General features: G+C 61.6%; 76 protein-coding genes (1 of these 76 running past the window's edge). 42 read left to right on the top strand and 34 right to left on the bottom strand.

Annotated features, from left to right (window positions below; all coding sequences use genetic code 11):
• From AC066Y_RS27380 to asnB, 3 genes are all read left to right on the top strand, one after another.
• Positions 1-2,192 carry the 3' portion of a type I secretion system permease/ATPase gene (locus tag AC066Y_RS27380; protein WP_478276583.1) on the top strand. It extends 553 nt beyond the left edge of the window, so the window shows 2,192 of its 2,745 coding nt (coding positions 554-2,745); its start codon lies beyond the left edge, outside the window; its stop codon occupies positions 2,190-2,192.
• On the top strand, positions 2,179-3,603 hold the full coding sequence (locus AC066Y_RS27385; RefSeq protein ID WP_478276584.1) for an HlyD family type I secretion periplasmic adaptor subunit: 1,425 nt from the start codon (positions 2,179-2,181) through the stop codon (positions 3,601-3,603). Before AC066Y_RS27380 ends, AC066Y_RS27385 begins: the two co-directional genes overlap by 14 nt.
• 546 nt (positions 3,604-4,149) lie before the next feature.
• On the top strand, positions 4,150-5,817 hold the full coding sequence (asnB, locus tag AC066Y_RS27390) for an asparagine synthase B (RefSeq protein ID WP_478276585.1): 1,668 nt from the start codon (positions 4,150-4,152) through the stop codon (positions 5,815-5,817).
• A 217-nt stretch (positions 5,818-6,034) separates the two neighbouring features.
• Here asnB and AC066Y_RS27395 read toward each other — a convergent pair whose 3' ends face one another.
• Entirely contained in the window at positions 6,035-7,195 is a 1,161-nt protein-coding gene (locus AC066Y_RS27395) for a GNAT family N-acetyltransferase (RefSeq protein WP_478276586.1), read from the bottom strand.
• A gap of 456 nt (positions 7,196-7,651) precedes the next feature.
• Positions 7,652-8,089, bottom strand: coding sequence for a hypothetical protein (locus AC066Y_RS27400; RefSeq protein WP_092125497.1), 438 nt, complete (start codon positions 8,087-8,089; stop codon positions 7,652-7,654).
• Positions 8,090-10,813: 2,724 nt separating this feature from the next.
• Here AC066Y_RS27400 and AC066Y_RS27405 point away from each other — a divergent pair.
• Both AC066Y_RS27405 and AC066Y_RS27410 read left to right on the top strand, forming a co-directional pair.
• Positions 10,814-12,037 carry a heparin lyase I family protein gene (locus AC066Y_RS27405; protein ID WP_478276587.1) on the top strand — a complete coding sequence of 408 codons (1,224 nt, stop codon included), beginning with the start codon at positions 10,814-10,816 and terminating at the stop codon, positions 12,035-12,037.
• 525 nt (positions 12,038-12,562) lie between these two features.
• Positions 12,563-12,742 (top strand): hypothetical protein, encoded by a 180-nt coding sequence (locus AC066Y_RS27410; RefSeq protein WP_478276588.1) that lies wholly within the window; start codon positions 12,563-12,565, stop codon positions 12,740-12,742.
• Between the two features lie 555 nt (positions 12,743-13,297).
• Here the strand turns inward: AC066Y_RS27410 and galE are convergent.
• Entirely contained in the window at positions 13,298-14,308 is a 1,011-nt protein-coding gene (gene galE, locus AC066Y_RS27415) for a UDP-glucose 4-epimerase GalE (protein WP_478276589.1), read from the bottom strand.
• 296 nt (positions 14,309-14,604) lie between these two features.
• On the bottom strand, positions 14,605-15,525 hold the full coding sequence (locus AC066Y_RS27420) for a LuxR C-terminal-related transcriptional regulator (protein WP_478276590.1): 921 nt from the start codon (positions 15,523-15,525) through the stop codon (positions 14,605-14,607).
• 27 nt (positions 15,526-15,552) lie between these two features.
• On the opposite strand from AC066Y_RS27420, the gene AC066Y_RS27425 reads away from it, so the two are divergent.
• The 6 genes from AC066Y_RS27425 (at position 15,553) to AC066Y_RS27450 (ending at position 22,377) form a co-directional block, all read left to right on the top strand.
• Positions 15,553-15,795, top strand: coding sequence for a hypothetical protein (locus AC066Y_RS27425; protein WP_478276591.1), 243 nt, complete (start codon positions 15,553-15,555; stop codon positions 15,793-15,795).
• Positions 15,796-15,981: 186 nt separating this feature from the next.
• Positions 15,982-16,635 carry a LuxR C-terminal-related transcriptional regulator gene (locus AC066Y_RS27430; protein WP_478276592.1) on the top strand — a complete coding sequence of 218 codons (654 nt, stop codon included), beginning with the start codon at positions 15,982-15,984 and terminating at the stop codon, positions 16,633-16,635.
• Positions 16,636-17,120: 485 nt separating this feature from the next.
• Positions 17,121-17,960, top strand: coding sequence for a 4'-phosphopantetheinyl transferase family protein (locus AC066Y_RS27435; RefSeq protein ID WP_478276593.1), 840 nt, complete (start codon positions 17,121-17,123; stop codon positions 17,958-17,960).
• A gap of 140 nt (positions 17,961-18,100) precedes the next feature.
• Entirely contained in the window at positions 18,101-19,102 is a 1,002-nt protein-coding gene (locus AC066Y_RS27440) for a thioesterase domain-containing protein (RefSeq protein ID WP_478276594.1), read from the top strand.
• A 41-nt stretch (positions 19,103-19,143) separates the two neighbouring features.
• The gene (locus AC066Y_RS27445) at positions 19,144-21,120 is read left to right on the top strand and encodes a non-ribosomal peptide synthetase (RefSeq protein WP_478276595.1); all 1,977 of its coding nucleotides are present in this window, start codon (positions 19,144-19,146) and stop codon (positions 21,118-21,120) included.
• 84 nt (positions 21,121-21,204) lie between these two features.
• The gene (locus AC066Y_RS27450; protein WP_478276596.1) at positions 21,205-22,377 is read left to right on the top strand and encodes an acyl-CoA dehydrogenase family protein; all 1,173 of its coding nucleotides are present in this window, start codon (positions 21,205-21,207) and stop codon (positions 22,375-22,377) included.
• Positions 22,378-22,534: 157 nt separating this feature from the next.
• On the opposite strand, the gene AC066Y_RS27455 is transcribed toward AC066Y_RS27450, so the two are convergent.
• Complete coding sequence (locus tag AC066Y_RS27455; protein ID WP_092125505.1) at positions 22,535-22,768, bottom strand: hypothetical protein; 234 nt, start codon at positions 22,766-22,768, stop codon at positions 22,535-22,537.
• 579 nt (positions 22,769-23,347) lie between these two features.
• Here AC066Y_RS27455 and AC066Y_RS27460 point away from each other — a divergent pair.
• The 5 genes from AC066Y_RS27460 to AC066Y_RS27480 are packed head-to-tail and all read left to right on the top strand — an operon-like array spanning position 23,348 to position 28,485.
• Positions 23,348-24,298, top strand: coding sequence for a PDR/VanB family oxidoreductase (locus AC066Y_RS27460; protein ID WP_478276597.1), 951 nt, complete (start codon positions 23,348-23,350; stop codon positions 24,296-24,298).
• An 18-nt stretch (positions 24,299-24,316) separates the two neighbouring features.
• Positions 24,317-25,657, top strand: a complete 1,341-nt coding sequence (locus AC066Y_RS27465; RefSeq protein WP_478276598.1) for an aromatic ring-hydroxylating dioxygenase subunit alpha — start codon at positions 24,317-24,319, stop codon at positions 25,655-25,657.
• Positions 25,654-26,130, top strand: coding sequence for an aromatic-ring-hydroxylating dioxygenase subunit beta (locus tag AC066Y_RS27470; RefSeq protein WP_478276599.1), 477 nt, complete (start codon positions 25,654-25,656; stop codon positions 26,128-26,130). The genes AC066Y_RS27465 and AC066Y_RS27470 overlap by 4 nt, the downstream gene beginning before the upstream one ends.
• 7 nt (positions 26,131-26,137) lie before the next feature.
• Positions 26,138-27,754 carry an ATP-dependent acyl-CoA ligase gene (locus AC066Y_RS27475; protein ID WP_478276600.1) on the top strand — a complete coding sequence of 539 codons (1,617 nt, stop codon included), beginning with the start codon at positions 26,138-26,140 and terminating at the stop codon, positions 27,752-27,754.
• Between the two features lie 2 nt (positions 27,755-27,756).
• The gene (locus AC066Y_RS27480; RefSeq protein ID WP_478276601.1) at positions 27,757-28,485 is read left to right on the top strand and encodes an SDR family NAD(P)-dependent oxidoreductase; all 729 of its coding nucleotides are present in this window, start codon (positions 27,757-27,759) and stop codon (positions 28,483-28,485) included.
• A gap of 11 nt (positions 28,486-28,496) precedes the next feature.
• Here the strand turns inward: AC066Y_RS27480 and AC066Y_RS27485 are convergent, their stop codons facing one another.
• The 4 genes from AC066Y_RS27485 to AC066Y_RS27500 are packed head-to-tail and all read right to left on the bottom strand — an operon-like array spanning position 28,497 to position 33,208.
• Positions 28,497-28,979 carry a MarR family winged helix-turn-helix transcriptional regulator gene (locus AC066Y_RS27485; protein ID WP_092125511.1) on the bottom strand — a complete coding sequence of 161 codons (483 nt, stop codon included), beginning with the start codon at positions 28,977-28,979 and terminating at the stop codon, positions 28,497-28,499.
• Complete coding sequence (locus AC066Y_RS27490; RefSeq protein ID WP_478276602.1) at positions 28,979-29,476, bottom strand: MarR family winged helix-turn-helix transcriptional regulator; 498 nt, start codon at positions 29,474-29,476, stop codon at positions 28,979-28,981. The genes AC066Y_RS27485 and AC066Y_RS27490 overlap by 1 nt, the downstream gene beginning before the upstream one ends.
• The gene (locus AC066Y_RS27495) at positions 29,473-31,038 is read right to left on the bottom strand and encodes an indolepyruvate oxidoreductase subunit beta family protein (RefSeq protein WP_478276603.1); all 1,566 of its coding nucleotides are present in this window, start codon (positions 31,036-31,038) and stop codon (positions 29,473-29,475) included. The genes AC066Y_RS27490 and AC066Y_RS27495 overlap by 4 nt, the downstream gene beginning before the upstream one ends.
• Positions 31,039-31,048: 10 nt before the next feature.
• Positions 31,049-33,208, bottom strand: a complete 2,160-nt coding sequence (locus tag AC066Y_RS27500) for a thiamine pyrophosphate-dependent enzyme (RefSeq protein ID WP_478276604.1) — start codon at positions 33,206-33,208, stop codon at positions 31,049-31,051.
• A 359-nt stretch (positions 33,209-33,567) separates the two neighbouring features.
• Here AC066Y_RS27500 and AC066Y_RS27505 point away from each other — a divergent pair, with 359 nt between their 5' ends.
• A complete protein-coding gene (locus tag AC066Y_RS27505; protein ID WP_478276605.1) occupies positions 33,568-34,674 on the top strand; it encodes a cupin domain-containing protein in 1,107 nt (368 codons plus the stop codon).
• On the opposite strand, the gene AC066Y_RS27510 is transcribed toward AC066Y_RS27505, so the two are convergent.
• Positions 34,656-34,859, bottom strand: a complete 204-nt coding sequence (locus tag AC066Y_RS27510) for a hypothetical protein (protein ID WP_478276606.1) — start codon at positions 34,857-34,859, stop codon at positions 34,656-34,658. The genes AC066Y_RS27505 and AC066Y_RS27510 overlap by 19 nt on opposite strands.
• Here AC066Y_RS27510 and AC066Y_RS27515 point away from each other — a divergent pair.
• From AC066Y_RS27515 to AC066Y_RS27525, 3 genes are read left to right on the top strand one after another with little or no spacing between them, the layout of a single operon-like run.
• Positions 34,848-35,627, top strand: a complete 780-nt coding sequence (locus AC066Y_RS27515; protein WP_478276607.1) for a fumarylacetoacetate hydrolase family protein — start codon at positions 34,848-34,850, stop codon at positions 35,625-35,627. The two genes, AC066Y_RS27510 and AC066Y_RS27515, sit on opposite strands and share 12 nt — an antisense overlap.
• On the top strand, positions 35,627-36,058 hold the full coding sequence (locus AC066Y_RS27520) for an acyl-CoA thioesterase (protein ID WP_478276608.1): 432 nt from the start codon (positions 35,627-35,629) through the stop codon (positions 36,056-36,058). The genes AC066Y_RS27515 and AC066Y_RS27520 overlap by 1 nt, the downstream gene beginning before the upstream one ends.
• Positions 36,055-36,795, top strand: a complete 741-nt coding sequence (locus AC066Y_RS27525; RefSeq protein ID WP_478276609.1) for a hypothetical protein — start codon at positions 36,055-36,057, stop codon at positions 36,793-36,795. Before AC066Y_RS27520 ends, AC066Y_RS27525 begins: the two co-directional genes overlap by 4 nt.
• 30 nt (positions 36,796-36,825) lie before the next feature.
• Here AC066Y_RS27525 and AC066Y_RS27530 read toward each other — a convergent pair whose 3' ends face one another.
• On the bottom strand, positions 36,826-37,407 hold the full coding sequence (locus AC066Y_RS27530) for a TetR/AcrR family transcriptional regulator (RefSeq protein ID WP_478276610.1): 582 nt from the start codon (positions 37,405-37,407) through the stop codon (positions 36,826-36,828).
• A 248-nt stretch (positions 37,408-37,655) separates the two neighbouring features.
• Here AC066Y_RS27530 and AC066Y_RS27535 point away from each other — a divergent pair, with 248 nt between their 5' ends.
• The gene (locus AC066Y_RS27535; RefSeq protein WP_478276611.1) at positions 37,656-38,846 is read left to right on the top strand and encodes an alpha/beta fold hydrolase; all 1,191 of its coding nucleotides are present in this window, start codon (positions 37,656-37,658) and stop codon (positions 38,844-38,846) included.
• 82 nt (positions 38,847-38,928) lie between these two features.
• Here AC066Y_RS27535 and AC066Y_RS27540 read toward each other — a convergent pair whose 3' ends face one another.
• The 4 genes from AC066Y_RS27540 to AC066Y_RS27555 are packed head-to-tail and all read right to left on the bottom strand — an operon-like array spanning position 38,929 to position 43,642.
• The gene (locus AC066Y_RS27540; RefSeq protein ID WP_478276612.1) at positions 38,929-39,642 is read right to left on the bottom strand and encodes an ABC transporter ATP-binding protein; all 714 of its coding nucleotides are present in this window, start codon (positions 39,640-39,642) and stop codon (positions 38,929-38,931) included.
• Positions 39,639-41,408 carry a branched-chain amino acid ABC transporter ATP-binding protein/permease gene (locus tag AC066Y_RS27545; protein ID WP_478276613.1) on the bottom strand — a complete coding sequence of 590 codons (1,770 nt, stop codon included), beginning with the start codon at positions 41,406-41,408 and terminating at the stop codon, positions 39,639-39,641. Before AC066Y_RS27545 ends, AC066Y_RS27540 begins: the two co-directional genes overlap by 4 nt.
• Positions 41,405-42,448: a branched-chain amino acid ABC transporter permease gene (locus AC066Y_RS27550; RefSeq protein WP_478276614.1), complete on the bottom strand. Its 1,044-nt coding sequence runs from the start codon at positions 42,446-42,448 to the stop codon at positions 41,405-41,407. Before AC066Y_RS27550 ends, AC066Y_RS27545 begins: the two co-directional genes overlap by 4 nt.
• Before the next feature lie 42 nt (positions 42,449-42,490).
• Positions 42,491-43,642, bottom strand: coding sequence for an ABC transporter substrate-binding protein (locus AC066Y_RS27555; protein WP_478276615.1), 1,152 nt, complete (start codon positions 43,640-43,642; stop codon positions 42,491-42,493).
• A gap of 200 nt (positions 43,643-43,842) precedes the next feature.
• On the opposite strand from AC066Y_RS27555, the gene AC066Y_RS27560 reads away from it, so the two are divergent.
• The 6 genes from AC066Y_RS27560 (at position 43,843) to AC066Y_RS27585 (ending at position 49,613) form a co-directional block, all read left to right on the top strand.
• On the top strand, positions 43,843-44,163 hold the full coding sequence (locus tag AC066Y_RS27560; protein WP_478276616.1) for a hypothetical protein: 321 nt from the start codon (positions 43,843-43,845) through the stop codon (positions 44,161-44,163).
• Positions 44,164-44,245: 82 nt separating this feature from the next.
• On the top strand, positions 44,246-45,028 hold the full coding sequence (locus AC066Y_RS27565; protein ID WP_478276617.1) for an aspartate/glutamate racemase family protein: 783 nt from the start codon (positions 44,246-44,248) through the stop codon (positions 45,026-45,028).
• A 136-nt stretch (positions 45,029-45,164) separates the two neighbouring features.
• On the top strand, positions 45,165-46,343 hold the full coding sequence (locus AC066Y_RS27570) for a thiolase family protein (RefSeq protein ID WP_478276618.1): 1,179 nt from the start codon (positions 45,165-45,167) through the stop codon (positions 46,341-46,343).
• Positions 46,340-47,581, top strand: coding sequence for an SDR family NAD(P)-dependent oxidoreductase (locus AC066Y_RS27575; RefSeq protein WP_478276619.1), 1,242 nt, complete (start codon positions 46,340-46,342; stop codon positions 47,579-47,581). The genes AC066Y_RS27570 and AC066Y_RS27575 overlap by 4 nt, the downstream gene beginning before the upstream one ends.
• A 34-nt stretch (positions 47,582-47,615) precedes the next feature.
• Positions 47,616-48,398 (top strand): cyclase family protein, encoded by a 783-nt coding sequence (locus AC066Y_RS27580; RefSeq protein WP_478276620.1) that lies wholly within the window; start codon positions 47,616-47,618, stop codon positions 48,396-48,398.
• A 57-nt stretch (positions 48,399-48,455) separates the two neighbouring features.
• Positions 48,456-49,613 carry an ABC transporter substrate-binding protein gene (locus AC066Y_RS27585; RefSeq protein WP_478276621.1) on the top strand — a complete coding sequence of 386 codons (1,158 nt, stop codon included), beginning with the start codon at positions 48,456-48,458 and terminating at the stop codon, positions 49,611-49,613.
• Between the two features lie 250 nt (positions 49,614-49,863).
• Here the strand turns inward: AC066Y_RS27585 and AC066Y_RS27590 are convergent, their stop codons facing one another.
• The 4 genes from AC066Y_RS27590 to AC066Y_RS27605 all read right to left on the bottom strand — a co-directional run bounded on the left by AC066Y_RS27590 (position 49,864) and on the right by AC066Y_RS27605 (position 55,222).
• Positions 49,864-50,370: a MarR family winged helix-turn-helix transcriptional regulator gene (locus tag AC066Y_RS27590; RefSeq protein WP_092125528.1), complete on the bottom strand. Its 507-nt coding sequence runs from the start codon at positions 50,368-50,370 to the stop codon at positions 49,864-49,866.
• Positions 50,371-51,345: 975 nt separating this feature from the next.
• Positions 51,346-51,954, bottom strand: coding sequence for a hypothetical protein (locus AC066Y_RS27595; protein ID WP_478276622.1), 609 nt, complete (start codon positions 51,952-51,954; stop codon positions 51,346-51,348).
• A 967-nt stretch (positions 51,955-52,921) separates the two neighbouring features.
• On the bottom strand, positions 52,922-54,304 hold the full coding sequence (locus AC066Y_RS27600) for a hypothetical protein (RefSeq protein ID WP_478276623.1): 1,383 nt from the start codon (positions 54,302-54,304) through the stop codon (positions 52,922-52,924).
• 39 nt (positions 54,305-54,343) lie between these two features.
• Positions 54,344-55,222, bottom strand: a complete 879-nt coding sequence (locus AC066Y_RS27605) for a hypothetical protein (RefSeq protein ID WP_478276624.1) — start codon at positions 55,220-55,222, stop codon at positions 54,344-54,346.
• A 146-nt stretch (positions 55,223-55,368) separates the two neighbouring features.
• On the opposite strand from AC066Y_RS27605, the gene AC066Y_RS27610 reads away from it, so the two are divergent.
• Positions 55,369-55,980, top strand: a complete 612-nt coding sequence (locus AC066Y_RS27610) for a hypothetical protein (protein ID WP_478276625.1) — start codon at positions 55,369-55,371, stop codon at positions 55,978-55,980.
• 83 nt (positions 55,981-56,063) lie between these two features.
• Here AC066Y_RS27610 and AC066Y_RS27615 read toward each other — a convergent pair whose 3' ends face one another.
• The 9 genes from AC066Y_RS27615 to AC066Y_RS27655 form a co-directional block, all read right to left on the bottom strand.
• Positions 56,064-57,650: a class I SAM-dependent methyltransferase gene (locus AC066Y_RS27615; protein WP_478276626.1), complete on the bottom strand. Its 1,587-nt coding sequence runs from the start codon at positions 57,648-57,650 to the stop codon at positions 56,064-56,066.
• 5 nt (positions 57,651-57,655) lie between these two features.
• Positions 57,656-60,292, bottom strand: coding sequence for a type VI secretion system ATPase TssH (tssH, locus tag AC066Y_RS27620; RefSeq protein WP_478276627.1), 2,637 nt, complete (start codon positions 60,290-60,292; stop codon positions 57,656-57,658).
• A 98-nt stretch (positions 60,293-60,390) separates the two neighbouring features.
• Positions 60,391-61,455 (bottom strand): type VI secretion system baseplate subunit TssG, encoded by a 1,065-nt coding sequence (gene tssG / locus AC066Y_RS27625; RefSeq protein ID WP_478276650.1) that lies wholly within the window; start codon positions 61,453-61,455, stop codon positions 60,391-60,393.
• Positions 61,419-63,386 (bottom strand): type VI secretion system baseplate subunit TssF, encoded by a 1,968-nt coding sequence (gene tssF, locus AC066Y_RS27630; RefSeq protein ID WP_478276628.1) that lies wholly within the window; start codon positions 63,384-63,386, stop codon positions 61,419-61,421. The genes tssG and tssF overlap by 37 nt, the downstream gene beginning before the upstream one ends.
• A 1-nt stretch (position 63,387) precedes the next feature.
• Positions 63,388-63,936 carry a type VI secretion system baseplate subunit TssE gene (gene tssE / locus AC066Y_RS27635; RefSeq protein ID WP_478276629.1) on the bottom strand — a complete coding sequence of 183 codons (549 nt, stop codon included), beginning with the start codon at positions 63,934-63,936 and terminating at the stop codon, positions 63,388-63,390.
• A 67-nt stretch (positions 63,937-64,003) separates the two neighbouring features.
• Entirely contained in the window at positions 64,004-64,489 is a 486-nt protein-coding gene (locus AC066Y_RS27640; protein ID WP_163153143.1) for an Hcp family type VI secretion system effector, read from the bottom strand.
• A gap of 52 nt (positions 64,490-64,541) precedes the next feature.
• The gene (gene tssC / locus AC066Y_RS27645) at positions 64,542-66,044 is read right to left on the bottom strand and encodes a type VI secretion system contractile sheath large subunit (protein WP_478276651.1); all 1,503 of its coding nucleotides are present in this window, start codon (positions 66,042-66,044) and stop codon (positions 64,542-64,544) included.
• A 17-nt stretch (positions 66,045-66,061) separates the two neighbouring features.
• Positions 66,062-66,589 (bottom strand): type VI secretion system contractile sheath small subunit, encoded by a 528-nt coding sequence (gene tssB / locus AC066Y_RS27650; RefSeq protein ID WP_456760674.1) that lies wholly within the window; start codon positions 66,587-66,589, stop codon positions 66,062-66,064.
• 123 nt (positions 66,590-66,712) lie between these two features.
• Positions 66,713-68,026 (bottom strand): type VI secretion system protein TssA, encoded by a 1,314-nt coding sequence (locus tag AC066Y_RS27655; RefSeq protein ID WP_478276630.1) that lies wholly within the window; start codon positions 68,024-68,026, stop codon positions 66,713-66,715.
• A 350-nt stretch (positions 68,027-68,376) separates the two neighbouring features.
• Here AC066Y_RS27655 and AC066Y_RS27660 point away from each other — a divergent pair, with 350 nt between their 5' ends.
• From AC066Y_RS27660 to AC066Y_RS27700, 9 genes are all read left to right on the top strand, one after another.
• Positions 68,377-70,245: a type VI secretion system Vgr family protein gene (locus AC066Y_RS27660; protein WP_456655157.1), complete on the top strand. Its 1,869-nt coding sequence runs from the start codon at positions 68,377-68,379 to the stop codon at positions 70,243-70,245.
• Positions 70,246-70,249: 4 nt separating this feature from the next.
• Complete coding sequence (locus tag AC066Y_RS27665; protein ID WP_478276631.1) at positions 70,250-70,813, top strand: DUF6931 family protein; 564 nt, start codon at positions 70,250-70,252, stop codon at positions 70,811-70,813.
• 12 nt (positions 70,814-70,825) lie between these two features.
• Entirely contained in the window at positions 70,826-72,196 is a 1,371-nt protein-coding gene (gene tagH, locus AC066Y_RS27670; protein WP_478276632.1) for a type VI secretion system-associated FHA domain protein TagH, read from the top strand.
• A 48-nt stretch (positions 72,197-72,244) separates the two neighbouring features.
• Positions 72,245-73,582, top strand: coding sequence for a type VI secretion system baseplate subunit TssK (gene tssK, locus AC066Y_RS27675; protein ID WP_478276633.1), 1,338 nt, complete (start codon positions 72,245-72,247; stop codon positions 73,580-73,582).
• A 299-nt stretch (positions 73,583-73,881) separates the two neighbouring features.
• Positions 73,882-75,096: a type VI secretion system protein TssL, long form gene (gene tssL, locus AC066Y_RS27680; RefSeq protein ID WP_478276634.1), complete on the top strand. Its 1,215-nt coding sequence runs from the start codon at positions 73,882-73,884 to the stop codon at positions 75,094-75,096.
• A gap of 44 nt (positions 75,097-75,140) precedes the next feature.
• Complete coding sequence (gene tssM, locus AC066Y_RS27685) at positions 75,141-78,689, top strand: type VI secretion system membrane subunit TssM (protein WP_478276635.1); 3,549 nt, start codon at positions 75,141-75,143, stop codon at positions 78,687-78,689.
• Complete coding sequence (gene tagF, locus AC066Y_RS27690) at positions 78,686-79,387, top strand: type VI secretion system-associated protein TagF (protein WP_478276636.1); 702 nt, start codon at positions 78,686-78,688, stop codon at positions 79,385-79,387. The genes tssM and tagF overlap by 4 nt, the downstream gene beginning before the upstream one ends.
• Positions 79,388-79,393: 6 nt before the next feature.
• On the top strand, positions 79,394-80,170 hold the full coding sequence (locus AC066Y_RS27695) for a PP2C family protein-serine/threonine phosphatase (RefSeq protein WP_478276637.1): 777 nt from the start codon (positions 79,394-79,396) through the stop codon (positions 80,168-80,170).
• Entirely contained in the window at positions 80,167-81,975 is a 1,809-nt protein-coding gene (locus AC066Y_RS27700; RefSeq protein WP_478276638.1) for a serine/threonine-protein kinase, read from the top strand. Before AC066Y_RS27695 ends, AC066Y_RS27700 begins: the two co-directional genes overlap by 4 nt.
• An 8-nt stretch (positions 81,976-81,983) precedes the next feature.
• On the opposite strand, the gene AC066Y_RS27705 is transcribed toward AC066Y_RS27700, so the two are convergent.
• Entirely contained in the window at positions 81,984-83,012 is a 1,029-nt protein-coding gene (locus AC066Y_RS27705) for a DUF4424 domain-containing protein (RefSeq protein WP_478276639.1), read from the bottom strand.
• A gap of 31 nt (positions 83,013-83,043) precedes the next feature.
• Entirely contained in the window at positions 83,044-83,199 is a 156-nt protein-coding gene (locus AC066Y_RS27710) for a hypothetical protein (protein WP_456655166.1), read from the bottom strand.
• Between the two features lie 282 nt (positions 83,200-83,481).
• Between AC066Y_RS27710 and AC066Y_RS27715 the strand changes: the two genes are divergently transcribed.
• From AC066Y_RS27715 to AC066Y_RS27725, 3 genes are all read left to right on the top strand, one after another.
• Positions 83,482-85,203: a hypothetical protein gene (locus AC066Y_RS27715; RefSeq protein ID WP_478276640.1), complete on the top strand. Its 1,722-nt coding sequence runs from the start codon at positions 83,482-83,484 to the stop codon at positions 85,201-85,203.
• A 140-nt stretch (positions 85,204-85,343) separates the two neighbouring features.
• Positions 85,344-87,122, top strand: a complete 1,779-nt coding sequence (locus AC066Y_RS27720) for a caspase family protein (RefSeq protein ID WP_478276641.1) — start codon at positions 85,344-85,346, stop codon at positions 87,120-87,122.
• A gap of 20 nt (positions 87,123-87,142) precedes the next feature.
• On the top strand, positions 87,143-87,787 hold the full coding sequence (locus tag AC066Y_RS27725; RefSeq protein ID WP_478276642.1) for a DUF4384 domain-containing protein: 645 nt from the start codon (positions 87,143-87,145) through the stop codon (positions 87,785-87,787).
• A 152-nt stretch (positions 87,788-87,939) separates the two neighbouring features.
• On the opposite strand, the gene AC066Y_RS27730 is transcribed toward AC066Y_RS27725, so the two are convergent.
• From AC066Y_RS27730 to AC066Y_RS27740, 3 genes are all read right to left on the bottom strand, one after another.
• Positions 87,940-89,787, bottom strand: coding sequence for a caspase family protein (locus AC066Y_RS27730; RefSeq protein ID WP_478276643.1), 1,848 nt, complete (start codon positions 89,785-89,787; stop codon positions 87,940-87,942).
• A 482-nt stretch (positions 89,788-90,269) separates the two neighbouring features.
• The gene (locus tag AC066Y_RS27735) at positions 90,270-90,956 is read right to left on the bottom strand and encodes a hypothetical protein (protein ID WP_478276644.1); all 687 of its coding nucleotides are present in this window, start codon (positions 90,954-90,956) and stop codon (positions 90,270-90,272) included.
• 865 nt (positions 90,957-91,821) lie between these two features.
• Positions 91,822-91,944, bottom strand: coding sequence for a hypothetical protein (locus tag AC066Y_RS27740; protein WP_478276645.1), 123 nt, complete (start codon positions 91,942-91,944; stop codon positions 91,822-91,824).
• Between the two features lie 61 nt (positions 91,945-92,005).
• Between AC066Y_RS27740 and AC066Y_RS27745 the strand changes: the two genes are divergently transcribed.
• Positions 92,006-92,353, top strand: a complete 348-nt coding sequence (locus AC066Y_RS27745) for a hypothetical protein (protein ID WP_478276646.1) — start codon at positions 92,006-92,008, stop codon at positions 92,351-92,353.
• 200 nt (positions 92,354-92,553) lie between these two features.
• A complete protein-coding gene (locus AC066Y_RS27750; protein WP_478276647.1) occupies positions 92,554-93,348 on the top strand; it encodes a DUF3363 domain-containing protein in 795 nt (264 codons plus the stop codon).
• A 134-nt stretch (positions 93,349-93,482) separates the two neighbouring features.
• Here AC066Y_RS27750 and AC066Y_RS27755 read toward each other — a convergent pair whose 3' ends face one another.
• The gene (locus AC066Y_RS27755) at positions 93,483-94,586 is read right to left on the bottom strand and encodes a Fic family protein (RefSeq protein ID WP_478276648.1); all 1,104 of its coding nucleotides are present in this window, start codon (positions 94,584-94,586) and stop codon (positions 93,483-93,485) included.
• Positions 94,587-94,810: the final 224 nt, after the last annotated feature.

A 94,810-nucleotide genomic window follows, 5' to 3' on the forward strand; every position in this document is an offset into this window, starting at 1 on the left:
GCTTTAACGCTTCCGGCGATGTTGCGAACGAGGCCGCGGATATCGGGTCCCCGGCTGCGAGCGCCGCTCCCGACGACGTCGACGAATCCGGGCTCATTGCGCTTGCGATCTTGCTGCGTTGCCATGGAATTGCTGCCGACCCCGCCCAAATCCACCACCGGGTGGGCGCGGCGCGCCTCGGCGTTACTGAAATCCTGCGCTGTGCAAAGGAATTCGGGCTCAAGGCAAGGGTGCAGAGGACCAGCTGGGACAGGCTTGCAGTCACGCCGCTGCCGGGAATTGCACTGCTGCGCGACGGCAGCTTCCTGATTCTCGGCAAGCTCATCGACGGCAAGCTTCTCGTTCAGCGCCCGCTGTCTCCGCGCCCCGAAACACTTACCCAGGCCCAGCTCGAGGCCATCTGGGATGGTGGCCTCATTCTAATGGCCCGGCGCGCCAGCCTGACCGATCTCGCGCGACGCTTCGATATCGCCTGGTTCGTCGGCGCCATGCAAAAGTATCGCCGCCTGCTCACCGAGGTGCTCGCGGCGTCGTTCTTCCTCCAGATCTTCGCCGTCGTCTCACCGTTGTTCTTCCAGGTTGTGATCGACAAGGTGCTCGTGCATCGAAGCATGAGCACGCTCGACGTTCTGGTCATCGGCCTTGTCGTGCTGACTGTGTTCGAAGCCATTCTCGAGACGCTGCGCGTCTATCTGTTCGCGCATACGACAAACCGTATCGATGTCGAGCTCGGCGCCAGGCTGTTCCGCCACCTCATGGCGCTGCCGATCGCCTATTTCCAGACGCGCCGCGTCGGGGATTCGGTGGCACGCGTCCGGGAGCTGGAGAATATCCGCCAGTTCCTGACGAGTTCGGCGCTCACGCTGGTCATCGACCTTCTTTTCACGGTCGTCTTCCTGGTGGTGATGTTCTACTACTCGACGACGTTGACCTGGATCGTGCTCGCGTCCTTCCCATTCTACATCGGCATCTCGGCGGGAGCCGCGCCGCTGTTTCGCGCGCGCCTCGATGAGAAGTTCAATCGCGGCTCAGAGAACCAAGCCTTCTTGGTCGAGAGCGTCACCGGCGTCGAGACCTTGAAGGCCATGGCGGTCGAGCCGCAGATGCAACGCCGCTGGGAGGAGCAGCTCGCCGGCTATGTCGCCGCCAGCTTCCGCGTCCTCAGCCTGAACAACACGGCGAGCCAGGCAGTGCAGATGATCAACAAGCTGGTCATCGCCGCGACCCTTTACTTCGGCGCGCGGCTGGTCATCGGCGGAGAGCTGACCGTCGGCGAACTCGTCGCGTTCAACATGCTGGCCGCGCGCGTCAGCACGCCGGTGCTGCGGCTTGCACAGGTCTGGCAGGACTTCCACCAGGCCCGTCTGTCGATCGACCGTCTTGGCGACATCCTCAACACCATTCCGGAGCCGAGCTTCACTCCGTCCCGCGCGGCTTTGCCGCCGATCCGCGGCCAGGTGAGGTTCGAGCACGCGACTTTCCGCTATCGCATCGACGGCCCTGAGGTGCTGCACAACGTGTCGTTCAGCATCGAGCCGGGCCAGGTCATCGGCATCGTCGGCTCGTCGGGGTCGGGCAAGAGCACTGTCACCAAGCTGATCCAGCGTCTCTATGTTCCGGAGAGCGGACGCGTGCTGGTCGATGGCGTCGACCTCGCAATGGTCGACCTGAGCTGGCTACGGCGCCAGATCGGCGTCGTGTTGCAGGAAAACGTGCTGTTCAACTGCACGATCCGGGACAACATCGCACTGACCGACCCGACCATGTCGATGGAACGCGTCATCGAAGCGGCAATGCTGGCCGGCGCGCACGACTTCATCCTGGAACTGCCCGAGGGTTACGACACCATCGTGGGCGAGCGCGGCAGCAGCCTGTCTGGCGGACAACGCCAGCGTATCGCAATCGCGCGCGCGCTGATCACCGACCCGCGCATCCTGATTTTCGACGAGGCGACCAGCGCGCTGGACTACGAAAGTGAGCGCGCGATCCAGCAGAACATGAGGCGGATTTCCGCCGGCCGGACCGTGATCGTTATCGCTCACCGGTTATCGACTGTACGTAATGCCGACCGGATCATCACGCTCGAGCATGGCCGCATCGTCGAGGACGGCAGCCATGATGAGCTGATCCAGACCAACGGCCGTTACGCCAATCTTCATTACCTGCAGGCCGGTATCCATGACATCCGCTAGTCGCAACATCGTCCCGTTTCCGAGACGCGAACTTCGGCGCCGGGAGTACGAGCTCGCATTTCTGCCGGCGGCGCTCGAAATCGCCGAGTCGCCGCCGTCACCGATCGGGCGCGCGATCGGAGCGAGCATCATCGCAATGTTCTGCATCGCACTGTTGTGGGCGACGCTCGGCAGTGTTGATATCGTCGCCACGGCGACCGGCAAGATCGTGCCCGGCGGCCGCACCAAGCTGATCCAGCCGTTCGAGACGGGTGTGGTCCGCGCCATCAAGGTCCGCGACGGCCAGAGCGTGAAGGCCGGCGACGTTCTGATCGAGCTCGACCCGACGATGACAGAGGCCGACCAGGAGCGTCAGAAGAGCGATCTGCTAGCGGCAGAACTCGACGCAGCGCGATTGCGGGCGGCACTTACAGCCGATCCGCTCGCTGCCTTCCGTGCTCCGCAGAACGCAAGCGCCGCAGAGATCGAGATGCATCGCCAGTTCCTGATCAGCGAGCGCGCCGAGCAAAATGCCAAGCTTTCCGAAATCGAGCGGCAGCAGGGGCAGAAGGAGGCGGAGCGGGAGACGACATCGGCGAGTGTTGCCAAGCTGGAAGCAACCATTCCTGTGCTGCAGGAGAGGGTCGATATCCGCAAGGGCCTCGTCGAAAAGGCACTGGCTTCCAAGGTCGTCTACCTAACCGAGTATCAGGAGCTGGTCGCCATGCAGCAGGATCTTGTGCTGCAGAAGAGCCGGCTGCGCGAAGCCGATGCGGCGATCGCGCTGCTGAAGGAAACAAAGGAGAAGGCAGCCGCAGAGTATCGCCGCGCGACCTATGACGCACTTGCGAAGGCCGAGCAGAAGGCTGCGAGCGCGGCGCAGGAGGTGATCAAGGCGGATCGGCGCACGAAGCTCCAGCGTCTGACCGCGCCAGTCGATGGCGTCGTGCAGCAGCTTGCCGTTCATACGGTGGGCGGCGTGGTGACCCCGGCTCAGGCGCTCGCAGTGGTGGTTCCGAGCGAGAGCCAACTCGAGATCGAGGCGATGCTCTCCAACCGCGATATCGGATTCGTCCATCCGGGGCAGGCGGCGGAGATCAAGATCGATACCTTCAACTTCACGCGCTACGGATTGCTTCATGGCGACGTGCTCAGCGTATCGACGGATGCCATTACGCGCGACCGGACGCAGGGGTCGAATGACCACCCGTCGGGCGCCACGTCGAGCAGCAGCGAGCCGAAGGGTCAGGAGCTGGAGTATGCCGCGCGCGTTTCGCTCGACCGGACACACATGCAAGTGGAGGACAAGCTGGTCAAGCTCGGCCCGGGCATGGCGGTGACGGTCGAGATCAAGACCGGTACGCGCAGGATCATCAGCTACCTGCTCTCGCCGCTGGCGAGATACAAGCAGGAAGCGCTGCGGGAACGGTAAGAAGCCGTCTTGCTTAGGCGAGGCCTTGTGCCGCCGGACTAAGCCGGGCGCCACGCAGGCCCAATGCGGATGTTGGAAAGGTCCGGATCGCGGGTGACGCGATCCGGGTCGGCGCATCGCCGCCCAGACGTGAAGGCCGTAAGGCAACAGCTTTGCGGTCGTCGTTGAACGGCCCAGCGACCAGGCATTCTCGGCTGCGGCAATCGAGGCGGGGCCTCATCCACCATCCCGTAGATCACTGGATCTGTTCGGACACCCCTGACACGCGGACACGGCGTGCGGTATCCGCCGCCAACAGTCTCTACGGCCGGGGCCACCGCGCTCCACCGGGACGTCCGTCGGCATCGTCCGCCGTATACCGATCTGGCTGCCGCTTGAGGGCGCAACACGGCGCTTACCTCCAGGCAGCCTCTCAACGCATTTTGGTTACTTCGGATGGTGCGCTGTTCAGCTAGCGAATTCAATGCCACTGTCGGGCATTTCAGTTCAATGCAGGCGCTGATCGTGGTGGGATAGATCGGCCAGCATGCGGAAGGGTTAATCACCTTGTGCGGCTTCGTTGGCATATTCGAATTTACAGAGTCGTTTGAATCGGCACGCAGCCGGGCGCTGGAGATGGCAAAGACGGTTAGGCACCGTGGCCCGGACTGGAGTGGCATTTATTCCAGCGAACGCGCAATGCTCGCGCACGAGCGGCTTTCCATTGTCGACGTAGAGCACGGCGCCCAGCCGCTTCTCGACCTCGCCGCGGGGCGGGCGCTGGCTGTGAACGGAGAGATCTACAATCATGTCGCTCTGCGCGATGCACTGAAGCGGCCGCACGCGTGGAAAACGAAATCAGACTGCGAGATTATCCTGTATCTCTACGACGAGTACGGACCAGCGCTGTGCAAGATGCTGAGTGGCATCTTTGCGTTTGCCCTCTTCGACGAACGTACCGGAGATTTCTTCGTCGCCCGGGACCACATCGGCATAGTGCCGCTTTATATTGGATGGAGCGGCGACGGCGTAACTTATGTCGCCAGCGAAATGAAAGCTCTTGATCCGGTGTGCGAGACGATCCAGGAGTTTCCGGCGGGACATTACTATAACGGCAAGGCCCGCGAATTCGTCAGGTGGTATGATCCAGACTGGGCGCATGCATTTCCAACCAAGAAGGTGTCGCTGCACGAGCTCCGGACTTCACTCGAGACCGCAGTCAAACAGCAAATGATGTGCGATGTGCCTTACGGGGTACTTATTTCCGGTGGGCTCGATTCCTCGCTCATCGCAGCGCTCGCAGCACGACACCGCTTCAAGCGGATCGAGTCTGGAGAGACCGAGGAGGCCTGGTGGCCAAGACTACACTCGTTCTCGGTGGGTTTGGAAAATTCACCCGACATGAAGTATGCGCGAAAGGTGGCGGCTCACATCGGCACGGTCCATCATGAAGTTGTTTTCACGGTGCAGGACGGATTGGACGCGTTGCCCGATGTAATCCGGCATCTGGAAACCTTCGATGTCACCACCATTCGTGCCGGCACGCCGATGTATCTTATGGCGCGCAAGATCAAGGCAATGGGCATCAAGATGGTGCTGTCTGGAGAAGGCGCCGACGAGGTATTTGGCGGCTATCTCTACTTCCACATGGCCCCATCGGCAGAAGAATTCCACGAGGAGACTGTTCGAAAGCTCTTTGCACTGAGCAGGTACGACTGCTGTCGCGCGAACAAGGCAACCGCTGCCTGGGGGGTGGAAGCCCGTGTGCCCTTCCTGGACAAGGAGTTCCTGGATTACGCGATGTCGATAAACCCTGCCGAAAAAATGTGCCCCGGTGCGAAGATCGAAAAGGGCATATTGCGGGAAGCTTTTACCGACCTGTTGCCGCAGGAGATCTTGTGGCGTCAGAAGGAACAGTTTTCGGACGGAGTGGGGTACAGCTGGATCGAGTGCTTGAGGAATCATGCCGAGGGTAAAGTCTCGGATCAGATGTTCGCAGAGGCGGGTAAGCGCTTTCCGAAGCAAACGCCGACTTCGAAAGAAGGCTACTTCTATAGAACCATCTTTGACAGCATCTTCAAGAATCCGACGGCCTGCCTAACTGTCCCCGTCGGTCCCTCGATCGCGTGTTCGACGCCGACCGCGTTTCTCTGGTCCCAGCAATTTGCGGGCATGGATGATCCATCCGGAAGGGCAGTGAAAGGCGTCCACATCGAGGCCATTGATAACAGGTGAGCAGTCGGCAGCTCCGGCCGCGAAGACGCCGCCCGGACCTTCAGGCTGCTGCGGACCAGGTTGAGGGGATCGCGGGCCTCCACGACAGCGTCGGTCCGAACTCGGCGGCCAGTGCGCCTGCACGAGCCTCTATGGCTGGATCTGGACGCCTGAACCGGGAGCAGACTGCGATCTTCCCATGTGCCTGGCAGTTCGGAAGGCGGCCGCGGCCAATATCTCAATTTGCGTTTGCTGCCCCGAAGAGCCGCAGCTTCTTTTTTGGAAGGTTCATAGCGATCGTTCGCAGCGTTCGTTTGGCATCGCGGAGCTTCGCCTCGATGTGGCGTTCTGGACCGTCTCTGCCAATTGCGATCCACTTCATGGCATACTCGCTGTTTGCGAGATGGGCCTTGTGCCCAGCGCCACCAGCCAGGAAGTCGTAGCCGCTTTCCCCGCGTGAGATGCTATCCTCAATGGCCAGCACGTGGCTCACGAGCCCGGGCTTAATGCGGCCATCGCTCTCGTAAAGAAAGCCGCTTTGGTAGTTCAGGACGCGGCCGTCATGCACGAAATTGTACACGACCCCGACCGTCTGATCGCCAACCAGCGTCCGTGAGATGCGGACCGCTCCTGTGGGAACTCCGCGCGCGATCAACTCCTCGTGGAACGGACGGAAGCCCGGATTGGCGAATGCCCCTTTGCGCCCCCATCGCGACCGATGAAAGTCGCTCAGCAAATTGAAGGCAGCCAGGGCCTCCGTCGTCGTTTCCATGATCCGGAATTCAAGGGGACCTCGTTCGGCATACAACCTCATGGCACGGCTCACGGCCTGGCGCGTACTGCGGCCCAGCGTGGCGCGGTAATCCTTCTTTTGCTGGCGAGCCTTGGCGAAATCAACCCATAAGGCCGTATCAGCCTGCTTCACCTCGCTAACGAGCCCAGCCTTGCCCGCAGCGCGGCGAGCGGCCAACTCGAGGTCCGCATCAATTCCGGAGAGCACCAGCTGATCCGCGCGGCGCAAGCGGGACGTCAAAGCCTCGAGACCTGCTGGAATGATGGTGGCCGGTTGTTCTGCAAGAATACTATTGCACTCGATGAACAACCGGTCGAAACGGGTATCTCCGGATTCATTGAGCAGCCAACGTGCCCGCGCATGCGGCCCAAGTCTCCAGGCTCTCCGCCGGCAGATGATCGCCAACCCGACGATCTTGCCTGACGACCGAGCTACGAGGACGTGCGGTTGCGTGCCATCCGGAATATGCCGTAGCCAAGTGCCGATCCAGAGCCAGGACAAGAAGAACGAGTGAGTGGCCCGAGCTTCGAGCTCCTTCCACGCGGTTTCAAGCCAGGCAATGCTCTCCAGAGCCTCCAGGCTGACATCGGTGACGGCATCAGGCATGCTCATTCTTGTTCAAGGCCAGTGGACCGCAAGCGCGCCTTGATGCGAGAACAAGGATCCTGCTGCAATGATCGCGCATAATCCCATGATCGGGCGGGCCTGCTCACACACGAATCCTTCTGGCGGCCACGCCATTGGGCGGCTCTGACCGTCGCCTCGGCCGGGCGGATGACGGTACTATATCTGGAATTCGACCTATGTGCGGACCCTTTCTGGTTACCCACTCCTGCGACTTGTGCCTTCGGCGCGACTGTGCCGAGGGAAGCTGTGACCGGCCAGCTTTCGGCTGGCGCCGGCGGCTCCGGCCGGACGTCTGACGGCTTTGACTGTGCCCTCTCACCGTGACCTGCCATGTCGGCCCGTTAGGTGCTGCCAGCGGCGGCGCGGCCGGCGCGATACGCTCTGGCAGCTATCGCGCTTCGATCGCGCTATTTCCGCGATTGTGAGATGGAACGACTACGATGGTCGGGATAGAGCCTGGACCGATGCCAGGAACGCTCCGAGTTGCTCGACCAAATCTGCGGCGATCGACTTGTCGACCATCAGAATTGTGGTGCCCGGTGTTTTGTCGGATGACCAGGCGCCCTGAGCGGAGATCGCAGCATGATCGGAGCGGACCTTCACAAGCACGCGAACTCTCTCTACGTTGAGACGCTCGCCGACGAGATTGGTTCCTTCCACAGAGCCGCCAGCAGTTTGCCTGCCGACTGCGACGGGCGAGACCTCTAGTATCGCCTGGGCCAACCAGATCGCGTGCTTGTAGGGAATCGTCCAAATTGCCGAGCCATGATCGGCGTCGACATCGACTCTGAATGCCAGCCCGTCATCGGAAGTCTCAATCCCGCGAAAACCCGTGATGGTTTGTCGGTCAAGCGTGCCGTCTCGATTGGTCAACGCGGGCCTCATTTTGCTTTCGCGATAGTGAGCGTTGCTATTCCGGATTCAACCTGTTTTCGAGTGAGCTGATCGCTCCGCAATTGGGCGGGACCGTCGCTCCCTAGGCTGGAGCGGCGATCCCTTATCGCACGATAAGTTTGGCCGGGGTGTGGGTGTCCGCCAATCCGCACGACTGAGGACACGGTAAATCGGCACATGCCTGCGGCAAATTGCCATTCTGAACTAGTCCTAACTAAGAGGTTCAACAGCACGCCGCCTCTTGGGGCAAAGGTATTAGCGCGCTGCAAAATTGCGAAATCCTGGTGACGAAATTCAAGGGAGAGACGTAAAGTCAGGGGTCGAGGTTGACCGCTACAACCTCCGAAGTCCCATAGCCCCAGCTCCCACTGAGCCAGGGCTCCCCGCGCCACGGACGTCTGGCCGCGATAATGAAGAGGCCGCCAAGTGAGGCGACCTTACATTCCCGCGCAAATCCAGCTTTCAACTACTCCAGCACGACGGCTGAAAATACGGACAGCGCCCCGGTCGGTGCTGTCCAAGTAAGGTCACTCGCAGGAGCGGATTAGGCCATTGGCGCACCATCATTGGAACAACAATACCCCGTGTAACTCCGACGGGGTGAGTTCAGGCCCTAAGCCTTGCGCCCCGGTAACGGCCCCGGTCTATCGCCCAGATCGGGGCTGTTTCTTTTCGGCGGAGCAGCGGCTGGTAGCCCGCCCATCGCGGCATGTGCACGCTATGGGCGTCGAATTCTCTCCATCGCCGGCAAGAGGCGGCATCTGCAGAAAGAGAGAGCACGGGCGGGGGCTGGCCGGCTGCGGCTCCAATTGGCCCACAGCGCAAAGCTGCGTCGCCGGCTTCGAATTGGTCGTGGCGCCTCGATCGTTAGTAGAAGCGCAATCTTTCTCCCGCAGCATCGTTCAAATTTGCATTGGTTATTGATGGGCTCGGAAATGATTGCTTTTCCCGACAGGCGAAAGTCTGTGCGTAATCCATCGCTGGATAATGCCTTGATCAGGTTTGGTGACTTGGCGCTGTGCTGTATCGTTGGTGACATCACGGAGAATGGCGCGGCGCTGAAGGCGGATGATCCGCCAGCACCTCTTCCCGACCACTTCACGCTGATCGTTCCACCTAGCAAGACATACTCGTGCAACGTCGTTTGGCGACGAGGTGCATGGGTTGGCGTCGTGTTCGTTACTGAATGAAGCGAGCCAACCACGACTTCAGATATCCTGGGCAATTTGCCGAGAGCTGACAGCGCCGCTCGTCTCAGCAAAAGCAGTCATGCCAAGCCAGAGGCTGAAGTAGGCGCGACCAACGTAGGTTATGAAGCCTCGGAGTACCGGGCGGAACCAAAAGAAGAAGGCCGCCAATTTAGGCGGCCTTACCCTGCAGTCCTAGGATTGGTTTCCGTCATTCAATTGGGCACTAGTCCCGGCGAGCACAGCCTGCCGCTCAAGTGTGCACTTGTCTCTGCGTATCGGGCGAGCTTTAGCAGCGCTTCCTTGGCTGCACACGGGGCAAGGGCTGCGGCCTCGTTCCGCAACTCTCTAGCTCGCTCTGCGAGCCGTGCCTCGAGAGTGTCCCTCTGAACCACGCGTTGGCGTAATTGTCCCATGCGCTTTCCCTCGAAAGGTCCCCACCCCGGAACTTACGATTCCAAGCTTTAACAGCGCGTAAAAGCTCCCCTGGAGGAAGCTGTTCTGTGACGCCAAGACGGCGCCAAGAGGGCACCAAATGGGATAAATTGCGAATTGCCTGGCAAAGCACAGATTTTGCGGAAAGGTCCAAGGGGGGCGAGCGCTACCCGTCTCCGGACCTTTCAAGCCAGCGAAATGTCTCTGTTCTGATACAGCATCTGGCGGTTGAGAGCGTGCTCCATGACCCAGCGAGTCATACCGGCGCGGGAGTTGTCGTTTTCATGCCGAATCAAGCCTCACTCGCGCCTGCTTTGAATTGCGATACCCGGGCGATGGAGTTCGTTACGGATGGTGTGTCGATCTCGCAACGTCTCAATAGTTTCGCTGGGTATCGGACGTGTTTGGGCTTCACGTCGTTGCCAATTCATCGTCTAATAATGACGGACCTTCGGCGGCGATTTTATTTCCAAGACGTTCATTTGAGATCGGGTCCAGGAGGTCGCTGTCCAGCGCCAGCGGCCTCTTCGTTTTGCTTCATTGAATTGCAAAGGACCGTCCAATGCCGATACAGGTGTGGGCCGTTGCCGCTTCGATCGGCTGGACAGCCGTTGTGGGCACGATGCTGCTGTATATGATTTTCGGCCCCGGCTAGTGCGACGACGCTGCGATGAGTCGCGTTACTGGTGTACGACCGTCGGCAGGGGGACACCACCGCGACATGGCGGTGTGTGGATCCCGCTCTTGAGCTTGCTTCGGCGCTGGCACGGCCAAATGCTCGGACCTCTCGATTATCCGCGGAATTTTAGCCTAACGGCAGGCATGGGCCGCGCTTCTCATTGTCGCCATGCTAGCTCATTTTTTTTGCCACACTCCCTAATTAACCAATCAAGCCTAGCAGTCGGGGGGCAATCCCACTGCAACGATATGTGTTGGCGGTCACCGCGATACATCGGAAGTCTGCTCGCGGCACAAGGTGTTGTGAGCACGTGGTATGTCGCGCGCCTTCGCGATGCGCGGCAGTGGAATTCCCTTGTAAACGTCAAAAGAGAAGAATCTCTGCGACCCACGGAGGTCTGAATTGGATACGACCGGGACAATCACATCATTTTCGTCCACACCGATGACGAGGTTTTCGATCGGTGGCGACGTATACGGAGTGCAGGATGCGAGCACGAGCTACAGCCTGACCAATCCTGACTCGCAAACTCTGCGCTTCCAGGTCCAGCAGGGTGATCATGCCTGGTACGACAGCTCATCTGTCGACCGCTCCGAGGTTTCAGCCGCGGTCAACATTCCCGGCGGCACGCCGCTCAACTTGAATTATCAGTTCATGGTGGAGGCAAATGGCCCAAATGGGTCATTTGCGAATACCGCAGATGGCTGGTTCATCGTCGGCCAGATGCACAATGATGATAACGCGAGCGGCGTGGGCACCTCGCCGCCGTTTGCGATCCAGCTTGTCGGCGATCATCTGCAGGTCGTCGCCAGATATGTCCAGCCGGGCCAGGATCCGAGCAACGGGGCCGGCAACGTGCAGATGCTCACGCTCTGGACCGACCCCAATCCGATCCAGACGGGCGTCTACAACAACATTCAAATACAGGCCGACGTTTCGAACACCGGTGGCGGCTATTTGAAGGTCTCGATCAACGGCACACAGGTCGTGAACTACAGCGGCCCCTTGGGTTATGGGCAGGGCACCAATTGGGAATACGGAGTCTATCGGTCGACGGCGCCCGAGACCGTTGCCGTCGATTACCGAAACATGACGCTGTTGACGGGGTCGTCGGCGACCGTCACGTCGCCGTCAACTCCGACACAGCCAACCACACCGACCACGACCCCAACTACGGTCACCAGCCCGACCACCATTGTCGCGCCGGCTGTAGCACAGGACACCACTTCGCCGGCGGCCGCGATAGCCGCCCCGGCGGGAGCCGTTACAGCGGCCGACCCCAGCGCTCTAGGCGCCATGGGAGCCATGGGAGCCATGGGAATGGCGCCGACGTCGGCGTCCGGTTGGTCGGCGCCAGCGGCCGCCCCAACCACTGCAAGCCTGGCAGGCCTGGATCTTACGCGTTTTGGTTTTGACACCAGTACGCTGGCAACCGCCGCGCCGCAGACGACCGGTTGGTGGGGAGATCAAGGCACGGCCGCCGCGTCTCAGGCAAGCAACAGTTATGCGCTGCTGAACCAGTATCTGGCGGGTAGCTCGGGTGGGGCCAATGGCGGCATGATCGCTGTAGCGATGAGTGGCCCTGCCTGGACACAGAACTCGTTCCTGACCAAGCCTCAGAGCTAAAGGACTGCCGGTCCGCGCGGGGTTTATCTGCGCGAGGCCGGTTCTCCTGCGCGGCGCCTCAGGCAAATCGGCCGTTCTTGGTCCAACGGGTTCGCATGTGAGACCCGCTCTCGCGGTATTCGAGCCGCCCGTGTTTTCTTGCATACCACAGGCCGGCCCGATGTCCGGCCTGTGTTACCTTGTCCTGGTGAAGCATTGGTGGTTGATCTTCTCGACGTCGATCCACTCGTCCCGAGGGGCTCGAATGTTCGGGAGTGGGGTGGCCGTGCCGGCACGAGCGGTCCCCGAAGCGTTCTTCAGTTTTTCGCGAGGCGAAACAGCAAGGCCCTGAGGCGATACTGAAGCAAAACGTTTGCCGGCGACCCGCAGCAAGTGAGGCGCGTTTCCCAGCCGTCCAGCCTCGTTGTTCGGCGTCCCTCAGTGCGGATATTCGATTACCAAAATGAGTACCGCATATTAGGTCAGCAAAACTTCCCGAAAGCAGTCAAACCTCGCTGCTGACCTGGAGCATCCCTGGAGAGGACTGTGGATCGGCTGGCTATCATCGCACTCGCGATCGTAATCGCGGGGCTTCTGAGCGGCGGCGTCTATTCGGTGTCGAGTTCAGGCCTCAGCACTGCAATAATCATCAATCGCTTCACCGGCGCAGCGTGGTCGTGCAGCGTCGTTTGCGAACTCATCGAAACACGCCGCAATTCAAAATGAGGCATTTTGGCCTCGACGCGCGCATGGTCTGCTGCGCCAGGCACGCCGGACTGATTTCGCCTATGCGGAGAGCTTACACGTCATCGTAGGTTGAGGCGCGGATCAGGGCTGGGACCAGCGTCTCGACAGGTCTGGCCTAAATCACGAGGCAGGTTATGGCTCAACCTGAGAACGGCATGGCCGCGCCTACGGCGGTCACGGGCTCGTTTTATCACTGGACAGACATCCCCGGCCTGGAGGCGACACGGCCGGCCTGCCGGGCCACCGTACCGCGCCCTTGGAGGAGGTTGGGGCAGTCCGACCATCCGGCCGAGCCGCTGCTCGGATCATGGCTGGCGGCGGATCGGCGCTGCTTGCAGGGCTGCATACAGCGAACCATTGCCGGCGAGGGCAAGTGACCACACCGCGGTGGTCGGCATCGAGGGACAGGACGGACGATGACGGCACATGGGAGGTTGATCGGCCGTCTCTGAAGCAGCCGACGACCCCGCGGAATGCGACTCGGTGATGACTGGACGTGGTGACGACTATTCGGGTCCCGGAGGCTCCTGCCATCTAGCTGCCGCGATAGCCATTCGGGTTCTGCATCTGCCAGCGCCAATGATCTGTACACATCTGTGTCAGCGATCGCCTTGAGGTCCAGCCCAGCAGATTTTTAGCGAGCGTCGGATCCGCGTAACAGGTGGCGACATCGCCGCTCCTGCGTTGGTCAATCACATACGGAACTGGCCGGCCACTCACGGTCTCGAACGTCTTGATCACCTCCAGGACGCTGCTGCCGCTTCCCGTTCCGAGATTGACGGTCAGAATGCCGGGGTGTCCCAGCTCGCTCAAGGCGCTCAGATGTCCGGATGCAAGATCGACGACATGAATGAAGTCGCGGATGCCGGTGCCATCCGGAGTATCGTAGTCATCTCCCCAAACCTGCAGCTTCTCACGTCGTCCGATGGCTACTTGCGCCACAAGCGGCAACAAATTGTTGGGCACGCCGAGCGGGTCTTCTCCGATAAGCCCGCTTTCGTGCGCGCCAACGGGATTGAAGTAGCGCAGGATGGCGATCCGCCAATCGCTGTCGGACCGATAGAGATCCCTTAGGATCTCTTCGACAAAATACTTTGTGCGGCCATACGGATTTATTGGTCCTACGGGATGTTTCTCGTCCAGCGGCAGGTATGCGGGCGTGCCGTAAACCGTCGCGGACGAACTGAAGACCAGCGTTTTCACATCGGCACGCGACATCGCCGACACGAGCCGCATCGTCCCCACGACGTTGTTTTGGTAATACGTCATGGGTTGAGTGCCGGACTCACCGACCGCCTTGAGCCCGGCGAGGTGAATGACCGCTGTCACGCCATGGGTGCGCAGGATCTCGTAAACCGCGTCCTCATCGCAGATATCGATCTGCCGGAATACGAGCGACCGCCCGCAGATGGCCTGTACCCGTTCGAGCGATGTGCGATTGCTGTTGCAGAGATTGTCGACCGCAACGACATCCAGCCCGGAGTCGAGTAGGGCGACCGCGATATGGGACCCGATATAGCCGGCACCTCCGGTCAGCAGGATCATTCTGATTCCATTTCCATTCCGCGTCTGCCCGCGAAATCTGAGATCGCGACTACGACTCCAGCCCGCGGTGACAGACCGAAATCAAGACGACACACGCACGATTACCGGGGAGTTGCAGTTGTATTTGCAGTTGTCCTGGCAACGCCCGCGTCAAGCGTTTGCGCTGACACCAAGGCGGCCGGCACCAATGGTGCCGATCGCCACATCGATGAGTGCCGCATCCAACGATGTGGCACGGACTTCAGCTCGAGATATCCGGCCGAAAGCTTCCCGGTGGGCGGCCGAACCAGTTTCGGCTATTTCCGCAGTCGGATCGCCCCGTCGGCCTTCGAACCAATATCCTTGCGGGCGTGGCCGTTCGTAAGAGGCACTTCGAAGAAGTTCACCGCATGGTCACTTGAACCGAGCGGCGCGGGCCGGCCTGTCCTCGCGATTTTGGGAAGTTCCCGCTTCGGTGGGAGGAGGCGCTCGGTTGCGTCAGCGGCCGGGTACACCGTCCCGCTTGATGGCCGAGCTGTAGGTCGATGGTTGAGCCCCCAGATCGCCGCCTGTGTTCTGTTCTGAACACGAATCTTGCGGAGGATCGCCTTGATGTGAACCTTCACCGTAGCTTCGGCGATATCGATCTTGCGTGCGATGCACTTGTTGGAATCGCCTTCGATCAGACACTGGAGAATGGAGATTTCTCGCGGCGACAGCTGCTGTGCGAGCCTACCATCCGCGTTCGCCGTGGCATGGCTATAATCGAGGCGTGGAGGGACACCGTCCGCGTCACGCTTTTCGGCATCAAGAGCGGACGTCAAGAAGTCGGTCGGAAATACCGTTCCGCCCATCATGACGAGCTCGATGGATTTGATGAACGCATCGCAGTTCATCACGTCGATGAAATAGCCGGTGACGCCGGCTCGGATCGCAGCAGTCAACTCGCTCAGTCGATAGTGATCTGCGACGACAGCAATGCGTCCATCCGCGTGACGGCGCTTGAAACACTCGATCTGCTCGATCGTAGGGCCGAAATCGTCGCCACTGTGAACGACCAGGAACAGTGGCGGACACACTGAAACGCTCCCGACATTGACCTTGCCAGACAAATCGTCTGCATCGGAAATTGAAGGAAAGACTTGAAAATTTTCGGAGTTTAGAATTCTGGCGAGACCTTCTTTCCGAAGACTGCTTTCACCACCAAGCACAATAGAAAAAGAATATTGTCGTCTCATGGAACTCTCCTGGACGCTACAAAAAATATGCAACAGGCTCATCGGTTTAACCCGACTCGTTTCTTGGATGGCTTGCCAAGCCAAAACAGCGACGCATTGAAATTGCTTCTTCAAATTCCGGTCGCTTGGGCAGGAATTTGGGGCGAAAAAAGCCCTAAGCATGCGTCAAAAGATTTACTAATATTAGATGCTAATCCCCAATATCCCTATATACCGTTGGTTATAGACATTCCTTGGGATGTCGCCCGTAATATCACGCCCGTGTTTTGACGGAGATTTGTCAAACAACGCTCGCTGAGGGCGGGGTCGATACTATAATGCTATTTAAGATTGTAAAACTGCCGGAATTCGGCCTAGCCGCGATGAGAAAATTTGACTTGAATGCCTCAAATTGAAGTAGCTTGGGAGGATATTGGGGTGCCGATTTGAACTGGGGGGACCGAGGATTGGCCGAAAATGGATTTCAGTCGTGTGGTCATTGCTAGCAGATTTCCCGTTGTTTTACTGGGTCTGAACTGTCTGCTGGAAGCAGAACGTGATTTCAGGGTTGCTGCTCGATGCAGCGATAGCGCGAGTTGTTTGAATGCAATTCGCGCGCTCGTGCCCGATATCGCCATTTTGGACATATCGATGCCTGACATTTTTGGGCAGGCATTGCTCGATATCGCAAATTACCGGACTCCTGCTGTTCGGCTCGTGTTCCTCGCAACCTCCGTTGAGGATCGCGACCTCACCATGTTGGCGGAAGTGGGCGCCTTTGGTGTTATCCTGAATGACGAGGAGCCCGAAACTCTTCTCCAGACATTGCGGCAAGTCGCGGACGGCCACAGGATGCTGCCTGCGCCCTCGAGCGAGGTCGCGATCTCTTCCGGGCAGTCCGCGATTTTGGAGAAGCATCTTGCCGTGCTGACGGACCGGGAGCGTCAGATCATGCGTCTGGTATCGGAGGGATTGTCAAACAAGGAGATTGGCCGTCGTTTGAAGGTAACTGACGGCACCATCAAGGTTCATCTTCACCACATCTTTCGCAAGCTCGAGATCGGCAACAGGACAGCTCTTGCTACGCTCGCGGTCTCATACGCAGGGCAAAGCGGCTTGCCTTCCGATTAGCACGCAAGCTTTGGACCTAGGACGATATCAACCGACCTGGCGCTCGGGTGCGCAGGGTATTGGATGAGCGGTGACGGGAAGCACCGTTTCGCCGCATGAGTCCGCGCTTGACTGTCGATGGCGCTATTCAACGTCCATCGCGTCGGAACTGCTCCGTCGCGGGCACGCTTTGTCCCAGGGCATGCCCCAAATGGGCCACGTCGGGATCGAGAGAGTCTTTCCGCAGTGACCAGCCTAAGACAGACGTTCATCGAGACAGCGCGCGGACTCCGTCGGCGCGACAGTTAGGGCAGGAAGCCAAGCGTACGAACGTCAGGGGCCTAGGTCTTTTGATGTAGCCCATCCATACATCTAAATATCCATCAGGGCTCCTTGTTTTTGCACCTACGTGATTGTTCAATCGAAGAAATCCGCGTGAACGGGAGCTGCCGCTCCAGAAAGAATGCTCCGGTGCGCACGAGCGCTCCTGCGATCGGAATCCACGTATGACACTCGACTGGCTTGAGCTCGACCTTACCCGACTTTCCGGCGCGGGCGGGGCCGATGGTCGTGGCGCGTCGGCTTTGAGCCGGATCTTTCATGTTGCCTTGGCCCGCTCGGGGCCTCGATTGTTGCAGCCCGCCGAATTCGACGTCAGTCAGACTCTTGTCGAGCCAGCAGCGTCCTTTTCGTGCCTCCTAGATAAAGGAGTTGAGCTGAGGGCCGGGATCATCGTGCCGGTTCTCGAGGGTGATGGCTTGGAGGTTCTCGCATGCATGCTCGATGTGAGGCAGGATATCGTGCGCGGGATAGGCGCCTTCCTCAGCGAGGCGGAGCGTAGGCGCGCTGAAGGGTTGAAGTCGGAGCGGGACCGCCGCCGCTTTATTGTTTCCCGTGGACAGCTGCGCCAGATCCTCGCTTCCAGGCTAGGAGTCTCGCCGTCCGATGTCGAACTGGAATACGGACAGCTGGGTAAACCCCGGCTCTCGCACCGCATGCCTTCTCGCAATTTGCACTTCAGCGTCTCTCGATCCGGAGATCTGGCAGTCGTCGCCCTCTCGACCGGGCAAGAGGTCGGAGTGGACATCGAGGCTGTTCTCCCCGTGCCCGAAGCGGACGAGATCGCCGCGCTGTGCTTTTCCGCCTCCGACTACGAGTCTTATGCCGCCCTCGGTCCGGACGACCAGCTGGAAGGCTTCTTCCGGCGTTGGACCCGGCTGGAGGCCATTTCCAAGGGCCTGGGATGCGGCCTGGGATACCCCAGCTCTTGGGATGAACAGGATTGGGTTGTCCGAAGTTTCGTACCTAAAACGGGGTATCTCGGGAGCGTGGTTGTTCGGAAATGAATGGTCGTCCGGACTGAAGCTTCCGCGATGTAATCATTCACTACCGGGGAGCTCACTTGTTGGAAAGGCACGCAAGTTCATTCCAAGCCGCGCTTGTTCGAGATACCTCGCGGTCGCAGTCGAGAATACGGGTATAGCCTATGCAAGCGCAGGTGACGCAGTTTTCAGAACTGCTCGCAGACCTCGCGGTCAAGGACATCAAGGTCTGGGTCGAGGGCGATCGGCTCCGGTGCAGCGCACCGGCCGGCGCGATGACGGCCGAGCTTCGCGATCAATTGCAGGGGCGAAAGGGTGAGATCATCGCCTTTCTGAACATGGCCACCGCCGCGGCCACACAGCAGCCTGCAATCATTCCCCTGCAGTCGCGCGGAACGCGCACGCCCATTTACGCTGTCCCGGGGCATGTCGGAGCACCGTTCTCATTCTCGCACCTGTCGAAGCACCTGGGCGGCGATCAACCGTTCTATGCACTTCAACCGCCTGGCTTCGACGGACAGAGCGAGCCGATGGACCGCGTCGAGGATATCGCCGAGTACTTCGCTGGCCAGATCGTTCAGTATCAGCCGGTCGGTCCGTACATCATTGCCGGATACTGCTCCGGCGGTCCCACAGCCTTCGAACTGGCCAAAATCCTCACAAAACGCGGAGCGGCAGTTCCGTGCGTCGCTCTCTTTGGTCCTCTTCACCCCGCCACCCATCAGGAATTGCTGCGTCTGCTGTACTTCACGGCCTGGGGGACGATCCGATCGGTCCGGAGATCGATGGCGAAGTTGCCGACATTTGGCGCTCGTCTCCGATATTTCGGCAGTCGCCTTCGCGAGCGCGCCTTCATGCCGCTCGTTCGCAAGGAGCCTGTCACGACCGATCCGGTGCTAGCCAGCAGAGCTCTGCTCAAATCCACGGCGATGGCGGCATTTCGGCGGTACACTCCGACCCCGTACTCAGGCCGCGTGTGCATATTCCTTCCGAACAAGGCCTGGCTGCGATCGGGCGCAGCACCTCATCGATGGCGGCTCGTGGCGCCCGATGCCGAATTCTATTTCGGCCCCGAGGACTGCGACGAAGTCTCCATGCTGGAAGAGCCTGACGCACCTGCCGTCGCAGAGCTTTATCGCCGGGCAACTCAGAAGCTCAGAGATTGACGTGATCCGATTTTCAAACTTGCCGGATGGGAGCGCATTTCATGAATGAGGTCCTGCCTATCGTGGCGGGGAGCGTGGCGCTTCCTCCGCTGCAAGATGCCGATCATCGGGCGCTCGTCGTCGATTACAACGCCACGTCGGCGCATTACCCATCGGACAGGACAATCATCGATCTCTTTCATGATCAAGTGACGCTCAGTCCTGATGCTGAAGCGATCCGCTTTGGCGATGGCATGCTGACATACCGGCAGCTCGACGAACGCTCCAACCAGATGGCTGCGCATCTGGGCTCACAGGGCGTGGGGCCGGGTCGGATCATCGTTGTCTTCATGGAACACTCCATCGAAGTCGTTGTCGCGATCCTGGGCGTCCTCAAGGCGGGCGCAACCTACGTGCCGCTTGATGCCGCGACGCCGAAAGGGCGCATTGCTACAATCCTGAAAGACATTTCCAACGGGACCGGTGGGCAAACCCCGGTGGCGATCACTCAGGCGCGTCTGCAATCCGCCATCCCGCCGGAGCTTGCCGACATTTTCGTGCTCGATGCCGATTTCGGCTCGATTCTGGATCAGCCAGCTTCGGCCCGGCCGTCCGCCGCCAAGTCGAACGGCGTCGCCTACATCATCTTCACTTCAGGCTCGACCGGCACTCCCAAGGGCGTCGAGATCGAGCATCGCAGTCTCGTGAACTACATCTGGTGGGCCGCGCGGGTGTACAGCTCCGGTCAGCCATTGGCATGGCCACTTTTCTCATCTCTTGCCTTCGACCTGACCGTCACAACGCTCTTCGCGCCACTCATCACGGGCGGCCGGATCGTGGTCTATCTTGGTGATCCGGGGGTGAAGAACATGGTCGTGCTCAAGGTGGTCGACGACAATGCCGTCGATATCATGAAGCTGACACCGGCGCATCTCGCGATGATCCGCGACCGCAATCTTGAGGCCACGAGATTGCGCAAGTTCATTGTAGGCGGGGAGGACTTCAAGACCGAGTTGGCTCGCGACATCACGAAAGCCATCCCTCATCCTGTCGAGATCTACAACGAGTACGGACCAACCGAAGCCACGGTGGGCTGCATGATTCATCGGTTTGACGTAGAGCAGGATCGCTCTGCATCGGTGCCGATTGGCGTTCCGGCCGCTAATGCGGGAATTTACGTCCTCAGCAAGGAATATCAGCCGACCGGCCCCAACGTCATCGGCGAGATGTTCATCGCAGGCGATGGTCTCGCGAGAGGTTATTTTAATCGCCCCGACCTGACCGAGGAGCGTTTCCGCACGGCGACAGATCCTCGAGATGGCTTTTCGAGGCTGCGGCTGTACAAGACCGGCGATCTTGCCCGCTGGAGCTCGGAAGGGCGCTTGGAATTTCTCGGCCGCGCGGATCATCAGGTGAAGGTTGGTGGCACGCGTATCGAGCTGGGTGAGATCGAAGCGCGGCTTCTCAAGCACCCCCACGTTCAGGAATGCGCGGTCGTTGCCATTCCCACTCCAGTGGGAAATGCTGAGGAAGGCGCAATCACGCGACTTGTAGCCTACTATGTCTCCTCGAAACCTCTGACCGTGGCGGAGCTACGCGCCCACCTCGCCGAAGAACTCCTGGAGTCGATGATTCCGGCGCACTATGTCTGCCTCGAACGGATGCCGCTCACGTCCAACGGCAAGATCGACCGCTCCTCGCTTCCCGAACCGACGGCGGATAGCATTCAGCCAGCGCACGAGTTCGTCGCCCCGTCAACAGAGACCGAGAAGACCTTGGCTGCCCTGTGGTGCAATCTCCTCAAGGTCAAGTCGGTCGGACGATACGACAACTTCTTCGACCTGGGCGGGGAGTCGCTCCTGGTCGTGAGAGCAGTGGCGCGCATGCGAAAGATCTTCGGCGTCGACGTGCAGCTCCGCAACCTGTTCGAGCGCCCGACCGTGGCCGAACTGGCGGAAGTGATCGACGGGATGCGCTGGGTGGCCGATTCCAGAGCTGCTTCACTCTCGGGCGGACCGCGAGAGGAAATCGAACTCTAGTCGATCGGAAGGGCCGCAAGTGATTGCAAGGGCGCCGATACGGTCCGGACCTCGAGCGTTGGGCTCATAGCGGAGCGGACGAAGATGATGGACAAAGCTTGGGTATCGGCGCAAGGACCGGAGCTGCCTTGGGCGGCGGCGGAATATGAGCTCTTACGGGACCAGGTCCGCCGCTTTGTCGAGGAGGAAATCAAGCCCTGTGCAGATCGCTGGGAAGAGGAGGGCGGCGTTCCGCGTCCGGTCCTGCGTCGCATGGGCGAACTTGGCTTCTTCGGCATCCGCTATCCGGCCGAGTACGGTGGTGCCGAGATGGACGCGGTCGCATCGACGGTCTTCGCAGAGGAACTCGGGCGCTCGACCTATGGCGGCGCCGCGGATGCAATGCTGGTCCATGCCGAGATGGCTTCCAGTTATGTCTTTCACGACGGGACCAAATCCCAACGGGCGCGCTGGATGCCGGGCATTGTGAGCGGCGAGCTGATCACTGCGATCGCCATCACTGAGCCCGACGCGGGCTCGGACGTGAAGGCCATCCGCACGCGCGCGCGCCGAGACGGCGACTCCTACGTGCTCGATGGTACGAAACTGTACATCACTAACGGCGTCTGCGCGGATCTCTACTGCGTTGCGGCCAAGACGGATCTCGCGGCAGGGAGCAACGGGATCACGATGTTCCTCGTCGAGAAGGGCACGCCGGGCTTCAGCGTCGCTCGCGAGCTGGACAAGCTCGGCTGGCGCTCCTCCGATACGGCCGAGCTCGTCTTCGACGGTTGCCGCATTCCTGCCGAGAACGTGCTCGGCGCGGAGGGACAAGGCTTCTACTCCATCATGCGCAACTTGCAGAACGAGCGCCTTGTCCTCGCCGCCATGGCTATCGGAATGGCCGAAGAGGCGATCGACATGACCCTCACATACGTGAAAACTCGCCGCGCATTCGGAGGCGTCCTTTGGGACATGCAGGCGATCCGTCAGCGTCTTGCGATGCTTACTGCGAGGGTGGAGGCAAGCCGCGCGTTTCTCTATGCCACCGCTTGGCGCATGGCGGCGGACGATGATTGCCTGCGCGAGATATCGATGTTGAAAGCCATCTGCGGCGAACTCGTCAACGAGGTGGTGTATGCGTGCGTGCAGTTCCACGGCGCCATGGGCGTCATGCGGGAGAGCCCGATTGAGCGCATGGCGCGCGACGCCCGCATCCTCTCCATTGCCGGCGGCGCGACGGAGGTAATGCTGGATGTGGTCGCGTCAATGTCGTGAGCCTGATGCGGATGAGTGACAGATCTAGACGTTCTCGATGCTGAAGCGATAAATTCTCGGCAACATTCGCACTGACCGTAATTGGGCTTCAGATCCGACAAGCGTCTGGCCGATCACGCGGCCTGGCATCCGAGGCGGCGTCTGCGGCATGGCGGCACTAAGTGTCGCCGAGCCACTGGCCGATTTCTCTGGATCCGACGACGCGCTTTGGCTGGTGCGGGTTGATCGTTCCGGCCGAAAGGCTCTTGACACGCCGGTCCTGCGCCAGCGTCCTGGTGAACTGCTTTGCCTCCTGCTCGGATTTGAAGGTCGTAGTCCTTCGCGCATGCCTTTCGGGTGGAGCGTCGCGTTCATCAACGAAGGAGACGTACCAGACGTGATTTTGCGTCATGTGGCGACCTCCGAGATTGGGTCCAGGTGCGAAGACAGGGCTCTGCCAACCTAAGCGAGTCGGTGGCCGGGTTCACGGATAAGGGAGGAAAATACGGCTTCCGTTCAAAGTGTCCCTAGGGTCTTTCTAAGTAGTTCTTCTGAGCATCAGGTTTTCAGGCTGACCGGTGTAGGATGATGTGAGGTATGTCTGACTTCGCCCTCCACGCTGATGGCTTTCATTTCGTACTGCCGCGCGGATGGTCCGAGCACTGCCTCGGTTCTGGCTGAAGGGCCCGGACTGTTGGCCTGCTAAGGCAATGAATTTCCGCATTCCTTCGTCGCCTGTTGGTCGGAAAAGCAGAAGCGGCGTCCCTCCCGGATTTGCGCGTCCAGCTCCGTCATTCTCCAAACCACAAGGTCGATGGCCGTCCAAGACGAGCCGCGAGGCGCCGGCACGCAAGGTCGATCGCGATGTTGCGAGGTGTCTTGCCGGCGATGCGCTTGGCGAAAACGCGATGCACGATGCCAGCCTCGGCGATTGACAGGCAATTATTACATGTATAAAAATATGCAAATTCATATAATATGAGATGCTCGAATGGACGCGCATCCGCTCAAGCTCAGAGTGCAGTCGATCGTTGCGGAGACGCCTGTCATTCGCAGCGTCGTGTTCGGTGTGGAGGGCGGTGCCGTGCCGGAGTGGCAAGCGGGCGCGCACATTCGCGTGTTGCTGCCGGGCGGAGGAGACCGGCCGTACTCCCTGATGGCATTGCCGGACCTGCCTGAAGGCGCTGTTGCGCTGGGGGTTCTGCGCGAGGAGACGTCGACCGGCGGCTCGCAGTTCATTCATGCCCTTCAGGTCGGCGACGTCGTCAGCGCGACCGCGCCGGTCAACAATTTCGGTCTTCATGAGGGCGCCGCGCCGGCGTTGCTGTTTGCCGGGGGCATCGGGGTTACGCCGATCCTGTCCATGGCGGCGGTGCTGAGGGCGCGGGGAACCTGGTTTCGCCTGCACTATGCCGGACGAATGCCGGGGCTGCTGGCGTTCCTGCCGCAGTTGCAGGCGATCTGTTCGGACGGCCTGACGGTTCATTACGACAGCGATGCGTCCCGCCTCGATATCGCGGCAGCGCTTGGCGAGGCGCCCGCAGATGCCCACGTCTACGTCTGCGGGCCTGCCGGCATGATTGACGCGGTGAAGGCAGCGGCGCTCGCCAGGGGCATCCCGGCAGGCCGCATCCATTTCGAGCTGTTCAATGCGGGGCCGGCCAGCTCCCCGAACCAGCCGTTCGAGGTCGAGCTCAAGTCGACCGGGCAGGTCATCACGGTCGCGACCGATCAGAGCATCATCGAGGCGCTGGAAGCGGCGGGGCTCGACGTGCTCTATGATTGCCGGCGGGGCGATTGCGGCATCTGCCAGTGCGGCGTGATCGCCGGCGTGCCCGATCATCGTGACGTCATTCTCAGCGACGACGAGAAGGCGTCCAACAAGGTCATGCAGATCTGCGTGTCGCGTGCGAAGTCGGACCGGCTGGTGTTGGATCTCTGAGAGGAGGCAAGAGGCGCCATGGCGAAATACGGAAAGAATCCCCGCGCGATCGGCGGGCTTGTGCGCGACGCCGAGGTGCATCGCGACGTCTATGTCGATCCCGAGGTCTTCGATCTCGAGATGGAGCATCTGTTTCCCAACAGTTGGATCTATGTCGGGCATGCCAGCCAGTTGTCGAAGGCCGGCGACTTCATCACCGCCAATATCGGCCGGCAGCCGGTGGTGGCCAGCCGCCATACCGACGGTTCGATCCACCTGTTCTACAATCGCTGTCCGCACAAGGGCGTCAAGATCGCCTCCGAGCCGTGCGGCAATACCGGAAAATTCTTCCGCTGTCCCTACCATGCCTGGTCGTTCAAGACCGACGGCTCGCTGCTCGCGATCCCGCTGAAGAAGGGCTACGAGGGCACCGGCTTTACCGACACCCAGGCCAACGACGGGCTGTCGCGGATCAAGAATGTCGTCGTCTACCGGGATTTCATTTTCGCGCGCCTGAGCGAAAGCGGCGTCGGCTTCGAAGACTATTTTGGCGAAAGCCTCTCGACCATCGACAACATGGTCGACCGTTCGCCGGAGGGGAGACTGGCCGTCGAGGCCACGCCGATCCGCTACATGCACACCTGCAATTGGAAGATGCTGGTCGAGAACCAGACCGACACCTGCCATCCCATGGTGGCGCATGAGAGCTCGGCGGGCACCGCCATCAAGGTCTGGCAACGCGAACAGGGCAATTCCACGGAGACGCCGATGGCGGTTCAGCTCTATGGGCCGTTCATGAGCCCGTACGAGTTCTACGAGCAGAGCGGCATCCGGATCTGGCCCAACGGTCATGGCCATACCGGCGTCGCCAATTCCATCCATTCGAACTATTCGGACGTCGAGGGCTATCTCGGCCAGATGGTCGCAGCCTATGGCGAGAAGCGGGCCCACGAGATCCTCGGAGAGGTCCGGCACAACACCGTCTATTTCCCGAACATCATGGTCAAGGGCGCAGTGCAGATCCTGCGCAATTTCATCCCGATCGCGGTGGACCGGACGCTGGTGGAGAGCTGGGTCTATCGTCTGGTCGGCGCACCCGACAAGCTCTACGAGCGGGCGCTGATGTACAATCGCTTCATCAACGCACCGACCTCGATCGTCGGGCACGACGATCTCGAAATGTATGAACGGGCCCAGGAAGGGCTGAAGTCGAACGGCAACCAATGGGTCAATCTGCGCCGGCTCTACGAGAGCAACGAAGCGCCTGACGTCACCGCCGTCATCAACGGCACGTCGGAGCGCCAGATGCGGAACCAGTTTCATGCCTGGGCCAAATTCATCACCATGGACATGGACCAGCCGGTCGAGGCCGGGGAATGATCAGCGAAAAGACCATCACCGATTTCATCTATCGGGAAGCAGACCTCCTCGACACGATGCAATGGCAGGCGTGGCTCGATCTGTTCCATCCGGAAGGACGCTACTGGATGCCGCTGGAATGGCAGCAGCAGGATCCGGTGCTGCAGCCGTCGCTGATGTACGAAGACCTGTTGCTGATGAAAGTGCGCATCGAGCGACTGGCCGGCGAACGCACCTTCAGCCAGAAGCCGAAGAGCCGCTGCCATCACCTGCTGCAGGCGCCGCAGATCCTCGCATGCGACTCGGCGGCCGGCACATTCAAGGCACGGACGTCCTTTCTCTACACCGAGACGCGCGGCGACACGCTGGAACGCTTTTCGGGATGGGCGTCGCACGATCTGGTTCCGGTCGGCGATGAACTCAAGATCAGGCTCAAGCGCATCGATCTCGTGAATTTCGACGCGCCGTTCGGCAATATCCAGCTTTTTATGTGAGTGCGCCTTGACCTCAGCGACCACCGTCTACGCCCGCTTCCGCGAGGCCGCCCTGCGCCGCGGGGAATCCGGGTTTCTCAACGTGCTGCCCGAGACGGCCGAGATCTACGGCATCGCGGCCGGGGAGATCTCGTACCGCGCCATGCTCGAACGCGTGGAGCGCTGGCGCGCGGCATTTGCAGACCGCGGTTACGGTGAAGGCCATCGGGTCGGGCTGCTGCTCCAGAGCAGGCCGGTGTTCGTCGAGCTGTGGTTCGCGTTGAACGCGCTCGGTGTGTCCGTGGTGCCGATCAACCCGGATCTGCGGGTCAGCGAGCTCGAATACATCATCGCGCATTCCGAGATGAATGCCGCATTCGTCCTCGCCAGACGACGCGGCGAGGTCGAGACGGCGGCGCGCCAGGCCGGCCGGCCGATTCCGGTTGCGACCGACAGCGATGATGTTCCAGCCCCATTCGGCGGCGCGCGGCCGGCGAACGCCGGTGACGGTTCGAGCGAATGCGCGCTGCTCTATACCTCGGGGACGACGGGCCAGCCCAAGGGCTGCGTGCTGACCAACACCTACTTCCTGTATTCCGGAGACTGGTATCGCGATGTCGGCGGATTGATCGACCTCAGAGGTGATGGCGAGCGCATGATCACGCCGCTGCCGCTGTTTCACATGAACGCGATGGCGGTGTCGCTGATGGCGATGCTGTCGGTCGGCGGCAGCCTGACGATGCTCGATCGCTTCCATCCGCGGAGCTGGTGGAAATCGGTGCGCGACAGCCGCGCGACCTGCCTGCATTATCTCGGCGTCATGCCCTCGATGCTGATGGGCGCGCCGCCGGCGGATGAAGACCGCGCGCACAGCGTGCGGTTCGGCTTCGGCGCCGGCGTCGACAAGCCGCTGCACGCGCCGTTCGAGCAGCGCTTCGGCTTTCCGCTCCTTGAGGCCTGGGCGATGACCGAGACGGGAAGCGGCGGCGTGATCGCCGCCAATGTCGAGCCACGGAAAGTCGGCACAAGCTGTTTCGGTCGTCCGGCGCCCGAAGTCGAGGTGCGGATCGTCGACGAGGGCGGCAACGATGCGCCGGTCGGAACGCCGGGTGAGCTGTTGGTGCGGCGGGCGGGGGACGATCCCCGCTACGGCTTCTTCCGCGAGTACCTGAAGAACCCGGAAGCCACCGCCGAGGCCTGGAAGGACGGATGGCTCCATACCGGCGATATCGTGTCGCGCGATCATGATGGCGATCTGCATTTCGTCGACCGCAAGAAGAACGTGATCCGCCGCTCCGGCGAGAACATCGCCGCGGTCGAGGTCGAATCCGTCCTCAACCGCCATCCGGCGATCCGGCAGGCCGCGGTGGCGGCGACACCCGATCAGGTGCGCGGCGACGAGGTCGCGGCGGTCATCATCGCCGAGCAGCCGGGAGCGGACCGCGCGCTGGCCGAGGACATCGTGCGCTGGAGCCTGGAGCAAATGGCCTATTACAAGGCACCGGGCTGGATCTCGTTCGTCGATCAGCTCCCGCTGACCGCGACCGAGAAGATCCAGCGCGGCGGATTGAAGGATTTCGTCGCGAAGCTGATGCGCGACGGCGCGTTCTTCGATGTTCGCGACCTCAAGCGGCGGCAGGAGTGATCATGAGCCAGACCCGCACCACACTCATCACCGGAGGCAATTCCGGCATCGGCGAGGCGCTGGCGAAAAAGCTTATCGACGAAGGACAGCGGGTCGTGTCGGTCGGGCTTGAGAAGCCGGACTGGACCCACGATCTGCTCACCGCCTATCGCGCGGACCTGACCAGCCTGGCCGAGACCAGGGCCATTGCACAGGAGATCTGTCGGGATCATGCGGTCGATTGCCTCGTGCACAATGCCGGAATCATCCTGCCGAACCTGTTGGCCGATGCGAAGCCGGAGGACATCCTGACCTTGGCGCAGTTGCACCTGGGCGCACCGATGCTGCTGACCCAGGCGGCGATGGAGGGGATGCGTTCACGAAAGTTCGGGCGGATCGTGTTCGTGAGCTCGCGCGCCGCCATGGGCGCAGCGACGCGCTCGGCCTATTCCGCGACCAAGGCCGGCGTGCACGGCATGGCGCGGACATGGGCGTTGGAGCTGGCGTCGAGCGGGATCACGGTGAACGTGGTCGCACCAGGCCCGATCCTGACCGACAATTTCTGGGGCATCATCCCGAAGGACTCCGAGCAGCAGGAGCGGATGGCGCGCAACGTTCCGGTCGGGCGGCTCGGGACGCGCGAGGACGTGGCGCACGCGATCAGCTTCTTCCTCGACGAGCGCTCGGACTTCGTGACCGGACAGGTGCTCTACGTCTGCGGCGGCACCAGCCTTGCCGGCCTCAGCCCTTGATCGTAAGCGGATCAGATCTGATTCTGGCGGATGTTCTCGACCATCTTGGCGAGCACGCGGGCGCACACCTCGATCTCGTCGGGATCGATGCCGACGGTCAGCCGGTCGTAATTGTTCTCCATGATCGGCCAGATCTTTCGCAGCAGGGCCTCACCGTCCGCCGTCAAGCCGACGACGCGGCGGCGCTGGTCTTCTTCCGCGATCTCGCGCTTGACGAGGCCCGATGACACCATCGACTCGACCATGCGGCTTGCGGTCGACTGCTCGGTGACGGCCAGAACGGCGATCTCGTTGACGGTCAGGGTCTTGTAGATGAACAGGACCGATAACGTCCGGAACACGACGTTGTTGATGTTGTGCTCGCTGAGATCGCGGTTCTGATCCAGGTTCCAGCGATTGGCGAGCCGGTTGAAGAGATAGGGAATGTAGCTTTGCAGCTGGTCCCGCGTCCGCGGTGGACCGGATTTCCATCTGCTCCTGGAGTCTTTGGCCATTATGTCTTGCGACCCTGCTTCTTGCTCTCGCTGCCAAGTTTCGAGGAGAGGGACCGCAGCACCGACAGTGCAGCCTCCAGCTCCTGGGCGGGAATATTTTGGAGCCGTTCGCTGAGATGCCTCTTGTGCACGTCGGCTGCCTTCCTGAACAGTGCTTCGCCCTTTGGCGTCAAGCGCACGATGAACGACCGGCGGTCCTCGCTCGACATCTCCTTGCTGATGAGGTCGTCAGCCAGCAGGCGCTGCACCAGCCCCGAGACGTTGCCGCCCGACACTTTCAGGTTCTGCGACAACTGTCCGAGCGCCATTCCGTCCCTGTAACGGTCGAGCTGAGCCAGCACGTCGAACTTTGCCAGCGACAAGCCGAATTCCGAGCTCAGCATGGAATTCAGCGACGCAAACAGCTCGCCATGCAGAGACAGCAGTTGCAGCCACAGCCTGGTTTCAATCTGCCCGAATCCGGGGGCTGTGCTCTCCTTGAGTGCTGCCGGCATCATGCAAAACTCTTGATGGTCTGGATCACGCCGTCGAGCTCCTTGCCTTCGCTGTCCTTCAGCGCGGCTTCCCGCAGCCGGCGCGCCCAGTCGGCGGCATCGTCGCGCGGTGCGACCAGCTTGATCGCGGCCAGCGTCTTGTCGAATTTCGACAGGCCGCGGCTGTGGGTGTCGGAATAGCCCTTGACCAGGCGCCGGCATTGCAGGACCTCGACGCCCAACTGATAGTTGGCTCGCACTGCCTCCGTCGCGGCCTTGAGCCATTGGTCCCGATGAGCGGTCTCGATGGCGTGACGCAGCGAGCGGCGGCGTATGCCGCGAAGTCCGCCGACGACATAGAGCGCGAGGAACCAGGGCAGAGAGTAGGTCCGCACCCGGCGCCCCTTGTTGACGCGACGGTCGAGCCAGCCGAGCAGGCGCGGCCTGGCGCCGAGCCAGCGGCCAACGCCCACTGGGAGCATGCCCATGACCTCTTCCATGCGGGGATGCATGAACTCGGTGGTCTGGAGCACCTGATCCTCGGACAATTCGAGCTCGCCCTCGATCCGCGTGCGCCGGCTGGACCTGGTCTTGAGGTCGGCAACGCGGATGACGTCATCATAGGCCATGGCGTTGGCGAGATATTTTGCGGCGGCCTGGGTGAAGGCAAAACCTCGCCCGGCGCCGCCGCAGCTGCGATCGGCGGCGTGGAGCTTGCCGAGGATGTCGAGATATTCATCGCCATAGGCGACGTCCTGGAAATCGACGACCTTCTTCAGCCCGGCGCGGCCCATGGCCTGCACCGCCGCGGGTAGCTCCTGCGCCAGCCGGGCTGCGAGGCCGGCAAGACGGAGATCCAGAGTGGCCGGGGAGGGAGCGCTGTCAGCCGCCTCCGATTGCGCCGGCGGTGCCGGGTCGGGAGATTTCGACTGCACCCGGTCAAACGCAGCCTCGAACGCGCGGACGCTGGCCTGTGCGCCCTTGTCGCCGGCGCGGATGACGTCGAGATAGCTCTCACGGTTGAAGCTCAGCACGCCGGCGCCGGCGAGCGCGCCGAACATCGCGGCCGAGATCACGCTGCCGTTGGCGATCGCCAGCGCGTTCATGTCGAAGATGATCTCGGTCTTGGCGGCAATTCCGATGGCGCCGGTCACCGCGCCCTGGTCGGCGATGCCGTTGCCCGGCGCGATCTTCTCGCCGATCGCAAACGTCCGGTGATTGGACGCGATCAGCGTGGTGCGGTCCGGCGTCACCAGGCCGCGCAGGATCGAGCGGCCGGCTTCCATGAATTCGGACGCCATTACCACGTCGACGTCGCCCGGCGTCGGCATCAGCGACAGGATCGGCTTGCGGCCATCGAGCGGCGGCATCGCCTCGATGTAGTAGATCGTGGCGCCGGTGCGCTGGGCGACGCCGGGCACCGATGTCGACTGCGCGACCCAGCCATGGTTCTCGGCGAGCTGGACGATCCAGTCGGTCAGGACGCCGCCGCCCTGGCCACCCATCGCGACGATCGCGATCGAGATCGGCCGCTCGGTCGCGTCACCTGCGGCAGGAAGCGCCAGCTGGATCGTTTCGTCTCTCATGCCAAGGTTCTCATGCCAAAGCCTCGAGCGCCGGACGCCGGCGATCACGCCGCCGTTGCAGCCAGCCGATCACGGCCATGGCGACCCGCGACTTGAACTTGTCCCAGCCGGTCGGATTGTGAATGACGTCTGCGCGATAGAACGAGGGACACAGCACGGCCGCGTCCGCGACCTCGCCGCAATTGCCGCATCCGACGCAGGAATTGTCGATGGCCGCAACGGGATCGTCGCGCAAGGGATCGTCGAGCTGCTTGACCGAGAGCGACGGGCAGCCGGAGAGGCGGATGCAGGCGTGGTCGCCGGTGCAGACGTCCTCGTCGACGCCGAAGCGTTCCTTGACGGTGCGAACGCCGTCCTTGATCGCCTTGCTGATCTGCGGCTTCACGCGGCGCTGCTTGTTCAGCATGCATTCGGAGGACGCGACGATGACCTTTGGGCCTTGCTCCTTGGTCGTCAGCGCTTCCTTCAGCGTGTCGCGCATCCGGCCGACATCGTAGGTGCGGTCGATCTGCCGGACCCATTGCCCACCGATGCCCTTTACGGCCTGCACGATCGAGTTGTTGGTGTTGCGCCGCTTGCTCGTCGCGCGCGACGACAGGATGTCCTGACCGCCGGTCGCCGAGGTGTAGTAGTTGTCGACGATGATGAAGACGCCGTCATGCTTGTTGAAGACGGCGTTGCCGATGCCGCTGGTCAGCCCGTTGTGCCAGAAGCCGCCGTCGCCCATCACGGCGATCGAGCGCTTGTCGGCCTTGACGTTGAAGGCCGAGGTCGAGGCCGGGCCAAGGCCAAAACCCATGGTCGTCGCGCCGATGTTGAAGGGCGGCAGGATCGAGAACAGGTGGCAGCCGATGTCGGCGGAGACGTGGTGCTGGCCGAGCTCGCTCTCGACCAGCTTCATGGCGGCGAAGATCGGCCGCTCCGGACAGCCGGTGCAAAGCCCGGGCGGACGCGCCGGCACGACGTGCTTCAGCTTCTCGATCTCAGGGTGATTGAGCACGGGGCTCGCATCCGGCGCCGGCGGGCGATTGCCAAGCAGCCTCGGCTCGGTCTTCTCGATGAATTCGCGGACGCCGCCGAGCAGCACCTGCGCGGTATAGTCGCCGCCCATCGGCAGCACGTCCTTGCCGTGGATGCGCGCCTGGATATCCTTGCGGCGCAGCACCGTGTTGATCGCCTGCTCCAGATATTCCGGCTGGCCTTCCTCGACGATCAGGATGGCGTCCTTGTCGAGGCAGAACTCGGCGACCTCCGTGTCGATCACGGGGTAGGTGACGTTCATGACGTAGAGCGGGACCTGCGTGTTGCCGTAGGCATCCGACAGCCCGAGATATTGCAGCGCGCGGATGACGTTGTTGTACATCCCGCCCTGCATGATGATGCCGACCTTGCCCTGCTTCGGCCCCATCCATTCATTCAGGCTGTGGTCGCGGACGAAGTTGATGGCCGCGGGCATCCGCGTCTTGATCTTCTCCTGCTCATGCTCGTAGGCCGCCGGCGGCAGCACGATGCGGCCGACGTCGCGCTTCGGATTGTTCAGGGCGTCCTTGATGGTGTGAGCCGGCCTGACATTGTCCTTGCAGGCAAAGCTTCCGTGCATGTGACAGGCGCGGACGCGCACCTCCAGCATGACAGGGGTGTTCGAGGCTTCCGAGAGCTCAAAGCCCTTCTCGATCAGGTTGACGATGCATTCATGGTCGGGCCGCGGATCGAGCAGCCAGATCTGCGATTTCATCGCAAAGGCATGGGTACGCTCCTGCATGATCGAGGAGCCTTCGCCGTAATCCTCGCCGACGATGATCATCGTGCCGCCGGTAACGCCGCCGGAGGCGAGATTGGCCAGCGCGTCGGAGGCGACATTGGTGCCGACCGTCGACTTCCACGCGACAGCGCCGCGCAGCGGATACATCACGGAGGCCGACAGCATCGCCGCTGCTGCCGCTTCGTTGGCGGAGCTCTGGAAGACGACGCCGAGGTCGTCGAGCACGTCCTTGGCGTCGGCCAGCACGTCCATCAGGTGCGAGATCGGCGAGCCCTGATAGCCGCCGACATAGGCGACACCGGATTGCAGAAGTGCCTTGGTGATGGCGAGAATGCCTTCGCCGCGGAAGGTGTCGCCGTTGCCGAGCCGGAGATCCTCGACCTCGCGAGCAAAAGACCGTTCAGCCATTGCACCCTCCAGAAATATGCTATAGCATACGTTTACATGTAAAGTAAGTCAACGCTGCGCCCCGATCATGATCCGGCGACAGGGTAGGGCCAATGCTGAAGCTGCCGCGCTTTCGAGCCGCCGCCGTCCAGGCTTCTCCTGTCTATCTCGACGCGAGCGCGACGTCACGAATCGCGAACTCTCCTCACCGTCGTCCTGGCGAAAGCCAGGACCCATTGCCCCGAATGGTCATTGTCGAGCGATCCAGGGCCGCGATCCCTTTCACAACCAAACGCGGTGGTTATGGGTCCTGGCTTTCGCCAGGACGACAGTTGTGGGCGTTGCGACTGGACGTCATGAGATAAGACTTGGAGGACAGGATGGGTGAAAACGTCATCGGCCGGGCCAATGTCGAGGATACCCCGGAGCTCAAGGCCTACTACAAGGACCTCGAGAAGTTCGAAGCGGCCGCGCTGTGGACGGTCGCCAACAAGATCGAGCCGTGGCAGCCGCAGTCGGCGTCCGTCCCGGTGCTCTGGCGCTACAGCGATCTGCGTGAGCACGTGCTGCGCTCGGTGGAACTGGTTTCGCCGGAGAAGGCGGGACGGCGGGTGATCTATCTCAACAATCCCGGTCGCCGCGACGTGTCGGCCGCTGTCGGTTGGCTCTATTCGGGCCTGCAGGTGATGCACCCGGGCGAAGTTGCATCGGCCCATGCGCATTCGGCCTCCGCCCTGCGCTTCATCATGGAAGGGACGGGCGCCTACACCATTGTCGATGGCCACAAGATGACGCTCGGCGCGCGGGATTTCGTGCTGACACCGAACGGCACCTGGCACGAGCATGGCGTCGAGGGCAACGGCTCGGTCTGCATCTGGCAGGATGGGCTCGACATTCCGCTCGTCAATGCGCTGGAGGCGAATTTCTTCGTCGTGCACCCGAAGATCCAGCAGGAGGAGTCGGGCTATCCCGTCGACGACATGACCAAGACCTGGGGCAATCCGGGCCTTCGGCCGGCGGGCTCGCGATGGTCGAATGGTTATTCACCCATGTTCAAATATGAGTGGGAGCCGACTTACGAGTCGTTGCGGAAATATGCCGCCGCGACCGACGGATCGCCCTATGACGGCATCCTGATGAACTACGTCAATCCGATCACCGGCGGACATGTGATGCAGACCATCGGCGCCAGCATGCAGTTGCTGCGGCCGGGCGAGACGACCAGGTCGCACCGGCACACCGGAAGCTTCGTCTATCAGGTCGCCAAGGGACACGGCTATTCCGTGATTGGCGGCAAGCGGTTCGAGTGGCAGGAGCGCGACATTTTCTGTGTTCCCTCCTGGGTCTGGCATGAGCACGGCAACGGCTCCGGGAGCGAGGACGCCTGCCTGTTCTGCTTCAACGACCTGCCCGTCATCGAAGGGCTCGGTCTCTACCGTGAAGAGGCCTATGGCGACAATGCCGGCCATCAGTCGGTCGCGGCCTGATATTTCCCCGCAGCATTCAACCCGAATAATCGGATCAAGCTCTCATGCGTCTTGTCACCTACACCTTGGGCTCCAGCGGTGCGCGACTTGGGGTTGTCGTCAACGGTTTGGTTGTCGATGTCGAGCGCCTCGGTGCGTCCCGCGATCTTGTCTGGCCGGGCGATATGCTCTCGTTGATCGATCATGGCGTTACGCTGCTGCCGGCGCTGAGGGAATGCCTGGACAGCGCCAACGGGGCGCTGCCGGTCGGCGCCGCCGTTCCGCTCGAGGATGTCAAGCTGCAGGCACCGATCCCGCGCCCGCGCAAGAACATCTTCGGCATCGGGCTGAACTATCGCGCGCATGTGGCGGAGTCCGCCAAGAGCCTCGACACCGACAAGGATCTGCCGAAGCAGCCGGTGGTGTTCTCCAAGCCGCCGACCGCCGTGATCGGACCGGGAGCGGCGATCCAGCACAATGCCAGCATCACCCGGCAGCTCGACTGGGAGGTCGAGCTCGCCGTCATCATCGGCAAGACCGCGACCCGCATCCCGGTCGAGAAGGCGATGGATCACGTGTTCGGCTATTCAGTGATGATCGACATTTCCGCGCGGGACAATCGCCGCGCCGGGCAGTGGATCTTCTCCAAGGGCATGGACACCTACGCGCCGTTCGGCCCCTGCATCGTGACCGCGGATGAAATCCCAAATCCGCATGATCTCAGGCTTTGGCTGACCAAGAACGGCGTCATGAAGCAGGACTCCAACACCAAATACATGATCTTCGACATTCCGGCCCTGATCGCCGACATCTCGTCCGGCATGACGCTCGAGCCGGGCGACATCATCGCGACCGGAACGCCGGAAGGCGTCGGCGCCGGCATGAGCCCGCAGGAATGGCTGTGGCCCGGCGACGTGGTCGAGGCCGGCGTCGATGGCGTCGGCGTCATCCGGCACCCCGTTGTTGCGGCCTGATGACGTCGTTCTCGTTCGATCGCGAGCTGAGGTTCGGCGACTGCGATCCCTCGGGGATCGCCTATTTCCCGTCCTACCTGAACATCCTCAACGGCGTGGTCGAGGAGTTCTGGGCTGTGATCGGATTTTCCTGGCCGGAGTTGATCACGGTCCGCAGGATCGGGACCCCGACCGTGCATCTGACCTGCGACTTTTCGCGGCCGTCGAAGTTCGGCGATCGCCTGACGTTTGGCCTCTGCGTCGTCAAGGTCGGCCGCGCCTCGCTCCATCTGGCGCACGTCGTGACGGCCGCAGATGGCGTGCGCTGGCGCGCGCGCCAGATCCTTGCCGCGACGTCGCTGGTCGATCACCACGCGATCCCATGGCCTGACGACGTTCGTGCGGCTCTCATGTCGCATCTGCAAGCCGGCGAGGAGAGGGCTGCATCATGATCTCGCTGTTCATGACGTTCTCCGATCCGAAAGGCGAGCGGCGAATTCACCGGGACGATCTTGCGGCGGCGGCTGCCATGGTGGGGTCTACTCCGGGGATGGCCGAAGGCCTGCTGTTTACGCCGCTGGAGCAATCGGTCGATCATCCCTACACGGCTGACGGGACCGGTCCGGTATTTGCGCTCCAACTGCGCTTTCCGAACCTGTTTGCGTGCGAGGCGGCGATGGATCGCGGCGGCATGCTCGCAGGTCTTGCGGCAGGTCGCGGACTGTCGAGCCTTGCCGGATTGGACGTGACGCATCAGGCGATGGTGACGCGCGTCTTTCCGGTCGATGCCGCCACGCATGCGAACGGTACGGTTACGCCGTGCAGCTACCTCGTGCATTATCCCGGGCCGGCCGACGACATGAATGCCTGGAATTTGCATTACCTGGAGCATCATCCGTCGATCATGCGGACCTTCCCTGACGTCCGCCAGATCGAGATTTATACGCGGATCGATTGGGTCGACCGGCTGCCGTCGCAGCGGGTCGAGTACATGCAGCGCAACAGGCTGATGTTCGACAGCCCGCAAGCCCTTGCGCGCGCGCTGAGCTCCGACGTGATCAAGCGCATGCGCGCGGACTTCGTCCGGTTTCCGCCGTTCGCGGGCGGCAACAAGCATTTTCCGATGCTGACGAGGATCGTCCCGGCAAGGGAGATGAGCGAGATGGGCGAGGGCGGAACGCCGCGATGATGGCATCGTAGCGAGAACACTTGACCCCGATCACCGCTCGGGGGCAGCCCACCTCTGGACACTGACATCCGCCAGCGCCTCGAATATGGCCGGCGTGCGTTCCAGGCGGGCGATGGTTCGCGCGCCTTCGAGGGCGGCTACCAATGCGGCTGCGGTAGAGGATGCGCGCGCGGGAGCGAAACCGCACCCCCTGAAATGCTCCGTAACAATCTCGGTCGAATCAACAAATCCGCGCGCTACCCGTTTGGTCAGCTCAGCGTCGAGCGCGGGCAGCTCATTCGCCAGATTTTGCATCAGACATCCGTACTGGAAATCTGAGGCGACCATTTCGGCCGCGAATGTGCTGAAAATCTGATGCACGAAATTCAGGGCATCGCCCGTCGTATTCGCCGAGATATTCCGCAATACCGCAATTCTACCCGCAACGTAATGATCGATTGCTTCTTCTGCGAGCTGTGCCTTGCCGCGCGGAAAGTGAAAGTAGAACGATCCTTTGGGCGCACCGCTTTCTGCAATGATCTGGGTCAATCCAGTCGCCGTGTAGCCTTGGATGCGAAACAGTCGTTCGGCGGTGGCAATCGCGCGAGCGCGAGCGTCAGTCTTACGTGGCATGCCGCGAACGTAACACCTTTCGCTTGACGTTACTATGGCGATTGCCATACTATGATGATCACCATAGTGGGAAATCCGACGATGCCCCTCGGCGAAGCGCCTGCACGCGGACGGTGCGTTCGGTCATGAGTCATCCAGTTGGTTTCAAGTCATCGGCGTCCCGACGAGCCATCCTGGCGATGGGCGCGGCCGGCCTGGTTGCGGCTTCGCTTCGACCGGCCCGTGCAAACCCCACAGGAGGAACTGATTTGACCACATCAGCATATGGCGCGGGAACGCTTTCCAAGGGGGTCCGCTCGCGCATGATCCATGGGGTCAACGGCCTCGATGTCCATATTCTCGAGGCCGGTTACGAAAGCCCCGGCCGGCCGCTCGCGCTGCTTCTGCACGGCTTTCCGGATTTGGCTTACGGCTGGCGACACCTGCTCCCGCTACTTGCCGACGCCGGGTACCATGTGGTGGCGCCCGACCAGCGGGGCTTTGGCCGCACCACCGGTTGGGTGAACAGCTATGACGCCCAGCTAGAACCGTTCAGCCTCTTGAACATGACGCGTGACGCCCTCGGATTGGTTTCGGCGTTGGGGTATCGGCGCACGGCAATGCTCGTCGGGCACGACTTCGGCTCGCCCGTGGCGGCCTATTGTACGCTGGCGCGACCTGACGTCTTTCCCTCGGTGGTGCTGATGAGCGCACCGTTCCCCGGTCCGCCGGCGTTTCCTTTCAACACTGCGGAAAGCGAGGCATCGTCGGTCCAACCGAACACTGAAAGCCAGAAGCTGGCGGCCGCGCTGGCGGCGCTCGATCCGCCGAGACAGCATTACCAGCAATACCTGAGCACGCGGCAGGCGAACGATGACCTGTGGCATCCCCCTCAAGGCTTACACGCGTTTCTTCGTGCATTTTTCCACGTCAAGAGCGCTGACTGGCCGGGAAATAAGCCGCATCCGTTGAAGGCGCGAACCGCCGCAGACCTTGCACAGATGCCCACCTATTACGTGATGGATCTCGGCAAGACGATGTCCCAGACCGTCGCTCCATTCCAACCTTCCGCCGCCGAGGTCTCGGCCTGCAAATGGCTCACCGAGCCGGAACTTGGCGTGTACACGGCGGAGTACGGCCGCACCGGGTTTCAAGGCGCTCTCATGGCTTATCGCGTCTTTTCCGATCCTGGCCTGAACGCTGAGTTGCGCCTGTTCTCGGGCAAGACGATCGATGTCCCGTCGCTCTTCATCGGCGGGACGAGCGATTGGGGCACCTATGCGGCGTCGGGCGCGCTCGAGCTTATGAAGACGAAGGCGGCGACGCGGATGGGCGGCATCGAGCTGATCGACGGCGCCGGTCACTGGATCCAACAGGAGCAGCCGGTTCGGCTCAGCACGCTCCTGCTCGCCTTCATCAAGGAGGTGGGTGCGCGTAGCGCCGAGCCGACAAGTCATTGATGTTGCTGTGGCCGGCTACTGTGCATGGGGTTGTTTTCGATGTTTTTGGTGTGCGGCTCGCCGGAGCCGACCCAAACCGGTCTCAGTGTCCACCGAGATAGGCCGTGATCAGCCTGGGATCGTGGATCAGATCCTTGGCAGGGCCGGACTGCACGATCTCGCCGGTCTCCAGCACGTAGCCATAGTCGGCGGTCTCGAGCGCGGCGCGGGCGTTCTGCTCGACCAGCAGGATGGACACTCCCAAATCGCGCAAGGACGCGATGGTGCGAAAGATCTCGCGCACGATCAGCGGCGCAAGGCCGAGACTGGGCTCGTCGAGCATCAGCAGCGCGGGCTTTGCCATCAGCGCGCGCCCCAGCGCGAGCATCTGGCGTTCGCCGCCGGACAGCGTGCCTGCGGCCTGGCGTTGCCGCTCCTTCAGCCGCGGAAAACGATCATAAACCTCATCCAGCGTCTTTCGGACACCGGAGCGGTCGCGGAGGCTGTAGGAGCCGAGCAGAAGGTTGTCGGCGACCGACATGTCCGAGAACAGCTCGCGCTTCTCCGGGACGAGGCAGAGCCTGCGCTCGACGCGATCCTCGACGGACATCTTGCCGAGATCGTTGCCGCGGAATGCCATGCGGCCACGCGATCCGAGCAGCCCGATGGCGGCCATCAGCAGCGTGGTCTTGCCGGCGCCGTTCGGGCCGATCACGGTGACGATCTGGCCTTCGTCGACCGACAGAGAGACGTTACGCACGGCCTCGACGTTGTCGTAGCAGACGGTGACGTCGGTCATGGAAAACATCTCGCTCACGCGACGCCCCCGAGATAGGCCTCTTGAACCCGCTCATCGTTGCGGATCGCGCTTGGGACGCCCTCGCAAAGCTTGGAGCCGAAATCGAGCACCACGATGCGGTCGACCAGCGACATCACGAACTCCATGTCGTGCTCGACGATCAGGATGGTCAGGTGATCCGCCCGCAGCGAGCGAAGCAGCTCGGCCAGCCTGAGCTTTTCCTGGCGGCGCAGGCCCGCCGCCGGCTCGTCCAGCACCAGCAGGGCGGGATCCGCGGCGAGCGCGCGTGCGATCTCCAGGATGCGCTGGTTGCCGAGGGGAAGATTGCCGGCGAGCTCGAACGGCTTGTCGCCGAGCCCGACGCGCTCGAGCTGCATCAGCGCCTCGTGCCGGGCGCTGGCTTCCTCGCGCTGATTGAGACGAAAGGCGCCGGCCAACAGGCCGGTGCGGGTTCGGCTGTAGGTGCCGAGCATGACGTTCTCCAGCAGGTTCATGCGCGGCCGCAGCTTCACATGCTGGAAGGTCCTGGCGACGCCGGCCTTGGCGATGCGGGATTGCGGGTCGCGCGTGATCAGGCGCCCCGCAAAGACGATTTCACCCTTGTTGACCCGCAGCGCGCCGGTCAGGCAGTTGAACATCGTGCTCTTGCCGGCGCCGTTCGGGCCGATGACGGCAACAATCTCGCCGGATCTCACCTCGAAGCTGACATTGTTGACCGCGACGAGGCCGCCGAACCGGCGCTCGGCGCCATCAACCTTCAGGAGAAGCTCGCCCGGTGCCGGCTGCGGCCGGCGCGGCAGCGGCGGCGCCGGCTGCGGCCGCTCGCGCCTGGTCTTCGGCAGATAGCGTGCGATGGAGGGGACGATGCCCTGCCGCGCCCATTGCAGGAACAGGATGAACAGCGCGGAGAAGGCGACGATCTCGAGTTGCCCGGATGCGCCCTTGGCGATCAGCGGCAAATAGTCCTGCACGCTGTTCTTGAGCAGGGTCACGATGGCGGCGCCGACGACACCGCCGAGCAGGCTGCCGGCGCCGCCGACCATCGTCATCATCAGATATTCGATGCCCATGCTGGCATCGAACGGACCCGGGCTGATGAAGCGGCTCATATGCGCGTAGAGCCATCCGGAGAGCGAGGCCAGGAATGCCGCGATCACGAAGGTCACGAGCTTGATCCGGAAGGCGTTGATGCCGAGGCTCTCGACCAGCGTATTGCCGCCGCGCAGGGCCCGCATGGCGCGGCCGAGCCGCGAGTCCAGGAGATTGTAGCCGAGGAAGAGCACCAGGGCGACGATGCCCCAGATCAGATAATAGATCTGTGCGCTGGAGACGAGCGCGAACGAGCCAACAGTGATCGGCGGGATCGACGAGATGCCGTTGAAGCGGCCGAGCCCCTCGACATTGCCGAACAGGAAGCCGATCGCAAGGCCCCATGCGACGGTCGAGAGCGAGAGGAAATGGCCCTGGAGGCGCAAGGTGACGACGCCGAGGATGGCTGCGACGCCGCAGGTCAGCGCCACCCCGAACAGCAGGCCGAGCCAGGGCGATTGCCCGTTCAGGGCGGAGACCCAGGCCGTCGCATAGGCCGCGATGCCGACGAACGCAGCCTGTCCGAACGACACGATGCCGCCGACACCGGTGAGGAGCGCAAGGCCGATGGCGACCAGCGAATAGATGCCGATATAGTTCATCAGCGTGACGCTGAACGGGCTCAGGACAAGGGGCGCGAGGGCGAGGCACGCCAGTGCTGCTACTGCTGCGAGCTGAACATGAAGCCGCGTCATTCCTCGATCTCCTCCTCGGAATGCAGCGAGGCGAGGGATCGCCAGATCAGAACCGGGATCAGCAGCGAGAACACGATCACGTCCTTCAAGGCACTGCTCTGGAAGGACGCGAAGCTTTCGAGGATGCCGACGCCGACCGCGCCGATCGCGGCGCCGGGATAGCTGGTCATGCCGCCGACGATGGCGCCGACGAACGCCTTGAGTCCGATCAGGAAGCCGGAATCGTAGAACACCGTATTCACCGGCGCGATCAGGATGCCGGATACGCCGGCCATCAGCGAGCCCAGCAGGTAGGCGATGGTGCCGGCCCGCGCCGGCCGGATCCCCATCAGCCGCGAGCCGGTCCGGTTCACTGCCGTGGCGCGGAGCGATTTGCCGACCAGCGTGAAGTCGAAGAACAGATAAAGAAGTCCGCTGAAGACGAGTGCGGCGATCACGATCAACATGGTCTGGCCCGAGATCAGGACGCCGGCGAACTCCGTTGAGAACGACGTCAGCGGCTCGGTCCGGACTCCCTCGGGGCCGAAGAACAGCAAGCCAAGACCGACCAGCGCGAAATGCAGCGCCACCGAGACCGTCAGCAGCAGCAGCACCGTGCCGTCGGCGATCGGGCGGAAGACGATCCGGTCAAGCAGAGGGGCGATCGGCGTGATCAGCATCAGCGCGAGCACGAGCCGGACCGCGAGCGGCGGGTCCATGCGCATGGTGAGCCAGGCGATGCCGACCACTGCCAACGGAAGGGCGAGATAGAACAGAAGCGCGCGTGGCAGGAGTCGTGTGTCGCCGTTGCGAATGAGCGAAATGATCTCGATCAGGGTCGCAAGGCACGCCAGCACCACGACCAGCGCGCCAGTTCCGGGAAAGCGCTTGGCATCGAGCGCTGCAAGCGTCAGCGCGGTGAAGGCGGCGATGTCGCCAAAGGGAATGAAGATGACCCGTGTCACCGTGAAGATGAGCACGGTCCCGATTGCCACCAGCGCGTAAACCGCGCCGGTGGCGATCCCGTCGATCGCAAGGATGGCCGCGATATCGCTCGTCATTGAGACGCCGTTTCCCCGTTCTGACCGCCGGCCATCCTCCGCTTATGGTGCGTACTTCCAGACGCCGCTGGTCAGGCGGACCACCACCAGCGAGCGCTCGTCGACGCCGGTCACCGCACCGGGCTTGAAGTTGTAGACGGCATGCACGCCGGGCAGTTCCTTGGTGCTGAGGATGGCGTCTCGCAGCGCCGTACGAAATTCCGTCGTGCCGGGCTTCGCGGTCTTCAGCGCCCGCTCGGCGGCGTTGGCAAAGATCAGCCAGGCATCGAAGGAGTAGGCGGAGAACCCGTCGGTGGTCGGAATTTTGTGGGTCTTCTGGTAGACCGCGCGGAAATCGAGCGCGATCTTCTTGGCAAAATGCTCGTCCGGAAGCTGTTCGGCCACGATCACGGGGCCGGCGGAGACCTGAATGCCCTCGGCGGCCTTGCCACCGACCGTGACGAAGTCCGGATTGACCAGCGCCACGGTGCCGTAGGTATTGCCCTTGAAGCCGCGTTCGGAGAGCGTGATGAGAGGCAACGCGCCTTGCGTGCCGGAGCCGCCGATCAGCACCGCGTCGGGACGTGCGGCCATGACCTTGAGGATCTGCGCGGTCACCGAGGTATCGGTGCGGGCATAGCGCTCGTTGGTCTGGACCTTGATGTCGTCGACGGGCTCGGCGGCCTTGGCTCCGTTGTAGACGAGGTCGCCCCATGCATCGGAGAAGCCGATATAGCCGATGTTCTTCATGCCATCGCGCTTCATCCTATCTGCGACGATCTTGACGAGCAGCGAAGCCGGCTGCGGCACCGCGACGACCCACTGCTCCGGCGATTCCGGAAGCTTGCCGATGGGCGAGATCGAGATCATCGGCACCTTCAATTCGCTGGCGACGGCCGCCATGGCGATGGTCGAGGGGGTCGTCGCGGTGCCGATCAGGAGGTCGACCTTCTCTTCCTCGACGAGCTTGCGCGCGTTGCGCGTCGCGGCCGACGGATCGGAACCGTCGTCGAGCTGGATCAGGCGGATGGTCTCGCCGTTGATCGTCTTCTTGTATTCGTAGGCGGCATTGATGCCGCGCCCATAGGGGATGCCGATCGACGCGCCGTTGCCGCTCAGCGAGGTGACAAAGCCGATCGTGATGTCGGCTTGCGCAGCCGGTGCCGCGAAGACGCCGGCGACAAGTGCGAGTAAGCCCAGGGTCTTCTGCCGCATTTGCGTTGTCCTCCGTTGATGCTGGGTACGATTGTCTTGCAGCCGAGCAGGAGCCCGCGCTGTGCACGAACCGATTGAAGGCATTGTTGCAGCGCCAGGCGCGGGGCGCGGCGAGAGGGAAGTTCGCTTGACCGGGGCGTCAGCGGCCATGGCGCGGTGTGCCGCAACCGGCGGGCATCTGTCGAAACGAAAGAAGGCGAATGCCGCAGCAGCGATGCGCGACCGGCGATGTTGCTGCCGGCCATTCAGGCCCGACGATCGTCCACGCGATTGAGTTTCTCAAAATCGGTGCCCTGCAACATCATCGTCATGGCCACCGGCATTGGCCGGTGGTCGATTACTTAAAGCCTAAAGTATTATCCGTGGCGCCGTCAACACGTGTCGCGGGGCTGCCAGAAAAAAATGTTGCTGCATACAATTCCGTCAGGACGCGCCATTTTCTTCATCTCTTTGTCCCGAAAAATGGGCCTTCTCGTCGCCATAGCGAGGGCCCCTTGGCGGGCTCCACCGCGCGCATTTGACGCGTCAATTAGTTTATGGTTGAAATATCTTCGTCGGCAGGCCGACGGCCGATGCTCCCGTCACCGTTTGAGGAGAAGGGCGATGCGCATCTTCTGGCAGAGTTTCGTCGATGCGAGCGTGAACGCGCCCTATATGGCGCGGCTGTCGGAGTACCTCAACACGATCGCTGCGCCCGGCACGACGGTTCACGTCGAGGGTATTTCGCCGCCGGATCGGGAGTTCGGCCGGCTTGCCGAACTGCGCTGCGCGGTCCAGGCGATCGACAACGGCATCGCGGCCGAGGAGGGCGGGTTCGACGCCTTCGTGATGGGCCATTTCCAGGACCCGGGACTTTATGAACTCCGCGCGACGCTCGACATTCCCGTGATCGGGACCGGCGAGGCGACGGTGCTCGCGGCCTCGCAACTCGGCCGGCGCCTCGGTCTCGTGACGCTCGATCCCGTCTTCGAGGTCTGGCACTACGAGCAGGCTGAACGCTACGGCCTCGCTGATCGCGTCGTCCACGTGACCGGCCTCGGCTGCAAGCCGGAGGATTTCGCACGTGCGTTCGCGGGCGATCAGGCGGCCCACGCCCGGATGATCGAGGATTTTCTGGCCTGCGCGCTGCCGCTGGTCGAGCGCGGAGCCGACGTGGTGATCCCCGCCGGCGTGCTGCCGGGCCTCTTGATCGGGCGTGAGCACGGCCTGAAGGTCGGGCACGCGCCGGTCGTGAACTGCGCCGCGGTGGCGTTGAAGAGCGCCGAGATGTGGGTGCAGCTCAGGCAGCTCAACGGCACCGAGCCGAGCCGCGGGCCAAGCTTCAGGCGTGCCAGTGCACTGGCACGTGACGATTTCCGGGCGATGCTCGCGCGCAACAAGCGTTAGCACCCGAACAGCCGACCAGCTCTGGAGAGCCAGGCGTGACGCTACCCGAGAAGGTGACCCTGTTCGAATACGACTCGTGGCAGTATCGATGTATGGCTGGAAATGATCCGAGGCGGGCAGGCAAGGCAGGCGGCTGGTGAAAAATTCGCTGCGCACACCGTATGACGGCATCGTGATGGCGGCTCCCATCACGATCCCCTATGCGCGCTATTCCATCGAGAGCGCGCAATGGTGGATCGGCCGCGCGCTGAGCGCGTTGGTCGCGCGGGCCGGCATCAAGGCCTCCGACATCGACGGCCTGTGCGTCTCCAGCTTCACCATGGGGACCGACAGCGGGATCGGATTGACGCAGCATTTCGGGCTGTGCGTCAGATGGCTGGACACGATCCCGCTCGGCGGCGCCAGCGCCATCGCGGCATTGCGCAAGGCGGCGCGCGCGGTGCAGGCACACGATGCCGACATCGTGGCTTGCGTCGCCGGCGATACCAACCACGTCGATTCCTTCCGCCTGACGCTCGAGAATTTCTCGCGCTTCAATCAGGACGCGGTCTACCCTTACGGCGCAGGCGGCGCCAATGCGAGCTTCGCGCTGATCGCGCGCAACTATATGCGGACGTATGGCGTCACGCGCGAGGACGTGGGCAGGATCGCGGTCGCCCAGCGTGCCAACGCGCTGCGCAACCCGCATGCGCTGATGAAGACGCCGCTGACGATCGAGCAGTATCTGGCGGCCCGTCCCATTTCCGACCCCATTCATCTGTTCGATTGCGTCATGCCGTGCGCCGGTGCCGAGGCTTTCCTTGTGATGCGGGACGAGACCGCGGCATCGCTTGGCTTGCCGGCGGCACGATTGCTGTCGACGATCGAGCGGCACAACGCCTTCGCCGACGATCCGATGCAGCTGCGCGGCGGCTGGGCGATGGATGTCGGCGAACTCTACGCGATGGCCGGCGTGAAGCCTGACGATCTCGATGTCGTCCAGACCTATGATGACTATCCGGTCATCACGATGATGCAGTTCGAGGATCTCGGCTTCTGCAACAAGGGCGAGGGCGCGGCCTTCGTTCGTCAGCACGATCTGACGGTTGACGGCGACTTCCCGCACAACACCTCGGGCGGCCAGCTCTCGGCAGGGCAGGCCGGCGCCGCCGGCGCCTATCTCGGGCTTGTCGAAGGATTGCGGCAGGTTCTCGGAGAAGCCGGTCCCACGCAGGTGAGGGATGCAAAGCTCGGTTTGGCCTCGGGTTTCGGCATGATCAACTACGACCGCGGCCTGGCCTCGGGCGCCGCGATCTTTGCAGGGCCCGCGCGATGATCGATCCGATTGAGCCACCCCGGCGCAAGAACCCGCTGCTGCGGACGCGGCTTCCGACGTCGCCGCCGCGAGCGCGCAGCAGGACATCACACGGGTTCACGCGCGCCGCCGCCGAAGGCCGCTTCATGCTGCAGCGCTGCGAGGCCTGCGGCGCCTTTGCCTATCCGGCACGCGAGGCGTGCCCTGCCTGCCTGTCGGCGGGTCTCGGGTTCGTCGATGCGCCGCGCCGCGGCGCGCTGCTGACCGAAACGACGGCAGGGGTGCCGAGCGACGTTTATTTCCGCGAGCGGGCGCCGTGGCGCATCGGTCTCGTCAAGATGGACTGCGGTCCGACGATGGTGGCGCATCTGCACGCGGACTGCGTCGAGGGCGCACCCGTTCTCATGTCGTTTCAGCTCGACAAAAGCGGTCAGGCGGTGGCCTTTGCCCGACCCGAGGGGGAGACGCCCAACATGGCAGACGACAGGCAGTGGCGGGAAATGACGGCTGATCCGAAATTCCGGCGAGTGCTCGTGACCAACGGCCGCAGCCTGATCGGCCAGGAGGCCGTTGCGGCGCTGAAGGCCGCCGGCGCGAAGACGGTGTTCGTCGGCGTTGCCGAACCGTGGCGGCCGTTTGCCGGCGAGCAGCTGTTGCGCGGACAGCAAGGGATCGAGGTCGTCACACTCGACACGGCCGACGAAAAGTCGGCGACGGATCTTGCGGCCGACATCGGCGGCAAGGTCGATATCCTCGTCAACACGACGGAATATGTGCGGCCTGGCGGCCTCCTCGACCGCAGGGGCACGAGCATCGCGCGGGACGAGATCGACCAGGCCTATCTCGGCTTCATCAACCTCGCGCAGGCCTTCGGTCCGGCGATGCGGATGCGGGGGGCGGATGGCGTCAACAACAGTGCCGCCTGGGTCAACATCTTGTCGGTCTATGCGCTGGCGAACTGGCCCGCTTTCGGCGCCTACTCGGCATCGCAGGCCGCATGCCTGTCGCTGTCGCATTGTCTTCGCGCGGAACTCAGGCCCGGCGGCGTCAAGGTGCTGAACCTGTTCACGGGGCCGGTCGACACCGAGTGGTTCCAGACCGTGCCGCCGCCGAAGGTCGCGCCGCGCGCCGTTGCTCACGCGATCGTGTCCGGCCTCAGGGGTGGACTCGAGGAGATCTATGTCGGGGACGTCGCCGAGGAAATCAGGCAGCGCCTTGCCGCCAATCCGAAAGCGCTCGAGCGCGAGCTCGACAGGTAGGATCAGGGTTTCAACCAAGCAGGAGGACGTGACGATGCAAAGCAAGAATCTCCTGGAGTTCGCAGGTGCGATCTCGTCTGGCGCGGTGCGCGTCGTCGATCTGACCTTCACGCTCAGTCCGGATTTTCCGGTCATCGTGCTGCCACCGGAGTTTGGCCAGGCAGCTCCCGTCCGGATTCAGGAGATCTCGCGATATGACGGTCGCGGCCCGGCCTGGTACTGGAACAACGTGACGTTCGGCGAGCACACCGGCACGCATTTCGACGCGCCGATTCACTGGTTCACCGGCAAGGATCTGCCGAACAATGCCGTCGACACGATGCCTGCCAAGGACATGATCGCTCCGGCGTGCGTCATCGACTGCTCGGCTGGCGCAGCGCAGGATCCGGATTTCCTGCTGACCGTTCCGCTTGTCGAAGCCTGGGAGGCGACGCACGGGCGAATTCCCGCGCGGCACTGGGCTCTGCTGCGGACCGACTGGTCGAAGAAGGGCTGGCGCGACTACGCCAACCTCAGGGATGACGGCGCGCACACGCCGGGTCCGAATCCGGCCGTGATGAAATGGCTGGTGGAGGAGCGCGGCATCATCGGCTTCGGCACCGAGACGATCGGCACGGACGCGGGGCAGGCCGGCCATTTCGAGCCGCCTTATCCGGCGCATCACTTCCTGCACGGCGCCGGCCGGTATGGCCTTCAGTGTCTCTGCAATCTCGATCAGCTTCCAGCCACCGGCGCCGTCATTGTGGCTTCGCCCCTGAAGATCCAGAACGGTTCCGGCAGCCCGCTGCGCGTGATCGCGTTGGTGTCGGCAGACTGAAGCGAGCGGATGGCGCTTGCCCGTTAGAATAAACGCAAATCAAGAAAGACAGGTGCCATGATCTCGATGAAGACCCTGCTGGCTTCTGCCGCGCTGCTTGTCGCCGTTCCGCAGGTCGGGCAGGCGGAGATCCTCGTCGGCTTCGTCACCGGCCTCAGCGGGCCGGTGTCGTCGATCGGGATTCCGAATGCAAAGGGATTGACGGCGGGCGAAGCCTATATCGGTGAAGTCGGCGGTGAGAAGCTCCGCGTCATTCAACTCGACGACGGCTCCGATCCCACGGCGTCGGCGCGTAACGCGCGCAAGCTCGTCGAACAGGAGAAGGTCGACATTCTCATCGGCACGTCGGGCGCGCCGCAGACGCTGGCGATGGCGACAGCCGCGATCGAGATGAAGACTCCAATGATCGCGGTGTCGCCGATCGCGGCGGTGCCATCAGGCGATGGCGGGCCCTGGGTCGTGCAGACGCCGCAACCGACGCCGCTTCTCGTTCAGGGCATCGTCGATCACATGAAGGCGCGAGGGTTGAAGACCGTCGCGTTCATCGGCTTCTCGGATGCCTTCGGCGACCTCATGTACGATTCGCTGACGCAAAGCGCCAAGGCGGCCGACATCAAGGTCATCGCCAACGAGCGATACGCCCGATCGGATTCGTCGGTGACCGCCCAGGTGTTGCGCGCGTTGGCGGCCCACCCCGACGCCATCATGCTCGGCGGCACGGGAACGCCGGGGGCGCTGCCGGTGATCGCCTTGTCCGAGCGTGGCTACAAGGGGCCGCTCTACGGCAACCACGGACTCATCAGCGCCGATTTCCTGCGGCTCGCCGGCAAGGCGGCCAACGGAATTATCTGCCCGACCGGGCCGGTGACCGCGGCCGAGCAGCTACCAGCCAGCAATCCGATCCAGAAGGTTGCCTTGGCGTTCCGCGCGGCCTTCGAGAAGGCCAATGGCGAGGCGCCGACCGACTCGTTCTCATCCTATTCCTTCGATGGTTGGCTGGTGTTCGTCGATGCCGCCAAGCGCGCGCTGGCGACCGGGGCCAAGCCGGGCTCGCCGGAATTCCGCACCGCGCTTCGCGAGGCGCTGTTCACCACCAAGGAGCTGGCCGGGACGCAGGGCGTCTACTCCTACACGCCGGCGGATCGGCACGGCGTCGATGCGCGCGCGCGGGTCCTGGTTCAGATCGAGGACGGGAAGTACAAGCTGCTGCCCTGATTGAGCGGCGGGATGGCGTCGCAGGTTTCACTCCGGCGATCGGGTGGTCTGCGATCCCGGCGGTCATTATCGCTTCACCGATCGCATGAAGGACTCGATCCGCGGCCGCGGGGAGAATGTGCCCCCATGCGAGGTCGAGCAGGCCATCCAATCGCACACGGCTGTTGCGGCGTGCGCCGGCCGGCATTCTCTTTCCACGTGTCGTCCCTGCTTTCGCAGGGACGACACCGAATATGTGGCTCGGGTCAGCTCACGGCTTCTGCATCGCGTCCCTGACGGCGCCCTTGAGCTCGTCGAGCTCGCTCGTCAATCCATCGAGCCGATCGGCCGGGAATCCTGCCAGCAGCTCGGCCAGCCATGAGCCATGGCTCTTGGCCATACGCCTGAAGGCCTTCCGGCCCTCGACGGTCATGCAAACGATCTGCACGCGCCGATCCAGGTTGGAGGGCGTGCGGGTGATGTAGCCGTCCTCGACCAGACGGTCGACGATGGGTGTGAGGTTTCCGGCGGAGACCATCAGGCGCTTCGGCAGCTCTCCCAGCACCAGTCCACTCGGCTCGCGGTCAAGCTGGGCCAGCACGTCGAAGCGCGGCATCGTGAAATCGAATTCCTCGCGGAACCGGCGCCGCAGCTCGCCCTCGATCAGGGTTGTGCAGGCAAGCAGCCGAAGCCAAAGCCGCGTCTGAGCCCGGTACTCGGCCTCCTGATCAACCCCGCTCTTGGGCGAAACAGGTGGGGACTCCTTCGCGACTGCCAAATCAGATCTCCTGCGGCATCCGGGCCCGCTGAACGCGACGACCTCGATGTCGCCGACAAGATAGTTCGTGCCAAAAGTAAATTCAAGGCTCGATCAGCGCGCACCGAAGCTGCTTGCCGATCTACAATTTTGCGGAGCTTAGTGCGGCGAACAACTATCCCCATGGTTCTCCAATGGGCGCCTCGGTGATCTTTTGGTCTGTGTTGATACTTGAGACTTAAAATAAATCCGCGGCCTCTGCCGTGAGGTTGAACGAGCCCGCGGCAACGAGGCCGCGTTTCCTCTCGAAGTGCCCTCACAGCGTTCGTAAGACAAACATGTCTATAAGTGACGGCCACAGTTTGACCGCCCGATAGCTTGGCAGTTGGTTCGGTGTCTTCATCTCATCCAGAAGCGCACTAACGGCCCGCCATCATTTGGCCTGCCATGCCAAGCACCCCTCTCGAGGAGAACCTGACCGATCCTAGTGGTCAGCGGGTCGATCGTTCACCCATATGTCCTCGACTGCACCATAAAACCCACAATGCAGCTGCCAGGCTGGAATGGGAAGCGCACTTGCGTAAAAGATCGCACAAGCCCTTTGTCGCCCGCGACTTCCAGCCGTGCAAGGCAACGCGATGGCCCATGTCGAGACAAGGGAGCGCTCGCCGGCCTCCGCTTGCGCAAATTGCCGCGGTGCCGGGCAGCATAGCGCAACGAGTTTCATTGGCGCGCCCTCGTCAACGGTTCTGCGCTTTCCTCCTCGATGAACCGCTCTGCAAACTCTGATCGCTGACGCGGCTCGCGTCGCAGGTCAAACCGAGGCCAAAGTTGTCACGGAATTAGCGAGATGTCTCAATCGGCTTGCCGTTCCGATCCTATGGTTAAGCTCGTGATTGATGCGCATTCCGGCCCGTCGCTTTGCCGGTTCGGGCAGCCTCGACCGCACGCTGCTCTGTACCAATTCGCCATCGAGCTCAGAACCGGTGACTCCTACTAGAGTTTGATTCCTTCCATCGATTTTCTCAGCTCGTCGGCTGATTGTTTGGCGAGAGCACCGCCTTGCACGCTGACCCACGTCTCTGGCCACGCCTTCTTTATTCTTGATATCGTGTGCCCGCCTAGCTTTGGGGGTGGGACCGTACCGCTGCTGTCGATGACTAATGTCCCTATGAAGACGTCATCGTTGCTGTGTGCGCAATTCGAAAGTCCAATGCAATGGACGAGTTCGTGCACAAGGATATGGAGCCGCATTGCCTGGCCAGCTTCAGCGCGGCCGAGTTTCGGAGTCGCAGGCACTCGCAGCTTCACTGAACTCATCGAGGGGCCACTGCGCGAGTCGACGACGGTCTGTACGGCGCTGCCGTGGAGGCCGGAACCCGGATACGTTTCGGCCACGATCGGGCTGCCAGCTGCACCGTCAGCCTTTCTGAACGCAAGATAGACGCCGTTCTGCTTGAGAAGCTCGTTGATCGTCGTGATCGCTGTATCGAGATCATTGACCCAAACGCTTGGGGTGAAGCTCGGCCCAGGGAATATCTTTAATTCTCCCGCGCGCCGGACCCGTTCGGGCCAAGGCGTTATCTCCGGTTCTGTACATGCCACGATGCGGGCCCCCGTAGAAGGTCGATACAAGGTCCTTGAGGTATATGTCTCGCCCTTGCTCAAATTGGTTCAACCCGACGTCGAATCGCGTCGCTACGTATCACGGTCGTGTGTTCGTGAGCAGAGGAACGGTTCTTATCTGCTTTGCGACTACTCAGCGTAGCTCGGTGGACATCGCGTTGTCGAAAGCATAATATGGAGAGCTGCCCCAGTAAGCAGAGCTTCTTCGAAAGAAATTCAAGAAGGCTCCGCGATGGCAACCGAGGAGGTGCTGTACCACGAACTCGTTCGCGCCTCACAAATGATAGCCGGCGTGATGAACTTTGCCCCAGCAGACCATTGGTACCAGGATTCTGAAGAGTATCTCGCAGTCATTTTGATGAACATATACGTGTCCGACAAAGGCGGGCCCCCACTTTTCAGAGCGTTCTATGGGCCGACCGAAGGCCCCTAAAAAGGCAAGGATCCTGCGCCCGATGATGCGTTGTGGGAAGCGGCTGTCTTCCTTGATAATCCGCAGAACACATCTCCATCGCCTGTGCAGCTAATCGAGCGGTTCAGGCTCAGCCAGCCCGACCTGTACTGAAGGCTCGCCCATCTGCCACCCATGGGCGGGTTGGTAAGGAAGTACAATTGGATTTGCTGGTACGACCAAATCCGGATCAAAGGACGGACGCGGCCGCGCAGGCCGATGGTCGGTCGACCGTGAAAAATCTCCCATCGAAGCCGCAATGTCACGGCGCTCCGGGCCACCACGTTGACGGCGAGTTCATGGCCGAGCGATCCCGGCAAGACTGATTCCAACATGAACGGGCCATTGGCTCGTCACGCGGGCTGGAAGCCGTCGACCAAGGCTGCCGATCAGCAGGTCTGACGCCGCGCTACGCGGCGAATCCGATGTCACCTGTAGAGGCCTGGACGATTGAGGGGATCGTCTCGGTAGATGGCGAATGCCAGCGAGCGCCGCTTACGCCTTGGCAGCAACGTAGCCGTAATAATTCATCAGAAAATCCGCGAGGGGCAGGGGCTTTAGAGCCCCGCCCTTGCTCGGGTGCGGGATCGCGTAGTCTCCCTTGCCCCAGGTGAAGATCGTTGTTGTCACGTTTCCGTTCGACACTTGAATCTTGTCGCGCAAGACGACCCAGTGCCGCGTGAGCACGGAGCCTTCGTCAGACTGGTCGTCATATTCGATCATGTTGGCGCTTATGAATAGGCATACGCGGTATCCGCCGGCGAGCAGGGCGTTGGCTTCCATGACGTTGTCGATGCCCTTGCTAAATTTCAGATTGGTCTCCTCGCGCACGTCCTGGTATCCAGCCTTGCGGAACCATTGCTCCATTTCGCTCGGTACGGTGATTCCAGCGACATCGCTTATTCTGCCGGTGTCGTCAAAATCGAGGAACCAATTCTCGGAGTCGCGGATGGAGGCGCATGTCAGCCAATCAACGTGGTCCAGCGAGTAGGGCGGCGTGTAGTTCTTCACGTCCTTTCCAGGCTTGATCAGCAGGCGGCCGAGGCTCGCTTGCCCCTTCTGATACAGGTCGATGGCGAACCGCGCATACTGCCCCGGCTTGTCGGATGCGTAGCTGAACATCAGCGCGGACGGTCCGCACAGGCTTGCCTGATCCTGATCGATGAGGCTCGGCTTCGCAATGCGCCTGAGAATGCCTATCCCGACGCGGTGCGGGTCGAGCTTCGGAAAGAACGTCGTCCTCGTGTTCTTCAGGAAATCGCAGACCATCTCCGCGGCGAGCTTCTTTTGATCCGAATTGAGGTCGTACGGACCAACCCCGAGCCACTTCTTCTTTTCGTCGCCGACGAAGAGCGTGATGAGCTTTTTTGAAGTCGGCGAGAGCGTTCTGGAGGTGCTCGCAATGGTCATCAGGTCGTCCAGCTCGAATGCAGTGACCGTGCCGTCCGCGACGGTCGCCCTGATGATGTCAACTACTTCCGCGTAATCTAGCTTTGAATCGTCGATCAAACCCTTGCGAAGCGCTGCATCGACGGATGGGGTCGTGATTCCATCCCATTGACCTTTTGGAGAGGGAGGCTTGGCGGCCGCCTTCGTCGAGAGGTCAACGAGCCTGCTGAAAGTTGGCCCGCCAGGCCGAATATAGCCGTCAGGCGTGCCCGGGAAGTTCTTTTGCTGGAAATACAGAATTGAGGTGTAGAGGCTGTCGCTGGCATGGCCTGTCACGACCACTTGCGGCTTGAGCGTGGTCTCCGCACCCCCGTCGGAAATGGCGATCTTGTTGAGCAGCGAGATGACCAGCTCCTGGTCTTGCTTCCAGTTCTGGCAGCTGCGACCCGTCGCCGCAAACCGACCGACCTTGTCTTTCAACTGCGGCATATCGCCTCCCAGATCCGAACCGCAGATCTACGGTCCGCGTCAGCGCGAGCCTCTCGGCTTGGAGCCGAGCAAATCGTGCGTCCCACTGACGCTCAACGTTCCCGAGCACTCGAAGCCCCCGAAAATTCCGCAGGAACCGGTGACGGTGACGCGCAGGTCCTTGCGCTGATACAGGTCGACCGATATGCCAAATCGCGAAAAGTCATTGGCGCTGTTCGGCAGGATCAGGTCGATGTGATCGATCGCCCAGCGCGGCAAATTGGGGTTGCTCTTCCAGAACAGCTCATTGACGGCGTGATGGCCGAAATTCGGTCCGACCGTGAGGGCGCCGTCCGCTCCCTCGAACACGAAGCCCGTCTCGTCGATGTGAACGTTGACGCGGTCGGGCGCTACCGCGAAATGTAGCGATGTGATGTCTTGCGGCTGCGGGTCCTTGCCGAACTGCGCACTGTAGTCGTCGCTCCATTGCCCTCGGCCGCGCGCAAGCCCGAAGCCGTGCCGGCCCGGAAGGTCTCGCGTCGAGAGCGGCCGGTCGGACAGCTTTGGGCGCCAGATTTCCCGAAATCCCTTGCCGATCGTGGCTGCCATCGACAGATCGAGCGCCCAATGCGCCGGTTTCTCCGGGCTTTTCCCTTCGGCGAAGGCGTCGAATCCATCCGACGTCTTGGCAATCCGCAGCACCTTGACCAGGTCTTCCCAATCCTTCGGCAGAAACGTGACGCCGTCGAGCGTGCTCGTCGCGGCCGCTACGCCGTACTTCTCCAATTGACGGCGGATATAGGCCTTTTCGTCGTAGAGGCGGACATTGGGATTCGGCCCCGCGAAATATTTTGACAGATCGATCTGTGGCCGAAGCATGGTTAGCCGCGCGGCGATCTTCCGGTAGGTGTCGGTCGTGGTCGGGTTGGTGGTCGTCACGGGGGCGCCCTCCGGGTCAAAGTCTGCCTCCGATTGGTCTGATCCGGGCGGGGCCGGGTTCAATGAACCTCCCAACTGGAAACGCCGACCACCATTCGTGGAGCAGTGTCAACAGCAAGGACGATCCGATGTCGCTTCGGAGCAGGGTGCTCGACGTACTTAACGGCGCGGCGGTCGCGCGCATGCGCTTCCGGTTTCCGATCCGTGGCAGCCACGTGACGATTGCACCGCAAACGTTCCATCACGTCGCACGCGCGATCCGGTTGGGACAGGTCAACGTCAGGGTTCCGACGGACCTCGCGGCAGGTGTTGCGGCACAATATAACGATGTCGCGCGAACACGAGCGGACGGTACCGTCGTCGCGGCGAATACCCTGGAGGTGGTGTCGGCAACGGGCCGGATGGACGAAGCCTATATTGTCCATGAGGCCTTGCATGCGGCTTACGATCTGCTGCGCACCGGCCTTGACGCCAATGCGGAGGAGGCGTCCGCCTATGTCTGCACTGCGCTTTATTGCCGCATGACAGGTCTACCGCGACCCCGCTGGGCGAACGGCCCGATCTACGCCAACGCCGCCGAAGTTGCCCGAACGCTGCTATCACAATATCAGAAGGGTGATCCCGGCATTCCCTGGGTCGGCGAACATGAATGGCGGATGCTGCGCGCCGGTGTGGGGCTTAATTCGGTCTATGCCAGCGGGCCTGGCGGCATTCTCACCGGATGGCTCCTCGGTCAACAATACACCCACGACGGCTGATGGGACGGGGCCGGGTCCGCTCCACAAACCAGCGGCCCTGCTCGCTGCCGCCAGTTCCTTACCGAGGTAGACGTCGTTGAGCGTCAGGCCACCAGCAAACCCAGCTTTCCAACCGTCGCCAGCGAACGGTCAACGCTGTCTCGGGTCGAGAGCAGCAACGGCTCGGCGGCCTGCCCGGCCTCATCCACTTGTTTGACCTGGATGGTTGGTCCGAAGAGTTCAGTCATTTCGGCCGTAATTTGCTCGATCGTCCGAGAGCCGTCGAGTAACTGCAGGAAGTGCCGAGTCCTGTCGTCCTCCAATTGCACCGTCTGGTGGAGCAGATTGGTGACCAGCGGGCCGGTCTGCGCCTGTTTGCGGGCGAGCAGGCTCGCCTGCGGGCAATCCGTGACTTCTGTCACGAGAAAGGGCGGTGATTTCAGAAAGGAGACCTCTCCGCTGCGAGCCAGGATATAGAGCGCTTCCGTCAATTTCCGTTGGTCGTCGCCTGTTTGCCGGCCCACCAGCAGCGCTCGGGCGCGATTTAGCAGCTCGGTGAACGAGAGTGCGCGCGGCCAGGCCCGGCCGAGACAAAGATGTGCAGCCTTCAGGAGCGGATCGGTCACCGTGATTTGGCTCCCGTCCTGATTTTCAAACTCCATCTCGGAATCGTCGGTCAAGCAGGCGTCGGGTCGACGTGGGCTGGAGGTGCTTAGCAGATAGAACCTGGTGACGAAGTCGAGATCGACCCGGCGGTCAAGAGAGATGTCCCCGTGGCAGAGCAACGTACGCCGAAAGCCGTTGCCGTCAATGAAGTCCTGATACTGATCGCGCGCCATGAACTCGCTTTCGGGAAAGCGCTGCAGCGTGGCGCGGACCTCTTCGGTGTAGCCGGCAAGATTGCGTCGCGAGAAATCGGCGTCGCTCAGATATTGTAGGCCGTGTCGGCCGGCATCTTCGACGACTTCGTGCAAAAGGAAGGCTGTCGCGCCCTGATCGAGATCGTCGTGAAAAAGCAACTCGTCCGGAGCATTGAGGACGCGGTTGCATTGATCGCGCATGACCGCACCGTGCACTGAGCTGGACTTCGATCCTTCGCTGAGAAACTTCACAATGGCGCGAGCTTGTCCAACTTTCTCTTTCATCCCGGTGATGCTCCGGGTGTGGTAGCGCATCATGTCACGGACCATGTCGCGAAGATGCGAGAACGGGTGCGCGTTATAGCTGACGTAGCAGAGCCCCTGTGGTGCCAAATTCTGCTTGAAGATAGCCATCATCTTCTCACGCACGATCGGCGGTACCCATGAATACACGCCATGGGCGATGATGTAGTGGAACTGTCCGAAGGCAGCGTCGACATCCAAGATGTCGCAATGCAGAAGCTCGATGTTGCTCAGGCCCAATGCGGCGATGTTTCGCCGCCCACGCTCGATCGTCACACCGCTCAGGTCAATCCCGATGAATTCGCTGTCCGGATATTGGAATGCCATCGGCAACAGATTGCCGCCAACGCCGCAGCCGAGCTCCAGGACCCGGCAGTGCTCGACTGGAGCCGGCCGCATGCCGTAGACCGTCGCAATCGTTGCCAGATGGTTCGGGTGAGTGAGCCCGTAGACATGCCCGGGATAATACACCTCATCGTATGGTGTGGCACCGTTGGCCGGCTGGCGGTGCTCGGTCTGGATGTTCATCGCAGTCAGTTCCACGAGTAGGCAAACTTGTCGTTCACGATCGAGACGCGCGTCTGCTTGACTTCTTCCTTGGCGAGAGACTTCCTGAGGAATTCACGCGACAGTTCGGGCAACAACGTGTTGGTGATGATGTTATCGATCATCCGCCCGCCGGAGTCTGGATCGTTGCAACGGGATACGATGTGCTCGACGACCGCATCGTCATAGCCGAAGGCGGCCTTGTGATTGTCGCGGAGGCGCTGTCCGATCCGGTCGAGCTGCAATCTGACGATTCCGGCAAGCATCTCGTCCGAAAGCGGAAAGTACGGGATCGAAACTATGCGTCCAAGTAACGCGGCAGGGAACACCTTCAGCAATTCGGGCCGCAGCAGCCTAGCGAGTTCTTCCGGCTCGTTGCGGTACTTTGGATCGCGCGCCAGTCCCATGATCAAATCAGTGCCGACGTTCGTGGTCAGAATGATCAGTGTGTTCTTGAAATCGATTCGCCGGCCGTTGCCGTCCTCCATGACCCCCTTGTCGAACACCTGGAAGAATATCTCATGGACGTCGGGATGGGCCTTCTCCACCTCGTCGAGCAGGATCACGCTGTAGGGCTTGCGGCGGACCGCTTCGGTGAGCCGACCGCCTTCACCATAACCGACGTAACCCGGAGGTGCTCCCTTCAAGCTCGAAACCGTATGCGCCTCCTGAAATTCCGACATGTTGATCGTGATCATGTTCTGCTCGCCGCCATAAAGGGTTTCGGCAAGCGCAAGGGCAGTTTCTGTCTTACCCACCCCAGACGGTCCGGCCAGCATGAAAACGCCAATCGGCTTGGACGGGTTGTCCAACCTGGCGCGGCTGGTCTCGATTCTCTTGGCAATCATCGTCAGTCCATGGGACTGGCCGACCACGCGACGATTGAGAATTTCGGGCAGCTTCAGGACGGTCTCGATTTCGTCCCGCATCATTCTGCCGGTCGGGATACCAGTCCAGTCAGACACGACGGAGGCCACCGACTGCTGGTCCACATGGGCATAGATCATCCGCTTTTCCGGATTGATGCTCTCCAGTGTCTCAAACTTGCCGCGCAACTCCACGCGTTTCGTGGCGCGATCTTCGTCTCCGCTCTCGGAGAGGATTTCGCGGATGCTGCGGATGTCCTTGACGAGCTCCTGTTCCTTGGCCCAATCGGCCTCCAGGCCGGTCAGCTTGTCCTTCAGCGCAGCTATGTCGCCGTCGACCTCGGCAATACGCTCGCTGTTCTCGTCGCCGAGATCGCCGTCGCTGACCAGCGCTGATCGTTCGGCCTCGCGAGCCGCGATAGCCACGCGAGCGTCCTCGATCAATGCCGGCGTCGCACTCTGGCTGATGGCTACCCGCGCCGAGGCTGTGTCCAGCAGGCTGACCGCCTTGTCCGGCAGCTGTCGAGATGGAATGTAGCGATGCGACAGGTTGACCGCGGTCACGATCGCGGCGTCCGAAATGCGAACGCCATGGTGCTTCTCCATCGGGCCGAGGAGGCCGCGCAGCATGATGCAGCAGGTCTCGACATCCGGCTCATCGACCTGGATCGGCTGGAAGCGTCGTGTGAGTGCGGGGTCCTTCTCGATGTACTGGCGATACTCCGCCCAGGTGGTGGCAGCGATCGTACGCAGCGTGCCGCGGGCGAGTGGAGGTTTAAGCAGATTGGCCGCGTCACCGGTGCCGGCCGCGCCACCAGCCCCGATCAGCGTGTGAGCTTCGTCGATGAACAGAATGATGGGGGTAGGGGAATTCTGTACCTCGTCGATCACCGAGCGCAGGCGCTGCTCGAACTCGCCCTTCATCGAGGCGCCGGCCTGCATCAGGCCGATGTCGAGCGCGCAGAGCCTGACGTTGCGCAGTGGCGGCGGCACTTCGCCAGCGGCAATGCGCTGCGCAAATCCCTCGACCACGGCGGTCTTGCCGACGCCAGCTTCGCCGGTGAGAATTGGATTGTTTTGCCGCCGGCGCATCAACACGTCGATCAATTGGCGGATCTCGTCGTCTCGACCGAGGATCGGGTCCATCTGGCCCGACTTGGCCTTGGCGGTGAGATCTTGGGAGAACCGGTCGAGCGGTGTTGTTCCCTTGGGACTTGCCCGGTCCGCGCCGTCAGTGCCGGCACCGGCCAATCCGGAGCCGTCCATCGGACGCATGGTCTCTTCCTCAGAGCCTGCCCATACGGCGCGGTGCTCCGCGGCCAATGCGTCTACGTTTATCTTGGCGAATTCCGGCGAGATGTTGTTGAGCGCACGACGGATCTCATTCGATTTCAGTCCGGCGACCAGGAGATGGCCGGTGCGGATCTGGGTCTCGCCGAAGAACAGCGTGGCGTAGTGCCAGCCACGGTCGAGAATATCGATGACCGAATTGGCGACCCCCGGCATGTCGGTTTCGTTCTTACGGAAGCCGTTTATGATGCCTGCGAGGTCCGACAGCAGCCGCGCGCGGTCGAGCTTGTAGTAATCCACCGATAGGCTGAGGTCGGTCCGCTCCTGTTGCAGGATGTGAAACAACCAGTGTGCAAGCTCGACGTTGCGGTTGCTGGCGCTTTTGGCGTGGCGCAGGGCCTGTATGAAGGCATCGTAGCCAGCGCGATTCAGCTTTCCAGTCACGGCCTCGAGGCTGATGTCGGTCACGGTGGGCCTCCTGCTCAATTCCCCCAGGCGATGTCCCGCTCATCGTGGAAACTGGCGCGAATTCCATGATGTTAGGACAATTGGACCGGTGCATTGGTTCAAATCGGCGGGGCATCTGTCGCGGCGCTTCGCCGGGCTCTCAGTCGCTCGGCAAGTTGAAAGCGAGCATCGCGGCGATATTCCTCGGTCGAGGTCCAGTTCGGCGAAACCCAGCTGGTCCACCCAAGGCGTCCGCTCTGTCCAAGCTTCATCGGGGCCACTGCTCCCGCGGGAATGGCGAGTTCCACCTCCCACTCGAGTTCGTCGCCGATATAGAAGTACACGGCGTCAGCCAGGGGCTCGGACAGGTTAGGCACTTCAGTGGGCAGGAACTGCTCGTATTGAGCGAAATCCTTCACGAAAACGCGAACCCTGATCTTGTCTTCGACACTGAACACCCGCGAGCCCAGAAGCGCGTCGTGGCCGAGCCTGGCGTGCGCCGCCCCGAGGTGGCTGCAATGGCTCGCCTCGAACGGGAGCCAGGTGCCGACAAATTCGTCGATCTCGACCCCGACGTCGAACAGCCCCTGCAGCAGCCGGGCCAGTCGTGACGCGGATTTCGCCCTAGGTGAGACCAGTCCAGCGAAGCTGAGCTTCGCCATGTCTGGTACCGTGTCTCGATTAGCAAAGATATCAGAGCCAAGGCCGGCAAAGGAGCCGACATAGGCGATGAAGCGGTCATCCAATGGCCTGTCATGCTGCGCGATCGGCCGTGCGTCCGCCCAGGCACGAAAGAACAATTGCAGAAAGCGTCCATTGAGAAGGTCGAGAAAGCGCGGAAAGGCGTCATCTCGCATCAACTGCCAGCCGACGCTCTCGTCGGTGGTGGCCAGAGGCAGTGCGCCTTGCGGTCCAAGCAGACCGAGGAATTTGACCAGGATTCTGAGCCTGCCATCGCGGTCGTCGACTGAGCTCAGATTGGACGCGGGAAATTCCAGATAGGGAGATTGACCGAGGTCAACAAATTCGTCGCGCCGCGCGGCACTGTCGCCGATCCGCGGCCGATCCGGGTTGGATCGCTCTAGCCGGCGGAGCGTCTGGAAGAAATCGAACCGCCAGGGCTCGGCCTTCATCTGGTCGATCAGCATTACAGCGGCCTCCTTGTGCCCATGCGGGCCGGCCAGCGCATGATCTCGCCGCGTTCCGAAGTCGATATGACCGTTTGGGTGAAGGTGTTGAAGCCCGAATAGTCGGCGAAGAAGCGTTCCAGCACGGCCCCGAGCAGGAACACGCCACTGCCTTCGAATGCCTTCTCGTCGAGTGTGACGGTGATCTCTAGGCCGCGCGCTGCGCCACTGCCGGTACGCTCACGCACCCGCCGCACCACGGGCCTGCTCTCGACGCTGCGCACGCCGCGAATCTTTCGTTCCGTAGCGTCGTCGAACTGGTCGGCGAACAATGACAGCATCTCCCGCAGTGCTCCGGCGTTCTTGCCGCCGCCGCGTTCTACGAGGCCGAGATAGTTCAAACTCAGCATGTTGATCAGGCGCCAACTGACAACACCGCTATTGGCGATTTCGCTGCGACTGCGCAACTGCGCCACCACCGGCTCGCGTGGCCTGGTGGGCCCTGCTATGCACATCAGCTCGAGCGAGGTGTCATCCAGCAGGCGAAAGTCGGCTCCGCCTTGGCCGACCGGCAGATGTTCCGTGAGATGCCGGTTGGAGCACAACGCCCGGACGCTCAGTTCGGCGGCGGATCCGTCGCCGCTCAGGTCGCGGGGCTCGAGCAGCGAAAGGAACATGTCCGTCCCGGTGTAGTCGGAGGCCGTGCCATATGTCTTTTCCTCGACGGTGCGGCGCCGTGGAAGCCGACGAACTGTAAAATAAAGTCCCTCGACCGATGCGGCCGTGCGGTCGACTGCGGCGGAGTACAGCGGACGCACGTGCCGCTTGTCTTTTTCTGCGGGAAAGTGCGCGTAAACCTCCAGCACCTGGTGCGGCTCGTATTCGAGATAGCGGCTTCGGTCGGGCACCACGTGGTATTCGTGCGTATTCGATTTGACCGGGATGCGATCAGTGGTCTTCTCGAACAGGTTGATTGCCGGGGCAGTGTAGAGACTGAAAGTCTCTGCTCGGACGGAGGCCGCAAGCCGTGAGTTGTGCTCATCGAACGCGAAGACGATATCGATTGACTTGCCGCGCAACCGCGGCATCACAGCGCGAAGTCCCGTCAGATTGATGCCAAGGAACTTGCGCGGAAACACGAAATACTCCCGCAACAACTCCGAGCCGCGAAAGACCCGGTTATCGTTAGGAAACAGCGATTCGTTCTCGCCGAAGCCGACTTGTTGCACACAGTCGTTCGGGGCCCGGATGACGACCGGATCGCCGAAATCGTCGAGATAGCGAAAGTAGACATTGATGCAGTTCGAAGTCAGCTGTTCGTAGAGCGCGATAGCGTCGGATTCGGCGCCGGTCAGATAGATGGGCAATTCGCTGGTGCGGCAGCCCGCGAACCAGGTTTCCGGCCTGTTGCGAGCTTCCGCGTCTGCCGGCTCTTCGTCGAGCCGCGCGGCGGTCCGGTGGGTCAGGGAAAGCCTGAGCCCCGCAATGACCTCTCCGCCGACCGGAATCCCGAGGGCCTGCAATGCGCCCGCAGTGGCAAAATATTCGGCGCCGGTGACGTCGAAGGGCCAAAGCACTATATCGCGGCACAGCCGGAATCGGCAGGCGAGGCTCCGTTCCCTTTCGCGATAGCTCGCATCGAAGTAGGCGCCCCGGCCGATTTTCCTGCCGTCGCGCAATGCCGGATCGGCATAGGTTGGCTGTGCCTTGACCAGCATGGCAGACGGAGTTGGCGCGAGATAGTTCGGAACCAGCTGTTCGAGCAAGTTTGCCGTGAACTCCGGGAATTCGTGCTTGAGCTTAAGCTGAACGCGAGCAGCAAGGAATGCGGCGCCTTCGAGCAAGCCCGAAATCATCGGATCTGAGCGATCGCGGATCAGCCCCCCGAGGCGCTCCGCGATACCAGGATATTCCTTGGCAAAGTCTTCCGCATGCTCGTACAGCAGCGACAGTTCACGGTTGTAAAAATCGAGGAACTCGCGGTTCATGCTATGGTCGATTGATCTGGATATCGCCGCTGTCGAGGTCGACGTCCGCGACGAATTCCACGGGCACGTTGAGCGGCTCGCACTTCAGGTCGGACTGCACGACAAAGCGCAGCTTGAGCTGTTCGGGGCTTACGGAGGTGTCGCGCCGCACCCGGATGGACTTGCGATCGAGTCGCGGCTCATACGTCGTAAGCGACATGCGCAGGGCGTCGCTGAGCTCTTCGTCCGTGACCTCGTCGACCGAACGGTTTGCGATGTCGGGGAAACCATAGTTCAAAATCGAGGTGCGGACGCAGCCGCGGCCGGTCAGGTCGAGCGTCGATTCGAGGGCAATGGTATTGAGGAGCGTTTCGACGTCATGCGAAACCTCCCGCCTTAGCAGCGTTTCCGAGATCGGGAAACGACCAGTGCTGCGCCGTCCCGCTATGACCCGCTCACCGAACTGATCGCGCAGTTCGAGTGGCTTGCGCGCATCACGCGCGTCATAAGCCGCACGAAAGGCCAGCATCAATGGTGGAGAGAGCCGGTCCTTCTTTGGCGTAACAGTCATTGACGATCTCCGTACCGCCGACGCCGATTGCCATTCTCGGCAGCCGGCGCCAGACAGGAAGCTACGATCAGGCCCATTCCTTGTTGGCCGGAACGTCCCAGCCGAAGGTCGGCGATGCGCCGGCGCCGCCCTTTTCCGTCTGGGTCTTGTAGGTCATCTTCACCTTCGCGAAGTTCAAGCTCACATTTTCGGTGAGACGATCTTCGCCATGCGATCCGCCGGTCGATACGCTGGAGACCAGGACGTGCTTCATCTCGATCTTGAGATACTCCAGCGGATTTTCACCGGCCTTGCGGACAGTCAGGATCGCGGTGTCGATGTGCTTGCCGTTGGCGCAGACCTTGAAGAGTTCAGGCGTCGCCTTGTCGACGAAGTGCGTGAAGTGGAGATCCTGAACGTTGACCTTGCCGGCGCCACCGCCTGACCCGCTGTGGAAGGTGCCGCTTTGGCTCTCGCCAAAGGACCAGCTCAAAATGTCGATCTCGTCCTTGTGCTTGTCGTCAAGCGACTCGCCCTTGATCGGATCGAGCTTCAAAAAGATATCGACAGCCATACTATAGCCCTTTCAAAAAACCTGGATGAGTGACGGTTGCGATAACGCGGCGTCAGGAGCTCGGGCCTGGCAGGCGCGAAACAAGGCTGAGGCCGACGTCCATCGCTTCCAATTGAAAGTGTGGACGGAGAAAGAAGCGCGCGTTGTAGTATCCCGGGTTCTCCTCGTTTGCTATGACCTCGACTTTCGCAGCGGCCAGCGGCTTGCGCGCTTTCTGCGCCTCTGACGATAAGGCCGGATTGGCATCAACGTACTCGTTGATCCAGGTCTGCAGCCAGACCGTCAGCTCATCCTTTTCCTTCATGGACCCGATCTTGTCGCGAACCATGCATTTCAGGTAGTGCGCAAAGCGGGACACTGCGAACATGTAAGGCAGACGTGACGACAGGTTGTCGGATGCGGTTGCGTCCACACCCTTCTCGCCGAAGTATTTCTTCGGCTTGTAGAGCGACTGGGCACCGATGAAGGCGGCCTTGTCGGTGTTCTTGCGATGGATCAGCGGGATAAGGCCCGCCTTTGCAAGCTCGTGCTCGCGGCGATCGCTGATGGCGATCTCGGTGGGGCATTTCAGGTCGACGCCACCGTCGTCGGTCGGGAATGTGTGCGTCGGCAGGTTGATGACCTCGCCGCCCGACTGCACACCGCGGATACGCGTGCACCAGCCGAACTCCTTGAAGGCGCGGTTGATGTTGACTGCCATCGCATAGGCGGCGTTAATCCAGCCGTATTTGTCACCGGTGTGTCCGTCCGTCTCCTCTTCGAAGGCGAATTCTTCCACGGGCTCCGATTTGGCGCCGTAGGGGAGGCGGCCCAGCGCACGCGGCATGCAAAGGCCGAGATAGCGCGAGTCGTCCTGGTCGCGCAGTCCCTTCCATGCGGCATATTCCGGCGTGTCGAACACCTTGCCGATGTCACGAGGGTTGGACAGTTCGGTCCACGAGTCCATTCCCATCAGCGTAGGCTCGGCCCCGCTGAAGAAGGGGGCATGGGCGGCGCCCGCGATCTTGCTGAGATCACGGAGCAACTGTACGTCGGTGGGCAGATGGCTGAAGTAATAGTCGCCGATCAGGCAGCCGAATGGCTCGCCGCCCAGCTGGCCAAATTCGTACTCGTAGATCTGCTTAAACAGCGGGCTCTGATCCCAGCGGGCATCGGGATAAAGCCGCAGGTTCCGGTACAGCTCGGTCTTGGAGACGTTCATCACTCGGATCTTGAGGTTCGCGTCGGTCTCGGAATTGAAGACGAGGTAGTGCAGGCCGCGCCAGGCGCTCTCGATCGCCTGGAATTCGGGTGTGTGCAGGATCTCGTTCATCTGCGCGGTCAGCTTCTGATCGATCCGGGCGATCATCTCCTCGATGGTGTCGAGCACGTCCGACTTGATGACGCTGGTGTCCTTGAGCGCCTCTTGAACCAGCGTCGACACCGCGTTCTCGACTTCGGTCGCCGCGCGTTCGGTGCGCGGTTTGAAGCTTTGCTTCAGCAGGGCAGCGAACTCGTCAGCCTCGACGGTTCCGACCTGGGTGGTGGTCCCTTTATGGGTAGCTTCTTTTGCCATGGTCCCCATTCCTTCCCTTAGCTGTTGGTGTCGGATTCGGACGACTGGCTGGTCGCGCGCTCGCGCAGCGCGGCCATCAGTTGAGGATCAGCAAGGAGTTTCTTCAGCTGGTCCTCGGCGCCCACCTTGCCATCCATGTAGCGCAGCAGGTTGGCGAGCTGTTCGCGCGCTTCGAGCAGCTTGGCTGTCGCCGGCACTTGACGGGCGACCGCCACCGGCGTGAAGTCCGACATTTTATTGAAGCGCAGGTTGACGGATATCTTTTCGTCAGACCCATCGTTGAGACGATTGGCGACACGTGTCGTCACGCCGGGCTGGATCGCCGCCATGCGGTTGTCGAAATTGTCCATGTCGAACTCGAGGAACTTGCGCTCCTCGACCTTCGCCTTCTCGACGCCGGGGTTGTTGCCCGAAAGATCGGACAGGACGCCCATGACAAACGGCAGTTCGATCAGCCGCTCGGCGTCGTACGGATCTTCGTAAGTGATGTGCACGCGCGGTGCGCGGTTTCGGCGAATGAATTTTTGACCGCTGTCGGTTGCCATTGGGTTGCCCTCTTCACAAAATCTGTGCGGAAGCCGACTTGCGCGACGCAGGCTGGGGAAGTGCCTCGGTCCTTCGTCAGCGGAGCTTCCTTCTCTCTTAGTCCCGTCGAATCGAAGGCGGGTTCAATTCGATTTGTCGATCGCCTTCAGAGCGCCCTCAGGCAGGACGTCACTCAGCAGGCTGAGGAAATCTCGTTGTGCGAGTTCGCGCGCGCGATCGACTAGGAACGGGATCGGGCTGGATGGCTCCGCGGCGCGGAAGAAAGCCGCAACTTTGGTCAGTAAATCCAACGCCTGCGCTCTGTTTTCTGCTGAGATAACAGCATCTTGACCGCTACTTTCGGCCGTGGATGGGAGCGATGTGGCGAATTCCGCCATGCGCTCGATCGGCAGGTCGAAAACTTTGTCGCGACCAATATTGATGGCGGCACTTTCGACGTGGGCGGGCATCAGCATCCGCATCACCTCGATAAACGATTTGCCGACCATGCCCTGCGCCTGCCGCACCAGCAAGAGCGCCGGGCTCGACGGTTCCTTTCGCGCGAAATAGTCGGCAGCCACCGCCAGCGCAGCGGATGCCTGTCCCGGTGAGGTCACGGCGCCGGCCGTTTCAATGGGAAGCTGCTGGTCGTTTTGAGCAGTTTCGTCCCGGGATGGGGCAAGTGCGGCTGGATCGCGTGCGGTGACGAGAGCCGCGAGCCAGTTGGCCATGCCGTTCGCGACACCCGCAAGCCTGTCGAGGCTGATGGGTTGCCCCGAGTTCAACTTTTCGCGCCAAACCGATTTGATGTCGGCAATCTCGGCCGCGACCGCGGAACAGCGGGCGCTCACCGCTTTGAGGGTGTCGAGATCGGTCTCACCGACAATGCGCTCGATGGTTCCGAGATCGGGCATGTCGACGTCGGCGTCAGCGGCGGGAATTTCGCCCTTGGCAATCTGATAGGCACGGTAGTTGAGGCTGCCGTGCCTGCGATTTTCGATCAGGGGAAGGAATTGGAGCGGGTTGATCACCGTCGGAAACACGTCGATCGCCTCGACGGTGACGGCGCGAAAAGCATAGTCGCCGTCCTCGCCCCTCGGGTGAACCGCTTCCCATTGTTCACGAAGCAGCAGGGTGGTCGCCTTCAGGCAGCTGAGAAAGCCGTCAAGATCGCGGTTCAGGATGGAGAACTTGGCGAGCAGCATGGTCAGACGCAGATCGCGAGTGCGTGCCAAGAGCGGCTGCGCAGCGGCGAACTGGCCGGCAATGTCGATGGCCTTTGGGTCGAAGCGTCCGCGCTCTCCGTTGGCGTTGACGACCTCGAAATACGACATCGGAAGCAGCGATTCCGCAGCTGCGAAGAAGTTCAGGTACTGGACATCCCCGGCCGCATCCAGGTCTGGCCCGCAGGGATCGTCCGGGGCTATGGGTTGGGTCAGGGATGTGACATCGAGCATGCAAAGATGGTCCGTCGGCGGGGCCCTGGCCCCTATTGCCAAGTCCGTCACAAGTGACGGATCGGGCGGGGATCATGATCCGGTTGTCTGTTAGGTCAGCTTAACGATGGCCTTGGTTCATTCCCGGCGGCCACGACCGTTTCGCGTGAACCAACAAGCTCTTGGAGCCGACTACATGAGTGCCAGGATAGTTCCATCGGGCGCGTGCTTTGGCGCGCCAAGAGAGGACACCGGGCGGATTTGTCGGTCATCCTACCGATGGCTGGCTCGGATTTCAGTTGTTTCGTGCTTGACGACCTGATGCGCCGGTTGCGCGAACCGTTCGGCCAGCGAAGGAGTTTAACGCCCACATGGGCCAGCTTACCCAGGATACCCGCCTTTGCGAGCTCAAGACCCCCCTTGGCAAGGACGTTCTGGTTTTTGTCAGGTTCGAGGCCTCTGAAGGTCTGAGTGAACTGTTCGAATATCGTATCGAGGGCCTCAGCGAGGACGCCGATCTCGACTTCGATCGCGCGATCGGCCAGCAGTGCACGCTCACCATCAAATTGCACGGGAAGGAGCGCGAGTTCAGCGGCATTCTCACGGAAGCGCAGTGGCTCGGGGTCAAGAACGACTATTTCAGCTACCGGATCGTGCTGAGACCCTGGTTATGGCTGCTGTCGCGCACCACCGATTGCAGGATTTTTCAGGACAAGAAGGCGCCCGACATCATCAAGGAGGTCTTCAACGAGCGCGGCTTCACGGATTATGAGTCCAAGCTTACCGAAGAGGGCTCCTGTCCAAAGCTCGAGTACTGCGTTCAGTATCGCGAGACCGATCTGGATTTCGTATGCCGGCTGATGGAGCAGCACGGCATCTACTACTTCTTCAAGCATGAGGGTGGCAAGCATACGCTGGTGCTGGCTGACTCCAAGTCCTCGCACAGCCCAATCAACGGTCTCGCAAAGATCCCCTATGTCCCGCTGACCGGATCCGACCGCCGCGAGGAGCAGCATATTTATGAATGGGTTTCCGAGCGTCGGTTTCGCACCGGCAAGTTCGAGCTCAACGACTACAACTACCAGAAACCCAACGCGCAGATGATCAGCGACGCCAAGGGCTCCGAGCACTACACGCGATCCGAGATGGAGTTCTACGACTATCCCGGCAAGTTCAAGGAGAAATCCGACGGCGAGCGATACGCCAAGATCCAGCTCCAGGCCGAGCAGGCGATGGATCGGCGCCGTCGCGGCAACGGCGACGCAGTCAACCTGTTCCCCGGCGGACTAACCAAGCTCGAGAAGCACTCGAAAGACTCGCAGAACGTTGAATATCTCGTCGTACGAGCAGCTCACTCGTTTTCCATCGAGTCCTACCGCACTGGGGGGCCCGGCGACGGCGGACAGCACGTCTACTTCGGCAGCTATGAATTTCTGCCAAGCGATCGGCCGTTTCGATCTCCCATGATGACGCCGAAGCCGAGGATCAATGGTATCCAGACGGCCAAGGTCGTCACCAAGGACGACAATTCGAGCGAGGAGATCGACGTCGAGTCGTTGGGCGAAATCTATGTTCGCTTCTTCTGGGATCGAAAGAAGAAGCGATCGTGCCGGTTGCGCGTGGCCCAAGTCTGGTCCGGCAAGCGCTGGGGCGGTCAGATCATCCCGCGCGTCGGGCAGGAAGTCGTCGTGGAATTCCTGGAAGGAGACCCCGACCGGCCCTTGGTGATCGGCACGGTGTATAACGATGAATACAAGCTGCCCTACGATTTGCCGTCCAAGAAGACGATCGCGGGATTGAAATCCGACTCGACCAAGGGAGGGGGCGGTTACAACGAATGGAACTTTGAGGACAAGAAAGGGTCCGAGAAGATCACCCTGCACGCCGAAAAGGACTACGACGTGACGGTCCGCGACACCGAGACCAGGACCATCGGTGAAGCAGCGTTCGGCGGCGATACCCGCAAGACCACGCTCAAGAACGGCAATGACAAGCTTGATATCGAATTGGGCGGTCAGCACATCAAGCTGGCGATGGATCAGTCCGTCAATGCGGGGCTGAGCATCACCCTCACGGCCAATGTCAACATCACCCTCCAAGTTGGTCCCAGCCAGATCATCCTGTCCCCCGCCGGAATAGTCATCAACGCACCGACCATCACCATGACCGCGCAGGCCGCCATGGCTCTCGCGGCCGGCGGCCCGTTGGTTGCCCACGGCACACCAACCATTGTCGGCTGACGCCATGGGTCAAGTTCGGTTCAGCACAGTCCGCGATCTGTTTGAAGCCTATCCGCTGGCGCGTTACGACGTCGGCAATGCCGCCCCGGACAAGTTGTCGTTGGATTTCCTGCAGGAGGCCGCTGATGCAGGCAACTGGCACCAGGCTGTATCCTTTTGCGCGTACCTGCTCCCTAGGCGCGTGGCCGTCGCCTGGGGATGTCGCTCGTTGCGGCAGATGTTCGATAGTTTCGACGGCAACGAAGGCAGGTCACTCAACTTTGCCGAGACCTGGGTCCGGCAGCCAGACGAGCAATCGCGTAACAAGGCGTTGGCGGTCGGCAATGCCAACGATCCCGAGCAGCCGGCGACTTGGCTGGCGCTGGCGGCGGGCTGGTCTGGCGGGAGCGTCGTCCCTGCGGAATTTGCCCCGGTCGAAGCCAAGCCAGATCAGACGGCGCGGGCGGTTCGCGCGGCTCTTTTGATCGGACTTTGCCGGCTTACCCGTGAGTCCAGGGACCGGATAATGACGGCCTGCCTGGAGGATGGTATTCAATTGGCACGCGGCGAACCGCGCCCTCTGCGCTGACGAGACGATGTGATGGTGCTTCGCTTCAACATCGAGAACGAGCCCAACCTCCCCGATGGCGGACCTGTGTCATTTACGGTCACCGGCCGGCGCTCGGTCGATATAGGCCGCGATCGTCATCTCGATTGGACATTGCCCGATCCGTCTCGGATGATTTCGGGGAAGCATTGCGAGGTCCATTATCGCGACGGTGGCTACTGGTTGCACGACGTCTCGACCAACGGCACCTTTCTCAACGGTGCCGACCAGCGCATGCGGGGAGCGCATCGGCTACGCAATGGCGATCGGCTCGTCATCGGCCATTATGTCATTGGCGTTTCGCTGGACCTGGACGAGCGTGCCGAGGGCACCCCGAGCCATGGCGCGCAGCAGCAAGCTCCTCTCGCGCAGCAGCACGCCGATTATCAGGAACTTTGGGTTCCCGATCGCGACGTGCCGCCGCCAATCGACCCCCAGCAGTTGAGAAGGCCGCGCGAAGCAGCGCGGCCCGTCAATGCGGAATTCCTTGATTGGGCGGCGAGCGTTCCGCCGGCGGGCGTCGACCCCGTCCGGCCGCAGATGCCTCAACGGGAGACGCCTCTGCACGACGACATGAGCTGGGCAGCCGGTCCAGTCGCTACGCCAAACCCGCCGGTCGACGTGCTGCACGCGATGCCGACGCCGCGCCGACCATCGGTCTGGGCCGACGATGAAGCGGCTGTCCCGCCACCGCCGGCGCCGCCACCGGCAGGGCATGCGGAAGCGCCGCGGCCGCGGGTGGCCGAGCCGGCACCGGCTACGGCCGCGCCGATCGGGAGTCCCGAATTTGCGCGCTTGGTGGCACGTGCTGCCGGACTGCCGGAGAATTTCTTCGCCGACAAGACCGAGGCCGAACTCGCGGAGCAGCTGGGCGTCATACTGCGCATGACCGTGGACAACTTAATGGCTCTGCTGCAGGCACGGACCCAGGCCAAGCAGCTGACGCGCAGCACCAGTCAAACCACCATCCAGGCCATCGAGAACAATCCGCTTAAATTCTCGCCGACCGCGGAAGACGCCATGCGTATCCTGTTCGGGCCGCCGACGCGCAGTTATCTCGATGCGCCGCATGCCTTCGCGCAGGGCTTCAAGGACCTCAAATCCCATCAATTGAAGACCTATGCGGCAATGCAGCATGCCGTCAGGGGGCTGATCGCCAGTATCGATCCGACGCTGATGGCGCGTGAGCTCGAGCTTCAGCGCGGCGCAAGATCCTTTTTCGGCTCGAATAAGAGTAAGTTGTGGGATGAATTCTTGACGCGCTGGAAGGCGCACCTCGGTCGCGACGAAAGCGCGCCGATCGATACCTTCATGCTGCATTTCTCTGAATATTACGACCGCGCAGACAAGTCGGGGTCAAAGTGAACTGTTGGTGACGATGCCGTCGCCGATCATTGCCAAGTGGATGCAGGAATGTCCTGGTACAGCAAAGTATTCTGGTCGGAAGGTCTGTTTCTGCGGCCGCATCATCTGCAGCAGAACGATCGCTATCTCGAGCATCTGCTGGAAAAGCGCGTTCGTTACACAACACCGTACCCATGGGGCTTTGCCCAGCTCGAGATCGATAACGATCTTACTCAACAGAGCAAATTCGCCGTGCGCAGTGCGACCGGTGTCATGCCCGATGGAACGCCGTTCGATATCCCTGCTGACAGTCCGATCCCGGAAGCCATCGAAGTGCCAGATTCGGCCGCAGGCCAGATCGTCTGGCTGATGATGCCGGTCGCGGCGCCCAATACGCGGGAGGTGGATGAGGATCGCACTGACAGCGCAAGTCGTTACGTTCGGACTTCCGAAACGTTTATCGATTCAACCTCGGCGCTGCGCATCGAAGAAGAGATCGATATCGTCTATCCGCGGCTGTCGTTCGAGCTACGCAAGACCAGCAAGCCGGGATACATGGGCCTCGGCATCGCCCGCATCCTCGAAGTACGCGACAAGAACATCCTGTTCGACGACAAGTTTGTGCCGCCGATGCTGGTTTGCGCCGCACATGCGGTCGTCGATGGTTGGCTCAATCGAATTATTGGCTGGGTTGAGACCAAACTCGATGAGCTTGCACGCTACGCGGTCGATCCATCGTCCGGCGGCGGTTTGCAGAGTGTCGACTACCTGGTGCTGCAGGTGCTGAACCGGACCATTCCCGTGCTGACTCATTTCAAGCGGTCCGGTAGCGTGCATCCCGAGCGGCTGTACGAAGAACTGCTGAGGTTTGCCGGTGAGCTTGCGACTTTCGCGACCACCGAACGACGCGCACGGGACTACCCGGCGTACGATCACGACAATCTCGAATACGTCTTCACGCCCCTGGTGCGCGACATCCAGGACTTCCTGAGCGCCCGCCTGGGCAGGCGGGCGATCCGTCTGGAGATCATCGAACGAGCCCAGAATGCATTTGTATCGCCGATCCGCGATCGCGCGTTGTTCCGAAATGCTACCTTGGTGCTGGAGGTTGCCGCGCGGCGGCCTCTCGTCGAGATCCAGAATGAATTCCCGCACCTGTTCAAGGTCGGACCCAACACGAAGATGACTGAGATCGTGCACGCAAACCTGCCGGGTTTGACCTTGGTGCATTTGCCGACGCCGCCACCGCACATCCGGGCCATTACAGACCACGTTTATTTCTACCTCGATCGCAAGTCGCCGCTGTGGCCCGAGTTCAGTACTGCGGCCTCGATCGGGATGCACTTCTCCGGCGACTGGCCGGAGCTTGAGTTGTACCTTTGGGCCATCCTGGAAGAGCGGCCATGACCGACAGGGACAAGCCGGTTAATCCTTTCGGTCGGGGTGAGCGGACCATCATCCGTCCGAACCCCGGCGGGAAGATGCCGCCGGCTCCGGCTCCTCAATCTCCAGCGGGCGAGGGACCTGCAAGCCGTCCAGCGTACTCGCCATCGCCCGTGGCTGGGCCGTCATTTTCTCCCGTACCTTCTCCCGTACCGCAGGGCGCAAGCTACGCCGCCCCGCCGACCAGCCAGCCGTCGGAGGAATGGATTTCGACACCGCCGCAGGCTCCGGCGCAGCAACCGATCTTGCCGCCGGGACCGCCATTGCGCGTCGACGATCTGGTCGCGCCAAACGCCAATCCGGTGATGCGCGCCGGCGGCCCCTTACTGCAGTTGCTTGGCCGGCTGCGAGTAGCGCTGATGAGGGCGTCATTCGCGAGCCTGATGGAGCAGGTCGCCGACGCCATCAAGTTCTTCGAGAAGGATATCCGCTCGGCCGGCATTTCCGAGCACCAGGCCAATACCGCGAAGTACATCCTGTGCGCGACCGCCGATGATATTGTGCAGCACATTCCGACCGACGATCGACACGTCTGGGCGCAGTACTCGATGCTCAGCCGGTTCTTCGGCGAACGTGTGGGCGGCGTACGCTTTTTCGAGATTCTCGACCATTTGAAGACTGATCCGCTGGTCAACTATCCAGTGCTCGAACTGCAGCACGCCTGTCTTGCGCTCGGGTTCCAGGGCATTCACCGGACGTCGCCGGGCGGGCTTGCGAACCTCCAGGTGATCCAGCGTAACCTCTATGAAACGCTGCGCCGGGTTCGGCCCAAGCCGACCAACGATTTGTCGCCGCACTGGCGCGGACAGGCCTTGGCCGGTCGGCGGAAGCACTTGCACATTCCCGTTTGGCTGGTGGCGGCCGTGGTCGCCGCGCTGCTGACGGGATCCTATTTTGTGCTGCGGACATTGCTGGCTGGCCGCGCAGAGAATGCCGCGGAAGCAGCGCTGGCATTGCATCCCGGGGATCCAATCGAGCTCAAGCGCCGCGTCGTTGCGCCGCCGCCACCTCCACCTCCGCCGCCACCCCCAGATCGTATTACCCAGCTGCAGCGCATTCGCAACGCGCTTGCGCAGGAGAAGACGGCCTGCGCCATGACGGCGGATCAGACGGCGAGCTTCATCGTGATCAGGGTCTGCGATCTCGCATTGTTTGCCTCGGGCCAGGCAACCATCCTGGATGGCTTCAAGCCGATCGCCGCCCGCGTTGCGGCGACGCTCGAAAAGGAGCCCGGCCGCATCCGAGTGGTTGGCCACACCGACAGCTCGCCGATCCGCACCGTGCGTTTTCCCTCGAATTTCGAATTGTCGGTCGAGCGCGCCAAGGCGGTTGCAGCCGCGCTGAAACCCGGCCTCGCGGATGGTTCGCGCATCGACGTCGACGGCAAGGGATCGGATTCACCGATTGCCAGCAATTCGACACCCGAGGGGCGCGCCAAGAACCGTCGGGTCGAAATCTTCATCGAACGTAGCGAATAGGCGGACGCCACAAGTTCACGCGTAAGCGACAGGTACCGGTAAATATGCTCGCCAAGGACATTCTACGCATCGTTCTCTATGGAGTCGGGCTCAGCTCGCTTGGGGCGGTGATCTACCTTGCCGGTCCCTTCATTGCTTTCGGCGACTGGCATCCATTGGAAAATCACATCATTCGCCAGATCGCGATTCTGCTGCTCGGCGCCGCAGCGGCAGGTGTCACCGGTCTTCATTTCTTCAGGCGACGCAAGAACGCGAAGGAAATAGCTGACGGCGTCAGCGGTGCGGATCAGGCCGTCAGCGACGAGCCGGTGCTCAAGGAGCGCATGAAGGACGCGCTCGCAACGCTCAAGACCGCGAGCGGCAACAAGTCCGGTTATCTCTACGATCTGCCCTGGTACGTCATCATCGGTCCGCCCGGTGCGGGAAAAACCACAGCGTTGGTGAATTCGGGGCTCAAGTTTCCGCTCGCGCGAGGGGCTACGCCGGCGGCGATCGCCGGGGTCGGCGGCACTCGCTACTGTGACTGGTGGTTCACCGAGGAAGCGGTGCTGATCGATACCGCCGGTCGCTACACGACCCAGGATTCAAACAGCAAGGCCGACAAGGAAAGCTGGCTGTCTTTTCTGGACATCCTGAAAAAGAATCGGTCGCGCCAGCCGATCAACGGTGTTCTCGTCGCAATCAGTCTGGAAGACGTTCTGACGCTGCCGAAGCAGGAACTCGCGCTTCATGCAGATGCCATCAGGATGCGTCTGCTCGAACTGCATCAACGGCTGAAGGTGAGCTTCCCGGTCTACGCTCTGTTCACCAAGGCCGATCTCGTTGCCGGTTTCACCGAATATTTCGCCTATCTCGGCGAGGCTGGCCGGCGCCAGGTCTGGGGCGCCACCTTCCAGACCGCCGACAAGACCCAGAATCTGGTGGGGCAGGTCCCGGGCGAATTCGATCGCCTGCTGGAGCGCCTGAGCGAGGAAACGCTCGACCGTCTCCAGGACGAGCCGACGCCGCAGCACCGGGTGCAGTTGTTCGGCTTCCCGGCGCAGATGGCGCGGCTCAAGCCGCAAATCCACGATTTCCTCAATCAGATTTTTGAGCCGACGCGGTATCACGTGAACGCCAACCTGCGTGGGTTCTATTTCACCTCCGGCACTCAGCAGGGTACGCCGATCGATCAATTGATCGGATCGCTGGCGCGTACGTTCGGCGCGGAGGAAGTCGGTGCCGGATCATACTCCGGAACCGGCAAGAGCTATTTCCTTGCCGATTTGATTTCGAAGGTCATCATCGGCGAGGCCGACTGGGTTTCGACCGACCAAGCTGCGGTGCGCCGTGCCCTGATCCTCAAGATCGCGGCGCTGTCGGTGATAGGTTTGGTAGCGATCGGATTGATCGGTGCTTGGCTGACAAGCTACAAGCGTAACTCCGACCTGATCGAGCAGAGCTTGCAGGCGGACAGGGAGTATGGGGCCGCCGGGGCGCCGCTCATCAAGCAAACGCTGATCGCCGATCACGATCTCGACAAGGTGCTGCCGCTGCTCTATCGACTGCGGAACGCGCCTGCCGGCTACGCATCACGGAATGAGCCGGTTGCGCTCTCGGCGCGCTACGGTCTCAGTCAGCACGCGCGCCTGCTGTCGCCCGCGAAGGCAGCCTATCACACTGCGCTCGAGCGCATGTTCAGGCCTCGCTTGCTGTACCGTTTGGAAGAGCAGCTTAATGCGCGCATCAATGAGCCTGCCTTCGTCTATGAGGCGCTGAAGGTCTACTTGATGCTTGGCGGCCTGCAATCCCCGGACCGGGAGTTGATCCGCTCGTGGATGCGGCGCGACTGGGCGGACAACCTTTATCCCGGCGCGACCAATGCGGAAGGACGGCGTCTGCTCGATGAAAATCTTGTTGCAATGTTCGACCTCGAAACCGAGCAGCCGCCGCTGATTGGGCTTGACGGCCGGCTGATCAAGCAGGCCCAGAATTCGCTGGCGCGCCTCAGCGTGTCGCAACGTGCCTACGAGTTCTTGAAGTCGGAGGCTCGCGGATCGACAGCGGGCGACTGGGTCGTCGGCCGCCGAGGCGGTCCGGACGTAGCAGTTGTGTTCGAAACCACGACCGGGCAGCCCTTGGACAATGTGCGGGTGCCCGAGCTCTTCACTTACAACGGATTCCAGCAGAAGTTCATCGCTCGACTGCCCGGTTTGTCGGAGCGCATGAAGCGGGAGCGATGGGTGTTGGGTGACGCTGGCCAGCAGTCGGCCATTGACCAGCAGTATGACAACCTGGCTGGCGATCTGCTCAGCATCTACTCCAATGATTTTGTAACGGCGTGGCGTGCTGCGCTTGGCAGTCTGCGTCTGAAGAAATTGCTCGCGGACAAGCCGAAATACGAGGTGCTGAGGGCGCTTTCGGCGCCGACCTCGCCGATGCGGCAAATCCTGGAATCGGTGCGTGATGAGACGATGCTGACCAAGGAACGCGCGAAGCCGGCAAGTGCCGGTACGCCGGCGGTGCCGCCTGCGGTGACCACGCCTGCGCTGTTCAACAATGCCCAGGATGGCACGCCGGGTGCGGCGATCGAGTCGCAGTTCAAGCCCTACCATGCGGTGCTCGAAGGGGAGAGCACCCGCCGGCCAATCGACTCGACGATCGCAAATCTCAACGACATCGCGCAGAATCTGACGTTGATGGTCGAGAATCCGCAACTGACGGCGCAAGCAACTGCCGGGCTTCAAACCCAGGTTGCAGCGCTGCGCAACAATGCCTCGCGCATGCCGCCACCATTTTCCGATATGCTGCGGGCGGCAGCTGCGGAGTTCGAAGGCAGCATCGCCGCCTCCACGGCCGGACAGATCCTGCAGTCGTTGCGCGATCAGGTCACGCCGGTCTGTCAGCAGACGGTGACCAACCGCTACCCGTTTGTACGGAGCAGTGGTCAGGAAGTACCGCTGGCAGACTTCGCCAAGCTGTTCAGCCCGAACGGCATCATGGACAAGTTCTTCACGCAATTCCTGGCGCCTTATGCAGACACCTCGCGCTCGGACTGGGTTTGGCGAAAGGAGAGCCCTGTCGGCCGATCGTTCTCGCCCGACACGTTGAAGCAGTTCCAGAATGCCGCCTATATCCGCGATGCCTTTTTCCAGACTGGCGGCGGTGTGCCGGCGGTGTCCTTTGCGATCCGGCCGCCGCCCGCGGCCGGACCGGGCATCACGGTCAAGACTGAGATCGGCGGCACGACGATCACCAGCCCCATTACGCCAGGACCAGCCGCAGCTCCCTCTATGTTTGCCGCGCCGCAACCCGCTGCGCCCTCGCCGCCGCAGAGCAATTCACCGACGACCGTGCTCTGGCCGGGCCCATCGCCGCGGACGGCAATTTCGGTCAGCAACGAGACCGGCTCGCCATCGGTGCTTGAGCGCATCGGCCCCTGGTCATTGTTCCGCATGCTGGAGGCTGGCTCGCTGGTCGCCAAGGCGGAAACCGCCAGCGCCACGTTCATTGTTGCCGGACGTGAGCTCAACTATCAGATTTCGACCGGATCGTTGCGCAATCCGCTAAACCTGTCAGTGCTCCGCGAGTTTCGTTGCCCGACCGGAATATGACCATGCGATGCGGCTTATTCGGCAAGATCGGCGCCAAGCGTGATTTCATCGCGATCGCGACGCCGCGCAGCTTCCTGGAGGTCTGGGAGCCGTGGGTGCAGGCTGCCATCTCCGCGAGCCGCCATCAACTCGGTGCCGCCTGGCAGGGAGCATTCCTGACGGCGCCGGTTTGGCGCTTCTGGCTTGGCGCCGCAATCTGCGGGACCACCGTCGCGGGAGCGATCATGCCGTCGCTTGACGGGGTGGGGCGATACTACCCGTTGACGCTGCATGCGGTATCGGATGGCGCCGACGCACTGCAGCCGCCGCACATCGATCCGCAGGACGAGTGGTTCGGGCAGGTGGAGACGTTCCTGCTATCGACCCTGGACCGGGCCGCAACGTTTGAGCAGATCTCAGATGCGCTGGATCGTCTCGCGTTCCCACGTCTGCGGACGCTGGGGACCGATGGATCGCCAATCGTGACGATGAATGACGCGATGCTGGGAATGGTTTCGACGGTCGATGGGTTTGGCGAGTCATTCGGCACGCTCTGCGGCGCCAACCCGCAAGTCTATGCCGCGGCCAGTTTTTGGTGGACCGCCGGCGGCGAAGGGTTCTCGCCGATCGCACTGTGTTGCCGCGGATTGCCGGATCCATTTCACTATTCCACGCTGCTGACCGGCAACGTTGGCCGCGCGGTATCCGGGACGGGATGACGAGCGATGGTACACGTCCCATCCCTGTTCGATGTCGGTAGCGTCACTCATGCTGGACGGGTGCGGGCGCGGAACGAGGATTCTTGCCTGGTAAGAACCGACATCGGCCTATGGGCCGTCGCTGACGGCATGGGCGGTCATGAGGCGGGCGATCTTGCCAGCCTCATCGTGGTACAGTCGCTTGATGCGATCGCCGCGCCTGCCTCCGCGGCGGACCTGTTGGCGCAGTGCGAGGCGCGTCTGTTTAGCGCCAACCAGCAGATTTTGGCACTCAGCCAGGCAAGGCAGGGTGCCACTGTCGGGACCACAACGGCGGTCTTGCTGGTACGCGACGGCCATTATGCCTGCATTTGGGCGGGAGACAGCCGGGTGTACCTGATCAACCATCGCGGCATTACACAGGTGTCGCATGATCATAGCGAGTTGGAGGAACTGATCGCCGGCGGTGCTCTATCGCGCGAAGAGGTCCAGGATTGGCCGAACAATGCCATCACCCGGGCTGTCGGCGTTGTCGCCGACCCTGAGTTCGAGGTGGTGACCGGTCCGGCCGAACCGGAAGACGTCTTCGTGATTTGCAGCGACGGTTTGACCCGACACGTGCAGGATGACGAGATTCAGCAGCACGCGGCCACTCGCCTTGCGCAGACAGCCTGCGACGACATGCTTGCGCTTGCGCTCGATCGCGGCGGGCTCGACAACGTGACGATCGTGATCGTGCGGCTGCTCGCGCCACGATCCTCAGAGCCCACGAGGACGCCGTTCGATCGGGAGCCGCGATCATGACCGCGAACGATCCGTTTCGATCGTCCTACCGCGGTGTGCCGGCCGGCACCCGGCTCAACGGCATTTACGAGATCGAAGCGATGATCGGGGCAGGCGGCATGGGGGAAGTCTACCGATGCCGCGAGATCCAGACCGGATCGCCAGTTGCCGTCAAGATGTTGTTGCCCGACATGGTCGACAACGAGGCGGCACTTGCGCTGTTCCGCCGGGAGGCGGCAGCACTTCACAACCTTCCGCATGAAGCGATCGTTCGCTACTTCCTGTTCACGGTCGAACCCGTGCTGCAGCGCCCGTATCTCGCGATGGAATTCGTGAATGGGCGGTCGCTGTCGAACATGCTCGACGATGGGCCGCTGACCTTCGAAGCGCTGATCAAGTTGATGCAGCGTGTCGCATCGGGCCTGCAGGCCGCTCACGAACACGGCATTGTCCATCGCGACGTCTCACCCGACAACATCATCGTGCCGCTCGACGATGTCAGGCGAGCGAAGATCATTGACTTTGGTATCGCTCGGTCCACCCAGATGGGTGACAAGACCATTATTGGCTCCGGCTTCGCCGGCAAGGACAATTACGCTTCGCCGGAACAGGTCGGCTTGTACGGCAATGATGTCACCGCGAAGTCCGATGTCTACAGCTTTGGTCTCGTGCTGTTCCATGCCTTGACCGGACAGAAGCTCGATATGGGTGGAAGCCAGTTTCAACTGGTCGAGAAACGTCGGCGTGCGCCCGATCTCGGCGCAGTGGATCTGCGTATCAGGCCCCTGCTCGAGAGGATGCTGCAGCCAGACCCGGCCTTGCGCCCTACCATGGCGGAGGTCGCCAACTGGGCGCCGGCGGGTTCGGTTCAGCCGTCCGCCGCGCCACTCTACGGCTTCGATCCATTGGGGAAGCCGGAAGCCGGGACGTCTCCGCAGCAGGAGCGGGCGCCATCGACCCCACGGAACTCTCGCGGAGTCTGGCTCGGCGCCAGCGTCGCGGCGCTGCTGCTTCTGCTGGGGGGCGGTGGGTATAGCTTCTATAAATTTGTCTGGTCGACATCGGGCGTAGCGGCCTTGCCGCCACCTCCGAGACTCGCCGCGACGCCCGCGCCGCCGAGGATTGAACCTGCTCTGCCACAGCCAGCACGTCAGGAGCCGGTGAAGCTGCCGTCTCAGCCGACGGTGACGCCGTCTTCGTCGCCCGATGGGCCGGGTCGAGCCGAGCGCATCCGCAAATATGTCGCCCAGTATGTCGGCGGCGACTGCTTCTTCATCCTGCCTGTTGCCGTGAGTTCTAGCGCAGCCGTCATCGAAGGCTTCGGCGCTTCGACCGCGCCGTTCGATACCTTCGACAAGGCGTTTCGAAAGGAACAGGGATTTGAGGCCTCGGTCGGCGTCAGGCAGGTGAATCAGGCCCAATGTCCGGCCGTCAAATTCCTGAGCCAGGTCGGAAGCGACCAAGCGCGTGCCCCGCGCATCAACCTGTCCGCGACGGAGCTGAAGGCCGGCGAGACCCTCAATGGGACTGTGGAGAATTTTGCCAACCGGGTGGTGGAACTGCTCATGGTCTCGGATCGCGGCGAGGTGCGGAGCCTGTCCTATCTCCTGAAGCCGGGCATCGACTCGCTTTCCTTTGCCCTGCCGATGGAGCGGACGACCGGCCCGCAACTGCTGCTGGTCGTCGCGGCCCCGCGGGTTCTGGATTCGTTGCGCCAGCCGCGACCGATGGCTGCCGACACATTCTTCCTGCAGGCGACGAGCGAAGCTCAGCGTGGCAACGTGACCATCACTGCGGCCGCGCGCTATGTAATGCTCACGGATTAAGCTGCTCTTCAGAACTTGCCGATCATCAAGATCTTCAGGTCGGCATCCGGCGTGAAGTTGCTTGCCGTGAATTGATGCGAGTTATTGGCGGCAGACGGCTTGAGACGGCCGAGACAAAAACTGACCAAATGGTCGTCGCTTCCGGGATCGATCGTCAACCTGAAGGACCGGATTGGACCCGCCCAGTTCGCACCCGTCTTGAGCACGTAGGAAATACGCCGCTCCTGCAGCATTGCGGTGTTCGCCTGGCCGCTATCTGTGCGCTTGTCCAATTCGGCAAGGAACGCATCCGTAATGCAATAGTCTCGCTTGTATCGCTCGACCTCGGGACCCAGCGCTGCGCTGCGACGCAGACCCGAGCGCAGGACCGTGTCAGGGCTGGAGCCGACGCTCGGGCGGTATTGATGTTCGACGATGACGGTACGCGCCGCAGGAAACACTTGCTCGCGAACGGCCGAAGTCTTGGTTATCCAGCCAGGCATGTATTGCTGGCGACCGTTGTCGTTCATGCCGGCAGGCATAAGAAGGCCGCCATCGATCAGCTTGGTTCGGGTTGCCACGGGCAGGTCGGCGATCCGGATATCCCGATCGCCGAGCGGCAGCAAAGGCAGCTTAAATTGACGGAGGAGGGCGGTCACATCCTTGCTGCCGACCATGGCGCGCTGGTCGATGGTCAGCGGCACCGCGTTGCCGTCGATCTTGGTCTCGAACTCGACGAAGTTGACCGGATTGCTCGATGGAAAAGCGATGTTCTCGGCTTCGGACAAATCGATGTCGGGCAGCGGAAAGGCGACAGTGAGGGCAACCGGCTTGCTCGTCTGGTTGACGAATTGGTAGCGAACGCTGACCCTGTCCAACCCGATACGAAGCTCCTCGCTCGCCATGGCCACATCCTTCGTGCGAACGAATTGCAGCCCGCCGATGGACAATTCCACCGCGGAGTCGTTCGCCTGCGCGGGCCAACCGGTTGCGGCCAACAGGGCGATCATCAGGGCTTGCGATCTCAATGATGGCCCGCTTAACGCTCCATTTGCCATGCCGGCCTCCATGTGGCGCCGCAGCGTGGGATCAATCGATCGCCTGGTAAAGATCTCCCCATTCCGGCTTCCAGACGCCATCCGGGTCGCAAACCACGATCGCGAGCTTCATGTCATTGGCGAGACGGATCGCGCCGCGAAAGGCATCCTGGGCAGGTAGTTGGGAGCTGACCTGGTCGCCGCTCAAGCGTCCCCCGCTTGCGGCGGCTGGCAATACAATTGACCCGGAGGCGCCCCCGTCGTCGCGCCTCAAGACTAGAGTGATCGCGTCGGGCTGGATTTCGCTGACTTGCTCAAATCTATTTCTGGCCATGATTTTGCACTGCAAGCTGAAGGAATTAGAACTATCACCGTCCAGTGAGAGAGTTGAACGGGATTGGGGTTGCTCGTCACTAATTGATGCTGCACTAGCGTAGTTTTGGATTAGTCGGACTGACGCTGCATTCGGTTCGGTTACATTGAGGCGGATATGCTTCGTCGATCTAGCAGGATCTGGCTCTCTATCGTCGGCGCGATCATCGTTACTAGCGGGGCAAGGGCCGACGATGCCGTCGTGCGAAGCTTTGCCAGCGGTTCGGCTGCATCCATGGTCGGGATCGTCCCGGCCGGCCAGGACGTCGAACTCGCAGGCCCGCAAGCGCTCACCGCGGACGGACAGGGAAACCTGTTTGTGCTTGATCAGATCAACGGCCGCATTCTGCAGTTCGACCCTAAACAGCCAAACGCGGCTCCTGACATCCTGAAGATGCCAAGCGATGTCCAGCCTACCGACCTCGTCGTTCGTAATGACGACATCATGGTTTGGGACGGAGGCGTGAGGATGCTGAAGGCAGCACCAGGACAGTCCACCCGCGGGCTCGGCGGAGACGTGATTCAGCTGGAGGAAGTCTCATCCCGCGGAACGGACGACCAGGTTGCCATTTCGGCCTTCGCACAGATGGGCTCGCAGGCGTTGAGCAGTCCGACCGACTTGCTCGATCAGAATACGCGTGCGGCTATCGTGAGGACGACGCGGCAGCCCGACCGGCAGTATATCGCCTCGCGCAGCAAGGGATCGGTGATCGCCGATATCATTCCCGACAAAGGGAATAACAGCGTTCGGGTGGAAATCCAGACCATGGTCTCCAACGAGACCATAGGTCAGCTCGGCCTGCGCGTCCGCAACCAGCTCGGCACCGTGGAGTTTCTTGAGATCGACAACAGTGACCGCTTCTATGTGCTGGCCGAGGACATTCCTCCATCGGGCAAGAATGCCACCACATTCGTGGCACGCTATGCCGCGAACGGACGCCTTGAGGGCATCTACGAGTTACCGCTGGAGAACACGCCGTTGACCCGCCGGTTCGTCACCATCTCGGGCGACGGCGATGTCTATTTTCTGCGCACCAAGTCGGAAGGTGTTGAGGTGGTTGGTGTCGGCTTCCGGCCACTGGGGAAAGTGTCCGTCATTGACGTCAGGCCGTCGCGCACGGAGGCCGCGCCGGCGGCGCAGCCGGATTTCAAGTTCAACGCGACCGCCGCCGTACGGCCGTCCAATCGCCAGCAGGCGATCGAGACGGCCTTCGCCTTTGAGGGCATTCAGTGGAAGCTGACACCGGCGAACTACGGCAGCGATCCCGACAGCCAATGCTCCGGTTTCAGCCGGATTCGCCGGCCGTGGTATCTGCAGGGCAAGGTAAACCAGGAAGTGCGGGGCGTGCCCTATTGCTGGGGTTGCCATGGTTCGCTCGCGAATTTCCGGCAGCGAATCGAAAGCGGGACGCTTGCGGGCAATGTCTGCACCCGCAACGAGCCGCGGCCGGATGTGGCCGGCGTCGACTGTTCGGCATTCGTCAGCGCCACGTGGGGACTTTCCGTCCACTACACGACCGCCGCCATTCCCGCGATCGCCGCACCCGTGACCAACCCCTGGGACCTCAAGCCTGGTGACGCCCTGAACAAGCCGGGTTCCCACGTGATGTTGTTCCTGCGGTTCACGCCGGATCGCAAGGCGGAGGTCATGGAATCCTCGACGGGCGGCTGCAACGGTCGCGTCTGCCGCAACGTCTATCCGCTGGCAAGCCTGCTGGCGCGCGGCTACGTTCCGGTGCGCTTTCGCGCCTTCGCAGATGATCAGACGACTGTTTCGGCGAACGCCTATCAGGAGACCGAGGCGCCGGCAGGCCGCAAGACAGCGAACAAACGGCGCTGAACCTGGAGTCTCGCCAAGGCTACAGATGAACATGGATTGCTGCCTGCGGGCTGGTTTCTGGAGGTCCGGACGGCAGCCTGCCGCTCTACCTTACCGGTGTGGCTCGAGGGCAGACCCGCTTGATATCGAGGTGGATCACGATGCGAAGGCTCAGGGGCTTTGATCACAAGACGGGTTGGCTGTGTGCCGCCATCCTGCTCGCTACGTTGGTCGGCTTGCCACTCGAGCGCGCGCATGCGGCGGGAGAACTGTCGATAAGTAACCCGGACGGTGCGGCCCTCCGGGCGCTCGTCATCGGCATCGACGACTACCAGCATGTCCGCAAATTGAAGGGCGCGGTCGCCGACGCCAACGACATCGTGTCCAGCCTGAAGACCATGGGCGTCAGCGATGTGGTTGAGCTGACCAATGCACAGGCCGATAGGGCAAGCGTGCTGCGTGAGATCAGCTCACTGGTGGAGCGGACAAGGAGCAACGACCTCATCTTCCTGTCGATCGCAGGTCACGGCACGCAGGAGCCGGAGCGCGTCAAGGGCTCCGAACCGGACGGAATGGAGAACGTGTTCCTGCTGCCCGATTTTGCTACCACGCCGGCCGGATCGGCCGAGCGGATTCTGGGAAGCGAATTCAACCACTTCATCCGGCAATTCGAATTGCGCGGCGCAAAGGTGATCTTCGTTGCGGATACCTGCCACGGCGGCGGAATGGTGCGCGATATCGATCCGCGTGCGGCGGAGATGAGCTTTCGACAGGTGCCGCGCTACACACTGCTGGTTGATGAATTGAAGCCAGTGTCGAACAGCGACGACCCGAAGTCCGAACTCGATCTCGACCACACTGCGTTCATCGCCGCGGTCGATCGTTACACTAAGGCGCCGGAAGTGCGGATTCCCGGGATCGATGGCTTGCGCGGCGCTTTGAGTTATGCCGTTGCGCGAGCCGTGGAGGGCAACGCGGACATCAATCATGATGGAAAAGTGACGCTGAAAGAGCTTTTCAGCAATGTTCGGCAGGTGGTCTATCAGTTGTCCGACCAACGTCAGAACATCGTGACGGTATCGTCGCCGGCGCAGATGCCGGAGACCGAGGTCGCCTTCGAATTGACGCGCGGCGTAGTGCTGATCCAAGGCGCGGCCGCGAGAACTGCTCCCGGTCAGGTTCCTGCCGTCCCGCCTGTCGAGAAGCAAACCCCAGCGCCGCCAGCCGTTGCGGCCGCTTCGCAAACCGCTGCGGTCGGCGTCGCCGCGACCGGCTCGGCCGCGCCCGGTGCCGCGCTGCCGCCCTTCCGTCTCGTATCACCGATCCGTTTGGCGGCGCTTGACGGCAAGATCAGCTATTTCACGAACGTCAAACCGCAGGACGCCAGTGTGCAGGCCGTTCAACCAACTGATAATCCCGACCTGATCTGGGACCCCGTGTCGCATGACGTAATCGCGTGGGGCGATGTCGTCGCTTATGGTGTTGACGTTGACGGCTTGACGACGGTGGTCAACAGAACTGCGGCAATTCGGGAGCTCAAGCGCATGGCGACGCAGTCGCCGCAGGCGATGCGTATTTGGCCGGATGATCGACAGCAGCGCAGCGGCCAGACCGTCGAGGTCGAATTGTCCGACGTCGGTTCGCGGGCGGTGCTGCTGTTCAACGTGTCCGGAGATGGAACTATCCAAATGCTGTATCCGGTGGGTTCCGATGCCGCGCTTGCCCGATCAGCAAATCTGCGGCTGCCTCTTCGGGTAGGCGAGCCGTTCGGTGCCGAGCAGATCGTTGCGGTGACTTCGCAACAGCGGATGGTTGATCTGGAGAGGGTCTTGATGCAGCTCAACCGGCGCCGCGCTTCGGGGCAGATGATCAAGAGTCTGGAGCGCTATCTGCCGGCGGACGCGCGGATCGCGTCTATCGGCTTGTTCAGCGTTCCCTGACAATACTGTGACTGCAGGTCATGTCGTCAGCGAGGCTGGTTTTCCAAAAGCAATCATGGCTCGCGCTGGTGCTCTCGCTGGCGGGAAGCGGGATCGCGAGCGCCGCGCCGTTGCCATCGGCATTTCCATCTGCTGCGAGAGATACTCCATTGCTCTGGCATGTACAGGCGCCCCGCGGCTCGGCAAACGCTGCCAGCGTGTCGCTTGAAATCCTGCCGGGTCCAACTGTTAACATCGGCGGCAAGGTGTCATTCGGCGTAACCGCCAAAAAGCCTGGCTATCTGATACTCGTGGATGTTGATGCGGAAGGGCGGATGTCCCAGATATTTCCAACTGCCGAGCTATTGGCGCAGTCGATCGAACGGGACATGAATCGTGTGAAGCCTGGTGTCCAATTTATTGTTCCGACTCCTGCAGCACAGCAACGTGGATTTGAGTATGTCGTCGCGCCGCCGGCCGGGTCCGCTGTGATCGTTGCGATCCTGAGCGAGCGACGTGTGCAATTGCTTGATTTGCCAGACATTCAACGCAAGATTCAGGGGCCGGCCGATACGTTGAGCTATCTGTCGGATTGGACACGTCAGCTGCGTGTAACGGACAGCGGCAGCGGAAAGCTGGTGCCGAACAATTGGTCGTTCGACATCAAATCATACTCTATCAAGTAGGCAAGCGTTCGCGTTGTTACGGCTTACTCGGGCGGTTGAGGAGTGGCCCGTCCAAGGTCCTGCGGCTTTGGCTCTGTTGCCGCCAGCATTGTCAATTGCGGAGGAGACGGCGGCCCGTACACGAGCTCGAGCGCGCCGCCGTGCATGCTGTCCTAGTTGCAGACTTCAACATTGCCAGTACCGCCGCCGGGACCCCCGCCGCCACGGTAATCGAGATGACAGCCGTGACGGACCGGGCGGCATAGATAAGCGTCACACACGATCTGGCCGCTGCCACCAGCGGGCCTAGCGGTCGCTTGCTTTCGCTTGGGGAAATCGGCTGGCGGCTCGGAGCTGTCGCGTACCGGACGATCCGCGCGCGGCGGGCGCTCATCCATGTTGCGCTTCGCCAGCGGCTTTTTCCCGCGGCGCTTCTCGCATTCGTTATCGTCGTTCAGAAACGAGCCCTCGGCACAAGTGATCTTGCGGCACTGATCGCCGTCCGCTTTATAGCCGCGCTCGCAGATCAACGGGCAAACCCGGGCCGGTTTCAGCTTGATTGCATCGAGCGCATCGAGGCTTGCAAGCTTGACATCAAATTTGGTCCCGGCGTGCCGGTTGAACAGGCTCAGGGAGCGACGCGAGGCTGCGTTCCACTCACCGTCGATGGAGCCTGTGAAACAGCCGACCCGGCTCAATTCGCTCTGGACTGATTTGGCAAGATCCTCCTGCGGCGGTGCCGCGTTCAAGGCGGCAACCTTCGCTCCCTCGCTATTCTGGGATGGGGCGGCGATTGCAAGATTGTCCGCCTTGGCGCCGTCGATTACGGGGGCATTCGGGGAAAGCATGGCGACCGTTGAGGATTGCGATGCAGTCCGCTTCCGTTCGGCCTCGATCGCTTGTTCCTGCGCAATCTGCTTTGACCTTTCCGCCGCGATACGGGCATCCTCCGCGGCCTTGAAATCTGCGGCCGCTTTTTCCTGTTCGGCTCGCTGGGCACCTTCGGACGCAAGCCGAGCTTTCTGCTGCTCCGCTTCCTGCGCTTTCTTGGTCGCGATAACGCGCGCGTCTTCGGCGTCGATTTGATTGAGCTGAAGCTTGGCCAGATCTGCGTAAAATCCGTCGGGATGCTGGGCGAGGAACGCGTTCATAGCGGCCTTGTTGCCGAGTTGCAGGGCCAATTCGTAGTCACGACGAATCTCCGACGAGGCGTTAGCCGGCGGCGGTGGCACCGGCTCCTCTGCCTTTGGTACGAGCGCGACGTCTTCGCCGCCCAGCGAACCATAAACATATGGCTCCTGTCGATTACCGGTAGCCTGCAAGACATCATCGCGAACGAAGCCGAAAGCCCGACGCAAGTCGAGTCCCGGCTTTGCGATATACTTGACCAACGCTGTCGCGTAAGGACTGTTCTTGCTGTTGCCGTCGAGTGCGGTCAGTCCGGCTTTGGCCGCAAATGCGATCAGCGTATTGGATACTGCGGGTTCCACCCGGGCGAGCCCGCGGCTGATCGCGCGCGAAGCGAGGGTCCGTTTCATCGTGTCGGCGAATGGATTGTTGCGACAAGCGTCAACGATCACGACGCGCAGTTGCTTCGCGGGCTCAATTGCTAGTAGGATGCGATCGAGCGAGAAGGCCTCGTCATAGATATCAGTGTCGCGCTCAAGTCTGGCATCCGTCGGAATCAGATAGTTCGTCCCGTCGATCTCGATTCCGTGACCTGCATAGTAGACGACGGCGATGTCGGCATCGCGAGCTTGATCGGCGAAATCCCTCAGTGCCCGCCGCATGTCGCTCGAGGTCAGGTTGAGACGAGACTCCACCAAATCGAACCCGGCGTTCTTCAGGGTCGCGGCGATAGCGGTGGCATCATTGGCAGGATTCGGAAGTAAGGGCGCATTTTGATAGCTCGAATTTCCGACTACCAAAGCCACGCGCTTCGTTGCCCACGCAGGCTGCGAAGCAAGAAGAGCTAAAGCGGCGAGAAGAACAAGAACTCTGAAGTGGGTGTACAAGCTCATGGCCACTGTCCAAAATCGCCCGAACTAGTTCTATCGAAGTTGGCCCCGGACAAACTCGGTCGCGTCAAGCTCTGCGAGCGTGGGAAGGCCTTCTCCAGTACAAGTACCAATCTTAGGTTCAATCCATTCCTAGTATTGTCGTTCAGGGTGGCGAAGACGTTCAACCGCACACGGAAGAGTGTAAGACCACGATTCTGCCTGCCCGATGCGGGGGTGAAAAGGAAGCTATTGAAATAGTTATAGTTTCTGCTTCGGCCGTTAGCCCAGTGGCTGGCTGTGCTGGCGTCAGATGCGGTTCGCCAGCGAAGTTCCATCCCCTTGGTAGCGAAGCCCAACTTAAGTGCGCATCAGCCATCTAGACCAAAGTGGATCAACGTCGGTCTCATCCTATCTATCCATGCGCTCGCGTCCGGCATACACGGCCGCTGAGTTTGAGAGAATGGCGCTGCGGGGGCGCGTGAGAATGATGGCAACCCGCTGCCCTAGGATGGCCGTTCAACGAAGGCGACGGCTTTGTTGCTATAAGTCCATATCGCACCGTCGCGTTTGCTAATCCCGAGAAACGCGGTCTTTGTACCGGCATATTTCATGTCCATGTTGCCGCCGTCGATGCCATAGGCCCAAGGGTCGAGGCACAGAAACTCTGTGACTTTGTCGTCGGCTCCTGCAGTGCGGTGGCCGACGATGCCGACATAGTGGGCACCGCCGAGTGAGGCTCGTACCGGCACCTTGTTTTCGAGGTTCTTGATTGTCCAATCCACCGCTTTGCCGGGATCGCGACCCGCGCTCACCTGGTCGCGAGCCGTCGGTTCGACCATTTTCCAGCCCATGTAGCGGACGAATACGATCTTGAGGATCGAACCGCACCAATATTCATTGTTCACTGCCTTCAGGAAGCCGGCATTGTTCTGGTTCCACGGCAGCTTGCTCTTCTTGTAGTTTTCCATCGACTCGTCCGCGGTCGCCAGCAGAACGGGACGGGTGTTAAGCGGCTCGTCCACCAACATTTCATAAACGCGATGGCGGTTGTCCAATTCGTCGCCGGGGTCTTGGTTGCTGTAGAACTTGCGATAGGCGGCGGGCGCCTTGGCCGCGGTCGTGACGCTGTGGAAATAGTGCCAGATCAGGTCGGTTTTCCACGAGGGGTCGCGGGTATGGGCGTCGGACATGGAGACCCTCCATCTACTGCTGCGGCGGCTTTGCGACCTCTTGCAGCGGCGGTCAGACGAGGCGCGCTGAAAGATTCGTCCCTGCTCGATTGACAACGGTTGGCCTTGTAGCAGTGTGTCAGATTGCCGCAGCCATGAACATACTGAGCCGTTTTGGCGGGGATGAAGTCCCGGGTCTCGGCAGCATCATCGGGCGCCTGAGCTCGAATTGGAGCTGATACGATCGCCGAGAAATGGCAGCTCGTCTAGTCGGAGGTCAATGCAGTTTCCTGCGGGCATGACCAATGAGACCGGCGTGCCGGTGGACTCCGGAACTCATCCCGACCGCTGCCAAAATGCGGGTTTAGGCGGCCAATCTGAGTCCAGTATTTTTGCGCGCGGCCGAGATTTGGTGGGTATCGTCCGGGTAAATCCTGTTACCGGCTCGCAGCGTAGCCATTCCGACAACGCGAAATTGTGTAAGGGGTTCAATCGCCTGCAAGGCTGCAAAATGTCGGAAGTGTTGTTATGCACGTTTGGGAATTCGGCGACTTCGAGTCAGGGCGTACTGCTGGACGCCTTTCCAGTCGAGAAGCAAGGCGTTGCGATGACGCTGTTCGGCCTGGCTGCGCTTTTGGAGCCGGTCGTTGGTGCGACCCTAGGCGGCTGGATCACGGACAGCAATTCGTGGCGATGGTGTTCTACATCAAAGTCCCCCTCGGCCTTCTGGCATTTGGTGCCTGTTATGCCCTGCTGCGGGACCCCGAATACCTCATTAAAGAGCGTTTGGAGTAGAGGAAGCAGCCGTTGCGTTTTGACGGACTCGGTCTCTCATTGCTGGTGATCGTCATGGTCTCTTGGGAGGTGATGCTCAACAAGTGATTGGCTAAGCGATCCGCTCTGGCGTGTGCAAACGCTGACGACTTTTTTCTTCTTCGGTCTGATGGTTCGCCGCAGCGATCACATCGTGACGATTGAGCGCGGACGCGTGGTCGAGCAGGGCTCTCACCAAGATCTTCTCCGGGCAGGAGGACGGTATGCGAGCCTCCACAGTCTGCTGGCTGGCCTAGATGAAATCGCCTGACGTCATTCTCAAGATGGACTCGAACGTGGTGCCGCTGCGCCCGCGCTTCGAGCGCCGCGCGGACTACGAGTTCTTGCCGGGAGCCCTTGAGGTTCTTGAGACACCCATGTCACCACTTGGTCGGGCCGTCGCAGCGTTGATCGCTTTGTTCTTCCTAGTAGCGCTCGCCTGGTCCTACCTTGGGCACGTCGACATTATTGCGTCGGCGACCGGTAAGACCATTCCAACTGGTAAATCGAAGGTCATCCAGCCGCTAGAGCCTGGCATTGTGTCAGCTATCCACGTGCAGGACGGCGACCACGTCAGGGCGGGCGACCCATGGGCCGGATCATAGCGATGCCCGAGCTAAGTCCGAGGTAGGCCTGCGACGACAAGCGGTTATGCGGCTTAGATCCGCGAATGGAAGATTGATCGACCGTCGCCATCGTCGTTCTGCTCCCGACCTGACAGTATCGCCTTGCAATAGTTGTCACCGCCGCACCTCCGGTGCGGTGACGGGTGCTCCGCGACTTTTTACTTGAAAAAGGACATGGAATGGGCGCTGCCCCTCGCGCGCGCCAGGGTAAAGCGCCGGCTGGCGCCTGCGCCGCCCCGAGCGGTCTCCCCGGTCTTCCGCGCTTTCGTAGCTCGTTCGGTCTCTCGAACAACTCGCACACGCTTGTGCAGACCCGCTCTGGCGAGCGGCCCTTGCGGGCGGGCGATTCCCCTCCGCCCGGGTCGCCCTGGCACTTTGCCGTGCTGTCATGGCAGAGGCTGGAGGATCTCCCGCAGGCGGTGGGCGCAACCTGGCTCGACCGTCAGCTTGTCGCCAAGAGGCGCGAGGCGATGGGGCCGAGCGGAATGGGTGCTGAGGTCGAGGCTGCCATGCGGGCGAGACGGCAATGGCTGATCGAGCAGGGGCTTGCGCGCGAGCAGGATGGTCAGGTGCGCTATGCGCGGGACCTGTTGCGGACGCTTGAGGCGCGTGAACTTGGACGGGCAGTCGCCGATATTGCGGCGCGAACGGGACTTGAGCATCTTGACGTCAAGAGCGGCGACAGTCTCACTGGTGTCTACCGGCGCATGCTGACGCTGAATACCGGCCGCTATGCGCTGATCGAGCGGTCCCATGACTTCGCACTGGTGCCCTGGCGGCCGGTGTTGGAGAGGGACGTGGGCAGTTGGTCACCGGTAGCGTGGGCGGTGAGGGCATATCCTGGTCGATCGGCATCAAGCGCGGGATCGGGCGCTAGCTCCGGACACTGGGCTGCCGGCGGGAGCCAGCTCATTTCTCCGGCGGGGCGGTTCGCGCAAAGCTCTCGCAATCGAGCGCAACGTTGTGACTCTTGATGATTATACTATGTCCGCGAGAATAGCAGAACTCGCGGTGGAGGACTCCGCGTTAAGGACCGCTGGTTGCCCGGGTGGACATCGCCGGGAAGGCTGGACGGTCCAAGGGATGCGCTTGCCGCAACCAACAGCATTCAAGCAACCAGCGAATAGCTTGTACTTCGGCCCCCGCCCTCGTCCTTGGCGAGAATGCCCTGATCAACGAGGTCCTGAATGTCGCGCAAGGCAGTGTCGGGCGAACACTTTTCTATCTTTGCCCACTTGCTCGATGTCAGCTTGCCCTCGAACCCGTCCAGCAGGCGGTTCAACATATCGCGCTGCCGTTCATTGATCCGGGCTGTCGCATGCCGTTTCCAGAAGTCGGCTTTTTCAAGCACAGCTGCGAGAATGGTCTCAGCTCCAGTGAAGGCGCGGTCGAGGCAGCCCAGGAACCATTCGAGCCACGGCGTGACGTTGAGGTCGCCCTTCTGGGTGCTCTCCAGCATGTCATAGTAGGTGTTCCGCTCGCTGCGTATCTGGGCCGACATGCTGTAGAAGCGCTGCGGAATTCCTTCAGAGCGGGCAAGGGACATGTCGGCGATGGCGCGCGCGATTCGTCCATTGCCATCCTCGAAGGGATGGATCGTCACGAACCACAGATGCGCGATCGCGGCCTTGATGACGGGATCAATCTTCTCCTCGGTGTTGTACCACTCCAGGAACGCGGTCATTTCAGCATCGAGCTTTTCGGCGGTCGGCGCCTCGCAATGGACGTGCTCACGACCATAATCGCCCGAGATAACCTGCATCGGTCCCGCCGACACATCTCGCCAGGCTCCCACCGTGATCTTCTTCAGGTTGCTGCGGCCCGTTGGGAAGAGTGAGGCCTGCCAGCCGAAGAGCCTCTCCGTGGTGAGCTCGGCTTTGAATTTCTGAGTGGCGTCGAGCATCATCTCGACAACACCTTCGACGTTGCGGTCTGCCGACGGCAAGGCGCCCGCGTCCATGCCAAGGCGACGCGCCAGCGAAGAGCGCACCGCATCCTTGTCGAGTTTCTCTCCCTCGATTTCGCTGGACTTGAGGACTTCTTCGGTCAGGGTAGTCAGGACAGCTTCTTCCTGCTGTGCAAGACCCAGGGTCTGCATCCGCCCTATGAGCTGGCCTTGCCGAAGCCGGACAGCCGCGAGCAGCTTCGCCAAGGCATCGACATCCCAGGAAAAGTGAGGCCAATCAGGCAGTTGGTGGATATATCCTGGCATTCTCCGCATTCCTTGCGGAGAATATGGAGACCATTCTCCGCATCCGCAAGGGAATTCGCCGCGACTTATGCGGAGAATAGGTGGCTGTTTCCCTGCCTCTAGCCCGTCTTATTCATGATTGCCGGGCGGGGCAGCTGGAACATTTCCGGTCGGGGTGAAGGCGCGCGCGAACGCTTCGGCTTTTTCGCCGCTTTTCGACCCGACTTCGTGAACGCGTTGGAGGA

This window comes from Bradyrhizobium sp. USDA3010, assembly GCF_056429065.1.

Bases quoted from the DNA above. Each gene is read 5' to 3' on its own strand.
- AC066Y_RS27385 (WP_478276584.1), top strand. From the start codon at position 2,179: ATGACATCCGCTAGTCGCAACATCGTCCCGTTTCCGAGACGCGAACTT.
- AC066Y_RS27395 (WP_478276586.1), bottom strand. From the start codon at position 7,195: ATGCCTGATGCCGTCACCGATGTCAGCCTGGAGGCTCTGGAGAGCATT.
- galE (WP_478276589.1), bottom strand. From the start codon at position 14,308: ATGATCCTGCTGACCGGAGGTGCCGGCTATATCGGGTCCCATATCGCG.
- AC066Y_RS27420 (WP_478276590.1), bottom strand. From the start codon at position 15,525: ATGAGACGACAATATTCTTTTTCTATTGTGCTTGGTGGTGAAAGCAGT.
- AC066Y_RS27425 (WP_478276591.1), top strand. From the start codon at position 15,553: ATGCAACAGGCTCATCGGTTTAACCCGACTCGTTTCTTGGATGGCTTG.
- AC066Y_RS27430 (WP_478276592.1), top strand. From the start codon at position 15,982: ATGGATTTCAGTCGTGTGGTCATTGCTAGCAGATTTCCCGTTGTTTTA.
- AC066Y_RS27435 (WP_478276593.1), top strand. From the start codon at position 17,121: ATGACACTCGACTGGCTTGAGCTCGACCTTACCCGACTTTCCGGCGCG.
- AC066Y_RS27440 (WP_478276594.1), top strand. From the start codon at position 18,101: ATGCAAGCGCAGGTGACGCAGTTTTCAGAACTGCTCGCAGACCTCGCG.
- AC066Y_RS27445 (WP_478276595.1), top strand. From the start codon at position 19,144: ATGAATGAGGTCCTGCCTATCGTGGCGGGGAGCGTGGCGCTTCCTCCG.
- AC066Y_RS27450 (WP_478276596.1), top strand. From the start codon at position 21,205: ATGATGGACAAAGCTTGGGTATCGGCGCAAGGACCGGAGCTGCCTTGG.
- AC066Y_RS27455 (WP_092125505.1), bottom strand. From the start codon at position 22,768: ATGACGCAAAATCACGTCTGGTACGTCTCCTTCGTTGATGAACGCGAC.
- AC066Y_RS27460 (WP_478276597.1), top strand. From the start codon at position 23,348: ATGGACGCGCATCCGCTCAAGCTCAGAGTGCAGTCGATCGTTGCGGAG.
- AC066Y_RS27465 (WP_478276598.1), top strand. From the start codon at position 24,317: ATGGCGAAATACGGAAAGAATCCCCGCGCGATCGGCGGGCTTGTGCGC.
- AC066Y_RS27470 (WP_478276599.1), top strand. From the start codon at position 25,654: ATGATCAGCGAAAAGACCATCACCGATTTCATCTATCGGGAAGCAGAC.
- AC066Y_RS27480 (WP_478276601.1), top strand. From the start codon at position 27,757: ATGAGCCAGACCCGCACCACACTCATCACCGGAGGCAATTCCGGCATC.
- AC066Y_RS27485 (WP_092125511.1), bottom strand. From the start codon at position 28,979: ATGGCCAAAGACTCCAGGAGCAGATGGAAATCCGGTCCACCGCGGACG.
- AC066Y_RS27490 (WP_478276602.1), bottom strand. From the start codon at position 29,476: ATGATGCCGGCAGCACTCAAGGAGAGCACAGCCCCCGGATTCGGGCAG.
- AC066Y_RS27495 (WP_478276603.1), bottom strand. From the start codon at position 31,038: ATGAGAGACGAAACGATCCAGCTGGCGCTTCCTGCCGCAGGTGACGCG.
- AC066Y_RS27500 (WP_478276604.1), bottom strand. From the start codon at position 33,208: ATGGCTGAACGGTCTTTTGCTCGCGAGGTCGAGGATCTCCGGCTCGGC.
- AC066Y_RS27505 (WP_478276605.1), top strand. From the start codon at position 33,568: ATGGGTGAAAACGTCATCGGCCGGGCCAATGTCGAGGATACCCCGGAG.
- AC066Y_RS27510 (WP_478276606.1), bottom strand. From the start codon at position 34,859: ATGATCGATCAACGAGAGCATATCGCCCGGCCAGACAAGATCGCGGGA.
- AC066Y_RS27520 (WP_478276608.1), top strand. From the start codon at position 35,627: ATGACGTCGTTCTCGTTCGATCGCGAGCTGAGGTTCGGCGACTGCGAT.
- AC066Y_RS27525 (WP_478276609.1), top strand. From the start codon at position 36,055: ATGATCTCGCTGTTCATGACGTTCTCCGATCCGAAAGGCGAGCGGCGA.
- AC066Y_RS27530 (WP_478276610.1), bottom strand. From the start codon at position 37,407: ATGCCACGTAAGACTGACGCTCGCGCTCGCGCGATTGCCACCGCCGAA.
- AC066Y_RS27545 (WP_478276613.1), bottom strand. From the start codon at position 41,408: ATGACGCGGCTTCATGTTCAGCTCGCAGCAGTAGCAGCACTGGCGTGC.
- AC066Y_RS27550 (WP_478276614.1), bottom strand. From the start codon at position 42,448: ATGACGAGCGATATCGCGGCCATCCTTGCGATCGACGGGATCGCCACC.
- AC066Y_RS27555 (WP_478276615.1), bottom strand. From the start codon at position 43,642: ATGCGGCAGAAGACCCTGGGCTTACTCGCACTTGTCGCCGGCGTCTTC.
- AC066Y_RS27560 (WP_478276616.1), top strand. From the start codon at position 43,843: ATGCCGCAGCAGCGATGCGCGACCGGCGATGTTGCTGCCGGCCATTCA.
- AC066Y_RS27565 (WP_478276617.1), top strand. From the start codon at position 44,246: ATGCGCATCTTCTGGCAGAGTTTCGTCGATGCGAGCGTGAACGCGCCC.
- AC066Y_RS27575 (WP_478276619.1), top strand. From the start codon at position 46,340: ATGATCGATCCGATTGAGCCACCCCGGCGCAAGAACCCGCTGCTGCGG.
- AC066Y_RS27580 (WP_478276620.1), top strand. From the start codon at position 47,616: ATGCAAAGCAAGAATCTCCTGGAGTTCGCAGGTGCGATCTCGTCTGGC.
- AC066Y_RS27585 (WP_478276621.1), top strand. From the start codon at position 48,456: ATGATCTCGATGAAGACCCTGCTGGCTTCTGCCGCGCTGCTTGTCGCC.
- AC066Y_RS27600 (WP_478276623.1), bottom strand. From the start codon at position 54,304: ATGCCGCAGTTGAAAGACAAGGTCGGTCGGTTTGCGGCGACGGGTCGC.
- AC066Y_RS27615 (WP_478276626.1), bottom strand. From the start codon at position 57,650: ATGAACATCCAGACCGAGCACCGCCAGCCGGCCAACGGTGCCACACCA.
- tssF (WP_478276628.1), bottom strand. From the start codon at position 63,386: ATGAACCGCGAGTTCCTCGATTTTTACAACCGTGAACTGTCGCTGCTG.
- tssE (WP_478276629.1), bottom strand. From the start codon at position 63,936: ATGACTGTTACGCCAAAGAAGGACCGGCTCTCTCCACCATTGATGCTG.
- AC066Y_RS27640 (WP_163153143.1), bottom strand. From the start codon at position 64,489: ATGGCTGTCGATATCTTTTTGAAGCTCGATCCGATCAAGGGCGAGTCG.
- tssC (WP_478276651.1), bottom strand. From the start codon at position 66,044: ATGGCAAAAGAAGCTACCCATAAAGGGACCACCACCCAGGTCGGAACC.
- tssB (WP_456760674.1), bottom strand. From the start codon at position 66,589: ATGGCAACCGACAGCGGTCAAAAATTCATTCGCCGAAACCGCGCACCG.
- AC066Y_RS27655 (WP_478276630.1), bottom strand. From the start codon at position 68,026: ATGCTCGATGTCACATCCCTGACCCAACCCATAGCCCCGGACGATCCC.
- AC066Y_RS27660 (WP_456655157.1), top strand. From the start codon at position 68,377: ATGGGCCAGCTTACCCAGGATACCCGCCTTTGCGAGCTCAAGACCCCC.
- AC066Y_RS27665 (WP_478276631.1), top strand. From the start codon at position 70,250: ATGGGTCAAGTTCGGTTCAGCACAGTCCGCGATCTGTTTGAAGCCTAT.
- tagH (WP_478276632.1), top strand. From the start codon at position 70,826: ATGGTGCTTCGCTTCAACATCGAGAACGAGCCCAACCTCCCCGATGGC.
- tssK (WP_478276633.1), top strand. From the start codon at position 72,245: ATGTCCTGGTACAGCAAAGTATTCTGGTCGGAAGGTCTGTTTCTGCGG.
- tssM (WP_478276635.1), top strand. From the start codon at position 75,141: ATGCTCGCCAAGGACATTCTACGCATCGTTCTCTATGGAGTCGGGCTC.
- tagF (WP_478276636.1), top strand. From the start codon at position 78,686: ATGACCATGCGATGCGGCTTATTCGGCAAGATCGGCGCCAAGCGTGAT.
- AC066Y_RS27695 (WP_478276637.1), top strand. From the start codon at position 79,394: ATGGTACACGTCCCATCCCTGTTCGATGTCGGTAGCGTCACTCATGCT.
- AC066Y_RS27700 (WP_478276638.1), top strand. From the start codon at position 80,167: ATGACCGCGAACGATCCGTTTCGATCGTCCTACCGCGGTGTGCCGGCC.
- AC066Y_RS27705 (WP_478276639.1), bottom strand. From the start codon at position 83,012: ATGGCAAATGGAGCGTTAAGCGGGCCATCATTGAGATCGCAAGCCCTG.
- AC066Y_RS27715 (WP_478276640.1), top strand. From the start codon at position 83,482: ATGCTTCGTCGATCTAGCAGGATCTGGCTCTCTATCGTCGGCGCGATC.
- AC066Y_RS27720 (WP_478276641.1), top strand. From the start codon at position 85,344: ATGCGAAGGCTCAGGGGCTTTGATCACAAGACGGGTTGGCTGTGTGCC.
- AC066Y_RS27725 (WP_478276642.1), top strand. From the start codon at position 87,143: ATGTCGTCAGCGAGGCTGGTTTTCCAAAAGCAATCATGGCTCGCGCTG.
- AC066Y_RS27730 (WP_478276643.1), bottom strand. From the start codon at position 89,787: ATGAGCTTGTACACCCACTTCAGAGTTCTTGTTCTTCTCGCCGCTTTA.
- AC066Y_RS27735 (WP_478276644.1), bottom strand. From the start codon at position 90,956: ATGTCCGACGCCCATACCCGCGACCCCTCGTGGAAAACCGACCTGATC.
- AC066Y_RS27745 (WP_478276646.1), top strand. From the start codon at position 92,006: ATGAAATCGCCTGACGTCATTCTCAAGATGGACTCGAACGTGGTGCCG.
- AC066Y_RS27750 (WP_478276647.1), top strand. From the start codon at position 92,554: ATGGGCGCTGCCCCTCGCGCGCGCCAGGGTAAAGCGCCGGCTGGCGCC.
- AC066Y_RS27755 (WP_478276648.1), bottom strand. From the start codon at position 94,586: ATGCCAGGATATATCCACCAACTGCCTGATTGGCCTCACTTTTCCTGG.